The organism is Streptomyces sp. NPDC050145 (assembly GCF_044460245.1).
In the GTDB taxonomy this organism is placed as follows: Bacteria; Actinomycetota; Actinomycetes; order Streptomycetales; family Streptomycetaceae; genus Streptomyces.
This window is the reverse complement of sequence record NZ_JBITJS010000021.1, coordinates 1-115,343: the sequence shown is the minus strand read 5'-3', so window position 1 is coordinate 115,343 and position 115,343 is coordinate 1. Positions and strand designations below refer to the sequence as shown.

Sequence of the window (115,343 nt, the reverse complement as noted above, 5' to 3'; positions counted from 1 at the left end):
TTCCACCGCAAGGGCTGGCGCACGCACTCCGTCGTCCGCCCCGAGGAGGCGAGGCCGGTGCCGGACTTCGCGGGGGTGCCGCTCTCCGCCCACCTGAGCATCCTGGGCGGGACCGGCCTGACGGCGTACGTCGGGCTGACCCGGATCGCCGAACTGCGGCCGGGGCAGGACGTGTTCGTGTCCGCTGCGGCGGGCGGCGTGGGCACGGCGACGGGCCGTCTGGCCCGTCTGATGGGCGCCGGGCGGATCGTGGGCAGCGCGGGGTCGGACGCGAAGGCCGCGTACCTGACCGAGCACGTCGGCTACGACGAGGTCTTCAACTACCGCACGGGCGGCCCGGTCGCGGACCAGCTGGCCAAGGCGGCGCCCGCCGGCATCGACCTGTTCGTCGACAACGTGGGCGGGGAGCACCTCGGCGCCGCGATCGGCGCGCTGCGCACGCGCGGGCGGGTCGTGCGGATCGGCACGGTCGGGCAGTACGACACGGCGGGGCGTCCGGCGCCGGTCGTGTTCGACCACGCCGACGTGGTGGAGAAGAGCCTGCGCATCGAGGGGTTCCTCGTGGCCGATCACCGGGACGCGCAGGAGGAGCTGTACGCGTTCGCGGTGCCGCACCTGCAGAGCGGCCGGATGGGGCTCGACGAGACGGTGGTCGACGGGTTCGAGCGGATCGTGGACGCGTTCCTCGGCATGCTGCGCGGCGAGAACCTCGGCAAGATCATCGTCCGCCGCGCGGAGTGAGGCGGCCGGTGCGCGGGAGGCCCGAGGGGCGGGAGAACGCGGTACTCAGGGCGGTGTGTTGAGTACGAGGTGAGTACGCGGGCCGATCCGGGCGCGCGGGCCCGGCGGCAGAGTCGACGTCATGAACGGCCTCTACTCCCTCAAGCCCTGGTACGCGGACCGGCTCGCCGGTCTGCGGGCCGGCTGCGCCGCGCGCGGCGTCTCGCCGGACACGCTGACCTGGGCCGGTGTGCTGAGCGGCGGTGCGGCGGGCGCGGCTCTCGCGCTGCTGCCGGCGCCGCTCGCGGCCCTGCCGGTGGCACTGCTCCTGGCGGCGCGGCTCGCCTTCGCCAACCTGGACGGGGCGCTGGCCCGCGACACGGGCCGTACGACGCGGCGCGGCGCCCTGCTGAACGAGCTCGGCGACCGGGCCGCGGACCTCGCCGTGCTGGCGGGCTTCCTGACGGTGGCCCCGCTGTGGCTGGTGGCGACAGCCGCTCTCGCGGCGACGCTGCCCTCCTGGGTGTCGCTCGCGGGGGCCGCGGCGGGCGCCCCGCGCCGCAACGGCGGACCGGTCGGCAAGACCGAGCGCTGTCTGCTGGTCGTGATCGCGGCGGCGTCGGCCTGGTACGTGCCGGTGCTCGCGGTCCTGGCGGCGGGTTCGGCCGTCACGGCGCTGGTCCGGCTGCGGTGGCTGTGGCGGGAGCTGGGCGCGGCGGAGGCCGGGCGATGAGCGCCGCGTTCCTCGCCGGCGAGGTGGCCGCGCGAGCCCTTCCGGTCATCGGCGGGGTGCTCGGCGCCGGGGGTGTGGCCGTCGCGGCACTGCCCGCGCGGGTGCGGACGCGGGCCGAGCTGCGGCGCCGCTGGCGGACCTGGGCGCTGGCCGCGCCGCTGTTCCTGGGGGCGCTGTTCCTGGGCCGGGGCGGGGCGTTCGCGCTGGCGGCGGGGCTGGGGGTGGTCGCGGTCGCCGAGTACGCGCGGATGGCGGGGCTCGGGCGCGGCGAGCGGGGTGTGCTCGGGGTGGCGGCGGTGGCGTTCCCCGCGCTCGCGTGGGCGGCGCCGGGGGCGGACGCGCTGCGCCTGGCGGGGCTGTTGCTGCTCGGCGCGGTGGCGGTGGCGGTGCTGAAGGGGGACGCCGCCACCGGCTTCACCCGTGCGAGCCGCACCCTCTTCGGCCTCGTCTGGATCCCGGCTGCCCTCGCCGGCCTCGTCCTCCTGAGCCCCGGCACGGCGCTCGCGGTGGGCATCGCGGTCGCGTTCGGGGACGTCGGGGCGTGGTGCGGGGGCACGGCGCTCGGCCGTGTCGGCCCGCTCGCCCGCCCGCTGTCGGCCCTCTCCCCCAACAAGACGTGGGCGGGTGTGCTGGGCGCGGCCGCGGCGACGGCCGCCGCCCTGGCCGCGCTCGGCGCCTTCTCCGTCGTCCTCTGGGCGGCGGTCCTCTCGGGCGCGGTGCTCGGCGACCTGGTCGAGTCGATGGTGAAGCGCGAGGCGGGCGTGAAGGACGCGGGCACCTGGCTACCCGGCTTCGGCGGCCTCCTCGACCGCATCGACTCCCTCCTCTTCGCGCTGCTGTTCGTGATGGCGGCGGGGGTGGCGCTGTGACCGGGGCCGGGCGGGTACGGACCACCGCGGCGGCGTCCGGCGCCGCGGATCGTGACGGCGACGGGGGTCGCGGGATGAACGGGAAAGACGAACGGGCTGGGGCCGCGCCCGGCGTGCGGGCCGCCGCGTCGGGCGCGGCCGGGCAGGGGCGCGGCGGTGCTCGCGCGGGGCGCCGCCCCTCCGGGCCTGGCGGCTTCGCCGCGCGGCTGCGGCGGGGACTGTGGCGCGGGGTGCTCACGCTCACCGGAGGCGTCGAGACACGGGGGCGGCTGCCGCGCGGCGGATGCGTCGTCGTCGCCAATCACACCTCGCACGCCGACACGGCCGCGCTGCTCGCCGCGCTCGACGCCCGGCACGCCCCCGCGATCGGGGCCGCGGCCGACTACTGGTTCGCCTCGCGGTACCGGGCGCGGATCTGCCGGCGGCTCGCGGCCGGGTTCCCGGTGCGGCGTTCCGGCGGCGGCATGGACGATCTGCTCGCGCACGTGCCCGCGCTGCGGGCGGGCGGCGCGGTCGTGCTGTTCCCCGAGGGGACGCGGGGCCGGGACGGGGCGCTCGGCGCGTTCCACAAGGGTGCCCTCGTGCTGGCCGAGCGCGCGGGCGTGCCCGTCGTGCCGGTGGGCATCGCCGGGACCGGCCGGCTGCTGCCCAAGCACGGGCGGCTGCGCCCCGCCCTGGTCCGGGTCCGGATCGGCGAGCCGCTGGCGCCGTCCACGACTCCGGAGGCGGCCCGCGACGCGGTGGCCGCGCTGCACGACCGTACGGTCGCCGATCCGCTCGCCGACTCCCCCGTCCGCAAGCGGATCGCCCGGGTCGCGGGGTCGAAGCGCGGCCTCGCGCTCGCCTTCACCTGGGCGCTCGCGGAGGCGCTGAGCTGGCCGCTGATGCCGGAGCTGCTGCTCGGCGCGGTCTGCGTCGCCGTGCCGCGCCGGGCCCTGAAGCTGTCCCTGGCCGCCCTCGCGGGCAGCCTCGCGGGCGGTGTGCTCGCGCTCCAACTGGCCGCGTCCGGCGTCGAGTTGCCCGCGCCGCTGACGACGGACCGGATGCGCGCCGAGGTGCGGCACGAACTCGCCCTGGAGGCCGCGGGCGCCGTACGCCACCAGCCCTGGAACGGCGTCCCGTTCAAGGTCTACGCGAAGGAGGCGGGCCACGCGCAGGTGCCGCCCGGCGACTTCCTCGCGGCGGCGGCCCGCGCCCGGGGCACCCGCACGCTCGCGGTCGGCCTCGCCTTCGGCGCGTTCGGCTTCCTCGCACACCGGCACCGGCGCCGGTACGGGACGTACCTGGTGCTCCTCGGCGGCGGGTTCGCGGCGGGCCTGACGATGATCGTGACGGGCTGGTCGTAGGGGGCGGCGCGGGAGCACCGACACCCGAACGGACGAACGTGATCGCGCCAACCGTGGGCGAGAGGCGTCCGGTTCCGACGCCCTGACCACCACGAAGCGCCAACGGGTTTCAGCCACCCGCACCGACGTGATCAAGTCCGGTACGGGCGCGGGAGACGATCAAGGGGGCGCCCGGGAGACCGCGAGCGCCCCCCGCACGCCTTCGCCGCCCCGAGAGGACCCCCGCATGACCCCGGCCCAGCCCTACGACGTCGCCCTCGACCTCGGCACCCTGCGGGTGCTGCCGTCGGCCGGGCACGACGGACTCGTCCGGCCGCTCCTCCTCGCCGCCGAAGCGGGGCCCGGCCCCACCGATGTCACCGGCCTGGAGCGGGGACTCGACCACCCCGCGTTCTCGTTCCTGGAACACGCGCACGTGCGGGGCTTCGACGTCTGCCTGATCGGCTACGCGGACGGGGACGGCCCCCTCGAGCACCTCGCCCGGCCCGTCCGGCAGGCCGTCGACCACGTGCTCCGCGCCCGTGTCGGCGCCGCGCCGCTGACCGTCGGCGGCGTCGGCCGGGGCGCCCTCGCCGCGCGCCACGCCCTGCTCCGGATGGAGGAGGAGGGGCTGCACCCCGAGACCCGCTTCCACTACGCGGTGAGCAGCACGGAGCCCTCCGCGCGGGAGGCCGCGTACCTGACGGGGCGCGGCGGTCTGCCGAAGACGACGGAGAACATCAAGCTGATCACCCTCTCCCCCGAGGCCGACACGGGTTCGACCCCGCTGCTCGACCCGGCCTACGACGACGTCTTCATCACCCCGGCCCCCGCCGCCGGACCGGGCCCCCTGCTCCCGGAGGACCTGGCCACCTGCCTCCTGAACTGCCTGACCGCGCCGGCCGGGAGCCGGCTCTAGCCCTGCCCCGAGATCCGTCGCCGCAGCGCGGCCACTTCCTCCTCGCTCAGCCCGGCGCCCCGCAGATACTCCTGCGCGTCGAACCCCCGCGCCACCTCGAGCGCGGCGTCATAGGCGGTGGTCCCCGCGGAGGCGAGCCCCGCGGCCAGTTCGGGCCCGTCGTCCTCGCGCCCCCGGGCGGCGTTCATGGCGGAGACCCGCGGCACGCTCGACTCGTAGTCCGCGGCGATCTCTTCAGGACTCGCCCCGGCCAGCGACAGCAGCACGATCGACACGACACCGGTCCGGTCCCGCCCCGCGGAACAGTGGAAGGCGACCCCGCCGGGCGCCGCCGCGGCCACGGCCCGCGCGACGGCGGCGATCCGCTCGGGGAACCGCTCCAGGAACGGCCCGTAGTACACGGGCGTCCCGAACTCCCAGCCGCCCCACCACCGGTCCCAGAACTCCCGGTCCTCGATCCCGTCGACCGGCACCCGCACGGTCCGCACCCCGTCCGGCCGGGCGGCGTCGTCGGCCCCGTACTCGTCGGGGTTGCGCAGATCCACCACGGTCCGCACCCCGTGCCCCACCAGCGCCCGCCACCCGTCGGCGCTCAACCGGTCGAGCCCGTCGGCCCGCACCAGCGCCCCGCGTCCGACATCCCCCAGCCCCCCGAGATCCCGCACGTTGAAACACCCGTCCCAGTCCAGGTGGCGGGAGAGGGCGTGGCCGTCGGCTTCCGTCGTTTCCGTGGTCATGCCCGCAGTGGACCATGGAAGGCGCTGTCAGTGGGAGGGGCTAACTTCCGGGCATGGGCTATCACATGCATCTGAAGGCGATCACGGTCGAGCAACCGCCCGCGGACTTCGAGGGGTTGGCGAAGCTGTTCGCCGACGCGTACGACCGCGGGTTCCCGACGGACGAGATCGAGGACCTGATCCACAAGGACTTCTTCCAGGTCGACGAGTTGTGCAAGGCGGCGGCGCCGGACGGGGCGGGCGAGCTGGTGGTCTTCGGCGGCGAGCCCGTGTACCCGCCCGAAGGGAGCCCGGAGCCGCCCCTCGTCGTCCTGGACCCCGAGGGTGTACGGGCGGCCGCCGAGTTCCTCGCATCGTGCTCGTTCGAGCGGATATGGGAGGCCGGCGGGACGGTGATCGCCAAGAACTGGGGGTGGCCGGAGGACGAGGTCCGCTCGATCTTCGCGTCGCACGTCGACGGGCTGCGGGACACCTACGGCCGGGCCGCCGCCCTCGGCCTGGCCATGGCCAAGCACTTCTCGTTCTGAGATCTGTGCAGCGCAGACGGTACGACACCGCCCCCGGCCAGGGTGGGGTCCACGGCCGGGGGCGGGGGTCTGGGGACGGGCGGCGGAGGGGGCCGCCCGTCCGGGGGGGGCGTCAGCCCATGTGCGGGTACGTGTAGTCCGTCGGCGGGACCAGCGTCTCCTTGATGGCGCGGGTCAGCGTCCAGCGCATCAGGTTCTGCGGGGCGCCGGCCTTGTCGTTGGTGCCGGAGGCACGGCCGCCGCCGAAGGGCTGCTGGCCGACGACGGCGCCGGTCGACTTGTCGTTGATGTAGAAGTTGCCCGCGGCGTAGCGGAGCTTCTCCATCGTGAACGCGGCGGCCGCGCGGTCGTTGGCGATGACCGAGCCGGTGAGGGCGTAGTCGGACACCGACTCCATCTGGTCCAGCATTTCCTCGTACTTGTCGTCCTCGTAGACGTGGACGGCGAGGAACGGACCGAAGTACTCGGTGGTGAAGACCTCGTTGGCCGGGTCGGAGCACTCGACGACGGTCGGGCGCACGAAGTAGCCGACGGAGTCGTCGTAGGTGCCGCCCGCGACGATCGTGCAGGTGTCGTCCGCCTTGGCGCGGTCGATCGCGGCCTTGTTCTTGGCGAAGGAACGCTCGTCGATGACGGCGCCGATGAAGTTCGACAGGTCGGTGACGTCACCCATGGTGATGCCGTCGACCTCGGCCGCGAACTCCTCCTTGAAGCCGGAGTTCCAGATGGACGCCGGGACGTAGGCGCGCGAGGAGGCGGAGCACTTCTGGCCCTGGAACTCGAAGGAGCCGCGGGTCAGGGCCGTCTTGAGGACGGCGCGGTCGGCGCTCGGGTGGGCGACGACGAAGTCCTTGCCACCGGTCTCACCGACGAGCCGCGGGTAGGTGCGGTACTTGTCGATGTTCGTGCCGACCGTCTTCCACAGGTGCTGGAAGGTCTTGGTCGAGCCGGTGAAGTGGATGCCGGCGAGGTCGCGGTGGTTGAGCGCGACCTCGGAGACGGCCAGGCCGTCGCCCGTCACCAGGTTGATGACGCCCTTCGGGAGGCCCGCCTCTTCCAGGAGCTGGAGGAGGAGGACGGCCGCGTGGGTCTGCGTCGGGGACGGCTTCCAGACCACCACGTTGCCCATGAGGGCGGGGGCGGTGGGGAGGTTGCCCGCGATGGCCGTGAAGTTGAACGGCGTGATCGCGTAGACGAAGCCCTCCAGCGGGCGGTGGTCCATGCGGTTCCACACGCCGGTGGAGTTCGCCGGCGGCTGCTCGGCGAGCAGGTTGCGGGCGTAGTGGACGTTGAAGCGCCAGAAGTCGACGAGCTCGCACGGGGTGTCGATCTCGGCCTGCTGGGCGGTCTTCGACTGGCCGAGCATCGTGGAGGCGGCCAGCGTCTCGCGCCACGTCGTGGAGAGCAGCTCGGCGGCGCGCAGGATGATCGCGGCGCGGTCGTCGAAGGCCATCGCGCGCCAGGCGGGGGCGGCGGCCAGGGCGGCGTCGACCGCGTCCTGGGCGTCCTGCACGGTGGCGTTGGCGTAGGTGCCGATGACGGCCTTGTGGTTGTGCGGCTGCACGACGTCGAAGCGCTCGCCGCCACCCATCCGACGCACACCGCCGATGGTGCAGGGCAGCTCGATCGGGTTCTCGGCCAGCTCCTTGAGCTTGGCCTCCAGGCGGGCGCGCTCCGGGGAGCCGGGGGCGTAACCGTGCACCGGCTCGTTCACCGGGGCGGGGACCTGGGTCACGGCGTCCAGGGTCATGGTTCCGTTTCTCCTTCGGGGGTTGCGGGGAGTCATCGGGAGGTTCCGGGTGGGGCGGGGTCCGGGCTCAGTTCTTGGTGAGGATCGAGCGGCCGAAGAAGAGCAGGTTGGCGGGCTTCTCGGCGAGCCGGCGCATGAAGTAGCCGTACCAGTCGGTGCCGAACGCGGTGTAGACGCGCATCCGGTGCCCCTCGGCGGCGAGCCGCAGGTGCTCGTCGCTGCGGATCCCGTACAGCATCTGGAACTCGTACTCGTCGAGCTTGCGGCCGGCGCGCCGGGCCAGCTCCTGCGCGATGGAGATGAGACGCGGGTCGTGGGACCCGATCATCGGGTACCCGTCACCCTCCATGAGGATGCGCGTGATCCGGACGTACGCCTTGTCGATCTCGGCCTTGTCCTGGTACGCGACCTCGGCGGGCTCCTTGTAGGCGCCCTTGACGATGCGGACGCGGCTGCCGGCGGCGGCCAGGCGGCGGGCGTCGTCCTCGGTGCGGAAGAGGTAGGCCTGGATGACGCAGCCGGTCTGCGGGAAGTCCTTCCGCAGCTCCTCGTGGATGGCGAACATCGAGTCGAGGGTGGTGTGGTCCTCGGCGTCCAGGGTGACGGTGGTGCCGATGGCGGCGGCGGCCTCGACGACCGGGCGGACGTTCGAGAGGGCGAGCTCGTGGCCGCCCTCCAGCGCCTGGCCGAACATCGACAGCTTCACGGACATCTCGGCCTTGGTGCCCAGGCCCAGGTCCTTGAGGCGCTCGATGAGCTCCAGGTAGGCGTCGCGGGCGGCGTAGGCCTGCTCGACGGTGGTGATGTCCTCGCCGACGACGTCGAGGGTGACCTCGAGGCCCTTCGCGGCGGCGTCCTCGATCACGGGCACGACGTCGTCGACGGTCTCACCGGCGATGAACCGGTCGACGACCTGCTTGGTGCCCGGCGCCGCCGACACGAAGGAACGCATCTTGTCGCTGCGCGACGCGGCGAGGATCAAGGGAGCCAGCACGGGGCACCTCCACGGAGCACGAGTTGAAGAAAGCACCGCCTCTTACGTCGTAACGCAACAAAACGCGACGAAACAGGAACGGCACGGAGAACCACCGTGAAATCTAAGGATCCCTCCGATCCTGTGCCATCGACAGCTGTCACGCATCTGTGGCCACCACCTCAGACATCTGTATGAAGGGGCGCCCGGGGTGGGTGAGAATGGCGGGGTGAAGGGCGACTACCAGGAACTGGTCGACGAGATCTCGGCGCTGCTCGGCGCCCCGGCGACCCTCGAGAACCGGGACTTCCGGCTGATCGCGTTCGGTACGCAGGTCAGCGGCGACGACAGCGACTTCGACGCCTCGGCGCTCGACCCGGTCCGCACCCGCTCGATCCTCACCCGGAGCTCCACGCCCGCCGTCCGCGCCTGGTTCGAGGGCTTCGGCATCGCCCGCGCGACCGGGCCGGTCCGTATCCCGGCGACCCCGGAGGCCGGCGTCTACCGCGGCCGCATCTGCCTGCCCGTACGCCACCGGGGCATCGTCCTCGGCTACGTCTGGCTGCTCGACGACGATCCGGGCCCGACGCCGGAGCAGCTCGACGCGGCGATGGAGGTGGCCGGCCGGATCGGCGCGGAGCTGGCCGACGAGGCGCAGGCGGGCGCCGATCTGACCCGCGAGTTCCACTCCGTGCTGACGGCGGAGCGGGGCTGGCAGCGGGACATGGCGGTGGCGGCGCTGCGCACGGCGCTCGGCACCCGCGCCGACGGCCTGCACACGGTGGTCTGCGTGGCGCCGTGGCCCTCGGCGGACCCGGACGACGCGCCGTCGGTCCGGACGATCCCGGCGGCGGACGCGCTGTGCACGGTGCCCTGGGGTGCGACGGGTCAGTGCCTCGCCCTGCTGGTCCGCCTGCGCTCCTCGGAGGTGTTGACCCCGGCGCTGACGGCGGCGGCGAAGCTACGGGCGCGGGCGGGCGCGGCCCAGGTCGCGGCCGGGATCGGCGGCCCGCGCACGGATCTGGCCGAACTGGCGGCGGCCTGGCAGGAGGCGACGGCGGCGGCCCGCACCGCCCTGGCCGACCCGCGGCTCGGCCCCGACGCCCAGTGGTCGGCGATCGGCCCGTACCGCCTGCTCACGGCGCTCCCCGCGGAGACCGCCCACGACCCGGTCCTCGCCCCGCTCCTGACCCCGGCCCACCGCCAGCTGGCCCACACGGCCGAGGTCTTCCTGGACTGCGCGGGCCAGGCGGGCCGCGCGGCGGCGGCCCTCGGCATCCACCGCCAGACCCTCTACTACCGCCTCTCCCGCGTCGAACAGCTCACGGGCCTCGACCTGGACGAGGGCGAGGACCGGCTCCTCCTCCACATGGGCCTCAAGGCCTCACGCCTGTGACGTCCAGGCCGAGGTGCCGTGGACGGTGTCGCAGGACAGCACCGGACACCCGGTGCGGGTGACGGCGGCCAGCACCGCGGTCCGGGCCCGCTCACTGTCCTCGCGCGGGAACGCGACGCGCAGCGTGTGGCCGTAGGCCGTCTCGTAGGTGAGCTGCCAGCCGGTGGCGGTGACGGCGAAGTGGTCCTGGCGCTGGCGGCCGTGCCGGTGTGAGCCACGGTCCGCGGTGGGGCCCAGGACGGAGCGCAGGATGCGTAGCCGCTCGTCGTACGGGACTCCGCCCTCGCCGAGCCTGACGTAGACATGGTCGTGCTCGACCGCCGGGTCGAACCACGGCTCCAGGCCCGGACGCTCCGGCATGAGGTCGCTGACGAGCCGGCGGTCGGTCCAGCGATCCAGGAACTCGGCGGCCCCGCAGTCATGGCGCTCGTAGTCGTCGTCGCGGGTCCAGAAGACGACGGGCCAGGAGTCGGGCGGACCCTCGGTGAGCCAGCAGAAATTGCCGCCGCATTCGTTCATCGCCCAGACCAGGAGCCCGCCCGGTTCCGGATAGAGGGGGTACGGGTAGGCGTCCGGGTAGTCCTCGCGCATCGACCCGAAGTCGTCGAGGAGCTCGCCATCGGGCGGGGCCACGAGATGGACCTCGCCCCAGAACCCGCCCCGCCCGTACGTCTCCACCAGCCGTTTGTAGTCCCCGGGCAGCGGCGTGCCGAGCTCCCGCTCCGCCGCGGCCCAGTCGACGGGGCCGCCGGCCGGGTGCGCGGGCGGCGGGACCCGGCGTACGAGATCCGCCGCGGGGTCACCCATCGGACCGGGTCCCGGCGATCAACCGCCGCATGCCCTCGGTGAGCTCGGTGGGCGTCGGGGCGGTCTCCGGGTCGAGCATGTACTGGGCGATGAGGCCGCTCATCAGACACATGTAGAGCTTGCCGAGGGTGTCGACGCTCGGGTCGTCGACGGGCGGCTCCGCGCCGCCCTGGAACATGGGGATGACGCCCCGGCCGCCCTCGCGCTGCGCCTGGGCGACGAAGTCCCGCACGGCCGGCATCTTGTCGCCGATCACCACGAGCTCCATGCCCAGGTGCCAGATCGAGCCGGGCTTCCCCATGGCCTCGGTGACGTTGGTCCACACCTCGTGGAACCGCTCCAGCGATCCGTCGGGCGTGGTCAGCACGCCGGCGCCGTCGAAGGCGTCGGAGTGGTCCTCCACCAGCGCGATGTAGGCCTGCGCGAGCAGCGCGTCCTTCGAGCCGTAGTGGTAGCCGATCGACGCGAGGTTGGCCCCGGACTCCTTGACGATGTCGCGCGCCGTGGTCCGCGCGAACCCCTTCTCCTGCAGGCAGCGCTTGGCGCCGTCGAGCAGATCTTCCTTGTGTCCCATGCCGGCCACCCTATCTAGACGTCCGTCTACGACAACTGTACGAGACAAGCGTCATGGACATACGTTTTAGACGCTCGTCATATACAAGCGTATAGAACGGCGCTAGCGTTCTTCCCATGACGACCAAGACCCCGCGGCGACGCGCCGCAGCCACCCCGGCCAACCCCTGGACCGCCTTCTGCGTCCTCCTGCTTCCGCTGCTCCTCGTCTCCATGGACGTCTCCGTCCTGTACTTCGCGATCCCGGAGATCAGCCAGGAGCTGCACACCACCGCCACCCAGCAGCTGTGGATCTTCGACATCTACGGGTTCGTGCTGGCCGGTCTGCTGCTCACCATGGGCTCGCTCGGCGACCGCATCGGCCGCCGCAAGCTGCTCCTCATCGGGGCCGGGGCGTTCGGCGCCGCCTCCGTCCTCGCCGCCTACGCGCCGAGCGCCGAGGCCCTGATCGCGGCCCGCGCGCTGCTCGGCATCGGCGGCGCGACCCTGATGCCCTCGACGCTCGGCATCGTCCGCTCGCTGTTCACCGACGCCGCCCAGCGCGCCAAGGCCATCGGCATCTGGTCCGGCGCGATGGCCGGCGGCGTGGCCCTCGGCTCGGTGATGTCCGGGGTGATGCTGGAGCACTTCTGGTGGGGCTCGGTCTTCCTGGTCAACGTGCCGGCGATGCTGCTGCTCCTGGTGGTCGGCCCGCTGCTCCTCCCGGAGAGCCGCGACCCCGAGGCCCCGAAGCGCTTCGACCTGCTGTCCGTGCCGCTGTCCATGGCGACCGTGCTCCCGGCCGTCTACGGCCTGAAGAAGATCGCCGCCGACGGCTTCGAACCCCGCCACCTGCTGTTCCTCGCGGCCGGCCTGGTCTTCGGCATCCTGTTCGTCCACCGCCAGCGGACCGTCCCGCACGCGATGATCAGCCGCGCCCTGTTCACCCGGCGGGTCTTCACCACGGGCATCGCGCTCAACACCCTGGTCATGTTCGCGATGATGGGCTCCGCGTTCTTCACCACGCAGTACCTGCAGTCGGTCCTCGGCCGCGCCCCGCTCGAGGCCGCCCTCTGGTCGCTCGCCCCGTCGCTGCTCATCGGCGGCTTCGCCCCGGCCGCGGCCGCCGTCGCCCAGAAGACCGAGAAGCGGTACGTGATCGGGGGCGGGTTCCTGATCGCCGCGGCCGGGTTCGCCCTGATGTCGCAGGCCGGGACCGACTCCCTGCTCCTCGTCCTCGCCGGCGCCGGGGTGCTCGGCTGCGGTGTGGTCTCGGTCGCCTCGATCGTCACCGACCTGGCCCTGAGCGCCACCCCGGCGGACAAGGCCGGCACGGCGGGCTCCCTCCTGGAGACCGGCCAGGAGTTCGGCGGCGCGCTCGGCATGGCCGTCCTCGGCTCGGTCGGCACCGCGGCCTTCCAGGCGGGCCTGCCGGCGGGCGCCCCGGGGACCCTGGGCGAGGCCGTCGCCGTACCCGGTCTGGCCGACGCCGCCCGCGCCGCCTTCGTGGACGGCATGGCCTGGGCCTCGTACACGGCGATCGCCGTCCTCCTGGCCGGCGCCTGCCTCGCCTTCACCCTCCTGCGCGGCAACGGGCAGGAGGCCGCCGAGGAGCCGTCGCCCGAGCCGGCCCCGGAGCCGGTCGGCTGACCCGCCCGCGCACGACCCCGGGAAACGCCGAAGGGCGGCCGCCCCGTACGCCAGACGTACGGGACAGCCGCCCTTCCGGGCTTGCCGGTGTCACTTACTCCGAGAGGTTCACCGCGCGGGCCGAGGTCGCGCCGATCTCCGAGGCCAGCTCGTTCAGCACGGCCGGGGCCACCGTGTCGTCGACGGTCAGGACGGCCAGCGCCTCGCCGCCCACGTCGGCACGGGCGACCTGCATGCCCGCGATGTTGATCCCGGCCTCGCCGAGGACGCGGCCGACGGTGCCGACGACACCCGGACGGTCCTCGTAGCGCAGGACGACCATGTGCTCGGCGAGCGCCAGGTCCACGTCGTAGTCGCCGACGGCGACGATCTTCTGGAGGTGCTTCGGACCGGCCAGCGTGCCGGAGACCGCGATCTCCTGGCCGTCGCCGAGGGTGCCGCGCACCGTCACCACGTTGCGGTGGTCGGGCGACTCGGAGGAGGTCGTCAGCCGGACCTCGACACCGCGCTCCTGCGCGAACAGCGGCGCGTTCACGTACGACACGGTCTCGTCGACGACGTCCTCGAACACGCCCTTGAGCGCGGACAGTTCGAGCACCTTCACGTCGTGCTGGGTGATCTCGCCGTAGACCTCGACGTCGAGACGCGCCGCGACCTCGCCCGCGAGCGCGGTGAAGATCCGGCCGAGCTTCTCGGCGAGCGGCAGACCCGGCTTGACGTCCTCGGCGATGACACCGCCCTGCACGTTCACCGCGTCGGGGACGAGCTCGCCGGCCAGCGCCAGACGCACCGAGCGGGCGACGGCGATGCCGGCCTTCTCCTGCGCCTCGTCGGTCGAGGCGCCCAGGTGCGGGGTGCAGACGACCTGGTCGAACTGGAACAGCGGGGAGTCCGTGCAGGGCTCCTTCGCGTACACGTCCAGACCGGCGCCCGCGACGCGGCCCTCCTTGAGCGCCGAGTACAGCGCCTCCTCGTCGACGATCCCGCCGCGCGCGGCGTTCACGATGCGCACGCTCGGCTTGACCTTGTGCAGCGCCTCGTCACCGATCAGACCGAGGGTCTCCGGCGTCTTGGGCAGGTGCACGGTGATGAAGTCGGAGACCTCGAGCAGCTCGTCCAGGGAGAGGACCTTGACGCCCATCTGCGCGGCCCGCGCGGGCTGCACGTAGGGGTCGTAGGCGACGACCTTCATGCCGAAGGCGCTCATGCGCTGGGCGACCAGGGCGCCGATGCGGCCGAGGCCGACGACACCGAGGGTCTTCTCGGCCAGCTCGACACCGGTGTACTTGCTGCGCTTCCACTCGCCGTTCTTCAGCGCGGCGTTCGCCTGCGGGATGTTGCGCGCGGTGGCGACGAGGAGGCCGCAGGCCAGCTCGGCGGCGGTCACGATGTTGGACGTCGGGGCGTTGACGACCATGACTCCGGCCTTGGTGGCGGCGGAGACGTCCACGTTGTCCAGACCGACACCGGCGCGGGCGACGACCTTGAGCTTGCGGGCGGCGGCGATGGCCTCGGCGTCCACCTTGGTGGCGGAGCGGACCAGGATCGCGTCGACGTCGGCGATGGCGGGCAGCAGCTCGGCGCGGTCCGCGCCGTTGCACCGGCGGATCTCGAAGTCGGGGCCCAGGGCGTCGACGGTGGCGGGCGACAGCTCTTCAGCGATGAGTACGACGGGTTTGCCGTTGGCAGCAGTGCTCACGTGAGTCCTCACAAGTCCCAATGCGGACGGCCGTCCCGACGGCCGCAGGCGATGGAGGGGTGGGTGCATGGCCGCGTGGAAGACGCACGACGCTGTGGGCCCGACGCGAATAATTCAGCAGTGTAGTGGCGCGTGGGAGACAGTCATGCGCCTCCCTGGAAGGATCACCCGTCCGTGGCTGGACGGGATGGACAACCGTGTGGACGTCCGATGGAGAACGGGGCCGCGGCAGATGCCGCGGCCCCGTTCCGCGAAGGCTTACGCCTCGTCGTCGTTCACCCAGCTCATGAGCTTGCGCAGCTCCTTGCCGGTGGTCTCCAGGAGGTGCTGCTCGTCCTGGGTCTTGTACTCGTTGTACTTCTTCAGGCCGCCGTGGTACTCGGCCATCCACTCCTTGGCGAAGGTGCCGTCCTGGATCTCGGCGAGGACCTTCTTCATCTCGGCCTTGGTGGCGTCCGTGATGATGCGCGGGCCGGTGATGTAGTCGCCCCACTCGGCGGTCTCGGAGACCGACCAGCGCATCTTCTCCAGGCCGCCCTCGTACATGAGGTCGACGATGAGCTTCAGCTCGTGGAGGCACTCGAAGTACGCGATCTCCGGCTGGTAGCCGGCCTCGGTCAGCGTCTCGAAGCCCGCCTTGACCAGCGCGGCGGTACCACCGCAGAGGACGGCCTGCTCACCGAACAGGTCGGTCTCGGTCTCCTCGGTGAAGGTCGTCTTGATGACGCCGGCGCGGGTGCCGCCGATGCCCTTCGCGTAGGAGAGGGCGAGCTCGAAGCCCTTGCCCGTGGCGTCCTGCTCGACGGCCGCGATGCAGGGGACGCCGCGACCCTCCTCGTACTGGCGGCGCACCAGGTGACCCGGGCCCTTGGGGGCGACCATGGCGACGTCGACACCGGCCGGGGGCTTGATGAAGCCGTAGCGGATGTTCAGGCCGTGGCCGAAGAACAGCGCGTCGCCGTCCTTCAGGTTGTCCTTGATGGACTCCTCGTAGACCTGGGCCTGGATCGGGTCCGGGACCAGGATCATGATGACGTCGGCCTCGGCGGCGGCCTCGGACGGCGTCACCACGCGCAGGCCCTGCTCCTCGGCCTTGGCCTTGGACTTGGAGCCCTCGTGCAGACCGACGCGGACGTCGACGCCCGAGTCGCGCAGGGACAGCGCGTGGGCGTGGCCCTGGGAGCCGTAGCCGATCACCGCGACCTTGCGGTTCTGGATGATGGACAGATCGGCGTCGTCGTCGTAGAACAGCTCGGCCACTGGGGTTCTCCTTGGTGTGCTGGTGTTGCGTCCCACCGTACGGCGGGAGAAGGACGGGAAGTTGTCAGGTCTCGCGATGCGAGCAGCCGGGCCGCGCGCGACGGGTGCGCGCGGCCGGCGGGGTGCCTCAGGCGCTCCGGTCGAGAGCGCGCAGGCTGCGGTCGGTGATGGAGCGCGAACCGCGGCCGATGGCGATGGTGCCGGACTGGACGAGCTCCTTGATGCCGAAGGGCTCCAGCATCTTGAGCATGGCCTCCAGCTTGTCACTCGATCCGGTGGCCTCGATGGTGACGGCCTCGGGCGAGACGTCCACGGTCTTGGCGCGGAACAGCTGGACGATCTCGACGATCTGCGAGCGGGTCTCGTTGTCGGCGCGCACCTTGGCGAGGACGAGCTCGCGGGCGACGGCGGCACCGGGCTCCAGCTCGACGATCTTCAGGACGTTGACCAGCTTGTTGAGCTGCTTGGTGACCTGTTCGAGCGGAAGGTCCTCGACGTTCACCACGATGGTGATGCGGGAGATGTCGGGGTGCTCGGTGATGCCGACGGCGAGCGAGTCGATGTTGAAGCCGCGGCGCGAGAAGAGGGCCGTGATCCGGGCCAGGACACCGGGCTTGTTCTCGACCAGGACGGAGAGCGTGTGCTTGGACATTTCGATGGCCTCTTAGAGTCTCTCTCGCTCAGTCGTCTTCGTTGTCGCCGAAGTCCGGGCGGACGTCCCGGGCGGCCAGGATCTCGTCGTTGGAGGTGCCGGCGGCGACCATCGGCCACACCATGGCGTCCTCGTGGACGATGAAGTCGATCACGACGGGGCGGTCGTTGATCGAGTTCGCCTCCTCGATCACCTTGTCGAGGTCCTCGGGGCGCTCGCAGCGGATCGAGTAGCAGCCCATGGCCTCGGACAGCTTCACGAAGTCCGGGACGCGCGTGCCCTTGTTGGGCGGGGTCTCGCCGTCCGGGCCCGCGTGGAGCACGGTGTTCGAGTAGCGCTGGTTGTAGAACAGGGTCTGCCACTGGCGGACCATCCCGAGCGCGCCGTTGTTGATGACGGCGACCTTGATCGGGATGTTGTTCAGGGCGCAGGTGGTGAGCTCCTGATTGGTCATCTGGAAGCAGCCGTCGCCGTCGATCGCCCAGACCGGCTTGTCCGGCGCGCCGGCCTTGGCGCCCATCGCGGCGGGGACCGCGTAGCCCATGGTCCCGGCACCGCCCGAGTTCAGCCAGGTGGCCGGGCGCTCGTACTTGATGAAGTGCGCGGCCCACATCTGGTGCTGGCCGACACCCGCGGCGAAGATCGTGTCCGCGGGGGCGAGCTGACCGATCCGCTCGATGACCTGCTGCGGGGACAGCGAGCCGTCCTCCGGCTGGTCGTAGCCGAGCGGGTACGTGTCGCGCCAGCGGGACAGGTCCTTCCACCAGGCGCTGTAGTCGCCCTTGTGGCCGTCCGCGTGCTCCTTCTGGACCGCCTGGATCAGGTCGGCGAGGACCTCGCGGGCGTCACCGACGATCGGCACGTCGGCCTCGCGGTTCTTGCCGATCTCCGCGGGGTCGATGTCGGCGTGGACGATCTTGGCGAACGGGGCGAAGCTGTCCAGCCTGCCGGTGACGCGGTCGTCGAAGCGGGCTCCGAGGGCGACGATCAGGTCGGCCTTCTGCAGCGCGGTGACGGCGGTGACCGCACCGTGCATGCCCGGCATTCCCACGTGCAGCGGGTGGCTGTCGGGGAACGCGCCGAGCGCCATCAGGGTGGTGGTGACGGGCGCTTCGGTGAGCTCGGCGAGGACCTTGAGCTCCTGGGTGGCGTGGGCCTTGAGGACACCGCCGCCCACGTAGAGGACGGGCCGCTTCGCGTTCGTGATGAGCTTCGCGGCCTCGCGGATCTGCTTGGCGTGCGGCTTGGTCACCGGGCGGTAGCCGGGCAGGTCGGTCTGCGGCGGCCAGGTGAAGGTCGTCTGCGCCTGCAGCGCGTCCTTCGCGATGTCGACGAGGACGGGGCCCGGGCGGCCGGTCGAGGCGATGTGGAACGCCTCGGCGATCGTCTTGGGGATGTCCTCGGCCTTGGTGACCAGGAAGTTGTGCTTGGTGATCGGCATGGTGATGCCGACGATGTCCGCCTCCTGGAAGGCGTCCGTGCCGATCGCCTTGGAGGCGACCTGGCCGGTGATCGCGACGATCGGCACCGAGTCGAGGTGCGCGTCGGCGATCGGGGTGACCAGGTTGGTGGCGCCGGGACCCGAAGTCGCCATGCACACACCGACCTTGCCGGTGGCCTGCGCGTAGCCGACGGCCGCGTGGCCCGCACCCTGCTCGTGCCGCACGAGGATGTGGCGGACCCGGGTGGAGTCCATCATCGGGTCGTACGCGGGAAGGATCGCACCGCCGGGAATACCGAATACGGTGTCGGCCCCGACCTCCTCAAGCGAGCGAATGAGGGACTTCGCACCCGTGACGTGCTCGACGGGGGCGGACTGCTGTCCTCCGGAACGGGGCCGCGGCTGCGGATGGTGGGCCCCGGTGGCCTGCTCGGTCATCGGCTTCTCTTCTCGATGCTGAGGGTTTTTGCGAGGGTTGTGCGGGTTTCTTACACAATGCGGTGCGGGGTGCGAGGGCTCCGAATCGGCACTGGTGCAACAAAAAACCCCTCGTGCCGTGAGGCAAGCGAGGGGAGCGCGCCGGATACGGTCGCTGGGGATTCCGGTCTTCGGACCGGTGGGTCCCAGCTTCAGCCGACGCGCTTTCCAAGTACGAGAATTCGGGTGCGCATGGCATTGACCTTCCCCCCGGCGCGCCATATGTGTCAAGTAGGTGGGACGGGGGTCTCATTATGTGAACGCGAGGCCGGTACGCCCGCGAACACCGGCTCGGCGGGACCGGCCGGAACCGGGTACTCCCCCGAGGCCAGCGCACGGCGCAGCCGGTACTCGTCGAGCGGCCCCGAGAACGCCATGCCCTGCCCCTGGGTGCAGCCCATCGCCCGCAGCGCGACGACCTGCTCGGGCAGGTCGACCCCGTCCGCCACGGAGGCGAGGCCCAGGTCCCCGGCGATCCGCAGCAGCCCGCTGGTGATCTTGTGCAGCCGGGCGGACTCGACGACACCCTCGACGAGCGAGCGGTCGAGCTTGAGCATGTCGACGGGGAGCCTGCGCAGCGCCGTGATCGCCGCGTAGCCGCTGCCGAAGCCGTCGAGGGCGATCCGGACCCCGAGCCGGCGCAGTCCCGTCAGGCGGCGCTCCAGCTCGTCCAGAGGCACTCTGGGGTCGCTGTCGGCCAGCTCGATGACGAGCGCCCCGGAGGGCAGCCCGTGCCGGGTCAGGAGTGCCTCGACGGAGCCGAGCGGCATCGACCGGTCCAGGAGACGGCGGGCGCCGATCCGGACCACGACCGGGGTGGCGTGCCCGCTGCGGCCGCGCTCGGCGGCCTGCGCGACGGCCTCCTCCAGCATCCAGCGGCCCAGCTCGGCGGTCTTCTCACCGTCCTCGGCGACCCGGAGGAACTCGGCGGGCGTGAAGAGGATGCCCTGCGAGGAGCGCCAGCGGGCCTGGGCGGCGACGGCGGTGATCCGGCCGTCGTCGAGCGACACCACCGGCTGGTGCAGCAGGACGAACTCGCCCTCGTGGAGCGCGGAGCGCAGCCGTCCCGCCAGCTCGGCCTTGCGCACGACGTCGGCCTGCATCTGGGGGGCGTACAGCTCGACGCGACCCTTTCCGGTGGCCTTGGCGCGGTACATCGCGAGGTCGGCGTTGCGCAGGAGCTCGCCCGCGGTGATGTCGGGCTCGGCGAAGGCCACGCCGATGGAGGCGGCCACCCGGACGTCCTGGTGCCCGTCGAGCGCGTAGGGCTGGGAGAGCGTGACCCTGAGCCGGTCGGCCAGCTCGTAGATGTGCTGCTCCCGCGCGGAGTGGTCACGGCCGCCGTCACCGACGATCAGTGCGGCGAACTCGTCGCCGCCGAGCCGGGCCGCGGTGTCCGAGGCGCGGACGGATTCGGCGAGCCGGCGCGCGGCCTGGACGAGCAGCTCGTCACCGGCCTGGTGGCCGATGGTGTCGTTGACCTGCTTGAAGCCGTCGAGGTCGATGAAGAGCACGGCGGTGCCGCGGTCGCTGGCACGCCGCCCGGTGAGCGCGAGGCCGACCCGCTTGGTGAACAGCGACCGGTTGGGCAGGTCGGTGAGCGGGTCGTGCTCGGCGTTGTGCTGCAACTGCGCCTGGAGGCGGACCCTCTCGGTCACGTCCCTGCTGTTGAGGATCAGGCCGCCGTGGTGGCGGTTGATCGTGGACTCCACGTTCAGCCAGGCCCCGGCGCCGGAGCGGAAGCGGCACTCGATGCGGGTGGTGGGCTCCTCGACGGCGCTGGCGGCGAGAAAGCGGCGGATCTCGTGCACCACGCGCCCGAGGTCCTCGGGATGGATGATCGAGGCCAGCTCGGAGCCGACGAGGTCGTCGGCCTCCCGCCCGTAGACCCCCGCGGCGGCCGGGCTGACGTAGCGGAGGATCCCGTTCGGAGCGGCGATCATGATGACGTCGCTGGAGCCCTGGACGAGCGAACGGAAGTGGTTCTCCTTCTGGGCCAGCTCCTGGGTCAGCGTGATGTTGTCGAGGAGCATGATGCCCTGGCGCACGACGAGGGCCAGGACGACGGTGCAGGCCGTGAAGAGGACGATCCGGTCGACACGGTGGCCGCTCAGCACGTTGTAGAGGATGCCCAGCGTGCAGACGGCGGCGGCCAGGTACGGCGTGAGCGCGGCGAGCGAGCCGGACATGGGGCGGGTGTGGCCGAGCTGGTACCGGGCGGGGGCGGGGCCCTGGTGCGCCGGCCGCGGTCCGGGCCGGCCCCCGCGCCGGTGTCCCACCCAGGGCGCGTGCGCGAGCAGCAGCGATCCGGCGAACCAGCCGGCGTCGAGGATCTCTCCGGAGCGGTAACTGGCGTGCAGGAGCGGCGAGGTGAACAGGGCGTCGCACATCACGGTGAGGGCCAGGGCGCCGATCGCGGTGTTGACCGCCGTGCGGTTGCCGGGTGAGCGGCGGAAGTGCAGGGCGAGCACCATGCTGACGAGAACGATGTCGAGCAGGGGGTACGCGAGTGAGAGCGCGGTGCGGCTGACGCTCTGCCCCTCGGACTCGGCGGTGTGCGCGAGGGCCAGGCTCCAGGAGAGCGTGACGAGGGATCCGGCGATGAGCCAGGCGTCGAGCGCCAGGCAGATCCAGCCGGCCTTGGTCACGGGCCGCTTGGCGAGGACGAGCAGGCCGATGATCGCGGGCGGCGCGAAGCAGAGGAAGAACAGGTCGGCGAGGCTCGGGGTGGGCACGTCGATCTGCAGGACGAACTCGTACCAGCCCCACACCCCGTTCCCCAACGAGGCCATCAGGGAGGAGAGGGCGAACAGGAGCCAGGCGGGCTTGAAGCGGCTGTGGCGACTGCGCGCGTAGAGGAAGTTCGACACGGCGGCGGTGCCGGCGGCGAGGCTCAGGCCGAAGTCGCCCATGAACAGGGCCACTCGCTCGGAGCCCCAGCCCAGTAGTGAACCCGTGGCGAAGGCCGCGCAGACGAGGGCGAGCGCCAACTGGACACCCATGACGCGGCCGCGCTCCGGGGCGCGGGACGGGAGCGGTGCGCCGGGGTGCAGTGCGGCGCCCAGCGCGGTCGGCGGCGACGGGTGGGCGGTCACCGGGCCGCCTCGGTCCGTCGGGTCGGGCCGGCGTCGCTCCGGCCCGGGCCCGGGTGCGGGTGCCGCCGGCGGCCCGGGCGCAGGCTGCCGCGGCACGCAGGCTTCGTGCGGCAGGCCGGACTTCGCCCGTGCATGGGTGTGCTGGAGGGTCGCCGTCGGCGGCCCCGCCGCGTCGGATCGTTCGCCCATAGGCCGTACATCGCCCGTCGCCCCCCTCGCAGTCCGTCACTCGTCCCCGGCGCCGCATGCCGCACGGCGCTGCCCCAGTCGGGACGATACACCAGACTCGTCACTCAGGGACATAGTCTCTCTACGCTCCGTGACGACCAGCGACGATGCGCGCACGGGGTGGAGCCGGGCGGGCGCGGAGCGTGTGCACCCGACGGCGGGCGGCCGCACGGGAGTTGTCCGTGGGGCCGGTGGTGCTCCAGTCGACCGGTGAGACGGGCGGGACCGTCGGGTCGGCCGGGATCAGCCGTGGCCGACCGGGATCAACCAGGGTCAGCCGGTGGTGAAGACGACGTTCTCGAGCGGCTCCCCCGCCGCGAAGCGCGTGAGCTGCGCGGCCATCAGCCGCTTCGCGCGCGGCAGGAAGGCGGACGTGGGTCCGCCCACGTGCGGCGAGATGAGCACTCCCGGAGCCTGCCACAACGGGTGCTCCCGGGGCAGCGGTTCGGGATCGGTGACGTCGAGCGCCGCGGTGATACGGCCGCTCTCCAACTCCTTGAGCAGCGCTTCGGTGTCCACGACGGGGCCGCGTCCGACGTTGACGAGCAGGGCCCCGTCCTTCATCCGGGACAGGAAGTCCGCGTTCACGAGACCGCGGGTGTCCTCCGTGAGCGGGGTGACCACGACGACGACGTCGGCCTCGGGGAGCAGCGCGGGCAGGTCGGTGAGCGGGTGCACGGGGCCGCGCTCCGTCGTGCGGGCGGAGCGCGCGATGCGCGCCACCCGCGCGACCTCGAAGGGCACGAGCCGGTCCTCCACGGCGGAACCGATCGCGCCGTAACCCACGATCAGGACGTTCTTGTCGGCGAGCGCGGGCCGGAATCCGCCGCGCCACTCGCCGCGGTCCTGGCCGCGCACGAAGTCGGGGATCCCGCGCAGCGAGGCGAGGATCAGGGTGAGCGCGAGCTCGGCGGTACTGGCGTCGTGCACCCCGCGCGCGTTGCACAACTGGACCCCGGGCGGCAGGTGCGGGAGTCCGGCCTGCACGTGGTCGACACCGGCGGACAGCGTCTGCACGGCGCGGAGCGAGGACATCCGCGGCATCGGCCGGGTGCCGACGCCCGGCGGCTTCATGTACGGGACGACATAGAAGGCGCAGTCGGCGGGGTCGGCGGGAAAGTCCGGTTCACCGTTCCAGAAGCGGTAGTCGAGGCCTTCCGGGAGACCCGGGATCTCGTCGGCGGGGAACGGCAGCCATACATCACCAGTCATGTCAGGAGGCTATGTCAGACGCGTCGGGAGGCAGAGGTTAGGTTGGTGGCCGAAGACAGGGAGGGTCACGGGCAGGTGGAGCGCAAGGCGATCGGCGCGGCGGCGCTCGAGGTGGGTGCTGTCGGACTGGGCTGCATGCCGATGAGCTGGGCCTACACCGGCTCTCGGCAGCGTGGCGAGGAATCCCTGCGGACCGTGCACGCCGCGTTGGACCGGGGGTGTTCGCTTCTCGACACCGCCGACATGTACGGGCCGTTCACCAACGAGCTGTTGCTCGGGCGGGTGTTGAAGGAGCGGCGGGCGGACGCGTTCGTCTCGACGAAGGTGGGGCTGCTCGTGGGCGAGCAGCACGTCGTGGCCAACGGACGTCCGGGGTACGTCAGGCGGGCGTGCGACGCGTCGCTGCGGCGGCTGCAGACGGACGTGATCGATCTGTACCAGTTGCATCGCGCGGACCCGGAGGTGCCGGTCGAGGAGACCTGGGGCGCGATGGCGGAGCTGGTGAGCGCAGGCAAGGTGCGTTCGCTCGGGTTGTGCGCGGTGGGGGCGCGGGCCGCGCGGCGCGGCGGCCGGGCCGGACTGCATGCGGGAACGATCCGCCAACTGGACCGGATCCAGCAGGTGTTCCCGGTGAGCTCGGTGATGGCCGAGCTGTCGGTGTGGTCCACCGAGGCGTTGGAGACGCTGCTGCCGTGGTGCCGGGACCGGGGCGTCGGGTTCCTCGCGGCGATGCCGCTGGGCAACGGGTTCCTGTCCGGCACACTGACGCCCGGGCAGGGCTTCGAGCCGGACGACGTGCGGGCCCGGCACCCCCGGTTCACCGCGGAGATGATGGCCGCGAACCAGCCGGTTGTGGCGGGGCTGCGCCGGGTCGCGGCCCGGCACGGCGCGGACGTGACGCCCGCGCAGGTGGCCCTGGCCTGGGTCCTCGCGCAGGGTCCGAACGTGGTGCCGGTGCCGGGGGCCAAGCACGAGCGCTGGGCGGTGGAGAACGCGGCGGCGGCCGGGCTGCGTCTGACGGCCGCGGACCTGGCGGAGATCGCCGGTCTGCCGGCCGCGCAGGGATCTTGGGACTGAGTTCGGGAACCTGAACGGCGCGAGCGGTGTATGAACGAGAGAACCGTGGCGACGAAGGGACCTGATCGTGATCGTGCAACGTCAAGCTGTGCGGCCCGCGTTGGCCGTGGCCGCCTGTGCGGCGCTCCTGCTCACGGCCGGCTGCTCGTCCGGGGGCGGCGGGCCGAAGCAGGACCGGGGCAGCACGTCGGGCCCGAGCCGCTCGGGCGACGCCGGGGGCACGACGCCCGCGGGCGAGGTCCCGCCCGCGAAGGGTTCGGTGAAGGTACTGAGGACGGTGGCCACCGGGCTCGAGACACCCTGGGGCCTGGCCCCGCTGCCCGAGGGCGATCTGCTGGTCTCCTCGCGCGACAAGGGCACGCTCACCCGGGTCGCGCCCGGGACGGGGAAGAAGACGACCGTCGGCTCGGTCCCCGGAGTGGCCCCGGCCGGCGAGGGCGGCCTGCTCGGCATCGCCCTCTCCCCCTCCTACGCGTCGGACCACATGGTCTACGCGTACTTCACGACGGAGTCGGACAACCGCATCGCGCGGATGATCTACGACGAGAAGAAGCCGGCCGGTGAGCAACTGGGCGCTCCGGACACGGTGTTCAGAGGCATCCCCAAGGGGACGAACCACAACGGCGGGCGGATCGCCTTCGGCCCGGACGGCATGCTGTACGTGGGCACGGGCGAGACGTACAAGACGGAGCTGGCGCAGGACAAGAAGTCCACGGGCGGCAAGATCCTGCGCCTGACCCCGGAGGGCGAGCCGGCCCCGGGCAATCCCTTCGGGGACTCGCCGGTGTACTCGTACGGGCACCGCAATGTGCAGGGCCTCGCCTGGGACAAGGACAAGCGGATGTGGGCCTCGGAGTTCGGCCAGGACACCTGGGACGAGCTGAACCGGATCGTGGCGGGGGGAAACTACGGCTGGCCCGACGCCGAGGGGAAGGCCGGCAAGTCCGGCTACCGGGACCCGATCGCCCAGTGGCACACCAGTGAGGCCTCCCCCAGCGGGATCGCCTGTCTGAAGGGGTCGATCTGGATGGCGGGGCTGCGGGGCGAGCGGCTGTGGCGCATTCCGCTGGACGGCACCGAGGCGGCGCACAAGCCGCAGGCCTTCCTGGACAAGAAGTACGGGCGGCTGCGCACCGTGGTCCCCGCGGGCGGCGACACCTTGTGGGTGACCACGAGCAACACGGACGGGCGGGGGAGCCCGGAGAAGGGGGACGACCGGATCCTGGAGCTGAGAGTCAGCTGACCTCGGCGGCGCCGTCCGGTTCCGCCTCGTCGGACCCGTCCGCCGGCGCACCGTCCGGCCCGTTCGTCGTCTCGGTCTCCTCCTGGTGGGGCGCGCGGACCACGACCTTGCCGGAGGTGAGGTCTATCGGGCCGCGGCCGGGGTCCCCGTCGTTCAGGTCGACACGGGTCAGCTCCAGGCGCTTGCGTTCCTCGTCGGTGTGCCGCCGGCTGGGGGCGAACAGGTCATCGAGCGGGTTGAACACTGCGCCTCCAGGTGGGCCGGTCGAGCCTCGCGTCCAGCGTACGGCAGGGTGTGCGGCCCCGTTCAGCCCGCGACGCGGGGCGGGGCGGTCACGGGGCGGGCGGGGAAGAGCTGCAGCCGGTGGGCCAGGGCGGCGGCCTCGCCGCGGCCGGCGACGCCGAGCTTGCCGAGGATGTTGGAGACGTGGACGCTGGCCGTCTTCGGGGAGATGAAGAGCTCCTCGGCGATCTGGCGGTTGCTGCGGCCGGCGGTGACCAGGCGCAGGACGTCGCGTTCGCGGCTGGTGAGGCCGAGCTGCTCGGCGGGGTCGGCCGAGGTGTCCGGGCGGCGCGGGGTGTGGGCGGGGCTGAGGCTCAGGCGGGCGCGCTGGGCGAGGAGGGTGACGGACTCGGTGAGCGGTCGGGCGCCGAGGTGGTCGGCGACGGCCGCGACTAGGCGGAGGAGCTCGGTGGCGCGGTCGCGGTCGTCCTCGGCGGAGCCGCCGGCCGTGGCGGCGGAGACGAGGAGGGACTCGGCGAGGCGGTAGCGGACGCGGGCGAGGTCGTAGGGGCGCTCGAGGGGTTCGAAGGCGGTGACGGTGGCGGACCAGTCGTCGGCGGTGTCGCGGCCCTCGGCGCGGAGCAGCTCGGCGCGGACCCACTGTTCGTGGGCCTGCCAGACCGGGACGTGGACGGCCTGGGCCTTGGCAGCGTCGCGGATGCGGGCGACGGCCTCGGTGCGCTCCGCTTCGGCGGCGGGCAGGCCTCGGGCGTCGGCCTCCGCGGCGGCGGCGGTGCGCAGCAGGGGCCAGAGGTAGCGCTGCATGGAGTGCGGGAGGCCGGCGGTGACGAGCCGGTCGAGTTCGGCGCGGGCGTCGAGGAGGCGGCCCTGGGCTACGGCGAGAGCGAGGGAGAGATGGGTGAGGGGCAGCAGGTACTGCGGCATCGGATCGTGGGTGCCGTAGAGCTCACGGGCCGCGGCCAGGTGGGCGGCGGCTTCCTGGAGGGCGCCGCGGGCGAGGGCGAGGGTGGCGAGGTGGAGTCCGGCGGTGGCGCGGGGTCTGTCGCTGACGGCCATGGCGCGGGTGCGCTCGGCGGCGTCGGCGGCCTCGGTCCAGCGGCCCAGGGAGACGAGGGACTCGGCCTTGTTGGCGCGGACCCAGCCCTTGGTGTCGGTGAGGCCGTAGCGGCGGCACTCGGCGATGCCGAGGTCGGAGAGCCGGACGGCTTCGGCGGAGCGGCCGGAGCCTTCGAGGACGGAGGGCAGGTTCACGTTGACGTGGCGGATGCGGGCGATGAGGCCGAGTTCGGCGGAGCGCTCGCGTACGGCGTACATCTCGGTGAAGCCCTCTTCGATGTCGCCGGCGTCGACGAGGAGGCCACCGAGGACGAGGCGGGCGTTGAGTTCGATCTCCTCGGCACCGACCATGCGGGCGTACTCGACGGCACGCTCGGCGGCGGCGAGGGCTTCGGCGCCGGGGTTGTGGAGCATGCCCCAGGAGGCGACGTAGGTGAGCACCTCGGCGTGCACGGCGGACGGCGGCAGGCCGCGGACCAGCTCCTGGGCGGTGGCGATCTCGTCCCAGCCGTCGCTGCGGCCGAGAGTCGAGGTGAGGCTGCTGCGCTGGATCCAGAACCAGGCGGCGCGCAGCGGGTCACCGCCGCCCGGGGTGCGGGCGGCGTCGTCCAGGATGCGGATGGCACGCTTGGCGATCTTGAGTGCCGGTTCGCGTTCGCCGCAGAGGCGGCCGGCGACGGCGGCCTCGGCCATGAGGTCCAGGTAGCCGAGCGGGGTCGTCGCGGGGTCGCAGCCGCAGGCGAGGTACTCGTCGACGTAGTCCGCCAGGCGCAGGGCGTCGCGGATCTCCTGGGGCGCGCCGTCCCAGAGTTCCATCGCCCGTTCCAGGAGCCGGAGTTGTTCGGCGTAGGCGTGGCGGCGCTGGGCCTCGACGGAGGCGTCGAGCACGGCGGGCAGCGCCTTGGCCGGGTCGTGCGCGTGGTACCAGTAGGCGGCGAGGCGCATCACGCGCGCGTCGGCGGGGACGAGGGCCGGTTCGGCCTCGAGGGCTTCGGCGTAGCGGCGGTTGATGCGGGAGCGCTCGCCGGGGAGCAGGTCGTCGCTGACGGCCTCGCGGACGAGGGAGTGCCGGAAGCGGTAGCCGTCGCCGTCGGGCGAGGCGGTGAGGATGTTGGCACCGACGGCGGCGCGCAGGGCCTCGATGAGTTCGTCCTCGCCGAGCCGGGCGACGGCGGCGAGCAGCGCGTACTCGACGGTGGAGCCGCCTTCGGCGCAGATCCGGGCGATGCCCTGGGCGGGCTCGGGGAGGGACTCGACGCGGACGAGGAGGATGTCGCGCAGGGAGTCGGTGAGGCCGGTGGCGCAGCCCTGGGCGGCGGAGACGGCGAGTTCCTCGACGAAGAAGGCGTTGCCGTCGGAGCGGCGGAAGATGTCGTCGACGACGGTGCGCTGGGGTTCGTCGGCGATGATTCCGGCGACCTGGCGGGCGACCTCGGCGCGGTTGAGCCGGCCGAGTTCGATGCGGGTGACGGTGCGCAGCCGGTCGAGTTCGGCGAGCAGGGGGCGCAGCGGGTGGCGGCGGTGCACGTCGTCGGAGCGGTAGGTGGCGACGACGACGAGGCGGCCGCCGCGCAGGGTGCGGAAGAGGTAGGAGAGGAGGTGCCGGGTGGAGGCGTCGGCCCAGTGCAGGTCTTCGAGGATGACGACGACGGTGCGGTCGGCGGCGACGCGTTCGAGGAGGCGCACGGTGAGTTCGAAGAGGCGGGCGGTGGCGGTCTCGTCGCCGTGACCGTCGCGTCCGCGCGGTTCGGCCGCGGGTCCCCCGGCGGCGCCCGGGACGGCCGGCCGGTCGGCCAACTCGGGGAGGACTCTGGCCAGTTCGACCTCGCGCCCCGCGGCGGCCGCGTCGACCTCGCCGGGCAGGGCCCGGCGAAGCCCGCGCAGGGCGGTGGAGAACGCGGCGAAGGGGAGGCCGTCGGCGCCGATCTCGACGCAGCCGCCGGTGACGACGACGGCGCCGGTGCGGCAGGCGCCGGCGGCGAACTCCTCGACGAGCCGGGTCTTGCCGACCCCGGCCTCGCCGCCGAGCAGCAGGGCCTGGGGTTCGCCGGCGGCGGCGCGGGTCAGGGCAGTGTCGAGTGTGCCGAGTTCGTCGGCACGGCCGACGAACACCGGGCTGACGGATCGGGTCTCCACAGCGCCGAGCATCGCACACTGATCCGGGACGGGGGCAAGGGTTTTCGGGTTGCCCGGCCGCGCCGCGGGCCGGGGTGCCGGGTTCATGCGGTGCGGGGTGCGCGCCGGCGGCGGGGGCGGTCGGTACTGACCGGGGCCTCGGTACTCACCCGCCCTCCGGACCTGTGGCTCACGGAGTCGCGGCCGGCGCGCTCGGACCGCTCCGCGCGGGCGGCCCGGGTGGCCCGGGCGGCGGCGCGGGCCCGCCGGTACTCGTCGGCCTCGCGGCGGAGTTCGACGGAGCGCTGCTGGTGGATCTCGTACTCGAACACGGTGTCTCCCTGGGGCGTTCGGTGGTGTCTCGCGGAGTGCTTTCCGCGATGCCTCCACTTTCGTCGCCCAGGGGGGTGCGCCACATCGGGAGAGTGCCGCATCTGTGACGCGGCGGGGGCCTTAGGCGGCGCGCTCGGGGGAGGTGCGCACCGCCTAAGGCCCCCTGGGGGTGCTCAGGTCAGCTCAGGCCGGGCGTGCCGAAGATCAGGTCGGTGTACTTGGCCACGGCCAGGATCAGGCCGATCACGCCGAGGGAGACCCCGGCCCAGGCGGCGGACTTGATCCAGGCGGCCTGGGGCCGGCCGGGCGCGCCGAAGGCGGGGCGGGACAGGACGACGACGGCGACGACCAGGGCGAGGAGGGCGAAGAATCCGCCGACGGCGGCGGTGGCGTGCCAGCCGTCGGTGTAGCCCTCCTTGACCTGGGCGGCGACGCCGGGGTTCGCGTTCGTGGAGAGGTTGAGCTGTCCGGTGAGGGTCTCGCGGGCGCCGACGATCGTGCCGATCCAGCTGCCGGACAGGGAGAGGAAGCCGAGGGCGGCGGAGACGATGGCGGCGGCACCCTGGCCGACGCCGGCCGGCTCCGGGGCGGTCACGTCATCGGAGTCGCCGAGCCCGTCCGCGAGCTCCTCGGCGTCCTCGTCAGCCGCGGCCTCGTCGCCCGCCACTGCGTCCTCGTCCCGCACCGCGGTCTCAGCCTCGGTCGTGGTCTCGGTCGCGGTCTCGGCCTCCACGCCGGTCGTGGCCGCGGCGCCCTCGGCCAGGGCCTCGTCCTCGGCCGGGGCGGGGTCGGCCGGCTGCGCGTCCGTCTTTGTGTTCGCGTCCGTCTTCGTAGTCATGGTGCGCACCGTACGGACGGAGTCTGAGAGGGGGCTTAACGCGCGAGGAGGGCGGCGCGGGCGCTCGGCCACTCCGGGGCGAGCAGGGACCAGATCTCCAGGTCGTGGCGGACGCCGCGCCAGGGGGCGGCCTCGCGGCGGACGCCGTCCTGGGTGAAGCCGAGGCGGCGGGCGACGTTGAGGCTCGGCACGTTCCCGGAGGCGGCGACCCATTCGACGCGGTGCATGCCGCGCCCGTCGAAGAGCCAGTCGATCATCGGGATCATGGCGCGGGTGATGAGGCCGCGCCCGGTGGCGGAGGGCTCCAGCCAGCAGCCGACCTCGGCGTTGCCGCGCTCGGCTTCGACGTTGAGGGTGAGGACGCCGCCGACGAGGGTGTCGTCGACCCAGATGCCGTGCAGGGCGCCGGTGTCGGCGGCGCGCATGTCCTCGTAGCGCTGGAGGGCGGCCCGGGAGGAGTCGACGTCGACGGCGGTGGAGCCGAAGGGGATGAACTGGCCGATGAACTCGCGGCCCCGCTCGATGTGGGCCAGGAACTCCGCGGCGCGCCAGGGTTCCAGCGGCCGCAGCCGGGCGGTCTCGTCGAGCGCGATCTCGTACATCGGTGGCCTCCGTCGCCGTCAGGGCCGGACGGATCTCCGGCCCGTGGACTCGCGGCCCGTGGTCACGAGGCCGCGTCGCTCAGCGCTTCGCCGGTTACGGCGAGCTGCTCGGGGATCTTCGCATCCCCGGCGGGACGGCATTCGGGCGGCTCGATGCTGAGCCGGGGCAGGATGCGGTCGAGCCAGCGGGGCAGCCACCAGTTGGCGCCGCCGAGGAGGTGCATGAGGGCGGGGACGAGGAGGGTGCGCAGGATGAACGCGTCGACGGCCACGGCGACGGCGAGCGCGATGCCGAACATCGCGATGACGCGGTCGCCGCTGAGGACGAAGGCGAGGAAGACGGAGATCATGATCACCGCGGCCGAGTTGATCACGCGGCTGGTCTCGGCGAGACCGACGCGGACGGCCCGCCGGTTGTCGCCGGTCTCGAGCCATTCCTCGTACATCCGGCTCACGAGGAACACCTGGTAGTCCATGGAGAGCCCGAAGAGGACCGAGACCATGATCACGGGGAGGAAGGGTTCGATGGGTCCGGAGGCGCCCAGGCCGAGGAGCTCGCTGCCCCAGCCCCACTGGAAGATCGCGACGACGACACCGAAGGCGGCGGCGACGGCGGCGATGTTCATCGCGGCGGCCTTGAGGGGGATGCCGATCGAGCGGAAGGCGAGGAGGAGCAGGACGCAGCCGAGTCCGACGACGACGCCGACGAACAGGGGCAGCTTGCCGATGATGACGTCGGCGAAGTCGTCGTAGCTGGCGGTGACGCCGCCGACCTGGACGTCGAGCTGGCCGCCGGCGGTCCGTGCCTCGGGGACGACGTCGGCGCGCAGCCGGTCGACGAGGTCGCTGGTCTGCTGCGACTGCGGGGAGGAGTCGGGGACGACGGTGAGGTGCGCGGCGCTGTCGTCGGCGTTGTAGGCGATCGGCGAGACGGAGGCGACGCCGTCGGTGGTGCGCAGCTCGTGCGCGAGGTGGGTGAGGGCGGCCTTGTCCTGGGCGCCGTCGACCTCGGTGACGAGGGTGAGCGGCCCGTTCATGCCGGGGCCGAAGCCGTCGGCGAGCAGGTCGTAGGCCTGCCGGGTGGTGCTCGACCTGGGGTTGTTGCCCTGGTCGGAGGTGCCGAGGTGGAGGGAGAGGGTGGGGAGTGCGAGGACGGTGATCAGGCCGAGGGCGAGTCCGCCGAGCAGTTTGGGGTGGCGCTCCACGAAGGCGGACCAGCGGGCGGCGAGCCCGGTCGGGAGTTCGGGCGCGGGGCCGTGTTCGGCGAGGCGGCGCCGTTCGCGGCGGGACAGGGCGCGCGGGCCGATGAGGGCGAGCAGGGCCGGCAGCAGGGTCACGGAGGCGGCGACGGTGAGCAGCACGGTGAGCGACGCGGCGATGGCGACGCCGTTGAGGAAGCTGAGCCGCAGGATCAGCATGCCGAGCAGGGCGATGCAGACGGTGGCGCCGGCGAAGACGACGGCGCGGCCGGTGGTGGAGACGGCCCGCTGGGCGGCCTCCGGCACGGACAGTCCCTGTTTCAGCCCCTTGCGGTGGCGGGTCACGATGAACAGGGCGTAGTCGATGCCGACGCCGAGGCCGACGAGCATGCCGAGCATCGGCGCGAAGTCGGCGACGGTCATGGCGTGCCCGAGCAGCACGATGCCCGCGTAGGCGGTGCCGACGCCGACGAGGGCGGTGGCGATGGGCAGCATGGCCGCGGCCATGGAGCCGAAGGCGAGCAGCAGGACGACGGCCGCGACGACGACGCCGACGATCTCCGACACATGGGCGGAGGTGGGTTCGGTGAGGGAGACGGCGCTGCCGCCGAGTTCGACCTGGAGTCCGTCGGGCCCGTGGTGCTCGGCCGCGCGGGCGGTGTCGACGACGGCCTTCGCCTGGCTGACGGGCAGGTCGTCGGACTGCTGGTCGAAGCTGACGGTGGCGTACGCGGTGCGGCCGTCGGCGCTGATCCCGGCGGCTCCGCCGGAGTCGGCCTCGTAGGGCGAGGCGACGGCGGAGACGCCGGGCAGGTCGCCGATCTGCCGCAGGGTGTTGCTCATCGCGGTCTCGACGTCCGCGGCCCGCACGGTGGAGTCCTTGATGTGCCAGACGACGGTGTCGCTGTCGCCGCCGAGCGCGGGGAAGTTCTCGTTCAGCAACTGGGTCGCGCGGCCGGACTCGGTGCCGGGTGCCTCGTAGTCGTTCGAGTACGCGGAACCGGCGGCGGTCGCGGCAGCGGCGGTGCCCCCGAGGGCGAGCAGCCACAGCAGGACGACCACGAGCCGATGCCGGACACACCAGCGTGCGAGTGCGGCCACGGACATGCTCCCTGGGTGATGTATGGATCTTTGACCGGGAACAGCCGTATAAGCGCCGTTTAAAGGTGAACAGCCCGCAAAGAACACATGAGCAAGGAGCAGCCACTCTTACAGGCCGAGGAGATCCTTTGTCGCTTTCGTGGGCTTACTCACAGGGATATCCCACACGCTCGGGGGTATCGGCGGGGCGTCATCCGGACACGCTGGGGCGCCCGTTCTCGATGTGGCCCACGAGGCGCCTGTGGAAGCCGTCGGCGGCGATCTCGACGTCGTACCAGCCGTGCGCGTCGGCGGTCTCGTGGACGACCGTGACGGTCCGGCCGGCCTGCACGGTGACCGTGCGCTCGCCCACGGTGAACGCCTGCGCCGTCGTGCCGGTGGCGCGCAGCCGGATCCGCAGCAGACGTGCGCGTCCGTCGACGGTCGTCGTGACGTCGCCGCCGAAGTCGGCGCGACCGCGGAACTCGCGCCGGAAGCCGTTGGGCCCGGTCACCACGAAGTCGTACGCGGCGGCCCCGTCCGCGCCGACGGGCACGGCCTGCTCGCGCACGACGTCGAAGTGGAGCGGCGCCGCGGCCTCCCCCGCGTACGGGTACAGGGCGAAGTGCGTGCTGGCGCTTCCGGTGTTGCTCAGGCTCAGGGTGAGCCTGCCGTCCCGCACGCGCGCGTGGGCGTCCGGCTGGTACGGGAGCGGGCGCGCGGGCCGGGTGCCGGGCTCCTGCTCGGGCACGGTCTGCTGGGCGGGCGCCGGGGGCTGCGGCGCCCAGCGGCCGCTGAACGCGGGCACGGGTCCGGGCTGCTCGACGGACGGCTGCCGGGCGGTGCGGTGGAAGTCGAAGGCGCCGGTGAGGTCGCCGGTGACCTGACGCCGCCAGTCACCGATGTTGGGCTCGCGGATGCCCGTCCAGCGCTCCAGGAAGCGGACGACGGAGGTGTGGTCGAAGACCTCGGAGCAGACGTAGCCGCCGACGGTCCACGGCGAGACGACGAGCATCGGCACGCGGATGCCGAGGCCGGTGGGCAGGCCCTGCCAGTGCTCCTCGGTGACCTCCGGGCCGGGGACGGGCGGCGGCACGTGGTCGAAGAAGCCGTCGTTCTCGTCGTAGTTGATGAAGACGGCCGTCTTCTTCCACACCTCGGGGTGCGAGGCGAGCGCGTCGAGGACCTTGTAGACGATGGTCGCGCTGTGGATGGGCGAGGAGACGGAGGGGTGCTCGGAGTCCACGGCGGACGGCACCAGGTAGGAGACGCGGGACAGCGTGCCGGCGGCGACGTCGGCGGCGAAGGTGTCGGCGAGCTTCCCGGTGGGGACGCGGCGCAGGGCCCGCTCGAACAGCGAGCGCTCCTTCTTGTCGAGCGTGGCGACGCCCTTGTCCAGGGTGGCGAGGAGCGCGTCGCGCTCGGCGTCGTCCTTCGCGTCGCGCACCTTGGCGTAGAAGGCCTCCATGAAGGTGAGCCCGGTGCCGGCGAGGACCTTGCGGGCGATGGCCTTGAAGGTGGTGAAGAACTCGATCTGGTTGTCGGTGAAGTTCTCCCACTCGGTGTACGTCTGCCAGCTCACGCCCGCCTGCTCCAGGCGCTCGGCGTACGTGCCCCAGTCGTAGCCGGGGTGGGTGCCCTCGTTGTAGGCGTCGTTGCCGACGGCGCGCTTGCCGTTCGGCTCGTTGCCCGTCCTGCCGCTCCACAGGTGGTTGCGGTTGGGGCTGGTGGAGCTGTGGATGGAGGAGTGGTAGGCGTCGCAGACGGTGAAGGTGTCGGCGAGCTCGTAGTGCAGCGGGATGTCCTCGCGCGTGTAGTACGCCATCGTGGCCGCTGTCTTCGCGGTGATCCACCCGTCGTGCCAGCCCTTGTTCCAGGCCTTGGCGCCGCCGCTCCAGGAGTGGTCGAGGGCGCCGATGTACTGGAGGTCCTTCTTCTGCGTCGCGGCGGCCTCGCGGACCGGGAACGGCAGGACGGTGCGCAGCGCGCCGGGCTGCTCGAGGACGCTCCTGCCGCTCGGCAGCTTGATCGCGTTGCGGTCGCCGAAGCCGCGGACGCCGCGCAGGGTGCCGAAGTAGTGGTCGAAGGACCGGTTCTCCTGCATGAGGATCACGACGTGCTCGATGGCGTCGAGTCCGCCCTGCGGCGGCGCGCCGGCCTCGGCCTGGGCGGCGAGGGCCTGCTGCAGCGACGGGGGCAGGAAGGAGCCGGCCGCGGCGGCACCGAGCGCCCCTCCGCCGAGGGCCATGAGGCGTCTGCGGGACAGCGCCGGGGATGCGGGCGACGGGGAGTCCGACGACGAGGACACGGGACCTCCGAACGTTGTGGTCGGCAGTACCTAATGGTCTGCGGGCGACCCATTGAGTGGTTCGGCGGGGACGCTAGCGACGCCGGATGGCGCTGGGAAGTACGCGGACGGGCCACGGCGTAAACGTCCAACAGTCCGTCACAAAGGTCCAACCCCGACCTCTGCGGCCTTTCCCTCGATACGGGACCTCAGCCGAGCACGGCCAGGGAGGCCCACAGGGCGAGCGTCGAGCCGAGCAGGGTCGCGGGGACGGTGAGCAGCCCGAGCCGGGTGAACTCCCCCAGCTCCGGTTCGGTGCCGTGCGCGTGCACGATGCGCCGCCACAGCAGCGTCGCGAGCGAGCCCACGTACGTGAGGTTGGGGCCGACGTTGACACCGATGAGCGCGGCGAGGACCGGCCCGGGGCCCGCGGGCGCGACGACCGGCAGCAGCGCGAGCACGGCGGGCAGGTTGTTGATGAGGTTGGCGAGCAGCGCGGCGACGCCCGCGATCGCGAGCAGCGCGGCCAGTGAGGTGCCGTCGGGCAGGACGCGGGCGATGGCGTCGCCGAGCCCGTTGTCGACGACGGCCTCGACGACGATGCCGAGGGCGAGGACGAACAGGCAGAACGGCAGGTTGGCGGCCGTGAGGAGTTCGCGCGGGGTGCTGCGGCGGCGGGCGAGCGAGCGCGCCCCGAGCACGGCCGCGCCCGCGAGCGCGGCCCACAGGGGCTCGGCGCCCGCGAAGGAGGCCACGGCGAACCCGGCGAGCGTCAGGCCCAGCACGACGAGCGTGAAGCGGGGGACGCCGGGCGCCTCCTCGTCCTTGGGCTCGTGCGCGTACGTGGCGAGGTCGGCGGCGAAGTACCGACGGAACACGACGTACTCGATGCCGATAGCGACCAGCCAGGGCAGGGTCATCAGCCCGGCGAACCGGGTGAAGGTGAGCCCGCTCGCGGTGAAGGCCAGCAGGTTGGTGAGGTTGGAGACGGGCAGCAGCAGCGACGCCGAGTTGGCGAGATGGGCGCTCGCGTAGACGTGCGGGCGGGGGCGCGCTCCGATACGGGCGGCGGTCGCGAACACGACCGGGGTGAGCAGCACGACGGTGGCGTCCAGGCTCAGCACGGCGGTGATGGTCGCGGCGACGGCGAAGACGCCGCCGAGCATGCGCGTGGGGCTGCCGTGGCAGGCCCGGGCGACAGCGTCACCGGCGGCACGGAACAGTCCGTCGTCGGCGCAGAGCTGGGCCAGGAGCAGGATCGCGGCGAGGAAGCCGACGACGGGCAGCAGCTCCTTGGTCTGGGACCAGGCGTGCTGCGGGGTGACGGCGCCGACGGCGACGGCGACGGCCGCGGCCGGTACGGCGGCGACGGCCTCCGGCCAGGTGCGGGGCCTCAGGACCGCGAACACCAAGGTGGCGGCCAGGAGGGCTACTGAGGTGAGTATCAAGGTTGCTTGCTCGGTGCGGCTTCGATGGGGGCCGGGCGTGCCCGGCCCCCACCTACGGCTCTAGCCCTCGCTGACGCCCAGCTTCTCGAGGATCAGCTCCTTGACGCGGGCCGCGTCGGCCTGACCCCGGGTCGCCTTCATGACGGCGCCGACGAGCGCTCCGGCCGCGGCGACCTTGCCGGACTGGATCTTGGCGACGATCCCGGCGTTACCGGCGATGGCCTCGTCCACGGCGGTGGACAACGCGCCCTCGTCGGAGACGACCTTGAGGCCGCGCTTGTCGACGACCTCGTCGGGCGTGCCCTCGCCCTTGAGGACGCCGTCGATGACCTGGCGGGCCAGCTTGTCGTTCAGGTCGCCCTTCGAGACCAGCTCCGAGACGCGCGCCACCTGCTCGGGCGTGATCGCCAGCGCGGCGACCTCGACACCCTGCTCGTTGGCGTTGCGCGCCAGCTCGCCCATCCACCACTTGCGGGCGGACGCCTGGTCGGCGCCGGCCGCGATCGTGGCGACGATGGGGCCGAGCGCCCCGGCGTTGTTGATCGACTGCATGTCGTGGGCGGTGATGCCCCACTCCTCGATCAGCCGGTTGCGCTGCACGAGCGGCAGCTCCGGGAGACCCGCCCGCAGTTCCTCGACCCACGCGCGCGCGGGGGCCACCGGCACCAGGTCCGGCTCGGGGAAGTAGCGGTAGTCCTCGGCGTTGTCCTTGATGCGGCCCGAGGTGGTGGAGCCGTCGTCCTCGTGGAAGTGACGGGTCTCCTGCACGATCGTGCCGCCGGAGGACAGCACCGCGGCGTGGCGCTGGATCTCGTAGCGGGCCGCGCGCTCGACGGAACGCAGGGAGTTCACGTTCTTCGTCTCGGAGCGCGTGCCGAACTTCTCGGTCCCGTGGGGACGCAGCGACAGGTTCACGTCGCAGCGCATCTGGCCCTTGTCCATGCGCGCCTCGGACACGTCGAGGGCACGGATGACCTCGCGCAGCTCGGCGACGTACGCCTTCGCGACCTCGGGGGCCCGCTCGCCGGCGCCCTCGATCGGCTTGGTGACGATCTCGATGAGGGGGATGCCCGCGCGGTTGTAGTCGAGCAGCGAGTGGGACGCGCCGTGGATGCGGCCGGTGGCACCGCCGACGTGCGTCGACTTGCCGGTGTCCTCCTCCATGTGGGCGCGCTCGATCTCCACGCGGAAGACCTCGCCGTCCTCCAGCTGCACGTCGAGGTAGCCGTTGAAGGCGATGGGCTCGTCGTACTGGGAGGTCTGGAAGTTCTTCGGCATGTCCGGATAGAAGTAGTTCTTCCGGGCGAAGCGGCACCACTCGGCGATCTCGCAGTTGAGCGCGAGGCCGATCTTGATGGCCGACTCGACGCCGATCTCGTTCACGACCGGCAGCGCGCCGGGCAGGCCGAGACAGGTCGGGCAGGTCTGGCTGTTGGCGTCCTGCTTGAGCTCGGTGGAGCAGCCGCAGAACATCTTCGTCTTGGTGCCGAGCTCGACATGGACCTCGAGGCCCATGACCGGGTCGTACGACGCGAGCGCGTCCTCGTACGAGAGCAGCTCGGGAGTGGTCGTGGCAGTCACGATTTCTGGTACTTCCCTCTCAGCCCAGCAGGACGTCGTCGTCGCCCAGGCGCTTCAGCTCACGCAGGAGCAGGGCGATGCCGGTGGCGATGGCGGCGGCGGAGACGACGGCGTCGACGAGGCGGAGCGTGTCGTGCTCGGTGCGCGCCTTCTTGACCTGCTTCGCGACGCTGAGCGCGCCGAAAGCCGTCGTCCCGATCGACAGGTACGTGCCGGACTTGGACTTCTTGAATCCCTTGGCCTTACCAAGTGCACTCACAGCGACGGTGCCTCCTCGAGCAGCGGGTGGCCCCACTTTTCCACGAAGGCGGCCTCGACGGCGGCGCCCACCTTGTAGAGGCGGTCGTCCTTCATGGCGGGGGCGATGATCTGCAGGCCGACCGGCAGGCCGTCCTCGGGGGCCAGGCCGCAGGGGAGCGACATGGCGGCGTTGCCGGCCAGGTTGGTCGGGATGGTGCACAGGTCCGCGAGGTACATCGCCATCGGGTCGTCGGCACGCTCGCCGATCGCGAAGGCGGTGGTCGGCGTCGTCGGCGAGACGATGACGTCCACCTGCTCGAACGCGGCCTCGAACTCGCGGGTGATGAGCGTACGGACCTTCTGGGCGCTGCCGTAGTACGCGTCGTAGTAGCCGCTCGAAAGGGCGTACGTACCAAGGATGATGCGGCGCTTGACCTCGTCGCCGAAGCCGGCCTCGCGGGTGAGCGCGGTGACCTCCTCGGCGGAGTGCGTGCCGTCGTCGCCGACCCGCAGGCCGTAGCGCATGGCGTCGAACCGGGCGAGGTTCGAGGAGCACTCGGACGGCGCGATCAGGTAGTACGCGGACAGCGCGAGGTCGAAGGACGGGCAGTCCAGCTCGACGATCTCGGCGCCCAGCGACCTGAGCAGCTCGACGGACTCGTCGAAGCGCTGCACGACGCCGGCCTGGTAGCCCTCGCCGCGGAACTGCTTGACGACACCGACGCGCATGCCCTGGACCGAGCCGTTGCGCGCGGCCTCGACGACCGGCGGGACCGGGGCGTCGATGGACGTGGAGTCGAGCGGGTCGTGTCCGGCGATGGCCTCGTGCAGCAGCGCCGCGTCGAGGACCGTGCGGGCACAGGGGCCGCCCTGGTCGAGGGAGGACGAGAAGGCGACCATGCCGAAGCGCGAGACGCCGCCGTACGTGGGCTTGACGCCGACGGTGCCGGTGACGGCGGCGGGCTGGCGGATGGAGCCGCCGGTGTCCGTGCCGATCGCCAGCGGGGCCTCGTATGCGGCGAGGGCCGCGGAGGAACCGCCGCCGGAGCCGCCGGGGATCTTGGTGAGGTCCCACGGGTTGCCGGTCGGTCCGTAGGCGCTGTTCTCCGTCGACGACCCCATGGCGAACTCGTCCATGTTGGTCTTGCCGAGGATGACGACGTCGGCGGCCTTCAGCTTCTTGGTGAGCGTGGCGTCGTACGGCGGGATCCAGCCCTCGAGGATCTTGGAGCCGACCGTGGTCGGGATGCCCTCGGTGGTGAAGATGTCCTTCAGCGCGAGCGGGACGCCGGCCAGCGGGCCGAGCTTCTCGCCCGCGGCGCGCTTGGCGTCCACGGCGGCGGCCTGCTTCAGGGCGCCCTCGCGGTCGACGTGCAGGAAGGCGTGCACCTTCTCGTCGACGGCCTCGATCCGGGCCAGGTGGGCCTCGGTGACCTCGACGGCCGTGAGCTCGCCGGAAGCGATCTTCGCGGCGATCTCGGCGGCGGTGAGCTTGATGATGTTCGTGTCCGTCATGACTTCTTAGTCCTCCCCCAGGATCTGCGGCACCTTGAAACGCTGCTGCTCCTGGGCCGGGGCGCCGGAGAGCGCCTGCTCGGGGGTGAGCGACGGACGGACCTCGTCCGCGCGCATGACGTTCGTCAGCGGCAGCGGGTGGGAGGTCGGCGGGACGTCTTGGTCGGCGACCTCGCTGACGCGGGCGACCGCGCCGATGATGTCGTCGAGCTGGCCGGCGAAGTGGTCGAGCTCTTCGGGCTTCAGCTCCAGACGCGCCAGCCGGGCGAGGTGGGCGACCTCCTCGCGCGTGATGCCAGGCATGCAGCGATCCTCTGGGTGAGAGTGTGTGGTTTGGAGCCAATCCTATGGGGCGCGGAGGCGTGCCTGGTAAACGGTTTGCCGCCGGGCCCCTATCGGCGCCGTCCGTCCCATGCCGGACTGGACAGGAAGTGGTTGTCGTAGCGCTCCTGCACCTCGAGGATCGACTCGGGGGCGAGCTCGCCCAGGGCGATGCGCTGAAGGTGACGGAAGTACGCGAAACGCTCGACGCCCGGGGTGATCACGATGAGCAGGTCGGCGTCGGAGCCGGGCACGGCGGCGAACGCGTGCGGCATGCGGGGCGGCACCACGATGAGGTCGCCGGCCTCGCCCGTGATCACCTGCTCCCCCGACAGGAACTCGGCGGCGCCGTCGAGGACGTAGAACATCTCGGCGCTGCGCTCGTGGTGGTGCGGGAGCGCCCCGTTCGCCCCGTCCTTCATCGTGATGCGCTGGGTGGACAGGGCGCCGCCGGTGGAGCTGCTGTCCGCGAGCAGGCGGCCGGTGACGGGGGCGCGGCCCACGACCTCGGCGTCGGCCTCGCGGACGATCACCGTCTCGTCGAAGTCGGGCACGAACAGCGACATCGGAAACTCCTTCGGCCGGGCCCCGGCGGGCCGGGCGCGGGTCAGCCCAGGGCGCCGGTCAGCCCAGGGGACGGGGGTCGTCGCCCGGGACGGCCGGGAGGGCCGCCGGGGTGCGCTGCCAGCCTCTGGCGCCCCGCGCGCGCAGCCACGCGGTCGTCTCGTCGGGCGGCATCGCGGCGGCGACGAGCCAGCCCTGCACCGCGTCGCACCCCAGGTCGCGCAGGCGCTCCCAGGTCTCGTCGTCCTCGACGCCCTCGGCCACGACGAGGAGGCCGAGCGAGTGGGCGAGGTCGACGGTGCAGCGGACGATCTCCGCGTCCTCGTTGTCCACGGCGAGCCGGGCGACGAACGAGCGGTCGATCTTGAGCTCGCTGAATGGGAGCCGGCGCAGGTGTACGAGCGACGAGTAGCCGGTGCCGAAGTCGTCGAGGGACATCTTGACGCCGTGGCCGGTCAGTCCGGCCAGGGTGTCGGCGGCCCGCTGCGGGTCCTCCAGGAGGACGTGCTCGGTGATCTCCAGCTGGAGCGCACCGGCCGGGACGCCGTGGCGGGCGAGGCGCGCGGCGACGGATCCGGCGAAGCCGGGGGTGTGCACATCGCGGGGCGACACGTTGACCGCGACGGGGACGCGCAGGCCCTGGGCGCGCCAGCGGGCGACCTGGGCGAGCGCCGTCTCCAGGACGTACTCGGTGAGGACCGGCATCAGGCCGGAGGACTCGGCGATGGCGATGAACTCGTCCGGCGGCACCTTGCCGCGCTCGGGGTGCACCCAGCGCACGAGCGCCTCCAGGCCGGCGACCTGGCCGTCGAAGCGGACCTTCGGCTGGTAGTGCAGTTCGACCTCGCAGGCGTCGAGCGCTCGGCGCAGATCGCCCAGGAGACCGAGCCGGTCCGGGGTGTTGGAGTCGCGCTTCGACTCGTAGACCTCGACGCCCGTACGGTCCCGCTTGGCCTGGTACATGGCGACGTCGGCGCGGCGCAGCAGGCCCTCGGCGTCCAGCGCGTGGTCGGGGAAGACGGCGAGTCCGGCGCTGGCCTCGAGGACGAGCGTCAGCCCGTCCAGGTCCAGCGGGGAGCCGAGCGTGGCGACGAGGCCGCGGGCGACGCGGGTCGCGGAGGTCGTGGAGTCGGCGACGGGCAGCAGGACGGCGAACTCGTCGCCGCCGAGCCGGGCCACCTCGGCGCCGCGCGGCAGGGCCTCGCGCAGCCGGTCGGCGATCTGGAGGAGCAGCCGGTCGCCGGCGAGGTGCCCGAGGGTGTCGTTCACCGAACGGAACCGGTCGAGGTCGATCAGCATGAGGGCGCTGCGGGCGCCGATCCGCTCGGCGTCGTCGAGCGCGGCCCAGGTCCGCTCGAGCAGCCACTGCCGGTTCGGCAGGCCGGTCAGGGGGTCGCGGAGCTGCTCCTCGGCGCGGGCGCGCGCGATCCACAGGGTGGAGTCGAGGGCGATGAGCGGGATGGCGAAGAGCGGCAGGAGCGCGGGCAGGGCGACGGCCACGACGCAGACCAGCGGCGAGATCCCGAGCAGGGCGACGGCGACCAGGCCGTGCCGGGCGAGCGTCGTACGGGCGACCGTGGGCAGTCCGGAGGGGCGCGGGGCGTGGACGTACCAGAGCAGGGTGCGGGTCACGAGGAGGTACCCGGCGGCGGCGAGGAGGATCTCGGGGGCGGCGGCGACGGTCCACGTGTCGGGCAGCCAGGGCGCCTCGACGGACGGCACCCGGCCGAACGCGGCGAGCACGAGGGCGCTCGCGCCGATCCCGAGGACGTCGATCGCGCCGTGCAGCACGCCCTGGCGCCAGTGGTGTCTGCGGGCCGCGCCGACGAGCACGACGACGGCGAGGCTGACCATGACGGCGGGCACCCAGCCGTACAGGAGCAGCACGGCGAGGGTGAGGGCGGCGCCGGATCCGGTGCCGCCCCACCAGCGGTCGCGGCCGAGGGCGACGAGGTGGCCGACGATGATGCCGGTCAGGACGGCGAGGGACCAGCCGGTCCCGCCGGACGGGAAGAGCGCGTGGTTCCCGGTGAACGCCCGGTAGAAGCCGGCGCCCACGACGACCGCCGCGAGGGCCACGACGGCGCCGGGCAGCAGGGACAGGGGGTGGGTGCGTGCGGCGTCCGCACGTTCGGGAAGGGGGTTGCGGGCGGGGGTCGCGGCGCCGACACGGCCGCCGGACGCGATGCCGGCGGGTCCGATCGCGGACCGGCCGGTGAGCCCGGCCGCCGGGGCCGGAACGGCACGCTCGGGTGCCTGCCCGCGCCTCACCGCGCCGAGGGCCGTCGCGCCCCCGCGCCACCAGTTGCGCCAGTTCACCACACCACCGCGATCGTTCTCCCCGTGCTCCCCGTAACCGCTGTCGTCGCCGTCCGCGCGCCGCGTCATGGCGCGCAGCATCCGCCGGCGTGGGCGCAGGCGTGAGTCAGGGGCGGCGCTCTCGGTCGGTTCCATTCCCGTCCCTCTCACAGCCGGCGGTGCCCAGGTCCGCTGCCCGTTCCCCCTGACTCCCGATGAGTTCCGGCGAGCAGGACACGCCCCGTCCGTGGCAGGACACGGCAGGCGCACCCCTCAACAGTAGGCCGCGGAAGGCTTCCACGGGCACCAGTCGGACGCGCCCGAGCACGGTTGCCCGAATGCGACCCGGCCACCCGTATGCATCTGATATGCGCCGAACGGGTGGCCTTCAACCGCTACTCCTCGGTCGGTTGTTCGGCGGGAAGTGCCACGTCGGCGGCGGCTTCGGGTCCCTGCTCCAGCAGGACGACGAACCCGTCCTCGTCCAGGACCGGGACCTTCACCTGCATGGCCTTGTCGTACTTGGACCCCGGGTTGTCACCGACGACCACGAACGACGTCTTCTTGGACACCGAGCCGGTCACCTTGGCGCCTCTGCTCTGCAGGGCCTCCTTGGCACCGTCGCGCGTGTAGTTCTGGAGGGTGCCGGTGACGACGACGGTCAGGCCCTCCAGCGGGCGCGGGCCCTCGTCCTCACCTGCGCCTTCGTCCTCCGTGCGGACGCCGGCCGCGCGCCATTTGCGCAGGATCTCGCGGTGCCAGTCCTCGGCGAACCACTGCTTCACGGAGGCGGCGATGATGCCGCCCACGCCGTCGGTCGCGGCGAGTTCCTCCTCCGTGGCCTGATCGATGCGGTCGAGGGAGCGGAACTCGCGGGCGAGCGCGGCGGCGGCGACGGGGCCGACGTGCCGGATCGACAGGCCGTTGATGATCCGGGCCAGCGGCCGGTCCTTGGCGGCGGCGATGTGCTCCAGCATCGAGACCGCGTTCTTCTTCGGCTCGCCCGACTTGGTGGCGAACACGTCGGCGATCTTGTCCTCGCCGGTCTTCGGGTCGCGCTTGGGCAGTCCGCTGTCCTGGTCGAGGACGTACGCCCTGATGGGCAGCAGCTGCTCCATGGTGAGGTCGAAGAGGTCGCCCTCGTCGGTCAGGGGCGGCTGCTCGGGCTCCAGCGGTGCGGTGAGCGCGGCCGCCGCCACGTAGCCGAAGTTCTCGATGTCGAGGCACTGGCGGCCCGCGAGGTAGAAGAGGCGCTCGCGCAGCTGGGCCGGGCAGGTGCGGGCGTTCGGACAGCGGAGGTCGATGTCGCCCTCCTTCATGGGCCGCAGCGGGGTGCCGCAGGCGGGGCACTCGGCGGGCATCACGAAGGCGTGCTCGGTGCCGTCGCGCAGGTCGACGACCGGGCCGAGGATCTCGGGGATCACGTCGCCGGCCTTGCGGATGACGACCGTGTCGCCGATGAGCACCCCCTTCTTCTTGACGATCTCCTGGTTGTGCAGCGTCGCGAACTCGACCTCGGAGCCGGCCACGGTGACCGGCTCGACCTGGGCGTACGGGGTGACGCGGCCGGTGCGGCCGACGCCCACCCGGATGTTGACCAGCTTGGTGTTGACCTCTTCGGGCGGGAACTTCCAGGCGATGGCCCAGCGCGGGGCGCGGGCGGTGGAGCCGAGGCGGCCCTGGAGGGGGATCTCGTCGAGCTTGACGACGACGCCGTCGATCTCGTGCTCCACGGAGTGGCGGTTCTCCCCGTAGTGCGCGATGTACTTGCGGACGCCGTCGAGGTCGTCGACGACCCTGCTGTGCGAGGTCGTGGGCAGGCCCCACTCGCGCAGCAGCTCGTAGGCGTGCGAGAGGCGGTCGATGTCGAAGCCCTCGCGGGCGCCGATGCCGTGGACGACCATGTGCAGCGGGCGGGAGGCGGTGACGCGGGGGTCCTTCTGGCGCAGGGAGCCCGCCGCCGCGTTGCGCGGGTTGGCGAAGGGCTTGTCGCCGGCCTCGATCAGCCGGGCGTTGAGCCCCTCGAACTCCTCCATGGGGAAGAAGACCTCGCCGCGGACCTCCACGAGGGCGGGCACGCGGTCGCCCCGGAGGCGGTCGGGGATCTCGGCGATCGTGCGGACGTTCGGCGTGATGTCCTCGCCGACGCGGCCGTCGCCCCGGGTGGCGGCGCGGGTCAGCCGGCCGTCCTCGTACGTCAGGTTGACCGCGAGGCCGTCGATCTTCAGCTCGCACAGCAGGTGGTAGTCGGTCGTGCCGGCGTCCCTGGCGACGCGCTCCGCCCAGGCGGCGAGCTCCTCGTCGTCGAACGCGTTGTCCAGCGAGAGCATCCGCTCGCGGTGCTCCACGGACGTGAACTCCGTCGCGTAGTCCCCCGCGACCTTCTGGGTCGGCGAGTCCGGGGTGCGCAGCTCGGGGTGCTCCCCCTCCAGCGCCTCCAGGGCGCGCAGCAGCCGGTCGAACTCCGCGTCGGACACGACGGGCGCGTCCTTCACGTAGTACCGGAAGCGGTGCTCCTCGACCTGCTCCGCCAGCCGGGCGTGCTCCTCCCGTGCCGCGGCGGGGACGGCGCCCCCGCCCGCGATCCGGTCGACCCGCTCGCCCGCGCCGTCCTGCCCCGCCTGTCCTGCCTGTCCGTCTGCTCCGGCTGCCACCGTCTCGTCCTCCCGTCAGCCTGCGTACGCGCTCACTCTGGTCACTCTGGGTTGTCCGCGAGCGACTTCGCCGCCCGGACGCAGTGGGCCTGCACCGCCCGGGCGTACGCGGGCGAGGCGCCCGCGAGGCCGCACGACGGCGTGACCACGACCGACTCCGCGAGCGACCCCGGATTCAGCCCCAGCCTGCGCCACAGCGTCCTGACACCCATGACGCTACCGGCAGGGTCCGACAACGGGCCGTCCACGCCGGGCACGACACCGGCGAACAGCCTGGTCCCGCCCTCGACGGCCTCGCCGAGGGTGTCGTCGTCACGCTGGGTGAGCAGGGAGAAGTCGAAGGAGATCGCGTCGGCGCCGGCCCGGCGCAGCAGGGCGAAGGGCACGTCGGGCGCGCAGGAGTGCACGATCACGGGCTCGCCGGCCTGGACCGCCATGACCTCGCGCAGGGTGGACTCGACGAGCTGGCGGTCGACGGCGCGGTGGGTGCGGTACTCGCTGGCCGTCTTGATCTGTCCGCGCAGCACGGCGATGAGGGACGGCTCGTCGAGCTGGAGCACGACGCGGGCGCCGGGGACGCGCCGTCGCACGTCGGCGAGGTGGGCGCGGAGTCCTTCGGCGAGGGAGCCGGCGAGGTCGCGGCAGGCTCCGGGGTCGGAGAGCGCGGCCTCGCCGTTCCTCAGCTCCAGGGCGGCGGCGAGCGTCCAGGGGCCGACGGCCTGGACCTTGAGGGGGCCCTCGTAGCCCTGGGTGAACTCCTCCAGGGCGTCGAGGTCCTCGCCGAGCCAGGACCGGGCGCGCTTGGTGTCCCGTCCCGGCCGGTCCCCGATGCGCCAGCCGCTGGGCTCCACGCGCGCGTAGAGGTCCACGAGCAGGCCCGCGGTGCGGCCGATCATGTCGGCGCCGGGTCCGCGGGCGGGCAGCTCGGCGAGGTACGGGAAGTCCTCGAAGGTGCCGGTGACGGTCTTGGCGGCCTCGCGGGCGTCGCCGCCGGGCAGGGACCCGACGCCGGTGGCGCCTCCGTAGGGGAACTGGCTCTCGTTGCTCACCCCGGAAGCGTACGTAACGCGCGCGTGGCGGTCAGCGGCCCGGGCGCACCGTCAGGTCGTTGACCTCCGCGTCGTGCGGCAGATCGAGGGCCATGACGATCGTCGTCGCGACGGACTCGGGGTCGATCCAGCGGGAGGCGTCGTACTCCTTGCCCTCCTGCTGGTGCACCTTCGCCTGCATGGGGCTGGCGGTGCGGCCCGGGTAGACGGAGGTGACGCGCACCCCGTTCGCGTGCTCCTCGTGGCGCAGCGAGTCGGCGAGGGCCTTCAGGCCGTGCTTGGAGGCGGCGTACGCGGACCATTCGGCGTGGGCGTTCAGGCCCGCGCCGGAGTTCACGAAGAGCACGTGGCCCTGGGCGAGGCGGAGTTGGGGCAGGAAGTGGCGGGTCAGCTCGGCCGGCGCGATCAGGTTCACGTTGAGCTGGTGGTGCCAGGCCTTGGGGGTGAGTTCGCCGACCTTGCCGAGGTCGACGACGCCGGCGATGTGCAGCAGCGAGTCGACGCGGTCGGGCAGCGTCTGGTGGGAGAACGCCCAGGACAGCTTGCCGGGGTCGGAGAGGTCGCCCACCAGGGTCCGGGCGCCGGGGAACTCGGCGGCGAGTTCCTTGGCGCGGCCCGCGTCGCGCGCGTGGAGGTAGAGCTCGTCCCCGCGCGCGTGGAGGCGGCGGGCGACGGCGGCGCCGATGCCGGAACCGGCGCCGGTGATCACATGAGTTGCCATGCCCGCCATGCTCGCACTACTCGATGCCGCGGGACTCCTCCAGGTAGGCGAGCGCGCCGACGGGCTCCTCGGCGAAGAACACCAGGTCGGTGAGCGGGATCGGCAGGAAGCCCTCGTCCTCCATGCGGCGGAACTGCTGCTTGAGCCCGTCGTAGAAGCCCGCCGAGTTGAGCAGCACGACCGGCTTGTCCGTCTTCCCGTGCTTCTTCAGCTCGAGGATCTCGGTGGCCTCGTCGAGGGTGCCGGTGCCGCCCACCATGACGACGACGGCGTCGGACTTCTCCAGGAGGAGCGCCTTGCGCTCGGCGAGGTCCTTGGCGATCACCATCTCGTCGGGCGCGGTGACGGCGCGTGCCTTGGCGGCGAGGAAGTCGACGGACACCCCCACGAGCCGTCCTCCGGCCTCCGCGACCCCGTCGGCGACGACCTTCATGAGCCCGCTCTCGGAACCGCCCCACACCAGGGTGTGGCCCCCCTTGCCGAGCAGCTCGGCGAATTCGCGGGCGGGGCGGGTGTAGCGGTCGTCGAGGTCGGCGGCGGAGAGGAAGACACAGATGTTCATGCCATCCACCGTACGGCCCACGCGCGGGCGGGCGCGTAGGCGGGAAGAAAGCGCCGGGGACCTGACGCTGCACCCTGTATGACGTCAGAAACCCCAGGGCACAACGAGCGCACCGGGCACGCCATCACGGTGCAGCAGGGCTCCGAGCACGTTCGCGTCGTCCACGAAGGGCAGGTGCTCGCCGAGAGCAGCCGCCCTGTGGTGCTGCGCGAGACCGGCTGTCCCGTCCGCTACTACCTCCCCCGTGAGGACGTCCGCACGGACCTCCTGACGCCCTCCGACACGACGACGTACTGCCCCTTCAAGGGAACGGCCTCCTACTGGTCGCTCCCCGACGCCGCCGACCTGGTCTGGTCGTACCCGGACCCGAAGCCCGAAGTGGCCGCCATCAAGGACCACTTGTGCTTCTACGCGACCGAACTCGCCTGATCCGACCGCTCCGCGTCAACCCGACGCCGTCAACGCGCCGCGCTCCGGTCACCGCGGCGGTGGAAGCCACCGCCCGTACCTGAGCGCGGCGCACGCCCCCTGCACCGCGCACCCTCCCGGCAGCCACTCCCCCACCGCCCCTTCCGGGACAACGTTTTGCCCGGCCGCCCGGCACACACGATCTCGAGCCGACGCGCCCGCTCGGCAAGATCACCCTCACGCCGCTCCGGACCGTTAATGATCTCGTACGGTCCGTTACGCTCCGGCGCTCCCTGATGCACCCATCGCACCGAGGAGGCCGTGTGCCCCAGCTCGACCGTGTCGCGTCCATGGACCTGAGCGACGATCCCGTCCGGCGACGCCTGTTACGCCGGGCCCTGGAGTCGTTCCGGCGGGGCGACGGCGGCCCCGTCCTGGAGGAGATGGCCCGGGAGGTGCTCGCGGGCCGGGTGGGCCTGCGGGAGGCGTCCCGCGTCTCCGCGTACGCCGAGGCCACGATCGACCGCGCCGGGGAGTTCCGGCGCCGCTGGGCCGCCATGTCGGACTCCGAGCGTCATGTGCTGGCCCGCGAGGGCGAGTTGGAGACGGAACGCGAGCGGGATCGCATGCGCGAGGAACACGCCTCCCGCCTCGCCCGCTGATCGCCACCGCCCGCACGCCCGCTCGTTCCGGACCCGGAGACCCCCCACATGACGCTCGCCGTCGATCCCATCGACCTGACCGGATTCACGACCCTGATCCACCGCGCGGCCCAGGGCTTCGGGTCCGCGCTGACCTTTCTCGCCCGGCACACCTCCGTCGACTGTGCCGCGACAGCCACGACGTGGGGCCTGGCCCACGACGACCACACGCGACAGGTGCGTGCGGCCAGGGACTCCCTCACGCGCTTCGGTGCGCTCCTGGACGCCTCGCACCGCGAGCTGGACGAGACGGCCCGGTGGTACCGGTCCGTCGCCCTGAGGGAGGCTCAGGAGCTCGACGCCGCGTATCCAGGGGCGCACCGTCGCTCGCTGCCCCGCCAACACCCCAGCGGGAACACGACCTTTCAGGACGTGTGCGACGCCACCGCCCACCTCGAGCCCTCGCCGTTCCCTCCGCATCGGCGAGAGTCCGGGTTCCTGCCCGCCGGCCGGGCCGTGCGCACACCGTTCGACATGGATGTGCTCGGCACGGTCGCGCACTGGCTGACCGGCGACTGGCGCGGCTACCTGGCCTGCGCCGACGCCTGGGACTGCCTCGGGAACTTCTGCGACGCGGCCGCCAAGAACATCCGGCACGGCAACGACGTGCTCGGGCTGACATGGCGGGGCAACGCGGCCGATGCAGCGTGGCGGCACTTCGAGCGCCTGGCGACCACGCTGGAGTCGGCCGGCGACACGTTCCACTCCCTGCGCGAGCACTACGCGGGCATCACGGAGACGGTGTTCGCCTTCGCCGCACTGGTGCGGAGCGCCGTCGCGGACATCTGCTCCCGCCCGACGGAATCGGCGATCGCCGAGTACCGAGAACTCGTGAACCACTACGAGAACGTGCTGGTCGAGGTGGCCACCGCCGTAGGCACCGGCGGATCCCTGACGCAGTTCATGGCGGACGACCTGAGGAATTTCCCCACTTCTGCCCACCCCTCCGCACATGCACCCGAGGAAGCCACCACATGACACTCGCCGTCGAGGCCGACGACCTTCATTCCTATGCGCGTCTCGTCCGGCGTGCCGGGGAGGACTGCGGAAACGGGCTGACCTATCTGGACAAGAGCACGAGCATCGGATTCTCCGTTTCGGGGGAAGCCTGGAATCTGGTGAGCGGAGACCACGCGGAGAAAGTGCGACAGGCCACCGACGTCCTGAGCCGGTTCGGGGTGATCCTGCGCGGGTCCGAGAAAGAGCTGCGGAAATCGGCGTCGTGGTACCGGACCGTGGACCTGGGGCGGGCCCGCGCGCTCGACGCCACGTATCCCAGCGCGGGGGCGGCCAGGTCGATCGTGCGGCAGCGACCTGAGGGCACGACTGATTTCGCTGACGTACGGGACGCCTCGGGCCGGCTCGTCGCGAGCGGTGGCGCCGACGGCTGGTTCCAAGGGCACGCCCGCGAGTTCGCCTTCGCACCGGTCAACAAGGGCGTGGGCTCGCTGCTCGACCTGGGGAGCATTTCCTCGCTGGCCAACGAAGGGTTGAAGTACGCCTTCGAATTCGACGTCCTCGGCACCGTCGCCAACTGGCTCGCCGGGGACTGGCAGGAGTACGCCGACTGCGCCGACGCGTGGAACTGCCTGGGCAACCTGTGCGCGGACGCGGCCGAGAATCTACGGCACGGGAATAAAGTGCTCGGCCTCTCCTGGAGAGGCAATGCGGCTGACGCGGCGTGGAAGTACTTCGAACGGACCGCCGCGAAGCTCGACACCGCCCGGGACACCTTTCACGACCTGCGCGACCGCTATGTCGGCATCGCCGAGATCGTCTTCTCCTTCGCCGATTTCGTGAAGGGCGCCGTCGCGATGCTCTGCGACGAGGCGGTAGAAGCCGCCATCGCCGCCGCGGCCTCCGCGGCTGTCGCCGTGTCCGGCGTCGGAATTCTCGGCTCGTTCGTCGGCGCGGCCGTCGCAGCCGAGCGAGTGGCCGCGATGGTGAAGACGTACGAAAACATGGTCGACCGCTACGAATCCGTGCTCCTCGTCCTCACCGCGACTCTCGGCGCGATGGGAATGGCCACAACCCTCTGCGATGACCTCAGGCGATTTCCGGTCGTCGGCAGCAGCTACGACAACGAACTCGTATGACCTCGGAGAAATCGAAGAAATGGAGCGCCGGATGAAACTGCAATACCCTGACGAGCCCCGCGCGAGCAGGACTCACCAACGGGCTGTCACCATTCAGGTCGGGACAGCGTTCGTCATGCTGAACGCGACCACGTCCATGATCAAGTTCGGGAGAATCTCTCTGCCTTTCATCGCCGTGACCGCCCTCGCCGTCGGCTGTGCCGTCTACGGCGTGCACAGCCTGTGGTTCGGCCGGGGTCGCCGGTAGCCGAGGGCGCGGCGGAACTCACACCTCCGCCGCGACCCGCTCCGTCGTCGCGATCGTCGCCGAACCCACCACGCGCGTGCCGTCGTACAGGACGATCGCCTGGCCGGGGGCGACGCCGCGGACGGGGGTCGTGAAGCGGACGTGGAGTTCGTCGGCGAGGAGTTCCGCCGTGACCTCGGTCTCGCCGCCGTGGGCGCGCAGTTGGGCCGTGTACGTGCCGGGGCCGGCCGGGGCGGCTCCGCACCAGCGGGGGCGGACGGCGGTCAGGGACGTGACGTCGAGGGAGGCGGCGGGGCCGACCGTCACCGTGTTCGTCACCGGGGAGATGTCCAGGACGTAGCGCGGCTTGCCGTCGGGGGCCGGGGTACCGATCCGCAGGCCCTTGCGCTGGCCGATGGTGTAGCCGAAGGCGCCCTCGTGGGTGCCGAGCTTGGTGCCGGCCTCGTCGACGATGTCGCCCTCGGCCTTGCCGAGCCGGGAGGCCAGGAAGCCCTGGGTGTCGCCGTCGGCGATGAAGCAGATGTCGTGGGAGTCGGGCTTCTTGGCGACCGCGAGGTCACGCCGCTCCGCCTCCGCACGGATCTCCTCCTTGGTGGTGACCGTGTCGCCGAGCGGGAACAGCGCGTGGGCGAGCTGGCGGTCGTCCAGGACGCCGAGCACGTAGGACTGGTCCTTGGCCATGTCGGAGGCTCGGTGCAGCTCGCGCGTGCCGTCGGCGCCGACCAGGACCTTCGCGTAGTGCCCGGTGCAGACCGCGTCGAAGCCGAGGGCCAGCGCCTTGTCGAGCAGCGCGGCGAACTTGATCTTCTCGTTGCAGCGCAGGCACGGGTTCGGCGTGCGGCCCGCCTCGTACTCGGCGATGAAGTCCTCGACGACGTCCTCGCGGAAGCGCTCGGCGAGGTCCCACACGTAGAAGGGGATGCCGATGACGTCCGCGGCGCGGCGCGCGTCGCGGGAGTCCTCGATGGTGCAGCAGCCGCGGGCTCCGGTGCGGAACGACTGCGGGTTCGCGGAGAGGGCGAGGTGGACGCCCGTCACGTCGTGGCCCGCCTCGGCGGCGCGGGCCGCGGCGACGGCGGAGTCCACGCCGCCCGACATGGCGGCGAGCACGCGGAGGGGGCGGTCCTTCTCGGGGGCGGGGGGCTGCGGCGTCTGCGAAGTCATAGCCCTAACAGGGTACGGGCCCGTGGGAACCGAATGCCCCGGAGATCCGTTGTGGATCTCGTACGGGGAAGAACGGGGGTGGTGTCGCGTGGGCGAGCGGGGTTCGGGCAGGGCGAAGGGCCGGGACGGGGACCGGATCGTCAGCAGGCGTGCGCTGATCGTCGGGGGCGCGGCGACGGCGGTGGGCGTGGGGCTGCTCGCGCGGGGTGATCTCGCGCGGATGTGGTGGCAGGTCCCCGGGGTCGACAAGCCCCGCAAGCCCGGCGAGGTGGACTTCAAGGGCGCGGAGTGGGTGGCGGCGGCCGCGGCGAACTGGCGGCGGGCGGACCGCCCGGCCGACTACACGATCGACCGTGTCGTCATCCATGTCACGCAGGGCAGCTACCAGGGCACGCTGAGAGTGTTCAAGGATCCGTGGCACGGCGCGGCCGCGCACTACGTGGTGCGCAAGGACGGGCACATCGCGCAGATGATCCGCGAGCTGGACGTCGCCTTCCACGCGGGGAACAGGGACTACAACCAGCGCAGTGTCGGCATCGAGCACGAGGGCTTCGTGGACCGCCCGCAGGACTTCACGGACGCGATGTACGAGGCCTCGGCGCGGCTGACCGCGGGGATATGCCGGCGGTACGGGATACCCGTGGACCGGGAGCACATCGTCGGGCATGTCGAGGTGCCGGGCACGGACCACACGGACCCGGGCCCGCACTGGGACTGGAAGCGGTACATGCGGCTGGTGCGCGCGGCCCACGAGCGGGCGGGCGCGGCGAAGGCCTGAGCGGGGGGAGCCGACATCCGGGCAGCCGGGCAGCACTGTTCCGGATCGGGCCCACCCGGACCACCCGCCGCCCCGCGGAGCGGATCAAGCTCAGGCCTCCGCCCCGCGGAGCGGATCAGCTCAGGCCCGCTGTGCGGGCGCGCTCCACCGCCGGGCCGATCGCCTTCGCCACGGCGTCCACGTCCGCCGCCGTCGAGGTGTGGCCGAGGGAGAAGCGGAGGGTGCCGCGGGCGAGGTCCGGGTCGGTGCCGGTGGCGAGGAGCACGTGGCTGGGCTGGGCGACGCCGGCGGTGCAGGCGGAGCCGGTCGAGCACTCGATGCCCTGCGCGTCCAGGAGCAGCAGCAGCGAGTCGCCCTCGCAGCCGGGGAAGGTGAAGTGCGCGTTGGCGGGGAGCCGGCCGCCGGGGGCCGGGTCGCCGCCGAGGATCGCCTCGGGGACGGCGGCGTGGACGGCGTCGACGAGGGCGTCGCGCAGGCCGCCGATCTCGCGGGCGAACCAGTCGCGCCGCTCGGCGGCGATCCGCCCGGCGGTGGCGAACGCGGCGACGGCCGGCACGTCGAGGGTGCCGGAGCGCACGTGCCGCTCCTGCCCGCCGCCGTGCAGTACGGGGACGGGGGCGTACTCGCGGCCGAGGAGCAGTGCGCCGATGCCGTAGGGACCGCCGACCTTGTGTCCGGAGACGGTCATGGCGGCGAGCCCTGAGGCGGCGAAGTCGACGGGGAGCTGGCCGAAGGCCTGGACGGCGTCGGCGTGCAGCGGGATGGCGAACTCGCGGGCGACGTCGGCGAGTTCGTGGACGGGCTGGACGGTGCCGATCTCGTTGTTGGCCCACATGACGGTGGCGAGGGCGACGTCGTCCGGGTTGCGCGCGATGGCCTCGCGCAGCGCGGCGGCGTGGACGCGGCCGTGGGAGTCGACGGGGAGGTACTCGACGGTGGCGCCCTCGTGCTCGGCGAGCCAGTGCACGGCGTCGAGGACGGCGTGGTGCTCGACGGGGCTGGCGAGGACGCGGGTGCGGGCCGGGTCGGCGGCGCGGCGCGCCCAGTACAGGCCCTTGACGGCGAGGTTGTCGGCCTCGGTTCCGCCGGAGGTGAAGACGACTTCGCTGGGGCGGGCGCCGAGGGAGGCGGCGAGGGACTCGCGGGACTCCTCGACGGTGCGCCGGGCGCGGCGTCCGGCGGCATGCAGGGACGAGGCGTTGCCGGTGACGGCGAGCTGGGCGGTCATCACCTCGACGGCCTCCGGAAGCATCGGAGTGGTCGCGGCGTGGTCGAGGTAAGCCATGGTGGCCACGATTCTACGAGTCCGCGGCCGGACCTCGGGAGCCGCGTGGGGTCCCGTCCCACGCGGGGCCCTGTCCGGGGGCTCGGGGTCAGCCCGCGATGCTCCAGGACAGGGTGCCGTCGGCGGCGATGAAGGACGCGAGGACGACGAGATCGGCGATGCCCAGTCCGAGGCCGAGGAGGGCGCGGCCGCGGCGTGCGGTGCCGCGGATCAGGGCGAGTCCGGCGAGGACGATGGCGATCGGGCCGAGGAAGATGTTGAGGACCAGCAGGCCGACGAGGCCCAGGACGAACGAGGCGACGGCCATGCCGTCGGCGTCCTGACCGCGCTCGGCCGACTCCGTGACCTCGGCGACCTCGGCGACGTCACCGGCCTCGGTGACTTCGGTGACCTCGGCGTCGGACTTCTTGTCTGCGGTGAGCTGCATTTCGGTACCCCCTGATGGATGGACGGGTGTCAGGCCTGGTGACGGCGGCGGGTGTGGCGCTCGCGGACCGCGAAGACGATCAGCCAGACGGCGATCACGGAGGCGGCGACCAGGGTGAAGGACAGCGGGGCGTGGGCCACGGTGCCGAGGGCGAAGCCCAGGAGCAGGAGGGCCGCTACGAGGAACAGCATGGAGAACCTCTCGGTGTGGATCTCGAGTGTTGATCCCAGGTTTGGGTTACAACTGTTCACTGACTCTTGAGTCTAACTCTCCCGCCGGGTTTCCAATTACGGAGAACAGTTGTTAACTGGATGACATGAGTCACACCCTCGGCATCCGGCAGGCCCAGAAGCAGAAGACACGGCAGGCGCTGCTCGACGCGGCGCTCGAACTGCTGGCGGACCAGAGCCTGAGCAGCCTGGGCCTGCGCGAGGTCACGCGCGCGGTGGGCGTGGCCCCGACCGCGTTCTACCGGCACTTCGACAGCACGGCCGATCTCGGCGTCGCCCTGGTCGAGGAGGCGCTCGGCAGCCTGCACGCGATGATCCGCGACCAGCTGACGGCGACCTGGGACAGTGACGAACGGATCGCGCGGACCGTCGAGTTGATCGTCGGTCACGTCGCCGCGTACCCGGCGCACGTGCGCTTCCTCGCGCGCGAGCGGTTCGGCGGGGTGCAGCCCGTGCGGGAGGCGATCGGCGCGCAGCTCGCGCAGTTCGTCGACGAGGTGCGCGACGCGCTGGCCCTGGAGCCGGACTCGGCCGGCTGGAACGAGGACGACCTGTCGATGCTGGCCCGGCTCTACGTGGACCACATGATGCAGACGGCCGCCGAACTCCTCACCACACCCCCCGAGGACCTCCCCCGCGCCGCGGATCTGGCCGGGCGTCAGCTGCGCCTGATCACCCTCGGCGGCCGCCACTGGCTCGACGGCGCCTGATCCCGGCCACAGCGGTGGGGCGTCACAGCGGTTCGGCCGCGTACATCTGCGTGATCCCGGCCGCGCACCGCGCCAGTTCGGCCCGCACCTCCGGCGGTTCGAGGACCTCCACGGCGGTGCCGAACGGGAGCAGGGTGCGCGCCGCGCCCACGACCCCGTAGGCGAGCCGGACCGTGATCCACTCGGCGTCGGGGGCGGGGTCGGGGTGGTCGAGGAGGGAGCTCGCGCACATGCGCAGGAAGAGGTCGTAGCGGCTGCGGTGGACGCGGGCGACGACCTCCAGTCCTCCGGGCCGCTGCTCGACCCGCTTCTTCAACACAGCCCAGACGTCGGCGAGTTCCACCCCCTTGCGGCGGCGCACCGGCGCGTCCGTGACCCGCGCCTCGCGCATGCGGTCGGCGCGGAAGAGGCGGGGCACGCCCCGGCGGTCGGCGACCAGGTACCAGACGCCCGCCTTGGAGACGAGGCCGTAGGGGTCGACGGTGTAGGTGCGGAGGGTCTCGGTGCCGCTGTGCCGGTAACGGATCCGCAGGCGGCGCTCGGTGAACACGGCGTCCTGGAGCGCGCTGACGTCGACCTCGCGGTGCGGCGGGCCCATCCAGCGCGAGGACTCCACGAGGATGCGGCGGCTGGTCAACTCGGCGGCGGGCCGGTGCGGTTCGGGCAGCGCCGCCATCACCTTGCGCAGCGCCGAGCCGAACGCGGCGTCGAGCCCGAGCGCGCTGTGGGCACCCTGGGCGGCGAGGATGAAAAGAGCGCGGGACTCGTCGGCAGTCAGCCCGGTGACGTCGGTGCGGTAGCCGGGCAGGAGCGCGATGCCGCCGTGCCGGCCGCGCTCGGCGAACACGGGCACTCCGGCCGCGGAAAGCGCCTCGACGTCGCGGTAGATGGTGCGGACCGAGACCTCGAGGCGCTCGGCGAGTTCGGGAGCGGGAACCCGGCCGCGGGTCTGGAGCAGCAGGAGGATCGAGAGCAGGCGGTCGGACTTCACGCCCTCAGCCTCCCGCAGATCGGCCGGAAATGCTGACGGAACCTGTCAGGTAAGGGATCCAGTCTTGGGGTTCCGGCCATTCCTGCCGTTCCCGCCGTTCCCGCCGTTCCCGTCGAGGAGAGATCACCATGGACCCCCGTCCCGCTTTCGAACGCGCCACCGCCCAGGCCGCCCGCCTCGTCGCCGAGGTGAAGCCCGGACAGTACGAAGACCCCACGCCCTGTACGGAGTTCGACGTGCGCCGCCTGGTGTCCCATCTCATCGGCGCGACCCGGCGGTTCGCCGTGCTCGGCGAGGGCGGGGACGCGCTCGCCGTCGAGCCGTTCGCCGACGAGCTCGGGGACGAGGCCTTCGCGGCCGGCTACGAGGACGCGCGGCAGTCCGCGCTCAAGGCCTGGCAGGACGACGCCCGGCTCGACGACCAGGTGACCGTGCCGTGGGGCAAGGTGCCGGGCCGGGCCGCGGTCGCCGGGTACGTCATGGAGACGGTGACGCACTCCTGGGACCTGTGGGACGCGCTGGGCCGGCCGGGCACGCTCGACCCGGAGCTCGCCGCGATCGCGCTCGGCACCGCCCGGCAGGTCCTGCCGGACGGACCCCGGGGCCCCCAGGCCCCGTTCGCCGACGTCACCCCCGTACCCGCGGGCTCGGGACCCTACGGGGAGCTCGCGTCCTGGCTGGGCCGCGAGCCGGTGGACGTACGGAACCGGGGCTGACGCGACAGGTCCTAGCCGAGCCGGACGCGGGCGAGTTGGCGGGACTGGGCCACCAGACGGTCGGCGGAGTCCCAGACCTCCGCGTCCTCCTCCAGGAAACCGCCCGCGAGGTTGCGGGTGGTGATAGAGACGCGCAGCGGGCCGGGCGCCGGGCGGGTGCGCACGTGCACGGTCAGCTCGACGGTCGGCACCCAGCCCTTGAGGCCCATCTCGAAGGCGGTCGGCGGCAGCGCGTCCACCGCGAGGAGCAGCGACAGCGGGTCCGCGTCGCGGCCGTCGGCGAGCCCGAACCAGGCCCGCATCTCGCCCTTGCCGGAGGGTGCGCCGAGTGCCCAGCCGAGGGTGGACGGGTCGAGCTTGAGGTCGAGCCGCCCGGTGATCGCGGAGCTGCCCGGCACCGGCGGGGCGCCCTCGGGGGCGTCGCCCGCGCCGAAGCACTGCTCGATCGGCGGGAACGCGGGCGGGGTCGCGGTGGTGCGCACGTCGTCGGGGAGCGCGTCGAGGTCGCCGTACGACGCGAGCACGCGGATGCGCTCGACCTCGGTGCCGTCCTCGGCGTACTGGAAGAGGGAGGCCGTGCCGGTGGAGAGCGTGCGGCCGGTGCGGACCGTCTCGGTGCGGATCACGGCGGGGCCGGGCGTCGACGCGGTCAGGTAGTGCGCCGAGACCGTGAACGGGTCGGCGTGCGGCAGCGCGTCCGCGAGGGCGCGGCCGAGCACCGCGAGGAGATAGCCGCCGTTCACGGCGTTGATGATCGTCCAGCCGGCGGAGAGGTCGATGTCGTAGACACCGGGCTCGCGCCGGGTGACCGCGGTGTCGCGGTCGAACTCGCTGTCACCGATGTGCGCCGGGACCGTGCGCTCCTGCGTGGATACTGCGTCTGCCATACCCGGAAACGTACAACAGGAACTTACTAAGCGGTAGCTTTCATTCGTGAAGCCTTCGTTACACCGCCTCGTCACACGACCTCGTCGGTCACCTCGGCCGACGACGACCTGCGGTTCCAGGCGCGGGGCGCGCGCCAGTGGTAGTGCATGGCGAGCAGGCGCAGCACGAACGCGGTGACGACCGCGATGCCGCTGGTGACACTGGTCAGGGCGTCGTAGCGGATGCACAGGACGACGATGATCGTGCCGACCATGGCGGGCACGGCGTACAGGTCGCGGTCCCAGCGGACCAGCGACGGCACCTCGTTGGCGATGATGTCGCGCAGCACACCGCCGCCGACGGCGGTGGCCACGCCCAGGGCGGCGGACGAGGTGAGGCCGAGGCCGTAGTCGTACGCCTTCGTCGTGCCGGTGACGCAGAACAGGCCGAGGCCGGCCGCGTCGAAGACGTTGACGGCGGTCTGGGTGCGCTCCACCTCGGGGTGCAGGAAGAAGACCAGTGCGGCGGCGATCAGCGGGGTGATGAAGTAGCCCAGGTCGGTGAACGCGGCCGGGGGCACGGCCCCGATGATCAGGTCTCGGAACAGTCCGCCGCCCAGTGCGGTGACCTCGGCGAGTACGGCGATGCCGAAGACGTCCCAGTTCTTGCGGACGGCCATCAGGGCGCCGGAGATGGCGAAGACGAAGATGCCGACGAGGTCGAGCCAATGCTGGACGGACGGGGTGAACAGTTCCTGGATCACGCGACATTCTTACCTGTCGCACCGGAGTGATCGCCTCCGGTACCCGTGGGACGGGCCGGGGCGGTCGCCGCGTACGGCGTCCACCCCGGCCCGGACCGGTTGTTCTCGCTACTTCTTCTCGGCGTCGGCGTCCTTCTCCGGACCCTCGTCGGACTCGGACTCGGACTCGGACTCGGCCTCGGGCTCGGCAGCCTTCTCCGGTACCTCGGACTCCGCCTCGGCGGAAGCCTCTTCGGGCGCCTCGTCGGTCGCCTCTTCGGTCGGCTCGGCAGGCGTCTCGGCAGGCGCCTCCGGAGTCGACGGCGCCTCCGGCTCCGGTTCCGGCTCGGCCGGGGCCGGGACCGTCACCACGTCGATCGCCTCCTTGGCGACCGCGAGCAGCTTGGTGTCCTCGGGCGCCTGGTCCTCGGCGTTCTCCGGGTGGTGGCAGGCCACCTGGTGCCCGGTGCCGAGCTGGAGCAGCGGCGGCTCCTTGACCGCGCAGATCTCCGTCGCCTTCCAGCAGCGCGTGTGGAAACGGCAGCCGCTGGGCGGGGAGATCGGCGAGGGCACGTCACCGCGGAGCAGGATCCGCTCGCTCTTGGCGCCCCGCCGCTTCGGGTCGGGCACCGGCACGGCGGACAGCAGCGCCTTGGTGTACGGGTGCATCGGCGTGTTGTACAGGTCGTCGCGGTCGGCGATCTCGACGATCTTGCCGAGGTACATCACCGCGATCCGGTCCGAGACGTGCCGGATGACCGAGAGGTCGTGCGCAATGATCACGTACGTGAGGCCGAGCTCCTGCTGCAGGTCGTCGAGGAGGTTGACGACCTGCGCCTGGATCGAGACGTCCAGGGCGGAGACGGGCTCGTCCGCGACGACGAGCTTCGGGTTCAGGGCCAGCGCGCGGGCGATGCCGATGCGCTGGCGCTGACCGCCGGAGAACTCGTGCGGGTAGCGGTTGTAGTGCTCGGGGCTGAGGCCGACGACCTCCAGGAGCCGCTGGACCTCCTTCTTGACGCCGCCCTCGGGCTTGACGCCCTGCAGCTTGAAGGGGGCGCCGACGATCGTGCCGATCGTGTGGCGCGGGTTCAGCGACGAGTACGGGTCCTGGAAGACCATCTGCACGTCACGGCGGAGCGGACGCATGCCGCCCACACCGAGGTGCGTGATGTCGTGGCCCTCGAACTCGACCTTGCCGCCGGTCGGTTCGAGCAGCCGCGTGATCAGCCGGCCCATCGTCGACTTGCCGCAGCCGGACTCGCCCACGACGCCCAGCGTCTCGCCGGAGCGGACCTCGAAGTCGATGCCGTCGACGGCGTGCACGGCGCCCACCTGGCGCTGCAGCAGACCCTTGCGGATCGGGAAGTGCTTCTGCAGCCCGGTCACCTTGAGCAGGACCTCGCCGGGGGCGGCGTCCTTGTTCAAGACCGTGGTGGCGCCATCACTCTGCGCAGGAATGCTCACTGCCGCGTCCTTGGAGTTCTCGGTCACAGCTTCGGCGCAATCTCTTCGGTCCAGATACGCTCCCGCTGCTCCTGGCCCATGTGGCAGGCGGCCCAGTGCTGGGAGCCGACCTCGGTCAGCTCGGGACGGACCGTACGGGTGACGTTGTCCTTCGGGATGTCGGCGTACGGGCAGCGCGGGTTGAAGGCGCAGCCGGACGGGACGTTGATCAGCGAGGGCGGCGAGCCCTTGACCGGGATCAGGCGCTCCTGCTGGTCGCGGTCGAGCCGCGGCATCGAGCCGAGCAGACCCCAGGTGTAGGGGTGCCGCGGCTCCTCGAAGACCTTCAGCGCGGGACCGCGCTCGACGCAGCGGCCGCCGTACATCACGAGGATGTCGTCGGCGAGTTCGGCGACGACGCCCAGGTCGTGGGTGATGACGATGACCGCGGAGCCGAACTCCTTCTGCAGGTCGCGGATCAGGTCGAGGATCTGCGCCTGGACCGTCACGTCGAGCGCCGTGGTGGGCTCGTCCGCGATGAGCAGCTCGGGGTTGTTGACCAGCGACATCGCGATCATCGCGCGCTGACGCATACCGCCGGAGAACTCGTGCGGGTAGTTGTCGACCCTCTTGTCCGGCTGCGGGATGCCCACCCTGTCGAGCATCTCGACCGCGCGCCGCTTGGCGGTCTTCTTGTCGACGTCGTGGTGGATCCGGTACGCCTCCACGATCTGCTGCCCGATCGTGTAGTACGGGTGCAGCGCGGACAGCGGGTCCTGGAAGATCATCGCCATGTCCCGGCCGCGCAGCTTGCGCACGTGGTCGGGGTCGGCGGTCAGCAGCTCGGTGCCGTCCAGCCAGATCTCGCCGGATATCTGCGCCTTGCGCTTGCCGTACTGACCGGCGGTGTGCAGGCCCATGATGCCGAGCGAGGTGACCGACTTGCCGGAGCCGGACTCGCCGACGATGCCGAGGGTGCGGCCCTTCTCCAGCTTGAAGGAGAGCCCGTCCACCGACTTGACGATGCCGTCGTCGGTCGGGAAGTGCACCTTGAGGTCGCGCACTTCCAGGAACGAGGTGGGCGCCGGCGAGCCGGTGTTCACCGGCTCGCTCACGGCGGCGCCGCTCTTGCTGATTCCGGTCATGCGAGCCTCACTCGGGGGTCGATCACGGCGTACAGGACGTCCACCACGAGGTTGGCGAGGAGTACCGCCATGGAGGTGATCAGGGTGACACCCAGGATGATGGGCAGGTCCTGCGTGCGGATGGCGTCGAGGACGGCGCGGCCGAGGCCGGGCAGGTTGAACGTCGACTCGGTGAGGATCGCGCCGCCGATCAGGGCGCCGAGGTCCATGCCGAGCATGGTGAGGATGGGCGTCATCGTGGAGCGCATGGCGTGCTTGCCGATGACGACCTGCTCCTTGAGACCCTTCGCGCGGGCGGTGCGGATGTAGTCCTCGCCGAGGATCTCCAGCATGGTGGCGCGGGTGATCCGGGCGTACATCGCCGCGTACAGGAAGGCGAGCGTGATCCAGGGCAGGATCATGCCGCCCAGGTAGCCGCCGACGCTGTCGGTGAAGGGGACGTACTGGGCGTCGATCCAGTCGAGCCCGAACGCGAAGATCGCGAGGCTGAGCAGACCGGTGAAGTAGATGGGGAGGGAGACGCCGGCGAGGGCGATGACCATCGCGCCGCGGTCCCAGAGGCTGCCGCGCTTGAGGGCCGACAGGACACCCGCCGCCAGACCGAAGATCAGCCACAGGACGGCCGCGCCGAGCGCCAGGCCCAGGGTGACCGGGAAGCGGTCGGTGAGGACCGGCCAGACGGCCTGCTCGGTACGGAAGGAGTAGCCGAAGCAGGGGGCGGCGCACTCGGTGACGTCGCCGCCGCCGGAGTAGGTGCGGCCGACGAAGATGCCCTTGAAGAACTCCCAGACCTGGGAGTAGATCGGGTCGCCGAGACCGAGCTTCTGCCGCACTCCCTCGATGGCGGCCGGGTCGGCCTGCTTGCCCACGAAGTTCAGTGCGATGTCAGCGCCCGCCCACTTGGGGACGAGGAAGAAGATGCAGAAGACCACCATGACGATGACCACGAGCATCACTGCGGCGGCGAACAACCGCCTGATGAGATAAGCGAGCACAGCTCTCGGCCCGCCGCGGACCGCGGGCCACCGGATTGTGTCCAGTGGCCCGCGATACCGCCGCGCCGGCCTTCACCTGCCTTTCGTGCCGTTCGGCGGGTGTGCCGGTATCAGTTGCCGGACTTCAGGCCGAGGTTGACGAAGTCGTACGTACCGCTGTAGCCGTCGGTCGTGTAGACGTTCGCCAGGCGAGAAGAGCGGAAGTTGATGAACTTCTCGAAGACGAAGGGCAGGTAGTAGCCGCCCTCCATCACCTTGTGGTTGATCTCCGTGGAGATCTTGGCCTTCTCGGCGTCGTCGAGCGTCTTCACGTACTTGTCGAAGAGGCCGTCGATCGACTTGTCCTTGATGAGCGCGTAGTTGTTGTTACCGCTCGGAAGGATGTACTTGCTGTCCCACAGCGGGAGACCGTAGCCCTGGACGGTGGGGAAGTCCGGACCCCAGCCCATGATGATGATGCCGTAGCCCTTCTTCTTCACGTTCGAAGTCGAGCCGATGACGCTGCTGCTCTGCGAGCCGTCGTACTGGTCGATCTCGGTCTTGACACCGATCTTCTTCAGCGACGCCTGCAGGGACTGGGCGGTGGCCACCTCGACGGGCTTGTTGTTGCGCACCGCGATCGTGGTGGAGAAGCCGTTCGGCTTGCCGCAGGCCTTGAGCTCTTCCTTGGCCTTGGCGACGTTGCCCTTCTTGTCCGCACCGGCCGCGTTGTACGGGTCGTACTTCTGACCCTCGGCACCGGCGACGGACGGCGGCAGCATGTTGGTGCCGATGTCGCCACCCGCGAGCGGGCCGCCACGGGCGGTCTGCAGCGACTCGTGGTCGGCGCCGATGATGACGGCCTTGCGGCAGTGGATGTTGTCGAACGGCTTGACGCTCTGCGGGAAGGCCGCGTAGCGGATGTAGCCGGAGACCGGGTTGTCCAGGTTGCCCTTGTGCTGCTTCAGGGCGGTGGTGCGGCCCTGCGGCGACATGCCGGTCTGGTTGGCGTCCAGGTCCAGGTCACCGTTGAGCAGACGCTGGTCGAGCTGGTTGGCGTCCGAGAAGAACTGGATCGTGATCTTGTCCGGGTACGCCTTGCGGATCGGGTCCGAGGACTGCTTCCACTTGTCGTTGCGCACCAGGGTCAGGTTCTTGCCCGGGCTGTACGACTGGAACTTGTACGGGCCCGAGGAGAACGGGTGCAGACCGTACTTGGCCTTGGTGTCCTTGTCCTGGCGGACCGGGGACGCCGAGGTCAGCGCGAGCATCTCCTCGAAGTCCGAGTTGGCGGACGGGAGCTTGAAGACGATGGTCTTCTCGTCCGGCGTCTCGATCGCCTTGAGGCCGAGCTTGTCCTTGGCCTTGTCCTTGTACGGACCCTTGTACTCGCCCTTGGGGTCGAGCACGTCCTTCAGGTACACCGGGCCGCCGGACAGGACGTCCTGCGCCCAGACGCGCTCGATGCCGTACTTGATGTCCTGGGACGTGATCGGCTTGCCGTCCTCCCAGGTCAGGCCGTCACGCAGGGTGTACTCGTAGGTCTTGCCGTCGTCGGAGACCTTGGCGAGACCGGTGGCGAGGTCGGGAGTGACCTCGGCGCCCGCCTTGCCCGGCTCGGCCTTGTTGGTGACGAGCTGGCGGCTGTAGTAGCGCGAGAAGTTCCACATGAAGCCGTAGTAGCCACGCGTGGTGTCCCACGAGTCGGCGTCCTGGGCACTGCCGAACTTCAGCGTGCCGCCCTTCTTGGCGGCAGAGGCCTGGGCGACCTTGTTGTTGGCCGCGTCGTAGCCGGCAGCGCCGTTCTTCGAGCCGCCGTTGCCGTCGTCGGAGCCGCCGCCGCACGCCGCCGTGGTCAGCAGCGCCGCGACCGCGGCGGCAGCGGCTACAGCCTGCTTGCGCCGCCCTGAGGTGCGTTGGGTAGTCACGATCGAGCATCCTCCGGAGTTGATGAGAGAGACCCGTGTACCAGCCACGGGACGTTTGAGGTACGGCAGTTCAGCGGGACGCCTTCGGGTCCAGCGCGTCCCGCACGCCGTCGCCGAAGAGGTTGAAGGCCAGGACCGTGATGAAGATCGACACACCGGGGACGATCATGTACATCGGGTCCGACTCGTAGTACTCGACCGCGCTCGAGAGCATCTGCCCCCACGAGGAGGTGGGCGGCTTGACGCCGACACCCAGGAAGCTCAGCGCCGCCTCGGTCAGGATGTTCGTCGGGATCATCATCGTGGTGTAGACGATGATCGGCGCGACCAGGTTGGGCATCAGTTCCTTGAAGAGGATGTAGAGCCGTCCGGCGCCCAGCGAGCGGGCCGCCTCGACGTACTCGCGCTCCCTCATCGAGAGGGTCTGACCGCGGACCACACGTCCGATGTACGGCCATCCGAAGAAGCCGATGACGAGGATCATCACGAAGACCCGGACGCTCGAACCGGTCAGGCCCAGCAGGTGGTTGGGCATCACCGCGACCAGGGCGATCGTGAAGAGCAGCTGCGGGAAGGCCAGCAGACCGTCCATGACCCGGCTGATCAGCGAGTCGACCCAGCCGCCGAAGAAGCCGGCCAGGATGCCGAGGACCGTACCGAGGACGACCGCGACCAGGGCGGACAGGAAGCCGACCAGGAGCGAGACGCGGGCACCGAAGATGATGCGGGCGAAGATGTCGCGGCCGTTGACCGGCTCGACACCCAGCAGGTGCTCGCCGCTCATGCCGCCCAGCGAACCCCGGGGGGTGCCGAACAGCGGGTCGATCAGGTCCTCGTGGTACGCGTCCGGGTCCTGGCCCACCAGGTGCGCGATCAGCGGCGCGAAGACCGCGACCAGGATGAGGACCAGCACGACGACACCGCCGGTGAGGGCCAGCTTGTCCCGCTTGAGGCGCTCCCAGGCGATCCGGCCCAGCGAACGTCCCTGGACCTTCTTGGTACCGGTACTCGCTGCCGCCGCCTCTTCGGCCGCGCTGGGGGCCGCCTCGGCGGTCGGCTCATGCAGTGGTGCCGTCATCAGGCAAGGACCCCTCTCAACCGGCGGTAGCCGGCCCGCACTTGCCGCTGTAGCGGCGTGATCAGTCCGTCGTACAAAGAGGCGAAGCCCCTAGGAGAGGGAGTGTTCAACCTGTGCGTGATCTGTTGCCAGACCTGTCGGCGAAAGGATGCCTAACCGTGATGCTGCCTAGGGGGTTCCGTTATCCGAACAGCAGTGAACGGGGTGCGGACGCGGGGCAGTTGTGGCGGAAGTGGCGCCAGAGGGGACATTGCACCCAGATCACGAAATCGCCGCTCTACGTGATCGGGAGGAGTGATCGGAGGGTGAACGGGGGCGATCGGGGGCGATCGGGGGTGAACGAGGGTGATCAGGGGGGCTGATCGATCAGTAGGAGGCGCCGTACGGCGGCGGGTAGCCGTAACCGCCCCCGCCGGCGGGGGCCGCCGGCGCGGCGTGGGCCTCGCGGTCGTAGAACGGCCGCGCGTTCGCCCGCAGCCACAGCGCGACCGGGTCGTACTCGTCCGACATCGCGACGGTGGAGACCGGCAGGCCGTCGGGCACCGCCGTGATCGACTGCTGCATCATCCCGCGCACCGCGTCCACCGAGGCCGGGGACGTGTCGTAGACGTCGAGGCCGATGGCGAGGTACGGGGCGCCCAGCGCGGGCTGGACCCAGGCGCGGCGCAGGGAGCGGATCGCGGTCGTCCGGTGCGCGTTCTGCGCGAGGACCGCGTAGAACTGCGGGATCTCGATCGACGGGTCGGAAAGGCGCAGCGGGCCCGCGGGCTGCCGGTCCAGGCCGCCCGCGAGGCGCCGCAGGTCGAGCCAGGGGATGCCGACGCCGCCGCCGGGGGCGTGCGGGTTCAGCCACAGGCCGTAGTGGTCGGGGTACAGGGTGCGGGCCGCGTCGACGCCGCCGACCACCTCGTAGGCCCGCGACCAGCCGGAGGCGGAGAGCTCCTGGGCGGAGGTGACACAGGGGGCGTACGAGAAGCCGTCGATCTCCATGTTCCCGTACTGGGCGTCGGGGGAACCGGCCTGGCCGTGCCAGAGCAGCATCCAGACCTGGCCGGACGCCGGGTCGGCGAGCGCCTGAAGGAGCGCCTCGTACGCGTCGAAGCGCCCCGGGGTCACCTGGCGCAGCATGTGCTCGACCTGTCCGGCCGCGGCCGTGCCCGACGCACTCACCCGTAACCGCCCCTTCGTGAACGTCCGTGTACCGCTTCGACCGGAGGGCGGCACGCCGTCCGGTCAGGTCATGAAACCAGCTTAAGCGGCGTTCCTGACACCGACTTGACGGACGGCGTCATCCTTCCCGCACATAGAACGGGCGTACGTGCGTCCGCATCCAGTCGGCGACCGGGTCCTGGGTCACGTCGAGGAAGACCAGATTGACCGGCCAGGCCAGCGGGGCGCGGCCCAGCGCGCGGCCGAGCGCGTCCAGCGGGAGGTCCCGGGCCTCGCCCTCCCACCGGCTCAGTTCGACGCCGACGAACAGGGACGGGGTGGCGTCCTCGACGACGGCCAGACAGCGGCGGGCGCTGAGCACGGCGCCGGTCGCCTCGAACTCCTCCCGGACCGCGGTCAGGAAGTCCACCGGGTCGTCCTGCCAGTCCGGCTCGGACAGCACGACGCGGCCGCCGGTCGACGGGCCGTCCAGCGGGGTGCGGCCGCTGCGGGCCAGCTCGGCGACGGCGGGCGGGGGCAGCGGCAGGCCGACGGCGCCGTCCGGGTTCAGGACGATGCCCGCCTGGGGCGGCAGGCCGCGGGCGAACTCGGCGGCCGGGGCCACGGTGCAGTCCATGCGGCCGCCCGTGACCTGGGTGAACTGCTGCTCGGAGGTGAAGACGGGGACGAAGGCCTGGCCCTGGATCTCCAGGGTCGGCAGGTCGAGGTCGCGGCTGGCCGCGGTGCCACCCTTCGGGAGCGGGATCCATATGTGGCTGCGGCCCAGGACCTCGACGATGCGCGGTCCCGTCACCTCGCCGGGCTGTCCCACCGCCGCGGCGAGCACTTCCTCCAGCTCGTTCGCCGGCCAGCCGGTCCCTGCGGGGTGCTCTCGACCGGGTTCTTGCTGGTCCGGGATCCCGGGGTGCTCCATAGCTGCGCCTTACCTCTGCCTGACATGTCGTGCCGCCGCGCCGACGATATCCCGTGGGTGGGTGGCGGGTCATGCGGGTCGCCTGCGGGCCGGTGGGGCTTCTCGCGCAGTTCCCCGCGCCCCTGAAGGCATGCGCTGCGCGCAGCCTTCATCGGGGAAATGCCGCCCGCAGGGCGTGCATTTCAGGGGCGCGGGGAACTGCGCGGCCGGCCACGACGGCGGGAGAGCCGCCGGCGAACGGCAAGCTCACCCCCGGAACGCGATCCCGCCCAGGACATCCGTCGCGGCCCGGTCCAGGAGTACCGCCGACGCGACCCCCGCCGGGAGGACCCCGCGTTCGACCTCGGCCACGAGCGACCCGACGGCGCGCCGGTGCCGGGCGAAGGCGTAGCGGGACACCCCGCGCCCCCGGTCCCGCTGACCGGCGAGCGCCAGGTCCTCCGGCACGTCGAGCAGCAGCAGGTGGACACCGACCCCGCGCCGGCGGGCCGTCCGCGTCACCCATCTCCGCACCCACGCCTGCGTCCCGCAGTCGTGCACGACGACACTGGCCCCGGACCGCATGGCCCGCCGCAGCCCCGCGTAGTGCGCGACCCGCACCAGCGGCCGGTACAGCGCGTACGGCACCCAGCGCGGCACCCGGGCGGCCCAGCGCTCACGGGTGTCCTGGGAGTCGATGCCGACCACGGTGACGGCCCGCCGCATCAGCGTGGACTTGCCGCTTCCGGGCAGCCCCGAGAGCACGACGAGATCCCCCGCCGCGAACGCGATCCGGCGCGGGGTCCGGCCCTCCCGCCCCCGCAGATCCCGCACCGAGCGCTGCCTCGGGATCCGCACCCGCTGCGCCGCCGCGGCCCCTGTCGTCGCGTACGCCGCCGCGACTGCCTTGTGCACCGTGATCGTCCTCCCCGTTCCGGTCACGCACTCTTGCCCGCCAAGTGTAAAGAGACGGTAATGCCCTACAAGGGGTTTCCCCGTTCGACGGGCATGCAATGATGTGCGCGCAAACTGCATACCGGCCGCTTGAATCCGCGCGGGAGAGTTCCGGGTCACCCCGGACGCCGAAGGAGCAAGTCCCTCCCTTGAATCTCTCAGGCCCCGTACCGCGCGGGCGAGGCAGATCTGAAAAGCGGGCCGCCTTCTCACGTACGGCGGTCCCACCCAAGGTGCAAGCCCCTCGGGGCGAACCTCTCAGGTTCCGATGACAGATGGGGAGGACCTCCTTCGGAGATCTCTCTGCCATCGCCGTCACGCCCGGGAGCACCCGCCATGACCCGTACCACCGCCCTTGACGCCCTGCACCGTTCGCTGGGCGCCACCATGACCGACTTCGCCGGCTGGGACATGCCGCTGCGCTACGCCAGCGAGCGTGACGAGCACAACGCGGTGCGCACCGCGGCCGGCCTGTTCGACCTGTCCCACATGGGTGAGATCACGGTCACGGGCCCGCAGGCGGCCGACCTGCTCAACCGCGCGCTCGTCGGCAACATCGGCTCGGTCGGCGTCGGCCGCGCCCGCTACACGATGATCTGCCGCGAGGACGGCGGCATCCTCGACGACCTGATCGTCTACCGCCTCGGCGAGACGGAGTACATGGTCGTCGCCAATGCGGGCAACGCCCAGATCGTCCTGGACGCCCTCGTGGAGCGCGCCGCCGGCTTCGACGCCGAGGTCCGCGACGACCGTGACGCGTACGCGCTGATCGCGGTGCAGGGTCCGCACTCCCCCGCCATCGTGAAGTCCGTCACGGACGCCGACCTGGACGGGCTCAAGTACTACGCGGGTCTGCCGGGCACGGTCGCCGGTGTCGAGGCCCTCATCGCCCGCACCGGCTACACCGGCGAGGACGGCTTCGAGCTGTTCGTCGCCCCGGCCGACGCCGAGAAGCTGTGGCAGGCGCTGACCGAGGCGGGCGCCGAGTACGGCCTCGTCCCCTGCGGCCTGTCCTGTCGCGACACGCTGCGCCTGGAGGCGGGCATGCCGCTGTACGGGCACGAGCTGACCACCGCTCTGACGCCGTTCGACGCCGGTCTCGGCCGCGTCGTGAAGTTCGAGAAGACCTCGCACGGCGACGACTTCGTCGGCCACGACGCGCTGAAGGAGGCCGCGGCGAAGGCCGAGGCGAACCCGCCGCGCAAGCTCGTCGGCCTGATCGCCGAGGGTCGCCGGGTGCCGCGCGCCGGCATGGCCGTGGTCGCCGACGGCCAGGTCGTCGGCGAGGTCACCTCCGGTGCCCCGTCCCCGACCCTGGGCAAGCCGATCGCCATCGCCTACGTCGACGCGGCGCATGCCGAGCCGGGCACCACGGGCGTCGGCGTGGACATCCGCGGCACGCACGAGCCGTACGAGGTCGTGGCCCTGCCGTTCTACAAGCGTCAGAAGTAGTCCCGCCCGATCCCCTCGGGCGTCCTACGCGCCCCTCTGTCACCAGCACCTTCCCGCGTACAGGAGAATTCGCACCATGAGCAACCCCCAGCAGCTGCGTTACAGCAAGGAGCACGAGTGGCTGTCGGCCGTCGAGGACGGCGTCGCCACGGTCGGTATCACGGAGCACGCGGCCAACGCGCTCGGTGACATCGTGTTCGCCCAGCTCCCCGAGGTCGGCGACACCGTCACCGCGGGCGAGAGCTGCGGCGAGCTGGAGTCCACCAAGTCGGTCTCCGACCTGTACTCCCCCGTCACCGGTGAGGTCGTCGCGGCCAACCAGGACGTCGTCGACGACCCGGCCCTGGTGAACTCGGCCCCCTTCGAGGGCGGCTGGCTGTTCAAGGTCCGCGTCTCCGAGGAGCCGTCCGACCTGCTCACCGCCGACGAGTACACCGAGTTCTCCGGGAGCTGACCCCTGATGTCCGTACTGAACCAGTCTCTGCACGAGCTCGACCCGGATGTCGCGGCCGCCGTCGACTCCGAGCTGAAGCGCCAGCAGTCGACCCTGGAGATGATCGCGTCGGAGAACTTCGCTCCGGTCGCCGTCATGGAGGCCCAGGGCTCGGTCCTCACCAACAAGTACGCCGAGGGCTACCCCGGCCGCCGCTACTACGGTGGCTGCGAGTACGTCGACGTGACCGAGCAGATCGCGATCGACCGGGTCAAGGACCTGTTCGGCGCCGAGTACGCCAACGTCCAGCCCCACTCGGGCGCCTCGGCGAACCAGGCGGCCCTGTTCGCGCTGGCCAAGCCCGGTGACACGATCCTGGGCCTGGACCTCGCGCACGGCGGTCACCTCACCCACGGCATGCGCCTGAACTTCTCCGGCAAGCAGTTCGACGTGGTCGCCTACCACGTCGACGACTCCGGCCTGGTCGACATGGCCGAGGTCGAGCGCCTGGCCAAGGAACACCGCCCGAAGGTGATCATCGCCGGCTGGTCGGCGTACCCGCGTCAGCTGGACTTCGCCGAGTTCCGCCGCATCGCCGACGAGGTCGAGGCGTTCCTGTGGGTCGACATGGCCCACTTCGCCGGCCTCGTCGCCGCCGGGCTGCACCCGAACCCCGTCCCGTACGCCGACGTCGTCACCTCCACGACGCACAAGACGCTCGGTGGCCCGCGCGGCGGCATCATCCTCGCCAAGAAGGACTTCGCGAAGAAGCTCAACTCGTCCGTCTTCCCGGGCTTCCAGGGCGGTCCCCTGGAGCACGTGATCGCGGCGAAGGCGGTCTCCTTCAAGGTCGCCGCGAGCGAGGACTTCAAGGAGCGCCAGCAGCGCACGATCGAGGGTGCCCGCATCCTCGCCGAGCGTCTGACCTCCGAGGACGCCCGCAAGCACGGCGTGAACGTGCTCTCCGGCGGCACCGACGTCCACCTCGTCCTCGTCGACCTGCGCGAGTCCGACCTGGACGGGCAGCAGGCCGAGGACCGCCTCCACGAGGTCGGCATCACGGTCAACCGGAACGCCGTTCCGAACGACCCGCGCCCCCCGATGGTCACCTCCGGCCTGCGCATCGGTACCCCGGCGCTGGCCACCCGCGGTTTCGACGCCGACGACTTCCGCGAGGTCGCCGACGTCATCGCCGAGGCCCTCAAGCCGGCCTACGACGCCACCGCGCTCAAGGCCCGCGTCACCGCGCTCGCCGACAAGCACCCGCTGTACCCCGGCCTGTAAAGACCGCGCCGGAGTTTCGTACCCTTTTGTAGGTACGTCCGTTCGGGGCACCGCGCACACTGGACACTGGAAGACAGATACCAGCGTGCTCGGTGCCCCGACCGCTGTCCCCCCCCTGCGCACGCTTTCTCTGCACCACCCCGGCAGACAACGGCGTCTACCACCCACCATTGGAGTCCCACCGTGGCCATCTCGGTCTTCGACCTGTTCTCGGTCGGTATCGGCCCGTCCAGCTCCCACACGGTCGGCCCGATGCGTGCCGCCCGGATGTTCGCCCGGCGCCTGAAGAACGAGGGCCTGCTCGCCCACACCGCCCAGGTGCGCGCCGAGCTGTACGGGTCCCTGGGCGCGACCGGCCACGGCCACGGCACCCCCAAGGCCGTCCTGCTCGGCCTGGAGGGCGAGTCCCCCCGCACCGTCGACGTCGAGCACGCCGACGAGCGCGTGGAGGAGATCAAGGAATCGGGTCGCCTCAACCTCCTCGGCGCCCACGACATCGCCTTCTCCTTCGACGACGACCTGATCCTGCACCGCCGCAAGGCCCTGCCCTACCACGCCAACGGCATGACCCTGTGGGCCCACGACGCCGACGGCACCGAGCTGCTGTCCAAGACGTACTACTCGGTCGGCGGCGGCTTCGTCATCGACGAGGACGCGGTCGAGGGCGCGAACCCGATCGTCCCGGACGACACCGCGCTGAAGTACCCCTTCCGCACCGGCGACGAGCTCCTGCGCCTGGCCCAGGAGACGGGCCTGTCGATCCCCGCGCTGATGCTGGAGAACGAGAAGGCCTGGCGCACCGAGGACGAGATCCGCGCCGGTCTCCTCGACATCTGGCGGGTCATGCAGGCCTGCGTCTCGCGCGGCATGGCCCACGAGGGCATCCTCCCCGGCGGTCTCAAGGTCCGCCGCCGCGCCGCCGGCTCGGCCCGCAAGCTGCGCGCCGAGGGCGAGCCCCTCGCCCACGCGATGGAGTGGATCACCCTCTACGCGATGGCCGTGAACGAGGAGAACGCGGCGGGCGGCCGCGTCGTCACCGCGCCGACGAACGGTGCGGCGGGCATCATCCCCGCGGTCCTGCACTACTACATGAACTTCGTGCCCGGCGCGGACGAGGACGGCGTCGTCCGCTTCCTGCTCGCCGCAGGCGCGATCGGCATGCTGTTCAAGGAGAACGCCTCGATCTCCGGCGCCGAGGTCGGCTGCCAGGGCGAGGTCGGTTCCGCCTGCTCCATGGCCGCCGGCGCTCTCGCCGAGGTCCTCGGCGGCAGCCCCGAGCAGGTCGAGAACGCGGCCGAGATCGGCATGGAGCACAACCTCGGCCTCACCTGCGACCCCGTCGGCGGCCTCGTCCAGATCCCCTGCATCGAGCGCAACGGCATGGCCGCCGTGAAGGCCGTCACCGCGGCGAAGATGGCCATGCGCGGCGACGGCAGCCACAAGGTCTCCCTCGACAAGGTCATCAAGACCATGAAGGAGACCGGCGCCGACATGAGCGTCAAGTACAAGGAGACCGCCCGCGGCGGCCTCGCCGTCAACATCATCGAATGCTGACGCGATAGGACACGAGAAGGGCCCTGACCAGCGCATTCATGTCGGTCAGGGCCCTTCCGCATGTCCAGATGCCGAGTCAGCCCGCGAAGCGGGCCATCCACTCCTCGACCTCGTCCGCCGAGCGCGGCAGGTCGGCGGACAGGTTCTCGTGGCCGTCGGCGGTGACCAGGAGGTCGTCCTCGATGCGGACTCCGATGCCGCGCCACTCCTCGGGGACGGTCAGGTCGTCGGGCTGGAAGTAGAGGCCCGGTTCGACGGTGAGGACCATGCCGGGTTCGAGGACGCCGTCGACGTAGGTCTCCGTGCGGGCCTGGGCGCAGTCGTGGACGTCCAGGCCGAGCATGTGCCCGGTGCCGGCCATCGTGAAGCGGCGCTGGAGGCCGAGTTCGTAGGCGCGGTCGGCCGGGCCCTCGATGAAGCCCCAGTCGACGAGCCGCTCGGCGAGGTGGCGCTGGGCCGCCTCGTGGAAGTCGCGGTAGGCGGCGCCCGGCTTGACGGCCGCGAAGCCCGCTTCCTGCGCCGCGTACACGGCGTCGTAGACCGTGCGCTGGATCGCGCTGAAGGTGCCGCTGATCGGGAGGGTGCGGGTGACGTCGGCGGTGTAGAGGGTGCGGCCCTCCACGCCGGCGTCGAGGAGCAGCAGGTCGCCGGGGCGGACGGGGCCGTCGTTGTCGGTCCAGTGCATGATCGTGGCGTGGTCGCCGGCGGCGGCGATGGTGCCGTAGCCGAGGGCGTTGCCCTCCAGGCGGGCGCGGCGGAAGAACGTGCCCTCGATCCAGCGCTCGGACGTCGCGATCGCGCGGGACAGCTCGGAGACGACGTCGGTGAAGCCGCGGACGGTGGCGTCGACGACGGCCCGCATCTCGCCGATCTCCCAGGCGTCCTTGACGGCGCGCAGCTCGGAGAGGGCCTCCTCGAGGGCGGTGTCGCGCTCCGGGTCGGTGACGACGGCGGCCTCGAGGGCGGCGTCGACGCCGCGCACGATGCGGGTCGGGACGCCGTTGCCCGCGGCGAGGTCGGCGGCGGCCGTGCGCACGTCGCGGCAGGGCAGGCCGAGGACGCGCTCCGCCTCGGCGAGGGAGGCGCGGCGGCCCGTCCACAGTTCGGCGTGGTAACCGGACCAGAACTCGTCGTCGGTGCGGCTGTCGCGGGGCAGCTGGTAGCAGTAGGCGTCGTGGCCGCCGTCGGCGCGGGGTTCGAGGACGAGGGCGCCGTCGCGGGCCTGGTCGCCGGTCATGTGGACGTAGGCGGAGTGGGCCCGGAACGGGTAGGTGTCGTCGTTCGAGCGGACCTTCAGATTCCCGGACGGGATCACGAGCCGCTCGTGCGGGAAGCGCGCCGAGAGCTCGGACCGGCGCACGGCCGCGTACGGGGCCTGCGGGTCCGCGGTGAGGTCGCGCCGCTCGGTGTCCGCCCAGCCGGTGCGCATGGACGCGGACAGCTCCGCGGAGATCCCTGTGTACAAGCCGTTCTTCCGGCCCACTGTGTCCGCCCTTCGGGGAGTGGAGGCGCCGCCGGGATGCCGGCGGCTCGGCGAAAGTAGCGCCCGGCCGCGTCCCGTGGTGCCCTGTGGTGCCACTGGCACGGATCGGCCATCGGGCCCCGTCGGGGCGGTCCATAATGCGGCCATGACGAACGCGCAGCTCGGTGAGGCCCTGCGGCTCCTGGGCGTCGGTCCGGCGGCGGCCCGGGTCTATCTCGCCCTGCTCGATCTGGCCCCCGCGCCGCTGGAGGAGGTCGCGGCGGCGGCCGGGCTGGACGGGCCGGGGCTCGTGGCGGCGTACGAGGAGCTGGTCGACGCGGGGCTGGCGAGTGCGGCCGGGGCGGACGGCGAGGTGGTGGCGCCGGTGGCGCCGACGGCGGGGCTCGAGGTGCTGGCCCGGCACCGGGCGGCCGAGGTCGAGAAGTCCCGCACGCTGGTCACGGGCGCCTTCGACACGTTCCGGCGGCGCCGGCTCGCCGCCTACAACGACCAGCTCGTCGAGCTCGTGACCGGCGACGCGATCGGACCCCGGATGCGGCTGGCCTGGGCGTCGGCGCGGCACCAGATCCGGCAGTTCGAGTCACCCCCGTACTCCCCCATCCCTTCGGCCACGGAGGACGCGCTGGCCACACTGGCGCGCGGGGTGACGCAGCGGGTCGTGTACTCGCGCGAGTCCCTCGAGCACGCCGACCACTTCAAGCGGACCGTGGAGCCGTGCATCAACGCGGGCGAGCAGGCCCGGGTGCTTCCCTCGGTGCCGGTCAAGCTCCTGATCATCGACGACGCGTACGCCCTGGTCTCGCTGTCGATCCAGGAGGCCGACGTGCTGAACACGATGCTGGTCGTGCAGCCGTGCGGGCTGCTGTCCGCGCTGGTCGCGCTGTTCGAGCAGGCGTGGCAGCAGGCGCTGCCCTTCCACGGCAGCACGGCCCGGCCCGGCGGACTGCCGCCCGCGGACCGGCGGTTGCTGTGGCTGCTCGCGGGCGGGGCGAGCGACGAGGTCGTGGCCCGTGAGCTGGGCATCAGCCGCCGTACGCTCTTCCGCCGGCTCCAGGTCCTGATGGCCCGCCTCGGCGCCGCGAACCGTTTCCAGCTGGCGCTGCAGGCCCAGCGTCAGGGCTGGCTCTGACGCCGACCGCCTCAGATCACGATCCGCAGCACGAGCGCGGCGACGGCGAGCGCAAAACACAACGCCCAGAAGCCCAACTGCCGGTCCCCGGCCAGGACATGCGTGGCCAGCGCCCCCACGAAGTACAGGACGAGCCCGGTCCCGGCGGCGACCCCGAGCCCCGGCACCACGAACCCGGCGAGCAGCCCGAGCGCCCCGGCCCCCAGCGCGCTGCCGAGCAGCGGGATCCAGGACCGCGGCACCCCCAGCTTGTCGGCCTGCTGCCGGGGGTGGTCGTGGCCGGAGAGGTTGGCGACGGCGGCCGTGCCGTAGAGGGCTGCGCCGAGGACGGTGACGGCGGCGTAGAACGCGTACATGGTGATCTCCCGTTCGAAGCTTCACCACACGGACGGACGGGCGCGCCCGAACGTGACATCAACCGTGCTCCGTTCGGGAACGATGTAGGTCCGACCTCGTCGCCCCACCGACCGGAGGCCTCGCATGCTGCGCGGAATCGATGTCAGCTCGCACCAGTCCACGTTCGACACCGACGGTCTGTCGTTCGTCTTCATCAAGGCGACGGAGGGGCGGTCCTACGTCAATCCGCGGCTGCCCTCCCAGACGAAGCTCGCCCGCGACGGAGGCTGTGTCGTCGGGTTCTACCACTTCCTGTGGCCGGGGAACCTGGCGGCGCAGGCCGAGTACTTCGTGAGCAAGGCGCCGGAGCGGTCCGGCGACATCCTGGCCGTCGACTGGGAGACGACCGGTGACGGCACGCACGCGACGAACGCGGAGAAGGACCGCTTCATCCGTGAGGTGAAGCGCCTGCGCCCGCATCACCGCGTGATCCTCTACACGAACCGCAACTATTGGCTGAACGTGGACACGACGTCCTACGCGGGCGACGCGCTCTGGATCGCCGACTACGTGACCGCCGGCAAGCCCCGCATCCAGGCCAGGTGGCGCTTCCACCAGTACACGGACTCGCCGCTCGACAAGAACGTGGCCGACTTCGCGAGCAAGACGGCGCTGCGCGAGTGGGCCACGCCCTGACGAGGCGTCGGAAGCGGGAAGGGGAACGGGACGCGGCTCAGGCGCGCCACTCCGCGGTGCGCTCCGGGGTCGCCGCGTCGAGCGCCTTGCGGACCGCGGCGGCGTCGGAGGCCAGGCCGTAGACGGGGGTGCCGGGCTGCTGGCGCCAGGACTCGTCCTGGCCGCCGGCGTCCACGGCGTCGAAGCCGATCTCGTCGAGGAGCGCGGTGACGACCTGCTTGGCCGCCGTGTCGTCCCCGGCGATCGGCAGGGCGACGCGCTCGGGGTCGCCGGCCGGGCGGGCCTTGTCGATGATGTCCTGGGCGTACGTCCCGTTGAACACCTTGACCACGTCGTGGCCGAGCTGTCGCTCGGTCCAGCGGCTCTCGGTGAGGCCCTCGTCCTCGATCCCGGTGATCTTCCCGTCGCGCTGCGGGTAGTAGTTGCCGGTGTCGATGACGGCGACGTCGTCCGCCGCGCTGCCGAGCAGCCCGTCGGGGAGCGCGGGCACGGCCTTCAGCGGGATGGTGACGACGACGACCCGCGCGTCCCGTACGGCGTCCTCGATGGTCGCGGCACTCGCCCCGGTCTCCTCGGCGAGGGCGCCCAGGGTGTGCGGGCCGCGCGAGTTGGCGACGTGCACGTCGTGCCCCGCGGCGGAGAGGCGCCGCGTGAGGTTGCCGCCGATGTTGCCCGCGCCGATGATGCCGATCTTCATGGTGATCCTGCCCTCCGGAGATGCATGCACGTGCATACGTATGGGCGGCAACCTCGGGCGCGGGCCGGCTATTCCGGGGTGCGGCGAAGTTTTCCCCGCACCGCCGTCAGCGACGACGCCGCGTCCGCCGGGGTGGTGCCCGGCGGACGCGGCGGAGCCGGTTCGGCGCTCAGCGCTCAGGCCTTGTTCAGGTTGGCCCAGAACTCGTCGAAGGACAGGACCTTGTCCCCGTTGGCGTCCTGCTTGGCGATGAGGGCCTCGGCCACCGACTCCGTGACGTGGAAGTCGCCCATCTGCGCCATGGCGCTCTTGTACTCGGCCGCCGTGATGAAGCCGTCGCCGTCCGCGTCGAACCGCTCGAACGCCTTGCGTGCCGCCTCGATGTCCGCCACCGGGACCACCCCTCGTTTACGTACTGCTGTGCCGCGCCGCTCGGGCGCGGCACCGGATTGACGGGGCCCAGATTATCGGGCCCCGTGCGCGCGCAGTGCGGCGAGTACCCAGGCGAACTCCGCCTCGTGCCGTGGCAGGGTCTCCAGGCCCCGCACCAGGGACACCAGGTCGCGGAACCGGGCGACGTCCTCGTTGGCCGCGGCTTCGAGGCGGGTGAGCACCTCGGCGCGGTCGGCGTCGCCGAGCAGGCCCCGCAGGACCTCGTCGGCCTGGGGGGACACGGGGTCGATGCCGCGCTCCAGGCTCTCGCCCGCCAGGTGCACGAGGCGGCTCATGAACCACAGCGAACTGCCGGGTGTCACGTCGGGGCCGCGGTCGGCGGCGTTGAACTCGATCATGCCGCGCATGTGGGCACGGAAGCCCTGGTCCTGCATGAGCTCGGCGAGCTCGACCCAGGCGTCGACCTGGGCGCTCGTGGGGTCGTCGGGCAGGTCGGGGACCATGACGCGCAGGCGGGTGCGGATGTCGGGGTCGGCGGTGTCCAGGCCGCCGAAGGTCTGCTCCATGAAGTCGTCGATGATGTGTTTGCGTTCTGCGGCGGAGAGCCGTGCGAGCTTGTTCATGAGGGCCGTCTCCTCGGCGGTCGAGTTGCGTTTCGCGACCGTCGACAGCACTGCCCTGTTCAGCCTGAGCGCCCGGATCTGGGCGTCGAGGGCCGCCACGTGGGCGGCGGCGACGGACGCGATGTCCTTCTCGCCGCCGACCACGTGCCGTACGTCGGCGAGGCCGAGGCCCAGCTCGCGCAGGGTGCGGATCAGTTCGAGCCGGGCCACGGACTCGGCGTCGTAGAGCCGGTAGCCGCCGTCGCTGCGGGTCACCGGGTGCAGGACGCCCTCGTCGGACCAGTAGCGGATGGTGCGCACCGTGAGTCCGGTGCGGCGTGCCAGTGCGCCGATGGTGAGCAGGTGCGGGCCGTCGTCGGTCATGCCGGGGAGTCTGGGCCTTCCAGTGGGTGGAGACTCAAGCCCACGATGCCACGGGGTGCGCGGGTCAGCGGAAGACGCCGGTGTGTCCGAGGGAGTAGCGGCCGGGCTGGGGGTAGACGGCGAGGCCGTGCGGGCCGGAGCCGACGGGGATGCGGGCGAGCTGTTTGCCGGTGCGGGTGTCGATGGCGTAGACCTCGGCGTCGTAGCGGCCGGAGAGCCACAGGACCTTGCCGTCGGCGGAGACGCCGCCCATGTCGGGGCTGCCGCCCTGCGGGAGGTGCCACTTCTTGGTGAGCTTGTTCTTCGTGAAGTCGAAGACGGAGATGGTGCCTTCGCCGCGGTTGGAGACGTACATCTCCTTGGAGTCGCGGCTGACGTAGAGGCCGTGGGTGCCCTTGCCGGTGGGCAGGAGCGTCGGCTTGGTGAACTTGTCGCCGTCGAGGACCCACATGCCGTCGGCCTCCATGTCGGCGATGTAGAACTTCTTGCCGTCGGGCGACATCTTGACGTCCTGCGGCATGGCTCCGTCGTAGGGGAGTTTCTGCTGCTGGACGACCTTCATCTTCGCGGTGTCGACCTTGAGGAGCTCGCCGCTGAACTCGCAGGAGACGATGAAGTAGCGGCCGTCGAGCGAGAAGTCGGCGTGGTTGACGCCGTAGCAGCTGACGGGCTCGCTGTGCTGGATCTTCATGGTGTGAGGGTCGCGGAAGACCAGTTGGCGGTCGAGCGAGGCCATGACGACGGCGTGCTTGCCGTCGGGCGTGAAGTAGAGGTTGTACGGGTCGTGCACGTCGACCGTCTCGCCGGCCTTGCCGGTCTTCGGGTCGATGGGGGTGAGGGTGTTGCCCTTGTCGTTGTTGACCCAGAGGGTCTTGAGGTCCCAGGACGGCACGACGTGCTGGGGCTGGCGCCCGACCTTGATCGTCTCGATGATCTTGTACGTCTGGGGGTCGATGACGGAGACGGTGTCGGACTCGGTGTTGGGCACGTAGACCCGGGACGGGAAGTCCTTGACGACCGGGGACAGCTTGTTCGGCCGGTCGGCGGCGTAGACGTCCTCGGGATCGAGGACGGGCGGCATCCCGGGCAGTCCGTCCACCTTCGGGGCGGCGGGCTTCACCGGCTGCGCGGGCTTCACGGGCTTGATGGCGCCCTGGGTCGCGTCGTGCGCGGGCTTCTCGCTGCCGCAGCCGGACAGGGCGGTGAGGGCGGCGGTCACGGCTGCGGCGAGCAGGACGCCGGTGCGGCGGGTGGTGGTCCGGCGGGCGGGGTGGGTGTTCACGTGAGCAGCTCCGTGCAGGTCACCGCGGCCAGGCCGCGACGGGAGAGGTGGTCCAGGAGGGGCGGGAGCGCGGCGACGGTGTCCGCGTATCCGAAGTGCAGGCTGACGACCGAGCCGGGGCGCACGGCCGAGGTGACGTTCTCCACGACGGTGTCGGCGCCGGGCGAGGTGAAGTCGAGCGAGTCGACGTCGTACGAGAGGACGTGCGGGTAGCCGGCCCGCTGGGCGAGGCGGACGACGAGCGGGGTCGCGGTCGGGGTGCGCGAGGGGCGGAACCAGGTGCCGATGGAGCCGGTGAGGCGGCGCAGGCGGTCGGCGCAGCCGGTGATCTCGGCGTAGGCGTCGGCCTCGGACATGGTGGTGATGCCCTGGTGGTGGAGGGTGTGGTTGCCGAGGTCGTGGCCGGCGTCGAGGATGCGCCGGGCCATGTCCGGGTGCTGGTCGAGCCAGGTGCCGACGGCGAGGACGGTCACATGGGCGCCGGCCTTCTCGGCCTCTTTCAGCACCGCGTCCGCGATCTTCGGGTCGCCCTGGCCGTGGAAGGTGAGGGCGACGCGGTCGCGGTCGCGGGGTCCGTGGGTGAGCTGGGCGGGTTGTCCGGGGAAGCGGCGCGGGGCGGGGGCGGCGCGGGCGGACTCCGGGGGGCGGGCGGGGTGGGCCTTGGGCGCCGGGGTGGCGGCGGGGTGCTCGTCGGCCGCGCAGCCGGTGGCGAGGGCGGCGGTGAGCCCGGCGCCGAGGCGCAGCGCGGAGCGGCGACGGATCGGTTCGGCCTTGGTCACCCGCCCATTTAAGGGGGAACCGATACAAAAGCCTCCTACCGACCCGGGGGCCTTAATGAATACTGGATGCCGGGTGTAATTTTTCTTTATTTACGAGGCTGACACGTGATGTAACCAATGATTCATTTGGTCGTTCCGGGCGTCCTGTGCCATCCTCGGTGGCACGACCTCCATTGACCCGGGCCGGTCGTCTTAGACGCCGCGAACGCCACCCCTTCTGTTCGCGGCGCACCACACGAAAGCCCCCGCGGCGCCGCACGACGGCGAGAACGGGGGCTTTCGTGCGTCCGGGCACCGACCGCGAGGCAGGGGCGGCCGGGTCACGTGTCAGCGGTCGGCGACGCGCATCTCGAACCAGGTCGTCTTGCCGCGGGGCAGCAGGTCCACGCCCCAGCGGTCGGAGAGCTTGTCGACGAGGAACAGGCCGCGGCCGGAGAGGTCCAGCGGGCGCACCGGCATCAGACAGGGCAGCCCGCGCGAGGGGTCGCGCACCTCCACCCGGATCCAGCCGCGCCGGCGCAGCATGCGCAGCCCGAAGGCGCGGGCGCCGGTGTGCCGGACCGCGTTGCCCACGAGTTCGGAGACGAGCAGGACCGCGTCCTCGGTCAGCTTCGGGGACAGACCCCACTGACGCAGGATCACCACCTGGGCGAGCCGGCGGGCGATCGCCGCGGACTCCGGACGGGACGGCAGAGCGACCTCCGCCTCGGTCGGGTTCCCGAACAACTCCAGCGCCTTCAGCGCGTGTTCGTCCTCGACCGCGGGAGACCAGCGCGCGGCGGTCGTACTCCCGTTCCGCCGCGGTTGTTCGACACCCTCAAGCCCCGCCATGCCCACCATGATGACTTCCCGTGGCCGGTCGTGGGGCCGTTCCGGCTGAATAAGCCCCCCGGAACGCCTCATTCCGGTGGGTCACTCAGGCATATGCCGTTGGCACTTAAGGTAAGCCTACGGCCCGCCTGACCTGGGGAAACGTCTCCAGAAGGGGCAGAATCGGTGCCCCGGGAGCACAGCCCGCTTAAGGTTCCCTTAAGGCGGAGATCATGCGCTCCAACGAGGTACGGAGATCAACTCCGCTTGCCCGAAGGCGAGTTGATCCCCGTACGTCAGGTGCTCCGGCGGCCGTCAGGCGAACTTGGCCTTGCCCGGACCTTCCTCCACGAAGCTGCGCATTCCGGTCTCCCGGTCCTGGGTCGCGAACAGGCCCGCGAACCAGTTGCGTTCGATGGCGAGGCCCGTCTCCAGGTCCGTCTCCAGACCGGCGTCGACGCACTCCTTCGCCGCGCGCAGCGCGATCGCCGGGCCCTGCGCCAGCTTCGCGGCCCACGCGTGCGCGGCCTCGAAGACCTCGGCGGCCGGGACGACGCGGTCCACCAGACCGATGGTCAGCGCCTCGTCGGCCCGCACCTGACGGCCCGTGAAGATGAGGTCCTTGGCCTTGGAGGGGCCGACCAGACGGGACAGCCGCTGGGTGCCGCCGGCGCCCGGGATCAGGCCGAGCAGGATCTCGGGCTGGCCCAGCTTCGCGTTGTCGGCGGCGATCCGGAAGTCGGCGCACAGGGCCAGCTCGCAGCCGCCGCCCAGGGCGTAGCCGGTGACCGCGGCGACGACGGGCTTCGGGATACGGGCCACCGCCGAGAACGAGTCCTGCAGGGCGCGGGACCGCACGACCATCGCCGCGTGGTCCATCACCTGCATCTCCTTGATGTCGGCGCCGGCCGCGAAGACCTTCTCGCTGCCGCGCACCACCACGGCCCGGATGTCGTCCCGGGCCGTGGCCTCTTCGGCGAGTTCCTTGATGCGGTCCTGGATCGCGATGTCCAGGGCGTTCATCGGGGGGCGGTCGAGGCGGATGGTCCCGACGCCGTCGGCTACTTCGAGGTGAACGGTCATGCTCCGCAGGTTAGCGGGCGTTCACCCTGTGGGGGGCGGTGCGGTTCGTCACGTGACCGTCCGCCCGGTGGGGGCTGGTCGCGCAGTTCCCCGCGCCCCTGAAATGCAGACGCTTCGCGTCGCATTTCCCCGACACGCGAACGCCCCTGAGATAGCGCACGGAGTGCGCATCTCAGGGGCGCGGGGAACTGCGCGACCAGCCCCCACCGGGGCCGCAGACGAATCAGCGGGTCGACACCAGGGTCACTTCTTCCAGTCGGCCCAGGACATGTTCCAGCCGTTGTAGCCGTTGTCAGGGGCCACCGTCTGGTCGTGGGAGTTCTTGACGACCACCACGTCGCCGACCATGGAGCGGTCGAAGAACCAGGCCGCCGAGACCTTCTTGTCGTAGCCGCCGCGCACATCGGCGAGGCCCACACAGCCGTGGCTGGAGTTGACGTTGCCGAAGGTGCCGCCGCCCCAGTAGTTGCCGTGGATGAACGTGCCGGAGTTGGTGAGGCGCATGGCGTGCGGGACGTCCTTGATGTCGTACTCGCCGCCGTAGCCGACCGTGTCACCGTTCATCCGGGTCACCCGGAGCCGCTCGCTGATGACCATCTGCCCGTTCCACGTGTCGTAGCCGGGCTTGCCCGTGGTCACCGGGATCTTCTTGATGACCTTGCCGTCGCGCTCGACGGTCATCATGTGCTTCTTCGCGTCGACCGTGGAGACCTGGCTGCGGCCGACCGTGAACTTCACGGTCCGCACCTGCTTGCCGTAGACCCCGTCGCGGCCCTCGACCCCGTCCAGGTTCATCTTCACGGTGACCTTCGTGCCCGCCGCCCAGTACTTCTCGGGACGGAAGTCGAGCCGGTCGTTGCCGAACCAGTGGCCCTCGACGTCGACGGCCGGCTCGGTCTTGATCGAGATGGCCTTCTCGACGTCCTCCGGGTGCGTGATGCCCCGCGTGAAGCGCACCGAGAACGGCATGCCGACGCCGACCTTCGAACCGTCCTCAGGCGTGAACGTGCCGACGAACGTGTTCTGCGGGGTCAGCGTCGTGAACGACGAGTCCTTCGCCGACTCACGGCCCGCCGAGTCCTTCGCCACCGCATGGACCTTGTACTTGGTCGACGCGGCCAGGTGGTGCGCCGGCGTCCAGCTCGTGCCGCCGCCCGTGATCTCGCCCTGGACCGGATTTCCCTTGCTGTCCTCGACCTCGACCTGGGACAGGGTGCCCTTGTCGGCCGTCACCTTCAGCGCGCCGCTCGTGGCCACGCCGCCCGCGCCGTCCTTCGGCGCGATGGTGACGACGGCCTCCGAGGGCTTGTTCGCCTCGGCCGCCTTGTCCGCTTTGCCCTTGCCGTCGCTGCCCGCGTCCGAACCGCCTCCACCACCGCACGCGGTGACCAGCAGCAGCGCCGCCCCCAGCAGAGCCGCCGATATCGGTCGTCGCCCGTTCAAGATTCTGTTCTCCCCTCGCACGGCCTCGGTCTCAAGGCCCGCACTCCCCGCGCGTCCGCGCGCGCACTGCGAAAGATAACCACACGACCTGCGGAAACGGATCCCCGTGTTATGTCACCGTTCCGTCCCAACCGGCCCGCGGCTCCCCTCCCCCGCAGTTTTCCCGGCGCGGGCCCGCTATGAACGCGCGGAACCCGCCTTCCACTTGGACCAGCCCAGGTTCCAGCCCCCCAGACCGTTGTCCGGCGCCACCTGCTTGTCGGCGCTGCCGCGCACCTCGACGACGTCCCCGACGAGCGTGCGGTCGAAGAACCAGCCGGCCGGTGTCAGCGCGCTGCCGCCCTTCACGTCCCGCAGCCCGACGCACCCGTGGCTGACGTTGCTCGACCCGAAGACGCCCTGGGACCAGTAGTTGCCGTGCAGGAAGGTGCCGGAGTCGGTGAGCCGGATCGCGTGCGGCACGTCGGGGATGTCGTACTCCCCGCCGAAACCGACCGTGCGGCTGTTCATACGGGTGACCTCGAGCATCTCGGAAACCACCATCTTCCCGTTGTACGTCGTCGAGCGCGGCGCCCCCGCCGTGATGGGCAGGGTGTCGAGGAGCTCCCCGTCCCGGCGCACCTCCATCGTGTGGCTCTTGGCGTCGACGAGGCTGACCTGACTGCGGCCGACCGTGAACGAGAACGTCTTGCGCTGCAGGCCGTAGACGCCGCGGGCGCCCTCGACGTCCCGCAGGTCGAGCGCGACGGTGACCTCGGTGCCGGGCTTCCAGTACTTCTCGGGGCGGAAGTCGAGCCGGGTCTTCCCGAACCAGTGCGGGGCGACCTCGACGGCCGGGCGAGCGGTCACGGACACGGCCTTCTCGACGGCCGCGCGGTTCTCGATCTCCCGGTTGAACTCCAGCTTCACGATCATGCCGGTGCCGACCGTGGCGCGGTTCTCGGGCGTGACGTAGCCGATGAACCGCTCGGCGGGGACGGCCGTCGTGAACGTGGTGTGCCGGGCCGAGCGGCGCCCCTCGTCGTCGACCGCGACCGCGTCGACCGTGTACTTGGCGGCGAGGGCGAGCCGGCCGTCACCGGGCCCGGTCGGCCGCCAGGTCCTGCCGTCGTCCTCGAGCCGGCCCGGCACCGGCTCCTCCTGGGCGTCCCGCGTCCGCACCACCTTCACCGACTGGAGATGTCCTTCGGGGACCTCGACGCGGAGCCCTTCCCGCGTGCTCACCCCCCGCTTCGCGTCGTCCGGCGACACCCGGATCAGGTCCTCGGACGAGCGCGGCTTGCCGAGCTCCTCGTCCACCGCGTCGCATCCGGCGAAGATCAGTACGGCGGCCAGGGCCGCCCCTACGCGCCGCGCGCGCCTCACAGCTGTTCTCACGCCAGCCCCAACGACGGGCACCCCGCCGGGGAAACGTGCGTGCGAGCCCGGAGCCTCTGGGCAGAACAACTGGAGAGCCCCACGAGCCGCGGGAGGCCGACAGGTGTCGAGCGCAGCCGAGCAGGAGGCGGTGCCCGCCCCGGCGCCGTTCGGGAGAACGCGCGGGCGGACCCCGCCGGTGGAACCGATGTGGCCGGGCACGCCCGCGCCGCTCGGCGCCCGCCACCGGGTCGGCCCGGACGGGGTCGCCGGCACCAACTTCGCGCTGTGGGCGGGCGGCGCCGAGTCCGTCGAGCTGTGCCTGTTCGACGCCGAGGGCCGCGAACGGCGCTCCCCGCTGGCCGAGTCGACGCACGAGATCTGGCACGGCTTCGTACCCGGCGTACTTCCCGGACAGCGCTACGGCTTCCGGGTGCACGGCCGCTGGGACCCGTGGACCGGCGCCCGCTGGAACCCGGCGAAGCTGCTCCTCGACCCGTACGCCCGTGCCGTGGACGGGGAGTTCACGCTGCCCGCCGCGGTCTACGGCCACGTACGGGACTGGCCCGAGCAACATGTCGCGGACACCGTGCGCGACGAGCGGGACTCGGCGCCGTACGTGCCCAAGGGGGTGGTCGTGCACGACGACGGGCCCGACGACCTGTGGGCGGACGACCGCCGGCCGAAGACGCCCTGGGCCGACACCGTCATCTACGAACTGCACGTGCGCGGCTTCACCCGCCGGCACCCGGACATCCCCGAGGAGCTGCGGGGCACGTACGCGGGGCTCGCGCACCCGGCGGCGATCGAGCACCTGGTGCGGCTCGGGGTGACGGCCGTGGAACTGCTGCCGGTGCACCAGTTCGCCCACGAGGACCATCTGCTGCGGCGCGGGCTGCGCAATTACTGGGGCTACAACTCCGTCGGCTACTTCGCCCCGCACGCCGGGTACGCGGCCACCGGCACCGGCGGGCAGCAGGTCGGCGAGTTCCGGCGGATGGTGCGGGCGCTGCACGACGCGGGCATCGAGGTGATCCTCGACGTCGTCTACAACCACACGGCGGAGGCGGGCGAGCTCGGCCCGACCCTGTCCCTGAAAGGCATCGACAACCGCGGCTACTACCGCCTCCAGGACGACGCCCGACGCTACGCCGACTACACGGGCTGCGGCAACACGCTGCACGTCGTCCAGCCGCACGTGCTGCGGCTGATCACCGACTCGCTGCGGTACTGGGTGACCGAGATGGGCGTCGACGGCTTCCGCTTCGACCTCGCGGCGGCCCTGGCCCGTTCGATGCACGACGTCGACATGCTGTCCCCTTTTCTCGCGGTCATCGCGCAGGACCCGGTGCTGCGCCGCGTGAAGCTGATCGCGGAGCCGTGGGACGTGGGCTCGGGCGGCTATCAGGTGGGCGCCTTCCCACCCCTGTGGACGGAGTGGAACGACCGCTACCGGGGCGCCGTACGGGACTTCTGGCGGGGCGCGCTGCCCGACGTACGGGACCTCGGGTACCGGCTCTCGGGGTCGAGCGACCTGTACGCGTGGGGCGGGCGGCGGCCGTACGCCTCGGTCAACTTCGTCACCGCGCACGACGGTTTCACGCTGCGCGACCTCGTCTCGTACGAGCGCAAGCACAACGAGGCGAACGGGGAGGGCAACCGGGACGGGACGGACGACAACCGGGCCTGGAACTGCGGGGTCGAGGGCGAGAGCGACGATCCCGGCGTACGGGCCCTGCGGCGGCGGCAGTTGCGGAACCTGCTGACGACGCTGCTGCTGTCCACGGGGGTGCCGATGCTGGTCGCCGGGGACGAGTTCGGGCGGACCCAGGGCGGCAACAACAACGCGTACTGCCAGGACAACGACACCGGCTGGGTCGACTGGAGTCTCCTGGAGGAGCCGGAGTGGCGGGCCCTGTTCGACCTCGCGGCGCGGCTGATCGCGCTGCGGCACGCGCATCCGGTGCTGCGGCGGCGGGCGTTCTTCTCGGGGCGGGCGCGGGCCCAGGACGGGTTGCGGGATCTGGCCTGGTTCACGGTGCGGGGCGAGGAGATGACGGAGCGGGACTGGTTCGCGCCCGCGTCCACGTTGGGCATGTACTTGTCGGGCCGCGACCTTCCCGGGCGGGACGCGCGGGGGCACGCCGTGCGGGACGAGAGTTTCCTCGTGCTGCTGCACGCGGGTGAGGGGGCGGTGTCGTGGGTGCTGCCGGGTGAGCCGTGGGGGCGGCGCTACGAGGTGCTGGTCGACACGGGGGTGGAGGCGGGGGTCGTCTCGCCCGGGGTTGCGTGTGCCGGTGGCGCCGAGCTGACGGTGGAGCCCCGCACGGTGTTGTTGCTCCGGGTTGTGGAGTAGCCCGTTCGTCTGCGGGTCCGGTGGGGGCTGGTCGCGCAGTTCCCCGCGCCCCTGGAGATGCGCACTTCGTGCGCCATCTCCATCGGGGCGGTGCCCCATCGGGGAAATGCGACGCGAAGCGTCTGCATTTCAGGGGCGCGGGGAACTGCGCGAGAAGCCCCACCGGCCGGCAGACGAACCGGTTCAAGCGCGCGGCTCGCCCGCATACGTGCCGAAGGACCAGCGGTTGCCCTCGGGGTCGAGGATGGCGAACTCCCGGCTTCCGTACGGCTGGTCCTCGATCTCGCGGAGGATCTTGACGCCCGCGTCGACGAGCCGCCCGTACAGTTCGTCGACCCGCTCCGTCACGACGTAGCAGCCGAACGAGCCGGGCCGCAGGCTCCAGTTGCCGGCGTCGTCGTCCACCGGCTTCGCCGAGCCGAGCATGATCCCGCCCCCTTCCGGCCAGTCGAGCTGTGCGTGGGCGACGCGGTCGCCGTCCTCGTACACGGCGGTGCGCAGGAACCCGACCGTGCCGACGAGGAAGTCGATCAGGGCGGGCGCGTCGTCGGCCTGGAGGGTGGGCCAGACGGTGGGCTGAGGGGTGCGCTGTGTGGTGTTCATGGGTCCGATTCTTCGCCGTTGAGGTGCCCCCCGGCTTGGATGTTCCGGCACTCCTCGGCGAGCCACGCGGTCGGGCTCAGGCCCGTGTACTGGTGGAACGCGCGGACGAGGTGGGAGTGGTCGGCGTAGCCGTGCTCGGCGGCGACCCGGGCGAGGTCGGGCGGGGCGCCGCGGGCGACGGCGCGGACGACGGCGGCCTTGGCGTGCTGGAAGCGCATGAGGCGGGCGGCCTGCCCGGGACTGAGGCCGGTCTCGGCGCGGAAGAGGGTGGTGAGCCGGCGCTCGCTGAGGGCTACGTGCGCGGCGAGCCCGGGCAGCGTGCCGGCGCCGCGGTGCCGGGCGAGCCAGGTCCAGGCCTCGGCGATCTCGGGGCGTACCCCGGCGAAGGGGCCGTCGTCGGGGCGCAGGTACGCGGCGAGGCAGGCGAAGCGGTCGGCCCAGCCGGGCAGCTCGTGGAGCCGGTCGCGGACCCGGGCGGCGGCGGGCCCGAACACGTCGGTGCCCTCGGTGACGATCGCCCCGGACAGCTCGGCGGCGGGGATGCCGAGCACGGCGCGGGCGGCGAGCGGGTGCAGGGCGAGCTGGATGCCGGCCTCGTGCGCGGGCTGGGCGATGTAGGCGGGGTTCTGGTGCAGGCCGCCCACGACGATGTCGGTGCGGACGGCGTCCGTACCGGTGGCCTGCTCGGGGGTGGCGCCGCCGACGACGGGCCCGTCGAGCGAGAAGATCACGGTCAGGTACGGGGAGGGCAGCCCGCGGTGCAGCGCGGGCCGCTGCCCCTCGCTGCGGTAGCCGACCGCCGAGACGATCGGGCCGCCGGGCCGCGGCGTCGCGCGCACGAACTCCTGGGAGCCGCCGCTCATGCTTCCAGTATGGGGACGGACCGGCCGGGTCGGCTATCCGAGAATCTTGCGGTCGTACGCCACGGCGACCGCGGCCGCGCGGTCCTTGACGCCCAACTTGGCGTAGATGTGGGTGAGATGGGTCTTCACGGTGGCCTCGCTGATGAACAGTTCGCGGGCGATCTCCTTGTTGGAGGTGCCCTTGGAGACCAGGAGGAGGACCTCGCGCTCGCGGGTGGAGAGGGTGTCGTCGGCGGGGGCGGCCGGAGTGCGTACGGCGGTGACCAGGCGGGACGCGACCGCGGGCGACAGGACGGTGCGGCCTGCGGCGGCGGCGCGGACGGCGGTGAAGAGTTCCTCGCGCGGGGCGTCCTTGAGGAGGTAGCCGGTGGCGCCGGCCTCGATCGCCGGGAGAGTGTCGGAGTCGGTGTCGTAGGTGGTCAGGACGAGGACCCGGGCGCGGGCGCCGCGGCGGGTCAGTTCCCTGATCGCGTCGACTCCCCCGCCGCCGGGCATGCGCAGGTCCATGAGGACGACGTCGGGGTCGAGTTCGGCCACGCGGGCGACGCCCTCGACGCCGTCGGCGGCCTCGCCGAGGACGGTGAACCCGGGGGCGGACTCGAACATGCCGCGCAGGCCGTTCCGTACGACGGGGTGGTCGTCGACGATGAGGAGGCTGATCGGGGCGGCGCCGCCGGGGGTTTCACTGGTCATGGGGCACCAAAGGTACGCGAGCGGAGATCGCCGTGCCGCCGCCCGGTTCGGACTCGACGGTGACGTCGCCGGCGAGGCGTTCGGCGCGGGCGCGCATGCCGTCGAGGCCGAAGCCGCCGGTGCCGGTGCGGGCGGGCAGGGCGAGGGGGTCGAAGCCGCGGCCGTCGTCGCGGACGTCGAGGGTGACCTCGCCGGCCATGAAGGAGAGGGTGACGCCGAGCCGGGCGGCGTGGGCGTGCCGGGCCGCGTTGGAGAGGGCCTCCTCGGTGATGCGCAGGAGGGTGGCCTCGATCTCCTCGTGCAGCGGCTGGGCGGTGCCGGTGAGGGTGAACTCGGCGCGTACCCCGGTGCGGGCTCCCCAGTCGGCGACGGTCTTCTTGAGCGCCTCGGGGAGGGTGGCGTCGGCGAGGGCGGCGGGGGCGAGGTTGTGGACGGAGCGGCGGGCCTCGCCGAGGCTGTGCCGGGCCAGGTCGCTGGCGCGGTCGAGGTGTTCGCGGGCGACGGCGAGGGTCGGGGCGCCGGCGACGACCTGGAGCTGGGCGATGATGCCGGTGAGGCCCTGGGCGATGGTGTCGTGGATCTCGGCGGCGAGCCTGCGGCGTTCGTCGGCGACGCCCGCCTCCCGTGCCTGGAGCAGGAGTTGGGCGTGCAGGGCGGCGTTCTCGTCGAGGGCCTGCTGGAGCGCCGCGTTGGTCCGTGCGAGTTCGTGGATCGTGCGGACCTGGACGCGGGCCCGCTCCTGCTCCTTCTCCTGGAGGTGCCCGGTGATGACGACGAAGGCCATGTTGGCGACGATCAGCGCCCCGAACACGGCCCAGCCGAGCGGTCCGCGGGGCGGCAGGCCGCCGCTCTGGGCGCCCGCCACGATGATCACCGAGGCGAGGATGCCGGGTTTCTGCTGGCGGCGCGGCAGCAGCCGGTCGGCGTCGTAGTAGCCGACGGCCGCGAAGAAGGCGAAGAACGGGTTGATGAGCGCGACGACGAAGCCGATCGCCCAGCGCGCCCAGTAGAAGAGCGCGCTGACGGCGGACGGGCGCGGCACGTCCGGTTCCGCTCGCGTCCACCACAGCTGGAGCGCGAGCGCGGCGGCGATCAGGCTTCCGGAGATCCACCACTCGGTGCGGCTCATGCCGATCACGTCGGCGGTGGTGGCGACCAGCACGGTGCCGATGGCGAGCAGGACGTACGCGCCGTAGCGGTGCACGACGCGCCAGGGGTCCTCGGCGGTGGCGACGGCGTCGGCGAGTTCGGCGGCGGTGCGCTCGCGCGCGGGTCCGTTGATCACGCCGTCAGTCTGCCCCCAGGGAACCTGCGTCATCGTCACTCCCAGCGGAACCAGCGGGCGGCCGCGGCGGACAGGGCCACCGCCCACGCGGCGACGACGAGCAGGTGGACGGTGCCGGGCCAGTCGCCGGCGGCGGCCTGGTTGAGGGCCTGCGCGGCGGCGCCGAACGGGGTCAGTTCGACGATGTGCGCCAGTGCGTCCGGCATCGACTGCACCGGCAGCCAGACGCCCGCGGTGAACATGGACGGGAAGAACACGACCGTGCCGATGGCCGCGGAGATCTTCGTGGTGCCGGCGCGGGCGCAGACGACGGCGCCGAGGGCGAGGGCGACGGCCACGGCGAGCACGAGGGCCAGCAGGTAGCCGAAGAGCTGGCGGGGCAGGGCCACGTCGAAGGCGAGGCGGCCGACAGCGAGGCAGAGGGCGGCGGAGACGAGGACGGCGGCGCCGTGGATGCCCATCTGCGCGCCGAGCAGCGCGGAGGGTCGTACGGGGGTCGTCGACATGCGGCGCAGGATGCCGCGCTCGCGGTAGCCGGTGAGGATCGGCGGCATCGACTGCAGGCCGCCCGCGATCATGCCGAGCAGCACGGTGACGGGGACGTACGCGTCGACGAGCCGGATGCCGCCGAGGCTGTCGTCGGCCTCGCGGAAGGCCGGGATGGAGCCGAGGATCACGAGGAGGGCGACGGGGAAGAGGAGGATGCCGACCAGGCTGCCGGGCTCGCGCAGGAAGAGGCGGAACTCGGCGGTGAGGACGGCGCGGCGGGCGGTCCTGGCCGGGGCGGCGAGGGTGACGGTGCTCATGACTGGCCGGCTCCTGTCAGGTCGAGGAACGCGTCGTCCAACGTGGCGTCGGAGACCCGGAGTTGGTGGGCGGTGACGTGCTGCCGGGCGAGCAGGGTGAGGAGCGCGTCGACGGTCGTCTCGCCGCCGGTGAGGGTGACGCGGCCGTCCTTGTGGGCGACGGAGGCGAGGGCGGGCAGGGCCGCGAGGTCGCGCTCGTCGAGCGGGGCGGACGGGGTGAAGGAGATGACGATGGCGCCGGCGGCCTGGCGGATCAGTCCGTCGGGGGTGTCGAGCGCGGCGACCCGGCCCTGGTCGATGACCGCGATCCGGTCGCAGAGGCGCTGGGCCTCCTCCATGAAGTGCGTGACGAGCAGGACGGTCACCCCGCTGTCGCGGACGTCCTCGATGAGCTGCCAGGTGTCGCGGCGGGAGCGCGGGTCGAGCCCGGTGGTGAGTTCGTCGAGGACGACGACGCGGGGGTTGCCGACGAGGGCGAGCGCGATGAACAGGCGCTGTTTCTGGCCGCCGCTCAGCTTGGCGAAGCGGGTGCCGAGCTTGTCGGTGAGCCGGAGCCGCTCGGCCAGCGGGCGCCAGTCCAGCGGGTCGGGGTAGAAGGAGGCGTACAGCTCCAGGGCCTCGCGCACGGTGAGCTTCGGCTGGATCTCGCTCTCCTGGAGCTGGGCGCCGAGGATGCGGGTGACCTGCTCGTGGTCGCGTACGGGGTCGAGGCCCGCGACCCGGACGGTGCCGGCGTCGGGGGTGCGCAGGCCCTCCACGCATTCGACGGTGGTGGTCTTGCCGGCGCCGTTCGGTCCGAGGACGCCGAAGATCTCCCCCTCCTGGACACCGAACGAGACACCGTCGACGACGGCCCGGCCGGCGTACGTCTTGCGCAGCCCCGCGACCTCGATGAGTGGTGCACTGGTGATCGTCATGGCTTCAGCGTCCCGCTCGGGGGCCGGGCCCGGTATCGGCCATCGCGCTCGGGCTCGCATCAGCCGATCGGTTGATACGGGTACGACTCCGGGGCGCGCGGAGCGGTCCGGGGAGCCGGAAACCCGGTGGGAGATGTCAGTGGCGATCCGTAGTCTCACTCCTGATGGCCACTTCACTTGCACCCACCACGGACCCTGAACCGGCGACCGGCACAGAACGGCGGTCGGCCGTACGGGCGTTGCTGCGCCTGTGGCCGTACGTACGGCCGGTGCGGGCGCGCTGGGCGGGGGCCGCGGCGGTGGCCGTCGTCGCCTCCTGTCTGGGGCTCGTGTTCCCGCTGGTGCTGAAGTGGATCGTGGACGGCCCGGTGGCCGACCGGGATCCGGGCGGGGTGTGGCTCGGGGCGGGGGTGCTGCTCGCGCTGGGTCTCGCGGAGGCGCTGCTGTTCGGGCTGCGGCGCTGGCTGGTGGCGCGGCCGCTGGCGGGGGTCGAGGCGGCGATGCGGGCCGATCTGTACCGGCATCTGCAGCGGCTGCCGGTGGCGTTCCACGACCGGTGGGCCTCGGGGCAGTTGCTGTCGCGCGCGACGACGGACCTGATGGTCGTGCGGATGTTCCTGGCCTTCCCGCTGACGTTCCTGATCGTCAACGGGGTGACGATCGTGGCCGGTCTCGCCCTGCTCGTCGTGCAGGACTGGGGACTCGGTCTGGTGCTGCTCGCGCCGGCGGTCCCGCTGATCGTGGTCTGCTACCGGTTCGAGCACGGGTACGCGGACGCGTCGCGGCGGGCCCAGGACCAGGTGGGCGATCTGACCACGGTCGTCGAGGAGTCGGTGCTCGGCATCCGGATCATCAAGGGCTTCGGGCGGCACCGCAGCCAGGCCCGCGCCTTCCGTGACCTGTCGCGGACGCTGCGCGGCACGGAGCTGCTGAAGGCGCGGCTGCTCGCCGGGATCCTGGCGGTCATCACGCTGCTGCCGGAGGCGGCGCTCGGCGCGGCGCTGGTCCTCGGGACGGTGCAGGTCGCGGACGGCGGTCTGTCGGCGGGCACGCTGGTCGCGTTCCTGTCCATGGCGCTCGCGCTGCGCTGGCCCATCGAGTCGATCGGCTTCCTGCTGGCGATGAGCCAGGAGGCGGCGACGGCGACGCGGCGCTTCTTCGAGGTCATGGACGAGCCGGAAGAGACCGAGCCGGAAGAGACCGAGCCGGAGCAGGCCGAGCCGGGCGCGGTGGCCTCCGTGACGGCGGTTCCGGGCGGGGACGGGCTGCGCTTCGACGGCGTCGAGTTCCGCTACCCGGACGCGGAGTCGGGCTCCGTGCCGACGCTGCGCCGTATCGACCTGCACATCCGCTCCGGCGAGACGATGGCGCTGGTCGGGGCGACGGGCAGCGGCAAGACGACGCTCACCGCGCTGGTGCCGCGCCTGTACGACGTCACGGGCGGCCGGATCACGCTCGACGGGCGGGACATCGCGGCGATGTCCCGCGCGGAGCTGCGCACGCTGGTCTCGATGGCGTTCGAGGAGCCCACGCTGTTCTCGGCGTCCGTCGCGGAGAACGTGCGGATGGGGGCGCCCGACGCCGGGGACGCGGAGTTGGAGCGGGCGCTCGGCGTCGCGCAGGCGGACTTCGTGGCGCGGCTGCCGCAGGGCGCGGCGACCGAGGTGGGTGAGCAGGGACTGAGCCTGTCGGGCGGGCAGCGTCAGCGGCTGGCCCTGGCCCGCTCGGTGGTGGGCGCCCCGCGCTTCCTGATCCTGGACGACCCGCTCTCGGCGCTGGACGTCCACACGGAGGCGGCGGTGGAGGCGGCGCTGCGCCGTGTCCTCGCCGACAGCACGGCTCTGGTGGTGGCGCACCGCCCGTCGACGGTCCTCCTCGCGGACCGTGTCGCCCTCCTCTCCGAGGGCCGCGTCACGGCGGTGGGCACGCACCACGAACTTCTGCGCACGAACGCGGAGTACCGGCATCTGATGTCGGGGGACGACTCGGCCCCGGGAAAGGCGGCGCAGGGATGACGACCACCACAGGCAAGCCGGTCGAGGCGACGGGCCCGGACGAGGAGCCGCGCCCGCAGTCGCCGCGGGACGGCGGTCCGCAGGCCCCCGTCGACCCGTTCGACCAGGACGATCTTCCTACGCGCAAGGGCGCTACGGGCGCCCTGCTGCGGTCATTGCTGGGGCCGCACCGGCGCGGGGTCTGGCTCACGGTGCTCGCGCTGCTGCTCCAGCAGGGCGCGGTGCAGTCGGGGCCGCTGCTCGTGGCGTACGCGATCGACCGTGCCGTGCCGGCGTTCCGGGACCACTCCTACGGGCCGCTGATCGCGGTCGGGGCCGGGTTCCTGCTCACGGCGTGCTGCTCGGCCGCGTTCCAGTACGCGTACATCCAGCTGTCGGCCCGGGTCAGTCAGGACGTGCTGCTCGATCTGCGCGGCCGGATCTTCCGGCACGCGCAGGCGCTGAGTGTCGACTTCCACGACCGGTACACCTCGGGCCGGGTCATCTCGCGGGCCACGACGGACGTCGAGTCGCTGCGCGAACTGCTCAGCGAGGGCCTCCAGGAGCTGGTCAACGTCATTCTGGCGTCGCTGTACATCACGGTGATGCTGCTCTGGCTGGACCTGGGCATCGGCGCGGTCGCGACGGCCTCGTTCGTGCCGCTGTACGTGCTGATCCGGCTGTACCGGCGGCGGGCGGCGCTCGCGTACGGGGAGCGGTCCTCGGCGATCGCGGCGGTCATCGTGAAGTTCGTCGAGACGATGAACGGGATGCGGCCGGTGCGGGCGTTCCGCCGCGAGGCCGCGAACGACGCGGACTTCGGGCGGCTCAACCACCGGCACGAGCGGGCGAACGGCACGGCGATGCTGGAGATGGCCCGCTATGTCGTCGGCTCGCGGATCATCGCGAACACGGCGGTGGCCGGAATGGTCCTGTGGGGCGCGTACCGGGTGGCGGGCGGCACGCTCGCGCTGGGTGTGCTGGCGGCGGCGGTGCTGTTCGTGCGTCGGCTGTACGACCCGATCGACCGGCTCGCGATGTTCCTGAACTCGTACGAATCGGCGGCGGCGTCGCTGAAGAAGATCGCGGGGCTGCTGGAGCAGGTGCCGTCGGTGCCGGAGCCGGTCGCGGCGCGCGAGCTGCCGGAGCGGACCGGTGAACTGCCGGGCCGGGACGTCGAGTTCCGGGACGTCTCGTTCGGGTACCGCACCGGGGGCGAGGTGCTGCCGCACTTCGACCTGCGGCTGCCGGCCGGGCAGACGGTCGCGGTGGTCGGTTCGACCGGCGCGGGCAAGTCGACGCTCGCGAAGCTCCTGGCCCGCTTCTACGACCCCTCGCACGGGCAGGTGCTGCTCGACGGGGTCGATCTGCGGGAGCTGTCCACGGCCGGGCTGCGGCGCGGGGTGGTGATGGTGACGCAGGAGGCGTTCCTGTTCTCCGGGACGGTCGCGGAAAACATCGCGATCGGGCGGCCCGAGGCGAGCCGGGAGGAGATCGAGCGGGCGGCGAAGGCGATCGGCGCGCACGACTTCGTCATGGCGCTGCCGGACGGGTACGACACGGACGTCCGCAAGCGTGGTGGGCGCATCTCGGCCGGTCAGCGGCAGTTGGTGGCGTTCGCGCGGGCGCTGCTCGCGGATCCGGCGGTGCTGATCCTCGACGAGGCGACGAGCTCGCTCGACATTCCCGGGGAGCGGGCGGTGCAGCGGGCCATGCAGACGGTGCTGCGCGGCCGCACCGCGGTGGTGATCGCGCATCGTCTGTCCACGGTGGAGATCGCGGACCGGGTCCTGGTGATGGACCGGGGCCGCATCGTCGAGGACGGCCCCCCGGCCGAACTCATCGCCGGAACAGGCGTCTTCGCGGGCCTCCACCAGGCCTGGCGCGACAGCATCCACTGAGCCGCGCCCCTGAAGGCACGCTCCGCGTGCCCCAGGGGCTACCCGCTCGCACCCCGCGACCGGCCACGACGGCGCGGCACCCGGCGACGAGAGACCGAAGTACCTCGGCGCGGATCCGCACTCACCCCTCCCCCACCGATCAATTCAAGCCACCGCAGCGACTTCAAGCCCTCGCTACTCCTGAGTCACCGGAGCGCGGCGTCCGGTGCGGAGGGAGCGGTTCCACGGATGGACCCGGTCGCCCGGGCGCGACGTTTCCCGAGGTAACAGGGGACCGGGGCGCCTCGCACCACCCCAACTCCCCCTCCGTATATCGAACATGACCACCCGCGCACCGAACCAATTCCGGCCAACCTCTTGATGCGCTCCTGACAGACGGCGCTCTCTGCTGCCACTCTTCCCTCGGCCACCGCACAGCTGCCCCACAGCTCACCGCGACCGGCCACAGCACCTCCCTGCGCACCACCTGCACAGCTGCACAGCTGCACAGACGCACTGCGTTCTGCCCGGACGGCCACCGCCGTCCGTTCCCCACTGGCCGCGCACCCAGGCGGCCACGCAGAAGGAGTCCCGCGTTGAGAAGCACCTCCACCTCCCACAGATCCTCCTCCGTCCGGCGCCGCGCGACCGCCGCCGCGGCCGTGGGCGCCGTATCGGCCCTGCTGGCCGTGGCGTTCCAGTCGGGCCCGGCCACCGCGGCCGACGCCCGTGACGGCGGACCCGCCGCCGCGAAGGTCACCGCGAGCATGGAGCGCGGCGCCGACAAGGGCGCGCTCCCCGCCAAGCTGACCCCCTCGCAGCGCGCCGAGCTGCTGCGCAAGGCGAACGCCGGCAAGGCGGCCACCGCCAAGGACCTGCGCCTCGGTTCCCAGGAGAAGCTCGTCGTCCGCGACGTGATCCAGGACCGCGACGGCACGACGCACACCCGCTACGAGCGGACCTACGCCGGTCTGCCCGTCCTGGGCGGCGACATGGTCGTCGACGCCGCGAAGTCCGGCGCGCGGCAGGGCGTGACGAAGGCGTCCAAGGCCCAGCTCAAGGGCGTGGACACGACGGCGGACGTGAAGCCCGCGACGGCCGAGGCGCAGGCGCTGAAGCTGGCGAAGGCCGACGGCTCGAAGAAGACCGAGGCCGACCGGGCGCCGCGCAAGGTCGTGTGGCTGGGCGAGGGTTCCAAGGGGCAGCCCACGCTCGCGTACGAGACGGTGGTCGGGGGCCTCCAGGAGGACGGCACGCCGAACGAGCTGCACGTCATCACCGACGCGGCGACCGGCAAGAAGCTGTACGAGTGGCAGGGCATCGAGAACGGCACGGGCAACACGCAGTACAGCGGCCAGGTCACGCTGGGCTCCACGCAGTCGGGTTCGACGTACAACCTGACCGACGGCGCCCGCGGCGGCCACAAGACGTACAACCTGAACCACGGCACGTCGGGCACCGGCACGCTCTTCTCGGGCTCCGACGACGTGTGGGGCAACGGCTCCGCCTCCAACCTGGAGACGGCCGGCGCCGACGCCGCGTACGGCGCCGCGGAGACGTGGGACTACTACAAGAACGTGCAGGGCCGCTCCGGCATCCGTGGGGACGGGGTCGGCGCGTACAGCCGGGTGCACTACGGCAACAACTACGTCAACGCGTTCTGGGACGACAGCTGCTTCTGCATGACGTACGGCGACGGCACGAACAACGCGGCCCCGCTGACCTCGCTCGACGTGGCCGCGCACGAGATGACCCACGGTGTCACCTCGGCCACCGCGGGACTGGTCTACAGCGGTGAGTCCGGCGGCCTGAACGAGGCGACCTCGGACATCATGGCGGCGGCCGTCGAGTTCTACTCCAACACCTCGGCCGACCCGGGCGACTACCTCGTCGGCGAGAAGATCGACATCAACGGCGACGGCACCCCGCTGCGCTACATGGACAAGCCGAGCAAGGACGGCGCGTCCAAGGACTCGTGGTACTCGGGCGTCGGCAACGTCGACGTGCACTACTCCTCGGGTGTCGCCAACCACTTCTTCTACCTGCTCAGCGAGGGCAGCGGCGCCAAGACCGTCAACGGGGTCAACTACGACTCGCCGACCTCCGACGGCCTCCCGGTCACCGGTATAGGCCGCGACAAGGCCGCGCTGATCTGGTTCAAGGCGCTCACCACGAAGTTCACGTCGAGCACCAACTACGCGGCGGCCCGCACCGGCACGCTCGCGGCGGCCGGCGACCTCTACGGCACGACCTCCGCCGAGTACAAGGCGGTCCAGGACGCGTGGGCCGGCGTCAACGTCGGCACCCGTTCCGGCGGCGGCGACCCGGGCACCGGCAAGGTGTTCACCAACGACACGGACGTCAACATCCCGGACTCCCCGGGTGCGGCGGTCACCTCGTCCGTGACGGTCTCCGGCGTCACCGGCAACGCGCCGTCCACCCTCCAGGTCGGCGTGGACATCGTCCACACCTACAGCGGTGACCTGGTCGTGGACCTCATCGCCCCCGACGGCTCGGTCTACAACCTGAGCAACCGGTCCGGCGGCAGCGCCGACAACATCCAGAAGACGTTCACCGTGAACGCCTCCTCCGAGGTCGCCAACGGCACCTGGAAGCTCCGCGTCCAGGACAAGGCTGCCTACGACACCGGGTACATCAACAGCTTCAAGCTGACGTTCCCGTAAGTCGCCGCAGGGCTCGCGCGGGACCCACCTGGGTCCCGCGCAGGTCCCGCACAGCAGTCCCCTTCCACTGGGCGCGCCGCACCGGAGGTTCAACTCCCCGGTGCGGCGCGCCTGTTCAGTTTTCCGGGCGATGGCGGAGCGTTCGCAATCCGTGCGTCAGTTTTCGCTCAACGAACGAATTCCGGCCAACCTGCGGTTGCGTACATGACATCTCCGGGTCCCGGCTGACACAGTTTTCCCGCACGTACCGCACGGCAAAGCTCACCCCCCACATCCTCACCCCCCACATTCAGAGGAGCTTTCTTCGTGACCCCCCACATATCCCGGCGCACCACTCTGTCCATCGCCACGGCCGTCGCCGCCGGCGCGCTCCTGACGGGCGCGCTCGCCACCACCGGCGCCTCCGCCCAGCCCTCCGCCCCCTCGGCCACCCCACTGGCCCTGAGCGCGACGGCCCACGCGGACCTGGTCCACGACGCGAGCGCCCAGGCGGCCGACACCGCCAAGGAGTTGAAGCTCGGCTCCAAGGAGAAGCTCGTCGTCCGTGACGTGGTCAAGGACCGCGACGGCGCCACGCACACCCGCTACGAGCGCACCTACGACGGCCTGCCCGTCCTCGGCGGCGACCTGGTCGTCCACCGGACCAAGTCCGGTGCGCGCGAGGGCGTCACCCGCGCCACCTCGAAGTCGATCGACGTGGCGACCTCGGGCGCCTCGCTGACGGCCGCCCCGTCCGGCGCCCGCAAGGTCGTCTGGGCCGCCTCCGGCACCCCGCGCCTGGCCTACGAGAAGGTCGTCAAGTCCACCGAGAAGGACGGCACTCCGAGCCGTCTGCACGTGGTCACCGACGCGGCCACCGGCAAGAAGATCTTCGCGTACGACGACATCAAGACCGGCGCCGGCGAGTCGCAGTACAGCGGCAGCGTCGACATCGGCACCAAGGAGTCCGGCGGCTCGTACGCCCTCACGGACGACACGCGCGGCGGCCACTCCACGTACGACCTGAAGCACGGCGAGTCCGGCCAGGGCACGCTGTTCACCGACGACGACGACAAGTGGGGTGACGGCACGACCAACGACGCCGCCACCGCCGGTGTCGACGCCGCCTACGGCGCCCAGGTCACCTGGGACTACTACAAGAGCGTGCACGGCCGCAGCGGCATCAACGGCGACGGCAAGGGCGCCTACTCCCGGGTCCACTACGGCAACGCGTACGTCAACGCGTTCTGGGACGACAGCTGCTTCTGCATGACCTACGGCGACGGCGAGGGCGACGCCAAGCCGCTCACGTCGATCGACGTGGCCGCGCACGAGATGAGCCACGGCGTCACCGCGGCCACCGGCAACATGGAGTACTCCGGCGAGTCCGGCGGCCTGAACGAGGCGACCTCCGACATCTTCGGCACGTCCGTGGAGTTCTACGCGAACAACGCCAAGGACGTCGGCGACTACCTCATCGGCGAGACGATCGACATCAACGGCGACGGCTCGCCGCTGCGCTACATGGACAAGCCGAGCAAGGACGGCTCCTCGCTCGACTCCTGGTCGGCCGACGCCGGGAACGTGGACGTCCACTACTCCTCCGGTATCGCGAACCACTTCTTCTACCTGCTCAGCGAGGGCAGCGGGAAGAAGACGATCAACGGCGTCGACTACGACTCGCCGACCTCCGACGGCTCCACCGTCACGGGCATCGGCCGGGACAAGGCCGAGAAGATCTGGTTCAAGGCCCTGACGACGTACTTCACGTCGACGACGGACTACGCGGACGCCCGCAAGGGCACCGTCAGCGCCGCCACCGACCTGTACGGGGCCGACTCGGCCGAGGTCAAGGCCGTCGAGGCCGCCTGGTCCGGCGTGAACGTCAAGTAAGGCAGTACCAGCGGTAGTTGCTTGGGTAGTTCCTCCGGCAGTTCCTCCGGCGGTTCACGGGCGCCCGGGTCGTCGTCACGACGGCCCGGGCGTCCGTGCGTCCAGGGGCGAGCGGTGCGGGCGGAACCGGGCGTGCGCCCCTCGCGTGGAAGACTGTCGGAACACGCGTGGGGATCAAGGGATTTGGGGGCTGCGTTCGCATGCAGGGACCGTTGCACGAGCGATCGCCGCGCACCGTCGGGCCGTACGTGACGCTGGCGCGTCTGGGCGCGGGCGGGATGGGCGAGGTGTTCCTGGCCCGGCCGGCCCGGATCGCCGCCGGGTACGGGCCCGACGACCTGGCCGCCGTGAAGGTGATCCGCAACGAGGCGGCCCGCGAGGAGGCCTATCTGCGGCGCTTCGCCCGGGAGGCGACGGCCGCCGCGGCCGTGGACAGCCCGTACGCGGCACGCCTGGTCGGCAGTGACGCGACGGCCGAACTCCCGTGGCTGGCCACCGAGTTCGTGGCAGGCCCGACGCTCAGCCAGGCGGTGGGCCGGCACGGCCGGCTGCCGCTCGGGGCGCTGACCCGGCTCGGCGAGGGCATGGCCCGCGCGCTGGCCGCCGTGCACGCCGCGGGCGTCACCCATCGCGACCTGAAGCCGTCGAACGTGCTGCTCGGCGCCGACGGGCCCAAGGTCATCGACTTCGGTGTGGCCCGCACGGCGGCCGCGACGACGCTCACCTCGACGGGCCGCGTGGTCGGCACCCCCGGCTACATGTCGCCCGAGCACATCGCGGGCGGCCGGCATGTGGTGCCGGCGTCGGACGTGTTCTGTCTGGCGTCCGTGCTCGTGTACGCGGCGACGGGCGAGGACCCGTTCGGCGACGGGCCGGTCGCGGCGGTGCTGTTCCGGGTGGCCGAGGCGGAGGCCCGCCTCGACGCGGTCCCTGAGCCGGTCCGCCCGCTGCTCGCGGCGTGCCTGACGAAGGACCCGGCGGACCGGCCGGAGGCGGCGGAGCTGGCGGACCGGTTCGCCGCGCTGCGTCCGGCGGGCGGTGCGGACGGCTGGCCCGAGCCGGTACTCCGGGAGATCGCGGACGCGGAGCGCGACGTACGCCAGTTGTGCGCGACGGGCGCACCCCTGCTGCCGGTGCCCGCCCCGCCTTCCGAAAGCCCCCAAGGCCCCGAGAACTCAGGGGACTCCGAGAGCCCCGGCGGTGGCACGCTTGCCCCGCACCAGTACCCGACGCTCGGCCCCACCACGCCCTCGGCGAGCCCCCCGCCCGCACGGCGCACCCGGCTGCGCGCCTTCGCGATCGTCGCGGCGGTGGCGATGGTGGGCGCGGGACTCGGCGCGTACCTGGCACTGCGCGGCGGTGGTTCCGACGACGGCCAGGGCGGCGGCGGTTCGGCGGCGCCCGGCCCGACGACCACGCTGTCCCCGGCGCAGCTCACCGCGCTGGCCGGGGTCGACTCCGACGGGCTGAACGACGCGAGCGGGTACGTCCCCCAGTTCCCCGCCCAGCGCCCCGCCGGCTGGAAGGCCTGGCAGGGCCGCCTCGACCACGCCCCGATGGACTGCTCCGCGGACACCCGGGCCGTGGTCTGCCTGCGGACCGACGGCACGTACGAGGCGCTGTCGCCGTCCGACGGGCACCGGCTGTGGACGCATGCCGGGGACGGTGGCCCGGACGATGTCGGCGAGGCGTTCGTCGGGCCCGGCGGCACCCGGTTCATGCCCGGTGACGCGGTCGCGCCGCAGAGCAGGGGCGGGCGCACCGTCACCGCCGCGTACGGCGAGCTCCGGCTGCTCGACTCTCGGTCAGGCAAGACCTTGTGGAAGGCCGAACCCCCGGCGGGACGCGGTGAGTTCAGCCTGCCCCCGCTGATCACCGACGACTTGGTCGTCGCGACGGTCGGCGGCGTCTCGCTGGGCACGGAGACGGCGGGCGCGTCCCTGCGCGCGTACGACCTCCGCGACGGCTCGGTGCGCTGGGACCAGGAGCTGTCCCAGAAGGTGCCGGACCAGGCGACCGAGTACGCGTACGGGCCCGAGGCTCTCGTCGACGGCGTGCTGTACGTGTCGATGCCCGGCGGTCTCGAGGCCCTGGACCCGCGCGACGGCGGCGTCGTCGGTCAGCGCTACGTCCCCGGCGACTCGGGGGCGGGCGGCTGCCGCCGGATCTTCTCCGGCGGCGGCACCGTCCAGTGCCTGCACGTCACGTCCGTCGGCTCGGAAGACTCCGCCTTCCGCGTCGACCGGTACACGCCGCGCACCCTGAAGCCCGTGAGCCACTACTCGGTGCCGCTCGTGGGCGGCCATGACGACCCGTACTCCACCGTGTCGGGGACGGGCGACCGGATCTCGCTGACCTTCGACAGCGCCGGGAAGCGGCTGACCGTCACCGACACGCGCACCGGCAAGCGCACGGCCACCGTGTCGCTGCCCGCCCTCGGCCCCGGGGTCTCGGCCCCGCTCCTGACCGACGGCCGGGCCGTCTTCGCCGACAACCACGCCCTGTACCTGCTGCCGCTGGACGCGGCGGGCCGGGCCGGCAAGCTGCGGAAGATCCCGCTGCCGGGGGCGCCGGGCGACCGCGACGAGCCGCAGCCGAACCAGAACGGGATGGTCTTCAGCGAGGAACTGCGGGTGCCCCAGGTGCTGCTGCTCGGCGGTGTCGCCCATGTCGTCTTCGACCAGGGCGCGGTCACCTCGATCGCCCTCCCGAACGGCTGAGGCGGCCCGGTGCTGACTCCTCTGACGGGCGCGGTGCGGCGCGTCGGCCCCTACCGGCTGCTCGGCCGGATCGGCGCGGGCGGCATGGGCGAGGTGTTCCTGGCCCGGCGCGAGACGGTCGGCGGTGTCGTCGAGGGACCGTTCGTCGCGGTGAAGACGGTGCGGACGGACTTCGAGCCGGACGGCGAGTTCCGCACCCGCTTCCGCCGCGAGATCGACGCGGCCCGCGCGGTGACCGGCCCGGGCACGGCCGCCCCGCTCGACGGGGACGCGGACGCCGAACTGCCGTGGCTGGCCACGGAGTACGTACCCGGGCCCGCCCTCTCCGACGCGGTGACCCGGTGCGGCCCGCTGCCCGTGTCCGCCGTCCGCGCGCTCGGCGCCGGGCTCGCCCGCGCCCTCGACGCGGTGCACGCGGCCCGCGTCCTGCACCGCGACCTCAAGCCCGGCAACGTACTGCTCGCGGCGGACGGCCCGCGCCTGATCGACTTCGGCATCGCCCAGGCCTTCGACGCGACGGCGCTGACCGCGACGGGGCTCGTCGTCGGCACGCCCGGCTATCTGTCCCCCGAGCAGCTGACCGGCGCGCACCCGGTGACGGCCGCCTCCGACGTGTTCTGCCTGGGGGCCGTGCTGTGCTTCGCCGCGAGCGGGCGGGGCCCCTTCGACGACGACGAGCCCGTGTCGGTGCTCCACCGCATCGCCGCGGGCCGCGCCGACCTCTCGGAGGTCCCGCCCCTGCTGCGGGACCTGATCACCCGGTGCCTGCGGCCGGACCCGGCCGAGCGCCCGACCGCTGCCGCGCTCGCCGCCGAACTGTCCGCGCCGGCCACGGATCTCGCGCCCTGGCCCGCCGACTACCTGTCCCTGATCGCCGAGCAGCGGGAGGCCGTGGCCCGCTGCGAGCAGGTCGCGGGCGCGGTCGCCCTGGAGAACGCGGCGACGGCCGCCGACGCCCCGCGCCCCGCGCTCGTCGTCCCGCCCTCCCCCACGGCGGCCGTGGCCCGTCCCGCCGGTCCACCCGTGCCGGTGCCCGCACCGGCCGCGCGCCGTCGCCGCTGGCCGTGGGCGGTGGCCGCCGCCGCCCTGGTCACCGCGCTCGCCGTCACCGTGCCGGTGCTCCTGCCCGACGGCACCCCGGAGCCCCCTGCGGCGGGCGCCGCGCCGACCACCGGCAAGCAGGACGTCGGGCCGCTCGCCCTGCCGGACGCCGATCCGGGCCACAGTGGCGAGTTCACCTCCGCCGCGCTCGACACGAAGCGGCGCCCGGACGGCTGGCGGCCCTGGGCGCGCCGTCTCACCGGCACCGGGCGGACGGGCGGCTGCACGGCGGGTGCCGGTCTGCTGGTGTGCGGCGACGGTACGGGAGCGGCCCACGCCCTCGACCTGGCGACCGGCGAGGAGAAGTGGCGCAGCAAGGGCTTCAGCGCGGACCGGCTGAGGGACGACACGTACCCGGAGACCCCCTCCGGCAACGCGGCGATCGCCCCGGCCACCGACGGCACCCTGTTCTTCGTCCCGGCCCGCGCGGGCATCGTCGGTGTGGAGGCGGCCACCGGCCGGGTGAAGTGGCACTTCACGAAACTGGGCTTCACCGGCCTGATCAGCATCACGTACGCCGACGGAAAGGTGTACGCCGCCAACTACAACGACAGCCCGGAGGACTCCCCCGACGCGGCGATCACCTTGTGGGCGCTCGACGCGGACACCGGCGACGGCAACTGGGGAGTGCCCCTTCCGGCGCCCGCCGGGCCGCTGGTCGTGCACGACGGATGGCTCTACGGAGCCCTCGCGAGGGGCGGGGTGCGGGGCGCCCGGCCCGGCACCGCCCCCGATCCGCTGACCCGCGACGACCTCGAGTGCTCGGGCCTGATCTCCCACGCGGACTCGCTGCTGTGCTGGTCGACGGAGCACCCGGGGATCGCCGTCCTCGATCCGAAGACGCTGCGCACCCGCCGTACCCTCGCCCCGTCCGTCACCCCGGCCGCCACCCCGGTGATCGGCGACCGCGGCGTCCTGGTCCTGCGCGACACCGCCGGCCGGCTCCGCGGCGTCGACTGGCGTACAGGGAAGCCCCGTTGGGACAAGGCGGCGCCGGCCGGGACGGGCACCCTGCTGCTGGCCGGGCGGCGGGTGTTCGCCGTGGGCCGGCGCGAGATCCGCGGCCTGGACGTCACGGACGGGACGGGCGCCCGCTCGCTGCGGCTGCCCGCCCCGTCGGGCCTGCGCCTGGACACGGGCACGCTCGCCGAGCCGCTGTGTCTGGGCGGGGCGCTGTATCTGTCGACGCGGTCCGGGCTCGTCGGCTCGGTCGCCGCGCCGGACTGACCCGACGCGGCTCCCGGCGCTCGCGGTTACGCGACCGCGCTGCCCGTCCCGCGCGCGCCGCCGATGTAGTCGCCGAGCGCCTGGTCGTCGTACACGGAGATGTCGACGGGGGCGCCCTCGGGGATGTCGAAGTCCTTGACGACCTTGTCGAGGACGGCGTCGGTGCCCGGGGCGACGTACGTGCCGAGGTTGTGGGTGGTGCCACCCGCGGAGTACGAGATCTTCACTTGAAGCTCTCCCCTCCCTTCGCAAGCCCAGGAAGGGGATTCCCGTCTACCTTGCAGCGACAGGCTTGACGGTTTTACCCGCCCTGCGACCGCGCCTTCCGGCGGCCGGCACCTCCACGATGACGTGGCCGATCCGGTACAGATGCAAGATATTCCGGGCCGCGTTCCAGTCGGCGTTCGCCGTCCAGCCGCAGTCAGGGTTCTTGCAGGCGAACAGTTCCTGGCTCTCTCGACTGCCCGGGGTGGTGAATCCGCAGGCGGAGCACCGCTGGGAGGTGTGCGGGGCGGCGACCTTGACGAGCCGGCCGCCGTGGCAGGCGGTCTTGTACGTCAGCATCGTCACGGTCCGCCCCCACGCCTCCTGGGCGATGGAGCGGTTGAGTCCGGCCTTCGCATCGGCCCCGTTGCGCAGGAACGCGCCCTGCTGCTCAGAGTCGGGCTTGGGGGCGGGGCTCTTGGTCACGCCGAGGATGTCGAGTTGTTCGACCACCAGCACGCCGTACGTGCGGGCGAGATGGGTGGTGGTCTTGTGCTGCCAGTCCAAGGCTCGTCGCGTGGCTTTTGCTCGGAGCTGCTTGATCTGGTCGTAGGTGTGCCGCAACCGCTTGGAGGCCTTCTCCCCGCGTTTGCAGAACGTCTTGCGGTGCGCGGCCTGCCGCTCCAGCTTGAGAAGCTTGGCCTTCTCCTTCCCGGTCAGCCACTTGTCCCGGTCGGCGGTGCCATCCGGAAGCCGAGGCGGACGCCCGTGGTCCTGGTGATCCTTGTTGGACAGAGCCAGGGGGGACACCCGCTTGCCGACCGGGAGGTCTTTGGTCCAGCGGAAGTCGACCCGGCCGACCTTGGGAATGTTGACCACGCCCCAGCGGCGGTGGACCCGGACGATGTTCAGGTAAAGGTGTCGCCGTCGTTCTTCGTGTCGTACACCCAGAGATTCTCGTCGTTCGGGTGGAACTCCACCTTGCCGACGAACGAACCGCCCTGGTTCAGCTCGACCTTCACCGCGTAGCCGCCGAGGTCGTTGGCAAAGCAGGTGCCGTCGAACGGGTCGGCCAGTGTGCCTCCGCTGCACGGGCAGGTGCCGGTGTCGCGGTATTGACATCCTCTCTGCCCTAAAGGACGGAGATTCCCGCCTGGCTGCCGGATGTCCGGATCGCCGTCGGGTGGGTTCCTGTTTCTTCGCGCTGTGCCGGGACGAGTCCGGGTCTTACCCGCGCTCCGCAGGCTGATACCGCCAGTCCGGCGGCCTTGGCGACGTTGACCGCCGCGTTGATGTCTCTGTCAAGGACGGCACCGCAGGCCCCGCACGTCCATGTACGGACGTGAAGGGGCTTGGGGCCGTCCTTGACACCGCAGTGCGAGCACACCTGAGACGTGGGCTCGAAGCGGCCGATACGGATGAAGGTGCGCCCGTAAAGGGCGGCCTTGTACTCCAGCATCGCGGTGAACGCCGACCATCCGGCGTCGTGCACAGACTTGGCCATGCGAGTGCGGGCGAGTCCCTTGACCGACAGGTCTTCCACGGCAACCGCTTGATTCTCGCGGATCAGCCTGGTGGAGAGCTGGTGGTGGAATTCGCGCCGCGCATCGGCCGTCCGAGCGTGGGCACGAGCAACCTTGATCCGGGCCTTCGCCCGGTTCTTAGACCCCTTCGCCTTCCGGCTGAGATCCTGCTGCGCCTTCTTGAGCTTCTTCTCGGCCCGGCGCAGGAAGCGAGGGCTGTCGATCTTCGTGCCGTCAGAGAGGATCGCGAAGTGGGTCAGGCCGAGGTCGATGCCGAGTACGCCGTCCGTGGCAGGCAGCGCCTCGGGGTCGGTCTCGACCACGAAGCTCGCGAAGTACCGTCCCGCGCTGTCCTTGACCACGGTCACCGTGGACGGGACGGACGGCAGGGATCGCGACCACTTCACGGCCAGGTCGCCGACCTTGGGGAGCCGGAGCTTTCCGCCGGCCGTGATCTTCCATCCGGCGTTCGCGGTGAACCGGACCGACTGCCGGGTGTCCTTGCGGGACTTGAACCGGGGCGGCCCTGTCTTCGGACGCTTGCCCTTGAGGCCCTCGAAGAAGTCCTTGTAGGCCGTGTCCAGGTCCCGGAGGGACTGCTGCAACACGACTGAAGACACCTTGGCGAGCCATCCCCGCTCGGGGGTCTTCTTCGACACGGTGAGCCGCTTGGACAACTCTCCCGGCGGGACGAACGGCAGCCCCGCGGCACGGGCGTCTTCACGAACACGCAGCGCGTCGTTATAGACCACCCGAGCGCACCCGAACGCCCGTGCCAGCGCCGAGCGTTGAGAACTGTTCGGGTACAGGCGGAACCCGTACCTGAGCTGCATGACCAGCACACTATCGGGCGCCACTGACAACACCCGACTACAGAAAGAACATACGGGGGAACGCACAGGTCAGAGCAGCTCCGAGATGGCCTGCACCCCGGCGTAAACACCGGAGCACTGGCCAAGATCAAAGGTAGACGCTCGGCGTCGGGTTCGGGCTGTAGGCCTGGGCGGGTGCGGCCGTCGTGGCGATCAGGGCGCCCAGTGCCAGCGCCGTCCCCGTGAACAGTCCCGCGAGTCGTCGCACGGTCCTCATCGTGTTCTCCCCCGTTCCGGAAACACACCGCGCGGCGGTCGCCGGCGGCCCGTACACGATGGCAGACGACATCGGCACGGACCACCCCACACCACGCGGAGCGCCCTACTCCGTCCGGAACCGGACGAAGACGCCGCGGACCAGTGGCCGGTCCTCGTCGCCGGCCCGCCACCGCGCGCTCACCTCACCGGCGACTCCCGGCGCGAGGGCCTCCTCCGTCCCGAGTTCCTCGAGGAGGCGCACGGCCTCGGGCCGCCCGGCCCGCGCCCCCGGCGCGAGCCGCACGCCCACCGTCGGGTCGAGCGCCCCGTCCACGCTCTGCGCGTGCGCCGGGGCCTCCCCGCGCAGCAGCCGCCCCAGTTCGGTGAGGAGCACCGGGTCCGCCATGCCGTCGTAGATCCAGCGCTCGCCGAGCACGCCGTGCTCCGTGGTGCCGATGAGGGCGTCGGCGGGCGCGTCCGGGAGCGTGGCGCCGCGGTAGGTCATCGGGACGTGGTACGTGACCGGTTCGGGCCCGGAGGTGTCGGTGACGGCCATGAACTCCATGCCGACCTCGCCGGCCGGGTCGTCGAGCCGGAAGCCGCCGGTCCTGCTCAGTTCGGGGGTGCCCGTGCCCCGGTACCAGGGCCGGTGCGGCAGCCAGTCCGTGAGGAGTTCGAGCTTGGTGGGCTGCAGGGTCGTGCGGTGGATGATCGCCATGCCCGTCATCCTGCGCGAGGGCCCGGCGCGCCCGCCACCGCGATTGCGCCTCCGGGCCACGGCTCCGGCCGGTTCCCGCCAGAGGCTCCAGAGGCGTCCGCATCCCTCACAGACTCTCCACGGGCGACGCCGATCCGCCCCGCCCCACTCCCTTGTGACCCTCCGCGACGCACGGGACGCTGCGAACCGGCGTGCCGTCACGCCGAGTTGAGGAGGACACCCCATCCATGGCAGAGACCTTGCCGGTGACACGTACCGCCGGCCGCAGGTGGGCGCACGCGCTCACCGCCCTCGCCGCCGCAGCGGTGGTTTCGGCCGTCACGCTGCCCGCGCAGGCCGCCCCTGCTCAGGGGCGGATACTCGGCGCCGGTGCACCCGGCGCCGTGACGGGCAGCTACATCGTGACGCTGAAGGAGGGAACGAGGGCGCCGTCCGCGGCCGGGCAGGACCTGGCCGAGAAGTACGGGGCGACGATCCGCCAGACCTACGGCACCGCGCTCAACGGCTACGCGGTGCGGCTGGACGAGGCGCAGGCGAAACGGCTCGCCGCCGACCCGGCCGTGGCCTCCGTCGCCCAGGACACGAGGGTCACCCTCCAGGACACCCAGCAGAACCCGCCGTCCTGGGGCCTGGACCGCGTCGACCAGAGCGACCTGCCGCTGGACCGCTCGTACACCTCGCCGGACTCCGGCGGTGCGGGCGTGACCGTCTACGTCATCGACACCGGCATCCGTGCCTCGCACCAGGACTTCGGCGGCCGCGCCTCCAGCGGCTGGGACTTCGTCGAGAACGACGCGGTCGCCCAGGACGGCAACGGGCACGGCACGCACGTGGCCGGCACCGTCGCGGGCACGACCTTCGGCGTCGCGAAGAAGGCCGACGTCGTCGCGGTGCGGGTGCTCGACAACGCGGGCTCGGGGACGACGGCCCAGGTCATCGCGGGCATCGACTGGGTGACCAAGCACGCGAGGAAGCCGGCGGTCGCGAACATGAGCCTGGGCGGCTCCGTGAACACCCAGCTGGACGCCGCCGTCCGCAACTCGATCGCGTCCGGCGTGACCTACGCGGTCGCGGCGGGCAACAGCGGGCTCCCGGCGGGCCTCTCCTCGCCCGCCCGCGTCTCCGAGGCCGTCACGGTCGGCGCGACGGACCGGACCGACGCCCGCGCGAGCTTCTCCAACTGGGGCTTCACCGTGGACCTGTTCGCCCCCGGCGTCGACATCACCTCGGCGTCCTACGCGAGCGACACGGGCAGCGCCACGTTCTCGGGTACGTCGATGGCCTCGCCGCACGTCGCGGGCGCGGCCGCCCTCTGGCTCGCCGGCCATCAGGGCGCGTCCCCGGCCGAGGTGAGCAAGGCGCTCACCGACCGGGCGGCCGCGGGCCGGGTGAAGGGCGCGGGGCTCGGCTCCCCGAACCGGCTGCTCCAGGTGAACAACCCGTAGGCACGTACTACGTAGGCACGCAGGCGATTCCCCGCGGAGGAAGCGGGAGCGTCGACGGTCCGGCCCCGCCGTTCGCGGCGGGGCCGGACTCGTGCGCCCGTGGGTACGCGCCGGGTGCGGGAGGGTTGTGTGCGCGCTGACGCCCGAGTAGGTAGGTAAGCACCGGATTGCCCGCCCCGTACGCGTGGAAGGCTCCCCGGTACGCGCCCGACCACCCTCCTCCGATCCCCCGACAGGAGCGGTCATGCCCGCACAGCGTCCCCGCAGCCGGCCGCGCCCGCCCGCGCCCACGACGGGCCGGATACCGGTGCGTGACGTCCGGCCCGTCGTCGACCGGGGCCGCCGCCCCGCGAAGGCCGTCACCGGCGAGACCTTTCAAGTGACCGCCACCGTGTTCCGCGAGGGCCACGACGCCGTCGCCGCGCACGTGGTGCTGCGCGCCCCCGACGGTACCCGCGGCCCCTTCGTCCCGATGCGCGAACTGGCCCCCGGCACCGACCGCTGGGGCGCCGACGTGACCCCGGACGCGCCCGGCGCGTGGACCTTCGCCGTGGAGGCCTGGAGCGATCCGGTGTCCACCTGGCGGCACACCGCGCGGATCAAGATCCCGGCGGGTATCGACACCGAACTCGTCCTGGAGGAGGGCGCGTTGCTGCACGAGCGGGCCGCCGCCCGGGTCGGCCGGACGAAGGCCTCCCGCACTGTGCTCACCACGGCGGCCGCCGCGCTCCGCGATCCGTCCCGCGCCCCTGCCGCCCGCCTCGCCGCCGCCCTCGCCCCGGAGGTCGACGCGGCCCTCGCCACCCACCCGCTCCGCGAACTCGTCACTGTCTCCCGGGAGTTGCCGCTGCTGGTGGAGCGGGAGCGGGCCCTGTACGGGTCCTGGTACGAGTTCTTCCCGCGCTCCGAGGGCGCGGTCCTCGAACCGGGGAAGCCGCCGGTCAGCGGCACGTTCGCGACGGCCGCCGAGCGGCTGCCCGCGATCGCCGCGATGGGCTTCGACGTCGTCTACCTCCCGCCGATCCACCCCATCGGCACCACCCACCGCAAGGGCCCCGACAACTCCCTCACCCCCGGCCCGCACGACGTCGGCGTCCCCTGGGCGATCGGCTCGCCCGAGGGCGGCCACGACGCGATCCACCCGGACCTGGGCACCCTCGACGACTTCGACGCCTTCGTCGCACGCGCCCGCGAACTGGGCCTGGAGATCGCCCTCGACTTCGCGCTCCAGTGCTCCCCCGACCACCCGTGGGTGGAGAAACACCCGGAGTGGTTCCACCACCGGCCCGACGGCTCCATCGCGTACGCGGAGAACCCGCCGAAGAAGTACCAGGACATCTACCCGATCGCCTTCGACCGGGACCTGCCGGGCCTGGTCGCGGAGACCGTGCGGGTGCTGCGGCACTGGATGGACCACGGGGTGCGGATCTTCCGCGTCGACAACCCGCACACGAAGCCCGTCGTGTTCTGGGAGCGGGTCATCGCGGAAGTCAACGGCGCCGACCCCGACGTGATCTTCCTGGCCGAGGCGTTCACCCGGCCCGCGATGATGCACACGCTCGCGCAGATCGGCTTCCAGCAGTCGTACACGTACTTCACCTGGCGGAACACCAAGCAGGAGCTGACCGACTACCTGACCGAGCTGTCCGGCGGGGCCGCCTCGTACATGCGGCCCAACCTGTTCGTGAACACCCCGGACATCCTGCACGCGTTCCTCCAGGAGGGCGGCCGCCCCGCGTTCGAACTGCGCGCCGTGCTCGCCGCGACCCTCGCCCCGACCTGGGGCGTCTACAGCGGCTACGAGCTGTGCGAGAACACCGCGGCGCGGCCGGGCAGCGAGGAGTACCTGCACTCGGAGAAGTACGAACTGCGGCCGCGGGACTGGGAGTCGGCCGAGCGGGAGGGCCGCACGATCGCCCCGCTGATCACCCGGCTCAACGAGATCCGCCGGCGCAGCCCCGCCCTGCGCACCCTGCGCGGGCTCCACTTCCACCACGCCGACCAGGACGCGGTGCTCGTCTACTCGAGACGCGACGGGTCGAACACGGTCCTGGTGGTCGTGAATCTGGACCCGCACCACACCCAGGAGGCCACGGTCTCCCTGGACCTGCCGCGCCTCGGTCTCGCCTGGCACGACACCGTCCCCGTGCACGACGAACTCACCGGCGAGACGTATCGCTGGGGCCGGACGAACTACGTACGGCTCACCCCGGGCCAGGCGCCCGCGCACGTCTTCACGGTCGGCGACCACACGCACCCCTGACCGGAGACTCCTGACCGGAGACCCCTGACCGGAGATCACGAACCGGAGATCACGAACTGGAGGGCCACCCCCGTCATGTTCATGAACGAGCCCGTTCCGGACACCTTCGAGGACACCCCCGCCAAGGACCGCGACCCCGACTGGTTCAAACGTGCCGTCTTCTACGAGGTCCTCGTCCGCTCCTTCCAGGACAGCAACGGCGACGGCATCGGCGACCTCAAGGGCATCACCGCGAAACTCGACTATCTCCAGTGGCTCGGCGTCGACTGCCTCTGGCTGCCACCCTTCTTCAAGTCCCCCCTGAAAGATGGCGGTTACGACGTCTCCGACTACACCTCCGTCCTTTCCGACTTCGGTGACCTCGCCGACTTCGTCGAGTTCGTGGACGCCGCCCACCAGCGCGGCATGCGCGTGATCATCGACTTCGTCATGAACCACACCAGCGACCAGCACGAGTGGTTCAAACAGTCCCGCGCCGACCCCGAGGGCCCCTACGGCGACTACTACGTCTGGGCCGACGACGACAAGCAGTACCAGGACGCCCGGATCATCTTCGTCGACACCGAGGCCTCGAACTGGACCTTCGACCCCGTACGCAAGCAGTACTACTGGCACCGCTTCTTCTCGCACCAGCCGGACCTCAACTACGAGAACCCGGCCGTCCAGGAGGAGATCCTCGCCGCCCTCAAGTTCTGGCTCGATCTCGGCATCGACGGTTTCCGTCTCGACGCGGTCCCTTATCTCTACGCCCGCGAAGGCACCAACTGCGAGAACCTTCCGGCGACTCACGAACTCCTCAAACGGGTCCGCAAGGAGATCGACACGCATTACCCCGACACGGTGCTGCTGGCCGAGGCGAACCAGTGGCCCGAGGACGTCGTCGACTACTTCGGCGACTACCGCTCCGGCGGCGACGAATGCCACAT

General features: G+C 71.9%; 98 protein-coding genes and 1 riboswitch (1 of these 99 running past the window's edge). Of the genes, 33 read left to right on the top strand and 65 right to left on the bottom strand.

Translation table 11 applies throughout. The features are described from left to right. The 5 genes from ACIBTU_RS33505 to ACIBTU_RS33485 form a co-directional block, all read left to right on the top strand. Nucleotides 1–741, top strand: the 3' portion of a protein-coding gene (locus ACIBTU_RS33505) for an NADP-dependent oxidoreductase (RefSeq protein ID WP_399130438.1). Its footprint begins 273 nt before the window's first position; the window shows 741 of its 1,014 coding nt (coding positions 274–1,014); its start codon lies beyond the left edge, outside the window; it ends in the stop codon at nucleotides 739–741. Nucleotides 742–862: 121 nt separating this feature from the next. Next, nucleotides 863–1,453, top strand: a complete 591-nt coding sequence (locus ACIBTU_RS33500) for a CDP-alcohol phosphatidyltransferase family protein (RefSeq protein WP_399130437.1) — start codon at nucleotides 863–865, stop codon at nucleotides 1,451–1,453. Beyond that, a complete protein-coding gene (locus ACIBTU_RS33495) occupies nucleotides 1,450–2,322 on the top strand; it encodes a phosphatidate cytidylyltransferase (protein ID WP_399130436.1) in 873 nt (290 codons plus the stop codon). The genes ACIBTU_RS33500 and ACIBTU_RS33495 overlap by 4 nt, the downstream gene beginning before the upstream one ends. Nucleotides 2,323–2,396: 74 nt before the next feature. Then, nucleotides 2,397–3,668 carry a lysophospholipid acyltransferase family protein gene (locus ACIBTU_RS33490; protein WP_399130435.1) on the top strand — a complete coding sequence of 424 codons (1,272 nt, stop codon included), beginning with the start codon at nucleotides 2,397–2,399 and terminating at the stop codon, nucleotides 3,666–3,668. A 226-nt stretch (nucleotides 3,669–3,894) separates the two neighbouring features. Next, nucleotides 3,895–4,566 (top strand): hypothetical protein, encoded by a 672-nt coding sequence (locus tag ACIBTU_RS33485; protein WP_399130434.1) that lies wholly within the window; start codon nucleotides 3,895–3,897, stop codon nucleotides 4,564–4,566. Here ACIBTU_RS33485 and ACIBTU_RS33480 read toward each other — a convergent pair. After that, a complete protein-coding gene (locus tag ACIBTU_RS33480) occupies nucleotides 4,563–5,303 on the bottom strand; it encodes a tyrosine-protein phosphatase (RefSeq protein ID WP_399130433.1) in 741 nt (246 codons plus the stop codon). The two genes, ACIBTU_RS33485 and ACIBTU_RS33480, sit on opposite strands and share 4 nt — an antisense overlap. Before the next feature lie 53 nt (nucleotides 5,304–5,356). On the opposite strand from ACIBTU_RS33480, the gene ACIBTU_RS33475 reads away from it, so the two are divergent. Next, complete coding sequence (locus ACIBTU_RS33475) at nucleotides 5,357–5,830, top strand: DUF1877 family protein (protein WP_399130432.1); 474 nt, start codon at nucleotides 5,357–5,359, stop codon at nucleotides 5,828–5,830. Between the two features lie 112 nt (nucleotides 5,831–5,942). Here ACIBTU_RS33475 and pruA read toward each other — a convergent pair whose 3' ends face one another. Together pruA and ACIBTU_RS33465 are read right to left on the bottom strand one after the other, a co-directional pair. Next, nucleotides 5,943–7,574 carry an L-glutamate gamma-semialdehyde dehydrogenase gene (gene pruA / locus ACIBTU_RS33470; protein ID WP_399130476.1) on the bottom strand — a complete coding sequence of 544 codons (1,632 nt, stop codon included), beginning with the start codon at nucleotides 7,572–7,574 and terminating at the stop codon, nucleotides 5,943–5,945. Between the two features lie 73 nt (nucleotides 7,575–7,647). Then, nucleotides 7,648–8,574, bottom strand: coding sequence for a proline dehydrogenase family protein (locus ACIBTU_RS33465; RefSeq protein ID WP_399130431.1), 927 nt, complete (start codon nucleotides 8,572–8,574; stop codon nucleotides 7,648–7,650). A 190-nt stretch (nucleotides 8,575–8,764) separates the two neighbouring features. Here ACIBTU_RS33465 and ACIBTU_RS33460 point away from each other — a divergent pair, with 190 nt between their 5' ends. Then, nucleotides 8,765–9,949, top strand: a complete 1,185-nt coding sequence (locus ACIBTU_RS33460; RefSeq protein WP_399130430.1) for a PucR family transcriptional regulator — start codon at nucleotides 8,765–8,767, stop codon at nucleotides 9,947–9,949. Here the strand turns inward: ACIBTU_RS33460 and ACIBTU_RS33455 are convergent. Then, entirely contained in the window at nucleotides 9,938–10,756 is an 819-nt protein-coding gene (locus ACIBTU_RS33455; protein ID WP_399130429.1) for an SMI1/KNR4 family protein, read from the bottom strand. The two genes, ACIBTU_RS33460 and ACIBTU_RS33455, sit on opposite strands and share 12 nt — an antisense overlap. Beyond that, complete coding sequence (locus tag ACIBTU_RS33450) at nucleotides 10,749–11,330, bottom strand: TetR/AcrR family transcriptional regulator (RefSeq protein ID WP_399130428.1); 582 nt, start codon at nucleotides 11,328–11,330, stop codon at nucleotides 10,749–10,751. Before ACIBTU_RS33450 ends, ACIBTU_RS33455 begins: the two co-directional genes overlap by 8 nt. A gap of 116 nt (nucleotides 11,331–11,446) precedes the next feature. Here ACIBTU_RS33450 and ACIBTU_RS33445 point away from each other — a divergent pair, with 116 nt between their 5' ends. Then, a complete protein-coding gene (locus tag ACIBTU_RS33445) occupies nucleotides 11,447–12,958 on the top strand; it encodes an MFS transporter (protein WP_399130427.1) in 1,512 nt (503 codons plus the stop codon). Between the two features lie 94 nt (nucleotides 12,959–13,052). Here ACIBTU_RS33445 and serA read toward each other — a convergent pair whose 3' ends face one another. The 6 genes from serA to ACIBTU_RS33415 form a co-directional block, all read right to left on the bottom strand. Then, the gene (gene serA / locus ACIBTU_RS33440; RefSeq protein ID WP_399130426.1) at nucleotides 13,053–14,657 is read right to left on the bottom strand and encodes a phosphoglycerate dehydrogenase; all 1,605 of its coding nucleotides are present in this window, start codon (nucleotides 14,655–14,657) and stop codon (nucleotides 13,053–13,055) included. 258 nt (nucleotides 14,658–14,915) lie between these two features. After that, entirely contained in the window at nucleotides 14,916–15,917 is a 1,002-nt protein-coding gene (ilvC, locus tag ACIBTU_RS33435; RefSeq protein ID WP_399130425.1) for a ketol-acid reductoisomerase, read from the bottom strand. Nucleotides 15,918–16,044: 127 nt separating this feature from the next. After that, a complete protein-coding gene (ilvN, locus tag ACIBTU_RS33430) occupies nucleotides 16,045–16,569 on the bottom strand; it encodes an acetolactate synthase small subunit (protein WP_188336713.1) in 525 nt (174 codons plus the stop codon). A gap of 28 nt (nucleotides 16,570–16,597) precedes the next feature. Beyond that, nucleotides 16,598–18,448, bottom strand: a complete 1,851-nt coding sequence (locus tag ACIBTU_RS33425) for an acetolactate synthase large subunit (protein ID WP_399130424.1) — start codon at nucleotides 18,446–18,448, stop codon at nucleotides 16,598–16,600. Nucleotides 18,449–18,714: 266 nt separating this feature from the next. Continuing rightward, complete coding sequence (locus ACIBTU_RS33420; RefSeq protein ID WP_399130423.1) at nucleotides 18,715–21,582, bottom strand: putative bifunctional diguanylate cyclase/phosphodiesterase; 2,868 nt, start codon at nucleotides 21,580–21,582, stop codon at nucleotides 18,715–18,717. Between the two features lie 501 nt (nucleotides 21,583–22,083). After that, nucleotides 22,084–23,022, bottom strand: coding sequence for a 2-hydroxyacid dehydrogenase (locus tag ACIBTU_RS33415; RefSeq protein ID WP_399130422.1), 939 nt, complete (start codon nucleotides 23,020–23,022; stop codon nucleotides 22,084–22,086). 75 nt (nucleotides 23,023–23,097) lie between these two features. Here ACIBTU_RS33415 and ACIBTU_RS33410 point away from each other — a divergent pair, with 75 nt between their 5' ends. Together ACIBTU_RS33410 and ACIBTU_RS33405 are read left to right on the top strand one after the other, a co-directional pair. Beyond that, complete coding sequence (locus ACIBTU_RS33410) at nucleotides 23,098–24,099, top strand: aldo/keto reductase (RefSeq protein WP_399130475.1); 1,002 nt, start codon at nucleotides 23,098–23,100, stop codon at nucleotides 24,097–24,099. A 73-nt stretch (nucleotides 24,100–24,172) separates the two neighbouring features. After that, complete coding sequence (locus ACIBTU_RS33405) at nucleotides 24,173–25,342, top strand: PQQ-dependent sugar dehydrogenase (protein ID WP_399130474.1); 1,170 nt, start codon at nucleotides 24,173–24,175, stop codon at nucleotides 25,340–25,342. On the opposite strand, the gene ACIBTU_RS33400 is transcribed toward ACIBTU_RS33405, so the two are convergent. The 18 genes from ACIBTU_RS33400 to ACIBTU_RS33315 form a co-directional block, all read right to left on the bottom strand. Beyond that, nucleotides 25,335–25,586 carry a DUF6191 domain-containing protein gene (locus ACIBTU_RS33400; RefSeq protein WP_399130421.1) on the bottom strand — a complete coding sequence of 84 codons (252 nt, stop codon included), beginning with the start codon at nucleotides 25,584–25,586 and terminating at the stop codon, nucleotides 25,335–25,337. The genes ACIBTU_RS33405 and ACIBTU_RS33400 overlap by 8 nt on opposite strands. Before the next feature lie 62 nt (nucleotides 25,587–25,648). After that, entirely contained in the window at nucleotides 25,649–28,789 is a 3,141-nt protein-coding gene (locus ACIBTU_RS33395; RefSeq protein WP_399130420.1) for an AAA family ATPase, read from the bottom strand. A 71-nt stretch (nucleotides 28,790–28,860) separates the two neighbouring features. Continuing rightward, complete coding sequence (locus ACIBTU_RS33390) at nucleotides 28,861–29,088, bottom strand: hypothetical protein (RefSeq protein WP_399130419.1); 228 nt, start codon at nucleotides 29,086–29,088, stop codon at nucleotides 28,861–28,863. A 179-nt stretch (nucleotides 29,089–29,267) separates the two neighbouring features. Next, a complete protein-coding gene (locus ACIBTU_RS33385) occupies nucleotides 29,268–29,927 on the bottom strand; it encodes a hypothetical protein (RefSeq protein ID WP_399130418.1) in 660 nt (219 codons plus the stop codon). A 35-nt stretch (nucleotides 29,928–29,962) separates the two neighbouring features. Continuing rightward, nucleotides 29,963–30,529 carry a GNAT family N-acetyltransferase gene (locus tag ACIBTU_RS33380; RefSeq protein WP_399130417.1) on the bottom strand — a complete coding sequence of 189 codons (567 nt, stop codon included), beginning with the start codon at nucleotides 30,527–30,529 and terminating at the stop codon, nucleotides 29,963–29,965. Between the two features lie 62 nt (nucleotides 30,530–30,591). Further along, a complete protein-coding gene (locus ACIBTU_RS33375; protein ID WP_399130416.1) occupies nucleotides 30,592–32,829 on the bottom strand; it encodes an MMPL family transporter in 2,238 nt (745 codons plus the stop codon). A gap of 190 nt (nucleotides 32,830–33,019) precedes the next feature. Next, on the bottom strand, nucleotides 33,020–35,056 hold the full coding sequence (locus tag ACIBTU_RS33370) for a phosphocholine-specific phospholipase C (protein WP_399130473.1): 2,037 nt from the start codon (nucleotides 35,054–35,056) through the stop codon (nucleotides 33,020–33,022). Nucleotides 35,057–35,304: 248 nt separating this feature from the next. Continuing rightward, on the bottom strand, nucleotides 35,305–36,543 hold the full coding sequence (locus ACIBTU_RS33365; protein ID WP_399130415.1) for an SLC13 family permease: 1,239 nt from the start codon (nucleotides 36,541–36,543) through the stop codon (nucleotides 35,305–35,307). A gap of 60 nt (nucleotides 36,544–36,603) precedes the next feature. Then, a complete protein-coding gene (gatB, locus tag ACIBTU_RS33360) occupies nucleotides 36,604–38,124 on the bottom strand; it encodes an Asp-tRNA(Asn)/Glu-tRNA(Gln) amidotransferase subunit GatB (protein ID WP_399130414.1) in 1,521 nt (506 codons plus the stop codon). Between the two features lie 19 nt (nucleotides 38,125–38,143). Further along, a complete protein-coding gene (locus ACIBTU_RS33355; RefSeq protein ID WP_399130413.1) occupies nucleotides 38,144–38,383 on the bottom strand; it encodes a hypothetical protein in 240 nt (79 codons plus the stop codon). Then, entirely contained in the window at nucleotides 38,380–39,879 is a 1,500-nt protein-coding gene (gene gatA / locus ACIBTU_RS33350) for an Asp-tRNA(Asn)/Glu-tRNA(Gln) amidotransferase subunit GatA (protein WP_399130412.1), read from the bottom strand. Before gatA ends, ACIBTU_RS33355 begins: the two co-directional genes overlap by 4 nt. A gap of 6 nt (nucleotides 39,880–39,885) precedes the next feature. After that, the gene (gene gatC / locus ACIBTU_RS33345) at nucleotides 39,886–40,182 is read right to left on the bottom strand and encodes an Asp-tRNA(Asn)/Glu-tRNA(Gln) amidotransferase subunit GatC (protein ID WP_018531282.1); all 297 of its coding nucleotides are present in this window, start codon (nucleotides 40,180–40,182) and stop codon (nucleotides 39,886–39,888) included. Nucleotides 40,183–40,271: 89 nt separating this feature from the next. Next, a complete protein-coding gene (locus ACIBTU_RS33340) occupies nucleotides 40,272–40,766 on the bottom strand; it encodes a cupin domain-containing protein (protein ID WP_399130411.1) in 495 nt (164 codons plus the stop codon). A 58-nt stretch (nucleotides 40,767–40,824) separates the two neighbouring features. Further along, on the bottom strand, nucleotides 40,825–43,218 hold the full coding sequence (locus ACIBTU_RS33335; protein WP_399130410.1) for a putative bifunctional diguanylate cyclase/phosphodiesterase: 2,394 nt from the start codon (nucleotides 43,216–43,218) through the stop codon (nucleotides 40,825–40,827). A gap of 239 nt (nucleotides 43,219–43,457) precedes the next feature. After that, nucleotides 43,458–45,647 carry an NAD-dependent DNA ligase LigA gene (gene ligA / locus ACIBTU_RS33330; protein WP_399130472.1) on the bottom strand — a complete coding sequence of 730 codons (2,190 nt, stop codon included), beginning with the start codon at nucleotides 45,645–45,647 and terminating at the stop codon, nucleotides 43,458–43,460. 110 nt (nucleotides 45,648–45,757) lie between these two features. Continuing rightward, nucleotides 45,758–46,765 carry a methionine synthase gene (locus ACIBTU_RS33325; protein ID WP_399130409.1) on the bottom strand — a complete coding sequence of 336 codons (1,008 nt, stop codon included), beginning with the start codon at nucleotides 46,763–46,765 and terminating at the stop codon, nucleotides 45,758–45,760. A gap of 31 nt (nucleotides 46,766–46,796) precedes the next feature. Beyond that, nucleotides 46,797–47,495, bottom strand: coding sequence for an SDR family oxidoreductase (locus tag ACIBTU_RS33320; protein WP_399130408.1), 699 nt, complete (start codon nucleotides 47,493–47,495; stop codon nucleotides 46,797–46,799). Nucleotides 47,496–47,502: 7 nt separating this feature from the next. Beyond that, the gene (locus ACIBTU_RS33315; protein ID WP_399130407.1) at nucleotides 47,503–48,048 is read right to left on the bottom strand and encodes a TIGR00730 family Rossman fold protein; all 546 of its coding nucleotides are present in this window, start codon (nucleotides 48,046–48,048) and stop codon (nucleotides 47,503–47,505) included. Between the two features lie 78 nt (nucleotides 48,049–48,126). Between ACIBTU_RS33315 and ACIBTU_RS33310 the strand changes: the two genes are divergently transcribed. The 4 genes from ACIBTU_RS33310 (at nucleotide 48,127) to ACIBTU_RS33295 (ending at nucleotide 51,253) form a co-directional block, all read left to right on the top strand. After that, the gene (locus ACIBTU_RS33310; protein ID WP_399130406.1) at nucleotides 48,127–48,477 is read left to right on the top strand and encodes a DUF427 domain-containing protein; all 351 of its coding nucleotides are present in this window, start codon (nucleotides 48,127–48,129) and stop codon (nucleotides 48,475–48,477) included. 302 nt (nucleotides 48,478–48,779) lie between these two features. Then, the gene (locus tag ACIBTU_RS33305; RefSeq protein WP_399130405.1) at nucleotides 48,780–49,118 is read left to right on the top strand and encodes a hypothetical protein; all 339 of its coding nucleotides are present in this window, start codon (nucleotides 48,780–48,782) and stop codon (nucleotides 49,116–49,118) included. A 48-nt stretch (nucleotides 49,119–49,166) separates the two neighbouring features. After that, on the top strand, nucleotides 49,167–50,135 hold the full coding sequence (locus tag ACIBTU_RS33300) for a hypothetical protein (RefSeq protein ID WP_399130404.1): 969 nt from the start codon (nucleotides 49,167–49,169) through the stop codon (nucleotides 50,133–50,135). Beyond that, nucleotides 50,132–51,253 carry a hypothetical protein gene (locus tag ACIBTU_RS33295; protein WP_399130403.1) on the top strand — a complete coding sequence of 374 codons (1,122 nt, stop codon included), beginning with the start codon at nucleotides 50,132–50,134 and terminating at the stop codon, nucleotides 51,251–51,253. The genes ACIBTU_RS33300 and ACIBTU_RS33295 overlap by 4 nt, the downstream gene beginning before the upstream one ends. Nucleotides 51,254–51,518: 265 nt before the next feature. Here the strand turns inward: ACIBTU_RS33295 and mnmA are convergent, their stop codons facing one another. Beyond that, the gene (gene mnmA / locus ACIBTU_RS33290; protein WP_399130402.1) at nucleotides 51,519–52,664 is read right to left on the bottom strand and encodes a tRNA 2-thiouridine(34) synthase MnmA; all 1,146 of its coding nucleotides are present in this window, start codon (nucleotides 52,662–52,664) and stop codon (nucleotides 51,519–51,521) included. A gap of 88 nt (nucleotides 52,665–52,752) precedes the next feature. On the opposite strand from mnmA, the gene ACIBTU_RS33285 reads away from it, so the two are divergent. Beyond that, nucleotides 52,753–53,442 (top strand): N-acetylmuramoyl-L-alanine amidase, encoded by a 690-nt coding sequence (locus tag ACIBTU_RS33285; RefSeq protein ID WP_399130401.1) that lies wholly within the window; start codon nucleotides 52,753–52,755, stop codon nucleotides 53,440–53,442. Nucleotides 53,443–53,557: 115 nt separating this feature from the next. Here ACIBTU_RS33285 and ACIBTU_RS33280 read toward each other — a convergent pair whose 3' ends face one another. The 3 genes from ACIBTU_RS33280 to ACIBTU_RS33270 form a co-directional block, all read right to left on the bottom strand. Then, entirely contained in the window at nucleotides 53,558–54,727 is a 1,170-nt protein-coding gene (locus tag ACIBTU_RS33280) for a cysteine desulfurase family protein (protein WP_399130400.1), read from the bottom strand. A gap of 88 nt (nucleotides 54,728–54,815) precedes the next feature. Then, a complete protein-coding gene (locus ACIBTU_RS33275; RefSeq protein ID WP_399130399.1) occupies nucleotides 54,816–55,154 on the bottom strand; it encodes a DUF4190 domain-containing protein in 339 nt (112 codons plus the stop codon). Between the two features lie 29 nt (nucleotides 55,155–55,183). Beyond that, complete coding sequence (locus ACIBTU_RS33270; RefSeq protein ID WP_399130398.1) at nucleotides 55,184–55,345, bottom strand: hypothetical protein; 162 nt, start codon at nucleotides 55,343–55,345, stop codon at nucleotides 55,184–55,186. Between the two features lie 125 nt (nucleotides 55,346–55,470). Between ACIBTU_RS33270 and ACIBTU_RS33265 the strand changes: the two genes are divergently transcribed. After that, the gene (locus ACIBTU_RS33265) at nucleotides 55,471–56,094 is read left to right on the top strand and encodes a TetR family transcriptional regulator (protein ID WP_399130397.1); all 624 of its coding nucleotides are present in this window, start codon (nucleotides 55,471–55,473) and stop codon (nucleotides 56,092–56,094) included. A gap of 22 nt (nucleotides 56,095–56,116) precedes the next feature. Here the strand turns inward: ACIBTU_RS33265 and ACIBTU_RS33260 are convergent, their stop codons facing one another. Then, entirely contained in the window at nucleotides 56,117–57,085 is a 969-nt protein-coding gene (locus tag ACIBTU_RS33260; protein WP_399130396.1) for a helix-turn-helix transcriptional regulator, read from the bottom strand. A 128-nt stretch (nucleotides 57,086–57,213) separates the two neighbouring features. Between ACIBTU_RS33260 and ACIBTU_RS33255 the strand changes: the two genes are divergently transcribed. Then, entirely contained in the window at nucleotides 57,214–57,801 is a 588-nt protein-coding gene (locus ACIBTU_RS33255; RefSeq protein ID WP_399130395.1) for a TIGR03086 family metal-binding protein, read from the top strand. Nucleotides 57,802–57,812: 11 nt separating this feature from the next. Here the strand turns inward: ACIBTU_RS33255 and ACIBTU_RS33250 are convergent, their stop codons facing one another. The 10 genes from ACIBTU_RS33250 to ACIBTU_RS33205 form a co-directional block, all read right to left on the bottom strand. Further along, a complete protein-coding gene (locus tag ACIBTU_RS33250; protein ID WP_399130394.1) occupies nucleotides 57,813–58,688 on the bottom strand; it encodes a thioesterase family protein in 876 nt (291 codons plus the stop codon). A gap of 71 nt (nucleotides 58,689–58,759) precedes the next feature. Further along, nucleotides 58,760–59,431 (bottom strand): trimeric intracellular cation channel family protein, encoded by a 672-nt coding sequence (locus ACIBTU_RS33245; RefSeq protein WP_399130393.1) that lies wholly within the window; start codon nucleotides 59,429–59,431, stop codon nucleotides 58,760–58,762. Between the two features lie 108 nt (nucleotides 59,432–59,539). Then, the gene (locus ACIBTU_RS33240) at nucleotides 59,540–60,877 is read right to left on the bottom strand and encodes an ABC transporter ATP-binding protein (RefSeq protein WP_399130392.1); all 1,338 of its coding nucleotides are present in this window, start codon (nucleotides 60,875–60,877) and stop codon (nucleotides 59,540–59,542) included. A 23-nt stretch (nucleotides 60,878–60,900) separates the two neighbouring features. Next, a complete protein-coding gene (locus ACIBTU_RS33235; protein ID WP_399130391.1) occupies nucleotides 60,901–62,001 on the bottom strand; it encodes an ABC transporter ATP-binding protein in 1,101 nt (366 codons plus the stop codon). After that, nucleotides 61,998–62,996 carry an ABC transporter permease gene (locus ACIBTU_RS33230; protein WP_399130390.1) on the bottom strand — a complete coding sequence of 333 codons (999 nt, stop codon included), beginning with the start codon at nucleotides 62,994–62,996 and terminating at the stop codon, nucleotides 61,998–62,000. The genes ACIBTU_RS33235 and ACIBTU_RS33230 overlap by 4 nt, the downstream gene beginning before the upstream one ends. A gap of 110 nt (nucleotides 62,997–63,106) precedes the next feature. Next, a complete protein-coding gene (locus ACIBTU_RS33225) occupies nucleotides 63,107–64,903 on the bottom strand; it encodes an ABC transporter substrate-binding protein (RefSeq protein WP_399130389.1) in 1,797 nt (598 codons plus the stop codon). A gap of 70 nt (nucleotides 64,904–64,973) precedes the next feature. Beyond that, nucleotides 64,974–65,981 (bottom strand): ABC transporter permease, encoded by a 1,008-nt coding sequence (locus ACIBTU_RS33220; RefSeq protein WP_399130388.1) that lies wholly within the window; start codon nucleotides 65,979–65,981, stop codon nucleotides 64,974–64,976. 366 nt (nucleotides 65,982–66,347) lie between these two features. Further along, nucleotides 66,348–67,151: an enhanced serine sensitivity protein SseB C-terminal domain-containing protein gene (locus tag ACIBTU_RS33215; protein WP_399130387.1), complete on the bottom strand. Its 804-nt coding sequence runs from the start codon at nucleotides 67,149–67,151 to the stop codon at nucleotides 66,348–66,350. A 118-nt stretch (nucleotides 67,152–67,269) separates the two neighbouring features. Beyond that, on the bottom strand, nucleotides 67,270–68,064 hold the full coding sequence (locus ACIBTU_RS33210) for an enhanced serine sensitivity protein SseB (RefSeq protein ID WP_399130386.1): 795 nt from the start codon (nucleotides 68,062–68,064) through the stop codon (nucleotides 67,270–67,272). A gap of 246 nt (nucleotides 68,065–68,310) precedes the next feature. After that, a complete protein-coding gene (locus tag ACIBTU_RS33205; protein ID WP_399130385.1) occupies nucleotides 68,311–68,958 on the bottom strand; it encodes an AAA family ATPase in 648 nt (215 codons plus the stop codon). Between the two features lie 130 nt (nucleotides 68,959–69,088). Beyond that, nucleotides 69,089–69,180: riboswitch (glycine riboswitch) on the top strand. Between the two features lie 153 nt (nucleotides 69,181–69,333). Between ACIBTU_RS33205 and gcvT the strand changes: the two genes are divergently transcribed. The 4 genes from gcvT to ACIBTU_RS33185 all read left to right on the top strand — a co-directional run bounded on the left by gcvT (nucleotide 69,334) and on the right by ACIBTU_RS33185 (nucleotide 73,720). After that, the gene (gcvT, locus tag ACIBTU_RS33200; RefSeq protein WP_399130384.1) at nucleotides 69,334–70,449 is read left to right on the top strand and encodes a glycine cleavage system aminomethyltransferase GcvT; all 1,116 of its coding nucleotides are present in this window, start codon (nucleotides 69,334–69,336) and stop codon (nucleotides 70,447–70,449) included. Between the two features lie 76 nt (nucleotides 70,450–70,525). Further along, nucleotides 70,526–70,903 (top strand): glycine cleavage system protein GcvH, encoded by a 378-nt coding sequence (gene gcvH / locus ACIBTU_RS33195; RefSeq protein ID WP_188336752.1) that lies wholly within the window; start codon nucleotides 70,526–70,528, stop codon nucleotides 70,901–70,903. Nucleotides 70,904–70,909: 6 nt separating this feature from the next. Continuing rightward, on the top strand, nucleotides 70,910–72,166 hold the full coding sequence (gene glyA / locus ACIBTU_RS33190) for a serine hydroxymethyltransferase (RefSeq protein ID WP_399130383.1): 1,257 nt from the start codon (nucleotides 70,910–70,912) through the stop codon (nucleotides 72,164–72,166). Nucleotides 72,167–72,349: 183 nt separating this feature from the next. After that, nucleotides 72,350–73,720 (top strand): L-serine ammonia-lyase, encoded by a 1,371-nt coding sequence (locus tag ACIBTU_RS33185; protein WP_399130382.1) that lies wholly within the window; start codon nucleotides 72,350–72,352, stop codon nucleotides 73,718–73,720. Between the two features lie 76 nt (nucleotides 73,721–73,796). Here ACIBTU_RS33185 and ACIBTU_RS33180 read toward each other — a convergent pair whose 3' ends face one another. Continuing rightward, nucleotides 73,797–75,149 (bottom strand): aminopeptidase P family protein, encoded by a 1,353-nt coding sequence (locus ACIBTU_RS33180; protein WP_399130471.1) that lies wholly within the window; start codon nucleotides 75,147–75,149, stop codon nucleotides 73,797–73,799. 199 nt (nucleotides 75,150–75,348) lie between these two features. Here ACIBTU_RS33180 and ACIBTU_RS33175 point away from each other — a divergent pair, with 199 nt between their 5' ends. After that, nucleotides 75,349–76,332, top strand: a complete 984-nt coding sequence (locus tag ACIBTU_RS33175; protein ID WP_399130381.1) for a LuxR family transcriptional regulator — start codon at nucleotides 75,349–75,351, stop codon at nucleotides 76,330–76,332. An 11-nt stretch (nucleotides 76,333–76,343) separates the two neighbouring features. Here ACIBTU_RS33175 and ACIBTU_RS33170 read toward each other — a convergent pair whose 3' ends face one another. Next, nucleotides 76,344–76,688, bottom strand: a complete 345-nt coding sequence (locus ACIBTU_RS33170; protein ID WP_399130380.1) for a DoxX family protein — start codon at nucleotides 76,686–76,688, stop codon at nucleotides 76,344–76,346. Between the two features lie 124 nt (nucleotides 76,689–76,812). Here ACIBTU_RS33170 and ACIBTU_RS33165 point away from each other — a divergent pair, with 124 nt between their 5' ends. Further along, nucleotides 76,813–77,364 (top strand): glycoside hydrolase family 25 protein, encoded by a 552-nt coding sequence (locus ACIBTU_RS33165; RefSeq protein ID WP_399130379.1) that lies wholly within the window; start codon nucleotides 76,813–76,815, stop codon nucleotides 77,362–77,364. Between the two features lie 37 nt (nucleotides 77,365–77,401). Here ACIBTU_RS33165 and ACIBTU_RS33160 read toward each other — a convergent pair whose 3' ends face one another. From ACIBTU_RS33160 to ACIBTU_RS33120, 9 genes are all read right to left on the bottom strand, one after another. After that, nucleotides 77,402–78,061, bottom strand: coding sequence for an NADPH-dependent F420 reductase (locus tag ACIBTU_RS33160; protein ID WP_399130378.1), 660 nt, complete (start codon nucleotides 78,059–78,061; stop codon nucleotides 77,402–77,404). A gap of 176 nt (nucleotides 78,062–78,237) precedes the next feature. After that, nucleotides 78,238–78,453 carry an EF-hand domain-containing protein gene (locus ACIBTU_RS33155; protein WP_399130377.1) on the bottom strand — a complete coding sequence of 72 codons (216 nt, stop codon included), beginning with the start codon at nucleotides 78,451–78,453 and terminating at the stop codon, nucleotides 78,238–78,240. Nucleotides 78,454–78,525: 72 nt separating this feature from the next. Further along, the gene (locus ACIBTU_RS33150) at nucleotides 78,526–79,440 is read right to left on the bottom strand and encodes a MerR family transcriptional regulator (protein ID WP_399130376.1); all 915 of its coding nucleotides are present in this window, start codon (nucleotides 79,438–79,440) and stop codon (nucleotides 78,526–78,528) included. Between the two features lie 64 nt (nucleotides 79,441–79,504). Beyond that, nucleotides 79,505–80,722: a YncE family protein gene (locus tag ACIBTU_RS33145; RefSeq protein WP_399130375.1), complete on the bottom strand. Its 1,218-nt coding sequence runs from the start codon at nucleotides 80,720–80,722 to the stop codon at nucleotides 79,505–79,507. Continuing rightward, nucleotides 80,719–81,501, bottom strand: a complete 783-nt coding sequence (locus ACIBTU_RS33140) for a polysaccharide deacetylase family protein (RefSeq protein ID WP_399130374.1) — start codon at nucleotides 81,499–81,501, stop codon at nucleotides 80,719–80,721. The genes ACIBTU_RS33145 and ACIBTU_RS33140 overlap by 4 nt, the downstream gene beginning before the upstream one ends. A gap of 327 nt (nucleotides 81,502–81,828) precedes the next feature. Then, nucleotides 81,829–82,332: an ATP-binding protein gene (locus ACIBTU_RS33135; protein ID WP_188336764.1), complete on the bottom strand. Its 504-nt coding sequence runs from the start codon at nucleotides 82,330–82,332 to the stop codon at nucleotides 81,829–81,831. A 294-nt stretch (nucleotides 82,333–82,626) separates the two neighbouring features. Further along, on the bottom strand, nucleotides 82,627–83,394 hold the full coding sequence (locus tag ACIBTU_RS33130; protein ID WP_399130373.1) for an enoyl-CoA hydratase/isomerase family protein: 768 nt from the start codon (nucleotides 83,392–83,394) through the stop codon (nucleotides 82,627–82,629). A 243-nt stretch (nucleotides 83,395–83,637) separates the two neighbouring features. After that, entirely contained in the window at nucleotides 83,638–84,837 is a 1,200-nt protein-coding gene (locus ACIBTU_RS33125) for an Ig-like domain-containing protein (RefSeq protein ID WP_399130372.1), read from the bottom strand. 177 nt (nucleotides 84,838–85,014) lie between these two features. Further along, entirely contained in the window at nucleotides 85,015–86,214 is a 1,200-nt protein-coding gene (locus tag ACIBTU_RS33120; RefSeq protein ID WP_399130371.1) for an Ig-like domain-containing protein, read from the bottom strand. Between the two features lie 103 nt (nucleotides 86,215–86,317). Here ACIBTU_RS33120 and glgX point away from each other — a divergent pair, with 103 nt between their 5' ends. Continuing rightward, nucleotides 86,318–88,549, top strand: coding sequence for a glycogen debranching protein GlgX (glgX, locus tag ACIBTU_RS33115; protein ID WP_399130370.1), 2,232 nt, complete (start codon nucleotides 86,318–86,320; stop codon nucleotides 88,547–88,549). A 183-nt stretch (nucleotides 88,550–88,732) separates the two neighbouring features. Here glgX and ACIBTU_RS33110 read toward each other — a convergent pair whose 3' ends face one another. The 6 genes from ACIBTU_RS33110 to ACIBTU_RS33085 are packed head-to-tail and all read right to left on the bottom strand — an operon-like array spanning nucleotide 88,733 to nucleotide 93,716. Further along, on the bottom strand, nucleotides 88,733–89,152 hold the full coding sequence (locus ACIBTU_RS33110) for a VOC family protein (RefSeq protein ID WP_399130369.1): 420 nt from the start codon (nucleotides 89,150–89,152) through the stop codon (nucleotides 88,733–88,735). Next, the gene (locus tag ACIBTU_RS33105) at nucleotides 89,149–90,015 is read right to left on the bottom strand and encodes a helix-turn-helix domain-containing protein (RefSeq protein ID WP_399130368.1); all 867 of its coding nucleotides are present in this window, start codon (nucleotides 90,013–90,015) and stop codon (nucleotides 89,149–89,151) included. The genes ACIBTU_RS33110 and ACIBTU_RS33105 overlap by 4 nt, the downstream gene beginning before the upstream one ends. Before the next feature lie 33 nt (nucleotides 90,016–90,048). Beyond that, nucleotides 90,049–90,708, bottom strand: a complete 660-nt coding sequence (locus ACIBTU_RS33100) for a response regulator (RefSeq protein WP_399130367.1) — start codon at nucleotides 90,706–90,708, stop codon at nucleotides 90,049–90,051. After that, nucleotides 90,698–91,993 carry a sensor histidine kinase gene (locus ACIBTU_RS33095; RefSeq protein ID WP_399130366.1) on the bottom strand — a complete coding sequence of 432 codons (1,296 nt, stop codon included), beginning with the start codon at nucleotides 91,991–91,993 and terminating at the stop codon, nucleotides 90,698–90,700. The genes ACIBTU_RS33100 and ACIBTU_RS33095 overlap by 11 nt, the downstream gene beginning before the upstream one ends. A 35-nt stretch (nucleotides 91,994–92,028) precedes the next feature. Next, a complete protein-coding gene (locus tag ACIBTU_RS33090) occupies nucleotides 92,029–92,799 on the bottom strand; it encodes an ABC transporter permease (protein ID WP_399130365.1) in 771 nt (256 codons plus the stop codon). Continuing rightward, nucleotides 92,796–93,716 (bottom strand): ABC transporter ATP-binding protein, encoded by a 921-nt coding sequence (locus ACIBTU_RS33085; protein WP_399130364.1) that lies wholly within the window; start codon nucleotides 93,714–93,716, stop codon nucleotides 92,796–92,798. Before ACIBTU_RS33085 ends, ACIBTU_RS33090 begins: the two co-directional genes overlap by 4 nt. 164 nt (nucleotides 93,717–93,880) lie before the next feature. On the opposite strand from ACIBTU_RS33085, the gene ACIBTU_RS33080 reads away from it, so the two are divergent. From ACIBTU_RS33080 to ACIBTU_RS33055, 6 genes are all read left to right on the top strand, one after another. Beyond that, complete coding sequence (locus ACIBTU_RS33080) at nucleotides 93,881–95,731, top strand: ABC transporter ATP-binding protein (RefSeq protein ID WP_399130363.1); 1,851 nt, start codon at nucleotides 93,881–93,883, stop codon at nucleotides 95,729–95,731. After that, nucleotides 95,728–97,611 carry an ABC transporter ATP-binding protein gene (locus ACIBTU_RS33075; RefSeq protein WP_399130362.1) on the top strand — a complete coding sequence of 628 codons (1,884 nt, stop codon included), beginning with the start codon at nucleotides 95,728–95,730 and terminating at the stop codon, nucleotides 97,609–97,611. Before ACIBTU_RS33080 ends, ACIBTU_RS33075 begins: the two co-directional genes overlap by 4 nt. Before the next feature lie 575 nt (nucleotides 97,612–98,186). Continuing rightward, nucleotides 98,187–100,274, top strand: coding sequence for a M4 family metallopeptidase (locus ACIBTU_RS33070; protein ID WP_399130361.1), 2,088 nt, complete (start codon nucleotides 98,187–98,189; stop codon nucleotides 100,272–100,274). Between the two features lie 306 nt (nucleotides 100,275–100,580). Then, on the top strand, nucleotides 100,581–102,146 hold the full coding sequence (locus ACIBTU_RS33065) for a M4 family metallopeptidase (RefSeq protein ID WP_399130360.1): 1,566 nt from the start codon (nucleotides 100,581–100,583) through the stop codon (nucleotides 102,144–102,146). Between the two features lie 212 nt (nucleotides 102,147–102,358). Beyond that, nucleotides 102,359–104,866 carry a protein kinase gene (locus ACIBTU_RS33060; RefSeq protein ID WP_399130359.1) on the top strand — a complete coding sequence of 836 codons (2,508 nt, stop codon included), beginning with the start codon at nucleotides 102,359–102,361 and terminating at the stop codon, nucleotides 104,864–104,866. Between the two features lie 9 nt (nucleotides 104,867–104,875). Then, a complete protein-coding gene (locus tag ACIBTU_RS33055; protein ID WP_399130358.1) occupies nucleotides 104,876–107,194 on the top strand; it encodes a protein kinase in 2,319 nt (772 codons plus the stop codon). A gap of 26 nt (nucleotides 107,195–107,220) precedes the next feature. Here the strand turns inward: ACIBTU_RS33055 and ACIBTU_RS33050 are convergent, their stop codons facing one another. The 4 genes from ACIBTU_RS33050 to ACIBTU_RS33035 all read right to left on the bottom strand — a co-directional run bounded on the left by ACIBTU_RS33050 (nucleotide 107,221) and on the right by ACIBTU_RS33035 (nucleotide 110,709). Beyond that, nucleotides 107,221–107,421, bottom strand: coding sequence for a hypothetical protein (locus ACIBTU_RS33050; protein ID WP_399130357.1), 201 nt, complete (start codon nucleotides 107,419–107,421; stop codon nucleotides 107,221–107,223). Nucleotides 107,422–107,467: 46 nt separating this feature from the next. Beyond that, on the bottom strand, nucleotides 107,468–108,349 hold the full coding sequence (locus ACIBTU_RS33045) for an RNA-guided endonuclease InsQ/TnpB family protein (protein ID WP_399130470.1): 882 nt from the start codon (nucleotides 108,347–108,349) through the stop codon (nucleotides 107,468–107,470). Nucleotides 108,350–108,530: 181 nt separating this feature from the next. Then, on the bottom strand, nucleotides 108,531–109,754 hold the full coding sequence (locus tag ACIBTU_RS33040) for an RNA-guided endonuclease InsQ/TnpB family protein (protein WP_399130356.1): 1,224 nt from the start codon (nucleotides 109,752–109,754) through the stop codon (nucleotides 108,531–108,533). 361 nt (nucleotides 109,755–110,115) lie between these two features. Continuing rightward, a complete protein-coding gene (locus ACIBTU_RS33035; protein ID WP_399130355.1) occupies nucleotides 110,116–110,709 on the bottom strand; it encodes a 1,4-alpha-glucan branching protein in 594 nt (197 codons plus the stop codon). Nucleotides 110,710–110,936: 227 nt separating this feature from the next. On the opposite strand from ACIBTU_RS33035, the gene ACIBTU_RS33030 reads away from it, so the two are divergent. The 3 genes from ACIBTU_RS33030 to ACIBTU_RS33020 form a co-directional block, all read left to right on the top strand. Then, nucleotides 110,937–112,154, top strand: a complete 1,218-nt coding sequence (locus ACIBTU_RS33030) for a S8 family peptidase (RefSeq protein ID WP_399130354.1) — start codon at nucleotides 110,937–110,939, stop codon at nucleotides 112,152–112,154. Nucleotides 112,155–112,398: 244 nt separating this feature from the next. Continuing rightward, entirely contained in the window at nucleotides 112,399–114,417 is a 2,019-nt protein-coding gene (locus tag ACIBTU_RS33025) for a maltotransferase domain-containing protein (protein ID WP_399130353.1), read from the top strand. A 75-nt stretch (nucleotides 114,418–114,492) separates the two neighbouring features. Continuing rightward, on the top strand, nucleotides 114,493–115,343 hold an 851-nt coding region (locus ACIBTU_RS33020), incomplete at its 3' end, for an alpha-amylase family glycosyl hydrolase (protein WP_399130352.1).

Coding starts and splice junctions, on each gene's coding strand:
- ACIBTU_RS33500 (WP_399130437.1), top strand. CDS start 863: ATGAACGGCCTCTACTCCCTCAAGCCCTGGTACGCGGACCGGCTCGCC.
- ACIBTU_RS33495 (WP_399130436.1), top strand. CDS start 1,450: ATGAGCGCCGCGTTCCTCGCCGGCGAGGTGGCCGCGCGAGCCCTTCCG.
- ACIBTU_RS33490 (WP_399130435.1), top strand. CDS start 2,397: ATGAACGGGAAAGACGAACGGGCTGGGGCCGCGCCCGGCGTGCGGGCC.
- ACIBTU_RS33485 (WP_399130434.1), top strand. CDS start 3,895: ATGACCCCGGCCCAGCCCTACGACGTCGCCCTCGACCTCGGCACCCTG.
- ACIBTU_RS33480 (WP_399130433.1), bottom strand. CDS start 5,303: ATGACCACGGAAACGACGGAAGCCGACGGCCACGCCCTCTCCCGCCAC.
- ACIBTU_RS33475 (WP_399130432.1), top strand. CDS start 5,357: ATGGGCTATCACATGCATCTGAAGGCGATCACGGTCGAGCAACCGCCC.
- ACIBTU_RS33455 (WP_399130429.1), bottom strand. CDS start 10,756: ATGGGTGACCCCGCGGCGGATCTCGTACGCCGGGTCCCGCCGCCCGCG.
- ACIBTU_RS33450 (WP_399130428.1), bottom strand. CDS start 11,330: ATGGGACACAAGGAAGATCTGCTCGACGGCGCCAAGCGCTGCCTGCAG.
- ACIBTU_RS33445 (WP_399130427.1), top strand. CDS start 11,447: ATGACGACCAAGACCCCGCGGCGACGCGCCGCAGCCACCCCGGCCAAC.
- ilvN (WP_188336713.1), bottom strand. CDS start 16,569: ATGTCCAAGCACACGCTCTCCGTCCTGGTCGAGAACAAGCCCGGTGTC.
- ACIBTU_RS33425 (WP_399130424.1), bottom strand. CDS start 18,448: ATGACCGAGCAGGCCACCGGGGCCCACCATCCGCAGCCGCGGCCCCGT.
- ACIBTU_RS33415 (WP_399130422.1), bottom strand. CDS start 23,022: ATGACTGGTGATGTATGGCTGCCGTTCCCCGCCGACGAGATCCCGGGT.
- ACIBTU_RS33395 (WP_399130420.1), bottom strand. CDS start 28,789: ATGCTCGGCGCTGTGGAGACCCGATCCGTCAGCCCGGTGTTCGTCGGC.
- ACIBTU_RS33385 (WP_399130418.1), bottom strand. CDS start 29,927: ATGACTACGAAGACGGACGCGAACACAAAGACGGACGCGCAGCCGGCC.
- ACIBTU_RS33380 (WP_399130417.1), bottom strand. CDS start 30,529: ATGTACGAGATCGCGCTCGACGAGACCGCCCGGCTGCGGCCGCTGGAA.
- ACIBTU_RS33370 (WP_399130473.1), bottom strand. CDS start 35,056: ATGGCCCTCGGCGGAGGGGCGCTCGGTGCCGCCGCGGCCGGCTCCTTC.
- gatA (WP_399130412.1), bottom strand. CDS start 39,879: ATGACGGACACGAACATCATCAAGCTCACCGCCGCCGAGATCGCCGCG.
- gatC (WP_018531282.1), bottom strand. CDS start 40,182: ATGCCTGGCATCACGCGCGAGGAGGTCGCCCACCTCGCCCGGCTGGCG.
- ACIBTU_RS33340 (WP_399130411.1), bottom strand. CDS start 40,766: ATGTCGCTGTTCGTGCCCGACTTCGACGAGACGGTGATCGTCCGCGAG.
- ACIBTU_RS33335 (WP_399130410.1), bottom strand. CDS start 43,218: ATGGAACCGACCGAGAGCGCCGCCCCTGACTCACGCCTGCGCCCACGC.
- ACIBTU_RS33320 (WP_399130408.1), bottom strand. CDS start 47,495: ATGGCGGGCATGGCAACTCATGTGATCACCGGCGCCGGTTCCGGCATC.
- ACIBTU_RS33315 (WP_399130407.1), bottom strand. CDS start 48,048: ATGAACATCTGTGTCTTCCTCTCCGCCGCCGACCTCGACGACCGCTAC.
- ACIBTU_RS33310 (WP_399130406.1), top strand. CDS start 48,127: ATGACGTCAGAAACCCCAGGGCACAACGAGCGCACCGGGCACGCCATC.
- ACIBTU_RS33300 (WP_399130404.1), top strand. CDS start 49,167: ATGACGCTCGCCGTCGATCCCATCGACCTGACCGGATTCACGACCCTG.
- ACIBTU_RS33295 (WP_399130403.1), top strand. CDS start 50,132: ATGACACTCGCCGTCGAGGCCGACGACCTTCATTCCTATGCGCGTCTC.
- mnmA (WP_399130402.1), bottom strand. CDS start 52,664: ATGACTTCGCAGACGCCGCAGCCCCCCGCCCCCGAGAAGGACCGCCCC.
- ACIBTU_RS33280 (WP_399130400.1), bottom strand. CDS start 54,727: ATGGCTTACCTCGACCACGCCGCGACCACTCCGATGCTTCCGGAGGCC.
- ACIBTU_RS33275 (WP_399130399.1), bottom strand. CDS start 55,154: ATGCAGCTCACCGCAGACAAGAAGTCCGACGCCGAGGTCACCGAAGTC.
- ACIBTU_RS33270 (WP_399130398.1), bottom strand. CDS start 55,345: ATGCTGTTCCTCGTAGCGGCCCTCCTGCTCCTGGGCTTCGCCCTCGGC.
- ACIBTU_RS33265 (WP_399130397.1), top strand. CDS start 55,471: ATGAGTCACACCCTCGGCATCCGGCAGGCCCAGAAGCAGAAGACACGG.
- ACIBTU_RS33255 (WP_399130395.1), top strand. CDS start 57,214: ATGGACCCCCGTCCCGCTTTCGAACGCGCCACCGCCCAGGCCGCCCGC.
- ACIBTU_RS33250 (WP_399130394.1), bottom strand. CDS start 58,688: ATGGCAGACGCAGTATCCACGCAGGAGCGCACGGTCCCGGCGCACATC.
- ACIBTU_RS33235 (WP_399130391.1), bottom strand. CDS start 62,001: ATGACCGGAATCAGCAAGAGCGGCGCCGCCGTGAGCGAGCCGGTGAAC.
- ACIBTU_RS33220 (WP_399130388.1), bottom strand. CDS start 65,981: ATGACGGCACCACTGCATGAGCCGACCGCCGAGGCGGCCCCCAGCGCG.
- ACIBTU_RS33210 (WP_399130386.1), bottom strand. CDS start 68,064: ATGGAGCACCCCGGGATCCCGGACCAGCAAGAACCCGGTCGAGAGCAC.
- gcvT (WP_399130384.1), top strand. CDS start 69,334: ATGACCCGTACCACCGCCCTTGACGCCCTGCACCGTTCGCTGGGCGCC.
- gcvH (WP_188336752.1), top strand. CDS start 70,526: ATGAGCAACCCCCAGCAGCTGCGTTACAGCAAGGAGCACGAGTGGCTG.
- glyA (WP_399130383.1), top strand. CDS start 70,910: ATGTCCGTACTGAACCAGTCTCTGCACGAGCTCGACCCGGATGTCGCG.
- ACIBTU_RS33180 (WP_399130471.1), bottom strand. CDS start 75,149: ATGCGCACCGGCTGGGCGGACACCGAGCGGCGCGACCTCACCGCGGAC.
- ACIBTU_RS33175 (WP_399130381.1), top strand. CDS start 75,349: ATGACGAACGCGCAGCTCGGTGAGGCCCTGCGGCTCCTGGGCGTCGGT.
- ACIBTU_RS33170 (WP_399130380.1), bottom strand. CDS start 76,688: ATGTACGCGTTCTACGCCGCCGTCACCGTCCTCGGCGCAGCCCTCTAC.
- ACIBTU_RS33165 (WP_399130379.1), top strand. CDS start 76,813: ATGCTGCGCGGAATCGATGTCAGCTCGCACCAGTCCACGTTCGACACC.
- ACIBTU_RS33160 (WP_399130378.1), bottom strand. CDS start 78,061: ATGAAGATCGGCATCATCGGCGCGGGCAACATCGGCGGCAACCTCACG.
- ACIBTU_RS33150 (WP_399130376.1), bottom strand. CDS start 79,440: ATGACCGACGACGGCCCGCACCTGCTCACCATCGGCGCACTGGCACGC.
- ACIBTU_RS33135 (WP_188336764.1), bottom strand. CDS start 82,332: ATGGCGGGGCTTGAGGGTGTCGAACAACCGCGGCGGAACGGGAGTACG.
- ACIBTU_RS33130 (WP_399130373.1), bottom strand. CDS start 83,394: ATGACCGTTCACCTCGAAGTAGCCGACGGCGTCGGGACCATCCGCCTC.
- ACIBTU_RS33110 (WP_399130369.1), bottom strand. CDS start 89,152: ATGAACACCACACAGCGCACCCCTCAGCCCACCGTCTGGCCCACCCTC.
- ACIBTU_RS33105 (WP_399130368.1), bottom strand. CDS start 90,015: ATGAGCGGCGGCTCCCAGGAGTTCGTGCGCGCGACGCCGCGGCCCGGC.
- ACIBTU_RS33100 (WP_399130367.1), bottom strand. CDS start 90,708: ATGACCAGTGAAACCCCCGGCGGCGCCGCCCCGATCAGCCTCCTCATC.
- ACIBTU_RS33090 (WP_399130365.1), bottom strand. CDS start 92,799: ATGAGCACCGTCACCCTCGCCGCCCCGGCCAGGACCGCCCGCCGCGCC.
- ACIBTU_RS33085 (WP_399130364.1), bottom strand. CDS start 93,716: ATGACGATCACCAGTGCACCACTCATCGAGGTCGCGGGGCTGCGCAAG.
- ACIBTU_RS33080 (WP_399130363.1), top strand. CDS start 93,881: ATGGCCACTTCACTTGCACCCACCACGGACCCTGAACCGGCGACCGGC.
- ACIBTU_RS33075 (WP_399130362.1), top strand. CDS start 95,728: ATGACGACCACCACAGGCAAGCCGGTCGAGGCGACGGGCCCGGACGAG.
- ACIBTU_RS33040 (WP_399130356.1), bottom strand. CDS start 109,754: ATGCAGCTCAGGTACGGGTTCCGCCTGTACCCGAACAGTTCTCAACGC.
- ACIBTU_RS33035 (WP_399130355.1), bottom strand. CDS start 110,709: ATGGCGATCATCCACCGCACGACCCTGCAGCCCACCAAGCTCGAACTC.
- ACIBTU_RS33030 (WP_399130354.1), top strand. CDS start 110,937: ATGGCAGAGACCTTGCCGGTGACACGTACCGCCGGCCGCAGGTGGGCG.
- ACIBTU_RS33025 (WP_399130353.1), top strand. CDS start 112,399: ATGCCCGCACAGCGTCCCCGCAGCCGGCCGCGCCCGCCCGCGCCCACG.